A 115343-nucleotide genomic window follows, 5' to 3' on the forward strand; every position below is an offset into this window, starting at 1 on the left:
AATTAATGAAACAGATTCATCCGTTTTGTAAAAGTATTGCATTGGGAGAATTTATGCCGAGTGTATACGGTATACAGGAATCCTATCAAACAGCACTTACCTTGATTAAACATCAATTTTATTTTGAAAAAGGACAAATATTAACAAAGAGCCATAGAAAAGAGTTGGATAGCGCCCATGGGATTTTAAAAGAAGAACTACTGCTAGATGAATATTTAAACCGCCTTTATTATGCGATAGATGTTGTTAATATTGATACTTGCAGAACTGTTATAGATGAACTTGGAAGAGAAATGATGCATCGAGATTTTTCGGAACAGCAAATAAAGAAACAGTTTATTTACATCTATACCCATACAATGAATAAGCTGTTGCAATTAAATTCTTCCATTGGTTTAGATTCAATGAAGGTTAATGATTGTGCCACTGATATTTATAAAATCGAAACTATGTCTGACTTAATCGAATATATTTTTCAACAGTTTGAGTCTATTATAAAAAGAATTGATAATGGGTTGACCGGTACACAAATGAAGAAAATGATTGATTTAATTCATAAGAATTATAATCAAAATCTCCGGTTGGAAAGTCTTGCTGGGGTATTCAATTATAATAGTGCCTATCTTGGAAAATTATTTAAAAATTATACCGGTGAATATTTTAATACGTATTTAGATAAGGTCCGTATTGAAAATGGAAAAATATTATTACAAAAAGGTTTAAAGGTTTATGAGGTTGCCGAAAAAATTGGGTATGCCGATGTTGATTATTTTCATAGAAAGTTCAAAAAATATGAAGGGATCTCACCTTCTGCCTACCGAAATCATACTGGGTAATAGTACCTTGCCAAAGCTATGTTGATGAATGCTTTGGCTTTTTTATTTTACCTTGCATATATATGAACTGCATATCTAAAATTTTCACCTGATTTTCTCCTAAATCTGTATGGTATTACCACCTTTTTGATTCGGTTATCATTAATGTAAGAAAAGGGGGAGGTATCAATGCAGACGGCAGAAAAGAAAGCGCATACAATTATGAAGGCAGCTCCTACAAGAACGCAAAGAATGTGGACGTCAATAAAAAATCAAAAGTATTTGTACCTTATGTCATTGCCATTTGTTGCGTGGGTGTTTGTTTTTAACTATATCCCTTTATGGGGTTGGACAATGGCTTTTCAAAATTTCAAGCCAGCCAGATCATTTATGGAACAGGAATGGGTGGGATTTGACCACTTTATTGCACTCTTTCAGGACGAGAGGTTTTTTCTTGCTTTACGTAATACGCTTGCAATGAGCTTAATGGGTCTGATACTTGGATTTGTTATCCCTATTATATTTGCCATTTGTATTAATGAAATACGTAAGAAGGCATTTAAACAAACGATCCAAACTGTATCATACCTTCCTCACTTTGTTTCTTGGGTTGTAGTAGCAGGGATTGTAACAAAAATGCTTTCGGTCGATGGGGGAGCCATCAATCAGTTGTTGACTACAACAGGTATTTTGGATGAACCCTATCAATTTATGACACAGGGAAATTTATTCTGGATCATTGTTACATTATCCGACCTTTGGAAAGAGATGGGCTGGAACTCAATCATCTTTTTAGCGGCCATGGCTGGAATTGACACTCAATTATATGAAGCAGCAAAGGTGGATGGAGCAAGCCGTTTGAGGCAAATATGGCATATTACCTTACCGGGTATTCGGCCGACCATCTTGGTTGTTTTGATTTTATCGATTGGTCATTTGATTTCCATTGGCTTCGAAAAACAATTCTTGCTGGGTAATGCTACTGTTGTTGATTATGCAGAGGTTTTAGATTTATATGCCTTAAACTACGGTATTGGTCTTGGAAGATTCTCGTATGGTACGGCAATTGGGATATTCAATTCTTTAGTCAGCATCATTTTATTATTCTTAGCAAATGGCATTTTCAAGAGATTTACAAACCAAAGTGTAATGTAATGGGGTGAGATAGTGAGTAGCAAAGGAGTTAACGTGAGACCCAGCCGGGACGACCGAATATTCGATATTTGTAATTATATCTTTCTAACACTTGTATTCGTCGTTACCCTATATCCATTTTTGAATGTATTGGCTATATCCTTTAATGAGTCGAATGACACGATTCGAGGGGGAATTACGATATTCCCAAGAGAGTTTACGCTGGAAAACTATAAAACTATTTTTCAGTACGATAATTTGGTAACAGGATTTGTTAATTCAACACTTCGTACCATAATCGGAACTGTACTTGGAGTATTATCATCAGCAATGGTGGCTTTTACTTTAAGTCGTGCTGATTTTAGTGGACGTAAATTTGTTTCAACGATCTTGGTTTTAACCTTGTATTTCTCTGGGGGATTAATTCCTGGATATATGCTTATGAGAGATTTAGGCTTAATCGATACATTCTGGGTGTATGTATTGCCTGGTATGGTGAATGCCTTCAATATCATCATTGTTCGGTCCTTTATGGATGGATTGCCATATGCCTTACAGGAATCAGCAAAAATTGATGGCGCTAATGATTTTACTATTTTTTGGAGAATTGTATTGCCGCTGTGTACGCCCGTTTTAGCGACAATTGCTTTATTTGTAGCAGTTGGTCAATGGAATTCCTGGTTTGATACGTATTTATATAATAGTTCAAATGAGAGTTTAACAACCTTGCAATATGAATTAATGAAAATCTTACAAAATACGACTGTTAGTGCCAGTGATCCTAATGCTTATCGGACTTCGAGCGGTGAAGCAGCTGCTTCATCTGTATCACCGGAATCCATCAAAATGGCGATTTCAGTTGTCACTATTGTTCCTATTCTGCTAGTATACCCGTTCCTACAACGCTTTTTTGTACAGGGTATGACATTAGGTGCCGTAAAAAGCTGATTTAAGTTAAAACAGATCATGATCTGTTTGACAATAAATGATAAGGAGAAAAGAGAATGAAAACAAAAACGAAATCAGTACTAATTCTTTTGATGGCCGTTATGTTGGTGATAACTGGTTGTAAGGATGATAGTGCTTCGAGTCCGAAGGAAGAGACAACTGGGCCTGTTACTTTTTCTTTATTTAGCGCTGATCCGCATTCTCAATGGGATAAAATGGAAAGTCCAGTGAGCAAAGCAATCAAGGATAAAACAGATGTGACAATTGATCCTGAATTTGATGTAAATGGCGGAGATCAGAAAATCTCGCTTATGATTGCAAGCGGGGAGTATCCGGATTTAATTTTACCAAAAGGGAATGCTGGTAATTTGGTTGATGCAGGAGCTTTTATAGACCTGACAGATTTAATTGAAGAACATGCACCTAATTTAAAGAAAATTTATGGTGATTATTTAAATCGATTGAAATGGAGTAATGAAGATGAAGGGATTTATATCCTTCCAACTGCAGCTGTTGATCAAACGTATTTCGAGCCAGGCACTGGGTTTATGCTCCAGCATGATGTTGTTCAAAAATTAGGTTATCCTGAAATCCGCACAGTGGAGGATGTAGAGAAGGCTATTAAGGAATATAAGGCTAAATATCCAACGATTGATGGAAAGCCAACGATAGGTTTATCCCTACTGGCTGATGACTGGCGCATCCAGATATCTACCACAAATCCTGCATTTTATGCAACAGGTGCACCTGATGATGGAGAATTTTATATCGATCCAAAATCACATGAAGCAAAATTACATTATCGCCGGGCTGAAGAAAAAGAATATTTCCGCTGGTTAAACCATATGAATGATATTGATTTATTGGATAAGGAAAGCTTTGTACAAAAATACGACCAATATTTAGCTAAGATTTCTTCTGGCCGTGTTCTTTCCGTAACCGATACGGATTGGCAGATTGGCGATGCAGACCGTGCGCTGCGTGAATCTGGAAAAACAGAGCGTATGTATGGAATGTATCCTGTAACACTTAATGAACAATTCAAACATCATAATTTCCAGGATACTGGCTATCTGGGCGGATGGGGCATCGGGATTACAGTAGATAATGAGGATCCTGTACGTGCCATTAAATTTATTGATTATCTTGCCTCTGAAGAAGGACAGATTCTTCAAAACTGGGGAATTGAAGGGGAGCATTATGAGGTTGTAGATGGTAAACGTGTCATCTCGAAAGAAGAAATGGATCAGCGTAATAGCAATGCCAATTATGTAAAGGAAACTGGTATTGGTGCATTAAAAGGCTTTGCTCCTTATTACGGGGATGGAATAACAGATTCAACTGGACAAACCTTTTCAATTGCCAGTAGAGAGCAAATCAAAGACGGCTATACTGATGTTGAAAAAGAAGTACTTTCTAATTATGGCGTAGAGATGTGGGCCGATTTGTATCCACAAAAAGAAGATTTCCCTGTAAAAGAATGGGGAGCAGCTTTTAATATGGCGGTCCCTTCAGGTTCTGATACGGAGCTTATCATGCAAAAGTGTCTTGATATCGTGAAAAAACGGATTCCAGAAGCTATTCTGGCAGATCCAGATAACTTTGATAAAGTGTGGGATACCTTTATGAAGGATTTGGAAAAAGCGGATGTCGAACAAGCTGAAAAGGAATATACCAAACTAATAAAAGACCGTATTGAGCTATGGAATAAGTGATATTAAATCATAACTGTCCTCCTGAATCTTTATAGGAGGACAGTGTTTTTAACTATCAGGCTATATAAATGAAAGAATAATAAATTATTTACTGGATTGGAGAGTATTCATATGAATCAGATTCCCATAGCGGTTCAAATGTTCAGTCTGCGAGAAGAGGCGGAAAAAGATTTTGCAGGTACGTTGAAAAAAGTAGCTGAGCTTGGTTTTGACGGTGTTGAGTTAGCTGGCCACGGTAATCTTACTGCCCAGGAAGTGAGGAACCTCTTAGATGAGTATGGCTTAAAAGCAGCAGCCAGCCATATCCCAATCGATGAGCTAGAAAGTGAGCTTGAACGAGTAATTGAAGAGCAAATTATATTAGGTTCAAACTATATTGTATGTCCATATTTAGCAGAAGACCGACGCCAGGAAAGTGAGTATCTTGCTTTGCCTTCTCTATTAAATGAAATAGGGGAGACATGTAAGAGGAACGGTCTTACATTGTGCTATCACAATCATGATTTTGAGTTAGAGACCCTATCTGATGGACGGAAAGCGCTAGAGGTTATTTTTGATGGTACAGATCCAGATAAGGTTAAAGCGGAGTTTGATGTATATTGGCTAAAAAAGGCAGGGGAAGATCCTATTTCCTGGTTGGATAAATACCGGAATCGGTCTCCTCTCATCCATTTAAAGGACATGACCTTAGATGATGAACAGTTTTTCGCAGAACTGGGCACAGGTGGGGTTGAGATTGAGAAAATTTTAGAAAAGGGCGAGGAGTTAAACGTCGCCTGGTGGATTGTTGAACAGGATGCTACGAGATTAACTCCGTTTAGGAGTATGGAAATTAGTATGAATTATTTAAAAAGCAACCTGCCTGATTATACAACAAATAAAGGGAGATAGGGTTTCATGACTTTACGGGTAGGGATTGTCGGCTGCGGAAATATCAGCAGCATCTATATCGAGAATAGTAATAGATTTACAGACTATCAAGTAGTAGCCTGTGCGGATTTGGATTATACAAAAGCGATCGAAATGGCTCGAAAGTATAATGTTGGAAAACCGTTGGAGCTTGAAGAAATATTTACATCTCCAGATATCGATTTAATTTTAAATTTAACTGTTCCTCATGCTCATTCATCTGTATCTCTAAAAGCTATTCATAACGGTAAGCATGTTTATACTGAAAAACCTCTTTCAATTTCATATAACGAAGGCAAAAGAATACTGGACGCTGCCCGTGAAAAGGGAGTTATAGTAGGGTCGGCTCCTGATACCTTTCTCGGTGGCAGTCTTCAATTAGCTGGAAAATGGATTGAGGAAGGGTTGATTGGGCGAATTGTAGGGGCAACAGGCAATATGATGTCCAATGGACCTGAATCCTGGCATCCAAACCCCGACTTTTATTACAAGGCTGGCGGTGGCCCTATGTTTGATATGGGTCCATATTATTTAACGGCATTAATCAGTTTACTGGGCAGTGTGAACAGAGTTACTGGTATAGCTAGAACAACCTATACGGAACGATTGATCACAAATCCGAAGCGGTTTGGAGAGTTTATCCCGGTTGAGGTGCCGACACATGTGACTGGAATACTGGAAATGGCGAGTGGAGTGATTACGACGATTACGACAAGCTTTGATGTAGTGGGAGCTAGAACTCCGTTTCTTGAGATATATGGGGAAAAAGGAACACTTAGCTTGCCTGATCCGAACCAATTTAATCATCCTGTTCTTGTAAAAAGAGATGGAGAGATTGAGTGGACTGAATTGAAGACTATGGGAGATCCATATGACAATCTGCGCGGGATTGGTCTTGCCGACATGGCAAAGGCTCTTCAGAACGGCTATCAGCCCCGTGCTAGCTCTGAAATGGCCTTGCATGTACTTGAAATTATGGAAGGAATACATCGGTCCTCGGAATTAGGGACTCATTATGTAATGGAAAGTAAATGCGAGAAGCCATTTTTACTAGACGCTAATTAAGTTCAATAATTTTAAAATGGAGGAACGTAGATGAATAAAATAAGAGTGGGTGTTATTGGATGTGGAAGTATCGCTAAATTCCGCCACTTACCTGAGTATGCTGCAAATGAGACTTCAGAAATCACTGCCGTATGCGATCTAGTTGAAGAAAGGGCAAAGAAGATGGCTGAGCTTTATGGCAGTGAAGTGTATACCGATTATGATGAAATTATAGCAAGAAACGATATTGATGCTGTCAGTATATGCCTTCCGAATTATTTGCACGCTCCCGTTACAATTGCTGCATTAAAATCTGGTAAACATGTATTATGCGAAAAACCAATGGCAACTTCAAAGCAAGAAGCAGAAGAGATGATTCATGCCGCACGTGAGGCCAGTAAAAAATTGATGATTGCCCATAACCAACGATTTGTTGCATCACATCAGACTGCCAAGGGAATTTTGGATAGCGGTAAATTAGGGAAGATTTATAGTTTTCGTACCGCTTTTGGCCATCCCGGACCAGAAGGCTGGAGTGTGGATGGCAAGGAAAGCTGGTTCTTCAATAAGAAACAAGCATTTATAGGTGCTTTAGGTGATTTAGGCGTACATAAGTCAGATTTACTTCGCTATTTATTTGGAGAGTTTTCAGCAGTAAGTGCTTTTGTTGAAACCAATGCAAAGGATTCTACTGAAGTAGATGACAATGCGGTTGTCCTGCTGCGCACGGATAGCGGAATCATTGGCACTTTAGCGGCGAGCTGGGCTTATGTAGCCGGCGGCGGGGATAATTCAACGGTTATTTATGGAGAAAAGGGTATTCTGCGATTGGAGGATGATCCAGAGCATTCATTAATTGAAGAGTATGCTGATGGACGTGTCATTAAACATAAGTTGGATAAAATTCAGACGAATGAAGATGGTGGGCAAACGTCATCTCATGTGATCAATCATTTCATTCAGTCAATTATCGAGGATAAAGAACCGCTAATTACGGGAGAAGAAGGGAAAAAATCATTGGGTATCATTCTTGGTGCTCTTGAATCAGAGCGGACGAAGAAGACCGTTTCCTTAGCAGAGGGGGAAGGTTTTTAATGAAGCTGGGAGTTTTTACCGTATTGTTCTCGAAAATGTCATTTGTAGATATGCTCGATTATGTTAAAGAAGCAGGATTATCCACTGTTGAAATTGGAACCGGAGGGTATCCGGGGAACGCTCATTGTCCGTTGGATGAATTGCTTGAGGATGAACAAAAGAGGAATTCGTATCTTGGAGAAGTCAACTCTAGAGGATTATCGATTAGTGCGTTCAGCTGCCATGGCAATCCACTAACACCGGATAAAAAGTTCGCTGAAGAATCAGATTCCATTTTACGTAAGACAATTCAACTTGCATCCTTGTTGGGAGTACCCGTTGTAAATACATTTTCCGGTACACCGGGAGACAGTGAAGAAGCAAAATATCCAAATTGGCCAACTGTTGCTTGGCCGGCGGAATATGCCGATCTATTAGAATGGCAATGGGAAAATAAGTTGATTCCTTATTGGAAAGAGATCGGGACGTTTGCAGAGCAACATGATGTAAAAATAGGTATTGAATTACATGGGGGTTTCCTTGTTCATACACCTTATACATTATTAAAACTAAGGGAAAGAACCTGTACGGCAATCGGAGCTAATTTTGACCCGAGCCATATGTGGTGGCAGGGAATTGATCCGGTGGCAGCGATTAAGATTCTCGGTAAGGCCGGTGCTATTCATCATTTCCATGCGAAGGATACGTATATCGATCAGGATAATGTAAATATGTATGGATTAACAGATATGCAGCCCTATGGTAATGTGGAATCTAGAGCCTGGACATTCAGAAGTGTTGGATGCGGGCATTCTATTCAAGAATGGAGCGATATGATGAGTGCGCTCCGTATTTACAATTATGATTATGCTGTCAGTATTGAACATGAAGATCCATTAATGTCTATTGAAGAAGGTTTTACTCGAGCGGTTAAGAATTTAAATGGTGTGCTTATTCGCGAAAGACCAAGTGAAATATGGTGGTCGTAATGAATGTACACACTTAAGGTTTGAATTCTGTTGCGAAATCAACCGGATTTGGAATTGTTTTGTTGAATGGCCAAACATGTATCCAATTTTGAAATCTATACAGAATCAATAGTATCTGGATTTTAACTTTCCAATCTTTCTTCAAAAACCTCTTGCCACCAGGTACAATTTTTGATAAAATAACTTTTGTTGTCATTACGAATGAGCTTCTATTGACATTATACAGCGAAACATGTTAAAATGATTTTTAGTGAGCAAATCAAATACGACACATTATAAAGCAGAAGCACCCGCTTCTCACCTGTATAACACTCTTCAGAGAGTAGTTAACTGGTTCAATTGATATAATCAGACGGTATGTCTTTTTATGGGCGGGTGTGCATGCACCGGCCTTTTTTATATGTTTAAAAAGCATGTGAAGTAGTATTTGCTAGAAAATCTTGGAGGTGGCTTATTATTAGCAAACAAGACTTAATCTTAAACGAAGGCATTCGTGCCCGAGAAGTACGTCTAGTTGATCAAAATGGTGAGCAGCTTGGAATTAAATCCCGCAATGAGGCATTAGAAATTGCTACACGCGTGAATTTGGATCTTGTGCTGGTTGCACCGAACGCAAAGCCTCCTGTCGCCCGTATTATGGACTATGGTAAGTTCCGTTTCGAGCAACAGAAGAAGGAAAAAGAAGCTAGAAAAAACCAAAAAACAATTAGTTTAAAAGAGGTTCGTTTAAGCCCAACTATCGACGAGCATGACTTTAATACGAAGCTTCGCAACGCTATTAAGTTCCTTGAAAAAGGAGATAAGGTAAAAGCAAGTATTCGATTTAAAGGACGGGCTATTACCCATAAAGAAATCGGGCAGCGCGTGTTAGTTCGCTTTGCAGAGGAATGTAAAGAAGTGGCTACTGTGGAAACAGCGCCAAAAATGGACGGACGCAGCATGTTCTTGATTTTAGCACCGAAAAACGAAAAGTAATGTTTCGAGGAGGAAATTTCCCATGCCAAAAATGAAAACTCACAGAGGCGCTGCAAAGCGATTCAAAAAAACTGGTTCTGGTAAGCTTAAGCGCAGCCATGCTTACACAAGCCACTTATTCGCTAACAAATCCACTAAAGCAAAACGTAAATTACGTAAAAGTGGAATGGTTAGTTCCGGAGATTTCAAACGCATTCGTCATCTATTAGACAATATCAAGTAATTGAGAACGCTCAATTTTAGGAGGAATTAGATATGCCACGTGTTAAAGGCGGTACAGTGACGCGCAAACGTCGTAAAAAAGTATTAAAGCTAGCTAAAGGTTATTTCGGTTCAAAACATACATTATACAAAGTTGCTAATCAACAAGTAATGAAATCCTTGCAATATGCATTCCGCGATCGTCGTCAAAAGAAACGCGACTTCCGTAAATTATGGATTACTCGTATCAATGCAGCAGCTCGGATCAACGGTCTTTCTTACAGCCGTTTAATGCACGGTTTAAAACTTGCTGGTATTGAAGTTAACCGTAAAATGCTTGCTGAACTTGCAGTTAGCGATGCAGCAGCATTTGCTCAATTAGCTGAAACAGCTAAAAAAGAACTTAATAAATAATAATAGAGGCGCTTCTCAAGTGATTGGGGGCGCCTTTTGTTATGGGAGGAGAATATGAAAGAGCTTATCATCGGTTATTTTATACTGATCAATTTAACCTTACTTCTTGTTATGAAACTGGATAAAAACAGAGCTCAACATAATCGATACCGCATAAGCGAGAAAACATTGTGGATTCTGGCTCTTGCTGGAGGAGCTATTGGCGGGACAGCAGGTATGAAGCTATTCAGGCATAAAACAAAGCATAAAGCTTTTGTGGCAGGCTTTCCATTATTAGCAATCGTGGATGTAATCATAGCAGCTATTCTTTTATCAACCATACAGTCATAATTAAGCAAGAGAACATATATTAATAAATAAGCCAAGTTTTAACAACGTAGAAAGGCAAAATGGGGTGTGAGTATGGATTATGATTTTACCATGTTGCTCGCTTTTATTGAGGCAGGTGGTTTTTGGTCACCTCTTGTCTTTGTAGTTTTCCATATAGTAAGGCAATATATTTTTATTCCGGTAGCTGTTGTTTGTATGGCGGGCGGGATTATGTTTGGTGCTGTATTCGGTACGTTATTATCTTTATTAGGTCTCTGGCTATCATCGATTATTTTTTACTTTATGATTATTAAAATGCCGAAATTACAGCATAAGCTTGAAAAGTTGGATGAGCGTACATTGAAGTTCGGAGGAAGAATAAATGTAAAGCAGGCGAGTATCCTAAGGCTTATTCCGTTTATACATTTCCATCTCCTAAATTTTTATTTAATCGGCAACAGCAAAACCTTTACGGATTACGCAAAAGCCGTTTTTTGGTCCAATATTCCCTTGGCATTTTTTTATACGGTATTTGGACATTCGATTGCAAAGTTTTCTCCAACGATGATGCTGATTATCATTTCAGCGCTGATTATCTTGCTCTTTTTCCTTAGAGAAAAGAAGGTCATTATTAAGTGGAGTCAGTTTTTTGGTCATACTTAACATTAGTCTGTTAAACTTATTTGTATAGATAAGTTTTGCAGGCTTTTTTAGATGGTTAATAGAATGAAGTTCTATTCAGTTTACTGAAGACTGGTTAGGATACAGGAGGAATGACCATGTTTAATGGAATGAACCAGTTCCATGGTCAGGCTATATTTAGAAGTGAATATTAACGGAAGTCTTTCGGCTGATTCATAATGGTCTTTCGATTATTTGATAGTAAAGGGAAATAATACATATACTATAAAGAATGATATACATAGTTAAGGAGGCTCTTTTTTATGAAACATCTAGATGATACGCTTTCTATGCTGAAGGAGCTAACAGATGTTAACGGCATTGCAGGTAATGAAGGAGAACCGAGAAAAGTTATGAGAAGGCTGATTGAGCCATATGCTGATAGCCTTTCATTTGATGGAATCGGCAGTTTGATTGCTGAGAAAACAGGAGAAGAAAAAGGACCGCGCATTATGATTGCCGGACACCTTGATGAAGTAGGTTTTATGGTTACCCGGATTGATGACAAAGGATTCCTCTTTTTTCAAACGATTGGGGGCTGGTGGTCACAGGTTATGCTTTCTCAGCGTGTTACAGTAACCACTTCGGGGGGCGAGCAAATTACGGGTTTAATCGGATCTTCACCGCCTCATATCCTTACTCCGGAAGCGAGAAAGAAACCGGCAGATGTCAAAAATATGTTCATTGATATCGGAGCCACAAGCCGGGATGAAGTACTTGAATGGGGAATTCGTCCAGGAGATATGGTAACGCCGTACTCCGAATTTACGGTACTTAAAAACGAAAAAATGTTAATGGCTAAAGCATGGGACAACCGAATTGGTTGTGCGGTGGCAATAGAGGTATTAAAACGCCTAAAAGATGAAAACCATCCGAATACCGTATTTGGCGTAGGAACTGTTCAGGAAGAGGTAGGGCTGCGCGGCGCTAAAACAGCGGCTAATTATGTACAGCCTGATATTGCGATTGCTGTAGATGTTGGAGTGGCAATCGATACACCAGGATTATCTGAAAAAGACGGTTTAACAAAAGCGGGAGACGGTCCGGGACTGGTGTTATATGACGCAAGCCTGGTGACTCATAAAGGCTTGAGGGACTTTATTGTCGGTGTGGCAGAAGAAATGAATATACCTTATCAATTTGATCATATACCTGGCGGCGGAACAGATGCTGGATCATTCCATGTCAGCGGTACGGGTGTACCTTCTATCGCGATTACGATTCCAACTCGTTATATCCATTCTAATGCGGGGATATTAAATCGTGATGATTATGAAAATACGGTTAACCTTATTGTAGAATTGGTTAAACGTCTGAACAGGGAAACGGTGGATAAGATTACGTTTGATTGAATACGAAAAAACGATGATGGAGAATAACTCCGTCATCGTTCTTTTGTTATTTGCTGAGTGCACTTTCTAATAGATGGAGCATCTCGTCCTTCTCGCTTTCAGAGGCTTTTTGCCAAATAAGCTCAAATAATACACCAAGGCCCGGCAGCATTTTTTCTTCACCGCTTTGAATGGCATCTACAATAGTGGCTTCAAGTTCATCCTGGGTATTGCCTGTTACATTATGGATAATGGCATTTCTAAGATTTAAATTCATGGATATTCCCTCCAATTTTGGTCTCATACTTAGTTTTGCTTTTCTTTCCTTTTTCTATGTATTAAATTTGGGATATAATGAAAGAACGTTTGATAAGAAGGTGACTTATATTGAAATATATTGAATCAATGCAAAATGCACGTGTAAAGCAATGGAAGAAACTTTTGACAAAGAAGGACAGGGATAAAAGCGGTCTTTTCCTAGTGGAAGGTTTTCATTTAGTAGAGGAAGCTCTTATGCATGGATTAGTGGAAGAACTGATTGTAAAGGAAGGTACTGATTTACCTTTAAAGTGGGAGCTAGAAGGCATTGATCTGTTTACTGTACATAAAGACATTTTTAAAGCAATCGCGGATACTGACACACCACAGGGAGTTGCAGCGGCTTGCAGAAAGCCAACTTTCCCTGAGTTAGGAGCGGACATTTCAACTGTATTATTAATTGATCGTGTGCAGGATCCAGGGAATATCGGAACAATGATACGTACAGCAGATGCAGCGGGCTTTGATGCCGTTATACTCGGAGACGGGTGCGCAGATGCATACAGTCCAAAGGTAGTTCGCTCTACACAGGGCAGCCTGTTTCATATCCCAACTTTTAAAGGAAGCCTAGAAACTTGGGTGGATAAATTACAACAATCAGGTATGAAGGTTTATGGGACTGCCTTGCAGGGAGCAAAGCCTTATAAGGAGATAAGTAAAGCAGAACGGTTCGCTATACTTGTCGGCAATGAAGGCAGCGGCGTCAGCAAAGAACTGCTAGAACAAACAGATCAAAATGTGTATATTCCTATATACGGAAAAAGTGAATCATTAAATGTGGCAGTAGCTGCCGGCATTTTGATGTATGGCCTTAAATAAAGAGGAAATGAACGTTTGAAACTCGGGGCAATTTAGATTATAATGAGTAAATAAAATTGGATGATGAAAAGCATAGATGGGGACTAAGTAGCTGTTTGACCGCCTTACAGGAAAAAAACGCCTGAGACTGAGAGCGTTTTTATGGAAAAAGGCAAACAAGTGAATTCACCCCCGGAGCTGCAACCGGGACCACAGACAAAACGTTTGTGTAAAGGTTAGCCGGCAGAAATGTCGTTATTGAATGAAGCGAGCGAGCCTATAATGAATAGGACGCTAACAAGGGTGGTACCGCGATGATAACCTCGTCCCTTTTTGGGGACGGGGTTTTTTGTTGTTTTCATTTATTGGTTTTCATCAAAAATCACATAGGAGGATTTAATTATGCAAGAGAAATTACAAGCATTGCAGCAGGAAGCCTTGGAAAAAGTACAGATTGCTGTTGACCTCAAAGGCTTGAATGATGTCCGTGTTGCGTACCTTGGCAAAAAAGGACCGATCACCGAGGTATTGAGAGGAATGGGCAGTCTTTCAGCAGAAGAACGTCCAAAGGTAGGGGCACTTGCCAATGAAGTAAGAGGTGCGATTGCATCTGCAATTGAAGAAAAGCAGCACGCATTAGAGGAAGAAGCTGTTAATCAAAAATTGGCAAAGGAAAAAATTGACGTCACTCTTCCTGGAGCTCCTGTTAATAAAGGGAACCACCATCCTTTAACAAAAATCACGGAACAATTAGAAGACCTATTCCTTGGAATGGGCTACACAGTGGCTGAAGGTCCGGAAGTGGAACAGGATTACTATAATTTCGAAGCATTGAATCTTCCTAAGAGCCATCCTGCCCGTGATATGCAGGATTCCTTCTACATTACTGAGGAAATCTTAATGCGTACCCATACATCCCCTGTACAAGCTCGTACAATGGAAAAGCATGAAGGGAAGGGACCGGTTAAAATTATCTGTCCTGGTAAGGTGTATCGCCGTGATAATGACGATGCCACACACTCTCACCAATTTATGCAAATTGAAGGTCTTGTAGTGGATGAGAACATTACAATGGCTGACTTAAATGGAACTCTTGAAGTATTTGCGAAAAAATTCTTTGGTGAAGATCGTGAAATTCGCCTTCGTCCAAGCTTTTTCCCATTCACAGAGCCTTCAGTTGAAATGGATATTTCCTGTAAAATTTGCGGTGGAAAAGGCTGTTCAGTTTGTAAACAAACAGGTTGGATCGAAATTCTGGGCGGAGGTATGGTTCACCCGAATGTACTTGAAATGGCAGGATTTGATTCCAAGAAGTACACTGGATTTGCATTTGGTATGGGTGTTGAAAGGATTGCCATGCTGAAATACGGTGTTGACGATATCCGTCATTTCTATACAAATGATGTACGTTTCGGAAGCCAGTTTCATCGTCACGAGTAAGAATTAGAGGGAGGAAATAAGATGTTTGTATCATATAGATGGTTACAGGATTATGTTGATTTAGATGGAATCAATGCTAATGAGTTGGCAGAAAAAATTACAAGAAGCGGAATCGAAGTAGAAGGTGTAGAATCTCCTGCTGAGGTAATTCAAAACGTGGTAATCGGACATGTACTTGAAAAAGTACAGCATCCGAATGCTGATAAATTAAGTGTTTGTAAAGTGGATATCGGTGAAGAAGAACCGGTTCAAATCGTGTGCGGTGCACCGAATGTGGCAGCAGGACAAAAAGTTCCTGTCGCAAAAGTGGGAGCTGTTTTACCGGGGAATTTCAAAATTAAAAAGAGTAAGCTGCGCGGAGAAGCATCCCACGGCATGATCTGTTCCCTGCAGGAATTGGGAATCGAAGCGAAAGTAGTGGCAAAAGAGTTCAGTACAGGTATTTTTGTATTCCCTGAAGATGTTGTTCCTGGCACAAATGCGCTTGAACAACTGGGGCTGGATGACCATATTCTTGAGCTTGGATTGACACCAAACCGTTCTGATTGCCTAAGCATGCTTGGTGTAGCATATGAAGTAGCAGCTATTTTGGGTAAAGAAGTTAAATTACCGGAAGTAACTGTAAAAGCAGGCTCTGAGAAAGCAGAAGACTATGTAAGCGTAAAAGTGGACGCACCTGAGCAAAATCCTCTTTATATCGCGAAAATCATTAAAGATGTAAAAGTCGGTCCATCTCCATTATGGCTGCAAAGCCGATTAATGAAGAGCGGGATCCGTCCGCATAATAATGTGGTCGACATTACGAATTTTATTTTGCTTGAATATGGTCAGCCATTGCATGCGTTCGATTATGATCGTTTACAATCTAAAGAAATTGTAGTTCGTATGGCAGATGAAGGTGAAAAGCTGACTACATTGGATGAAGCTGAACGTACGCTTAGCGATGATCATTTAGTCATTACAAATGGCAAAGAAGCTATTGCACTTGCTGGTGTGATGGGAGGAGCCAACTCAGAGGTTGTTGATGGAACAACAACTGTATTACTGGAAGCAGCCTATTTTGCAGGCGGTCCTGTCCGCAAAGCTTCCAAAGATTTTGGTCTTCGTTCAGAAGCAAGCGCACGCTTTGAAAAAGGTGTGGATCCAAACCGCGTTCGTGCTGCCGGAGAACGTGCAGCAGAATTAATCGCAGAGCTTGCAGGCGGTACAGTGCTTGAAGGTCAAGCAGAATTTAATGAGATGAAGATTGAAGAAGCCGTGATTAGTATTGGTCTTGGAAAAATCAATAAGGTACTGGGTACGTCTTTATCTGTGAACGAAGTGAAGGATATTTTAACGCGCCTTCAATTTGAAGTGAATGTGGATGGAGAAGACTTTGTAATTACGGTACCGACACGCCGTGGAGATATTACTATTCCAGAAGATATTATTGAAGAAGTAGCAAGACTTTACGGATACGATAATATTCCAAAAACATTACCGGTTGGTGCTTCTAAGCCAGGTGTACTAACTCCTTACCAAATGAAGCGTCGAGTTGTACGTCGTTATCTAGAAGAAGCCGGTTTAATGCAAAACATCACATACTCTCTAACATCTGCTGAAAAAGCAGCCATGTATACATTAGAGCAACGTGAAAGCATTCGTTTGGCAATGCCGATGAGTGAAGAAAGAAGCACTCTTCGTATGAGCCTGATTCCTGGCTTGCTGGATGTGTTAAAGCATAATGTAGCTCGCCAAAATGAAAATATGGCTGTTTATGAAACAGGTGCTATTTTCCTTAAAACTTCTGATACAGAGCTTCCAGAAGAAAAAGAGCATCTTGCAGGTGCTGTAACGGGTCTATGGAACACGAACCTATGGCAGGGAGAGAAGAAAAAAGTAGATTTCTTCGTTGTAAAAGGAATCCTTGAAGGCTTATTCCGCAAGCTTGGCCTTGAAAACCGTATGGAGTGGAAACAAGCGATTGTTGAAGGAATGCATCCAGGACGCACAGCTGAATTGTTCTTAGATGGAGAATTAATTGGTTTCGTAGGTCAAGTTCATCCGAAAGTTGAAAAGAAAGAAGACTTAAAAGAAACCTATGTATTTGAATTGTCTCTAGTAGACCTTTTACATGTAGATCAAGAACCAATTCAATATACAGCTATTCCAAGATTCCCTTCTATTACACGTGATATTGCATTGGTTGTGGACTCTGAAGCAGTAGCGGGAGAAATCAGCACGATTATCAAAGAAGCTGGCGGCAAACTATTAAAAGAAGTTCACTTATTCGACTTATACGAAGGAGAAAAAATGGAAGAAGGCAAAAAATCATTAGCATTCTCCCTAAAATACTTCGACCCTGAAAAAACACTAACAGACGAAGAAGTAACAAAAGCCCACAGCAAAGTCCTAATGGCAGTAGAAGAAAAAGCTGGGGCACAGCTGAGAGGCTAGAAAAGCTGAAGGGCCTTGCTCAGGAGCGAGGAGCATAAGACAAAGGCACGAAGGGGATGGTTTCCCCCGAAGTGGCTATCCTTATGACTCGAGGGCCTAGGAGTTGAAGCTGGATCTAACGAAAGGCTGAGACGACTCAAAAAGGAACAAAGACTAAGACCACCACATCGTGTGGCAATGTCTTCATCCAACATCCTGTTGGCCTTTGCAGCCACTTATAATTGAATGAGGGAGTGGTGGAAGCCATCTCCCTTAATTAAAGATTATATCTGTATAATTTTAATGCAAAAAAGATTGCTATAATATAAGCAATCTTTTTTTTATGTATGAATTAACTTGTTAATGTATGATGACTGTGTTGGTTTATGATAATTTCTCTTTAATCTGTTTGAATTCTTCTCTTAATTTCGTACTATATTCGTCGATTTTTTCTCGTCTTTCTTTTGAGCGCTGTTCTTTCATTCTGGCTTTTGCTTCGTGTTCTAATTCCTTTTGTATCTTACGCGCATGGTCTAGTTCTTCCTGAATAACGCTGGCACGGTATCTAACGATTACTGTATTAAATTGATTAATGATCTCATTATAGGATGTTTCTGTTTCTTCTTGTATAACAGCTATAAGGGCTATATCTCCGTCTTTCATTCTTGTAGAAACCGTATAAAGCATACCGTCCTCTTCCTTGGCATCATTCATATCTAATAAGGAACCGAAGCCGGCACCTATCCCCATTCCTAAAAGGATACCTATCGGACCGCCAAGTAACCCGAGAGCTCCTCCAATAAGTCCGCCTAATAAAGTGTCATCACTTGTTTGACTGCCAGTGTTGAAGCTATCCTTTGTGATAATCTCCCCATCAACTTTTTTTAGTAAAACTACTTGTGAGAGGACGAAATCTTTCTGGGATGTATGAGTTCTTTTTAGCTCAGATAAAGCCTGATATGCTTCGCTTTCAACCTTGAAAAAACTTAACACAACATTTTCCATTCTCGTTTTACCTCATCTCTTTGAAAAAATTCCGATTATTTTATTCCCCTCAGAAAATGCGGTAAACTGGTAAGTTTTTCATTGCATTTAAACATCATTTTAATTGGCTGAGGATAGCGGCTGGATTTAGGGGTAGTTTGGCTGGATTCCAATCAAACTCGGCTGGATTATTACCAAGATTGGCTGAATTCCTTCTAAGTTCGGCCGGATTTTGAATAAAGTCGGCTTGATTCCCGTAAATACAACCTACGAGGCCCTGTTAAATGGAGAATCTTGTTGAAAACAACTTTACTCCATAATAAAAACACTCAGACCAGATGTGATCTCCCCAATTGTTAGACCGTGTGTCTAACAATTGGGGTGCAGATCAGCTCCCAAGCTGAGTGCTTGATTATAATCCAATTCGTTTTACGAGCTTGCGTGCCTTTTCTGTATTGGCGAAGTGAAGCTTGGCAAAGGCGTTTAATTCACTTTCACCTTTTTTAGCGATAAAGACAGCGGCAGCTTCATCCACTTTTGAACTGGCGCCTTTAGGAATCGTCATCCCTGCCTGTTCGCTGAGTAGATCCATATGTTTTAAGAAAGCGTAGCGGGCAATGACAGAAGCGGCTGCCACCGCTGTGGATATACTTTCAGCTTTTGTGCTGAAATACAAGGGAACTTCACGATTTCCGTTCGTGGCGGTATGGCGAAAATATATATCAGGTTCACAAAATTGGTCTATGAGAATACCATCTGGCTTGGTTCCTTCCAATTTGGCCAGCAAATGATGAATAGCTTGTTCATGCAGCATGGCTTTCATTTTACCCTGGCTCATTCCTTTTTGCTGAAGGCTATTGTATTTTTCGTTTTTCAGGACAAGCAGACTATACGGAATCATTGCTGTAATCTTTTTGCCAAGAATTAATATTTGCGGATCGCGAATCGTTTTTGAGTCCCGTATGCCCATATTTTCAAGTTCCCGAATATGTTTCTTGCTGACATAGGCTGCCGCAACTGTTATGGGTCCGAAGTAATCGCCCGTTCCCGCTTCATCTGTACCAATGATACTCAACTCATTGATTGTATGAGGAGGACGGTAGATATGGTCTGATACACTTCTTTTTTTAATTGGTGATTTTTTTTGAGGGGCAGCAGCATTGGCTGATCCGCTACTCCATTTTTGAACTTCTGCATCTGAGACGGCTCCCTGGAACAATACTTTTCCAGAATTATAGGCCGTAATCGTCATCCCATTCATTTTCGCTGAGAAAACAGCTCCGGGTGGTGTTTTAGGCAATAAAGAATTCAAGTAATAGGATTTCATTTTAAGAATCGTTTCTTTTGTTACTGTAATAACAGTATTCGCCATTTTTCTACTCTACTCCTCTTTACGCCAAATTTCCGTCCTCTTGTTGATAGGACGGAAATTTGTGTATATGATATTTTACGATTGATAGTAGTTTTTATCTAGGAATACCAAGAAATTGGTTTTCATGTTATGATAGTAGACAGGATTTTTATGATTGGAGGCAACCGCCTTGTCTGATAAAAACAGGATAAACGTTGAGATATATGGACAACAATACACCATTGTAGGCGATGAATCAACTTCTCATTTACGACAAGTTGCCCACTCGGTGGATGATAAAATGCGCGAAATTGGTCAAAAAAACCCGAGTCTGGATACGACTAAATTAGCTGTATTAACTGCAGTTAATACGATGCATGAATACTATAAATTGTTAGAAAAGATAGAAGCCTTGGAAATAGAAATAAATCAACAGAAGAAATGAGGATATTATGGTTACACTATTCATATTAGTAGCTTTACTCATAGGATTTTTAATAGGTTTAAGAAGAGGCTTAATCTTGCAGCTTGTACACTTATTAAGTTTTATTATTGCCTTGATTGTAGCTAAATTATTTTATAAAGACCTCGGTCCTAAGCTTGAAATGTGGGTTCCTTTTCCGTCATCAGCGGATACTGACTCAAGTCTTAATATGCTGTTTAATATTACAGATTTGGATTCTGCTTTTTACAATGCAATTGCATTCTTTATTATTTTTGTTGGCGTAAAAATTGTCCTGCAAATTATTGGGTCCATGCTGGACTTTCTTGCTCAGCTGCCCCTTTTGAAGCAGTTTAATCAATTGGCTGGCGGGGCTTTAGGATTTGTAGAAATGTATTTGGGTATGTTTATTATCCTATTTATTGGTGCTATGCTACCCATTGAGTCACTGCAGGAAATGATACATAACTCATCCTTAGCGAAAACAATCATTATGAACACCCCATTTTTATCTGATTGGGTGACAAATTTGTGGTTCCATCCATTTTCATGACTTCCTCTTCCAATAGGGAAGTCATTCTTTTTTAGTATCCGATTGAGCTTGTATATAATGAAGGATAAAGGTATCTAATAAATGAAATAGGACGGGTAGGTGGCCGGAATGAGCGTAAACAAAAAAGATGTCATTAAACTATTGGAAACAATAGCAATATATATGGAATTAAAGGGAGAAAATCAATTTAAGGTTTCTGCCTTTCGCAAAGCTGCACAGGCACTTGAAGTAGATGAACGCAGCCTGTCGGAGATTGATGATTTCACCAAGCTGAGCGGGATCGGCAAAGGAACGGCAGCTGTCATAAATGAATATATCGAAATGGAATCATCAGAGGTCCTTAAAGAATTGCAGGAGGAAGTGCCGAAGGGGTTAATTCCTCTTCTTCGCTTACAAGGACTCGGTGGGAAAAAGATTGCCAAGCTATATAAAGAGTTAGCTATTACGAATGCGGAAGAGCTGCAGAAAGCGTGTGAAGAAGGGAAAGTCAGTAAACTTGCCGGCTTTGGCAAAAAGTCTGAAGAAAACATACTTGATGCCATCAAAGCAATGGGAACAAAACCGGATCGTCTGCCTCTTGCTGTTATGCTGCCGATTGTGGAAGACATTGAGGCAAAACTGCAGGCAATGGAAGATGTTATTCGCTTTTCAAGAGCTGGCAGTGTAAGGCGCGGACGTGAAACGATAAAAGACCTTGATTTCATCATAGCTACTGACAATCCCTTGAGTGTCAAAGAACAAATCTTAGGGTTAACCAATATTGATCATATCGTTGCAGCCGGTGATACAAAAGTATCTCTTGCTTTAGCCTATGATTATGAAATAGCAGTAGATTTCAGGATGGTAAAGCCAGCTGAGTTTGCAACGGCTTTACACTATTTTACTGGATCTAAGGACCATAATGTCCGTTTACGCCAATTGGCTAAGGATCGCGGTGAAAAGGTTAGTGAATATGGCGTTGAAAATTTAGAAACTGGTGAAGTCAAAACATTTGAGAGCGAAGAAGACCTATATAGCCATTTTGGTCTGCCGTATATTCCACCGGAAATTAGGCAGGATGGTACTGAAATCGATAAATATCAAGCTGATTACGGTTTAATTTCCTTGGAGGATATTAAAGGTGATCTTCATATGCATACAACCTGGAGTGACGGCTCCCATACGTTAAAAGAGATGGTAGAAGCTTGCCGTGCCAAGGGGTATCGCTATATGGCCATAACCGATCATTCTCAATATTTAAAAGTGGCAAACGGACTGACACCTGAAAGAGTTTTAAAACAGAAAGAAGAAATCAGGAAGTTAAATAAGGAATATGATGACATCATGATCCTGTCCGGTATCGAAATGGACATCCTTCCGGATGGTACACTTGATTTTGATGATGAAATTCTAGAACAATTAGATCTTGTTATTGCTTCTATTCACTCCTCTTTCTCACAACCGCAGGAAGTGATTATGGAGCGTTTGAAAACAGCATTGACCAATAAACATGTCGATATTATCGCACATCCAACTGGGCGGGTTATTGGGCGAAGAGACGGTTACGCAGTGGATATGGATTTATTGATTCAGCTTGCAAAAGAAACTGATACGGTATTAGAGTTGAATGCCAATCCAAATCGTCTCGATTTAGCAGCGGAAAATGTTAAAAAAGCTCAGGATGCAGGAGTTAAAATCGTTATTAATACAGATGCTCACAGCATTGATATGCTGGAGAATATGGACGTAGGTGTGTCAAACGCCAAGCGTGGCTGGATCAAGAAAGAGACTGTATTAAACGCCCAAAATGAGGACGATTTTTTGGCTTTCCTCAATAGAGACTAACAGAAAAAGTAAGGAGGATTTTTCTCCATGCAAGACAAAGTATTAAAAACACTCGAGTTTACAAAAATCATTGCACAATTGCAAAAACATGCTTCTTCCAGTCTGGGAAAAAGCCTAAGTGAACAGTTAATGCCCAATACCGATTTGGAAGAGGTTAAACGTACTCAATATGAAACAGACGAGGCTGCAACCGTATATCGCTTAAAGGGCAATGTGCCTCTTGGAGGGATATTTGATATTCGCTCCCATATAAAACGAGCTCGGATTGGTGGTGTTCTCAGTCCTGTTGAATTGATGGAAACATCAAGTACACTGAGAGCAGGACGGACTCTACGCAGATTTTTGGAGGATATGCAGGAAAATGAAATCGAACTTCCTATTCTCTATGAATATAAAGACCAATTAGTGAATCTGAGTGATCTGGAAAAAGACATCAATATGGCAATTGGGGACCATGGTGAGGTTCTGGACTCTGCCAGTGATACGCTCCGGACGTTGCGTCAGCAATTGCGCACGAATGAAGCAAGAGTTAGAGAAAAGCTTGAAAGTATGATTCGTTCAAGCAATGCCGCCAAAATGTTATCAGATACGATTGTGACGATTCGGAATGATCGTTTTGTCATACCTGTAAAGCAGGAATATAGAAATCATTATGGCGGTATTATCCATGATCAATCTGCATCAGGGCAAACCTTGTTTATTGAGCCGCAGTCTATTGTTCAATTGAATAATACATTACAGGATATTCGCGTAAAAGAAAGTAGGGAAGTAGAACGTATACTAACAGCACTTTCCAATGCTGTAGGCGAGTATGCAGATGATATTCTACTGAATGTCTCTATTTTGGCTAAGCTCGATTTTGCCTTTGCAAAAGCAAAATATGCAAAAGCTATTCATGCATCCATGCCGATTATGAATAATCAGGGAATCATTAAGCTTAAGAAGGCAAGACATCCGCTCATTCCAAAAGAAGAGGTTGTTGCCAACGACATCATTCTTGGAGAGACCTATGGGACGATGGTCATTACAGGACCGAATACAGGCGGTAAAACCGTCACATTAAAAACGGTCGGTCTTTGTACATTAATGGCTATGGCAGGTTTGCAGGTACCGGCAATGGATGGATCAGAATTAGCAGTTTTTAAATCTGTATATGCAGATATCGGTGACGAACAATCGATTGAGCAAAGCTTGAGTACATTTTCATCTCATATGGTGAATATAGTGGAAATCCTAGAAACCTTGGACTTTGAATCACTCGTATTATTTGATGAGCTTGGAGCTGGAACAGATCCTCAGGAAGGAGCGGCACTAGCGATTTCAATTCTGGATGAAGCACATTCACGTGGAGCTAAGGTTATTGCTACAACCCATTATCCTGAGCTGAAAGCCTATGGATATAATAAAGAAGGCGTCATGAATGCAAGTGTGGAATTTGATGTAGAAACGCTCAGTCCAACCTATCGACTGCTTATCGGTGTGCCTGGTCGAAGTAATGCGTTCGAAATCTCTACGAAGCTGGGTTTAACTGAACGGATTATTCGCAACGCTCGTGGAATGATTGGAGCCGATTCCAATAAGGTTGAAAACATGATTGCATCTTTGGAAACTTCACGAAAGGAAGCTGAAAAAGACTGGCAGGAAGCGGAAGAATATTTGAGGGATGCTGAAATCCTTCATCAAGATTTACAAAAACAATTAATGGAGTACGAGGATAAAAAAGATACGCTAATCGAAAAAGCCAAGCAGGAAGCAAGGCAACTCGTAGAAAAGGCTCAAAAAGAAGCGGAGGAAATTATCCGTGAGCTGAGACAGATGCGAATCGAAAAGAGTGCTGAAGTCAAAGAGCATGAATTGATAGAGGCGAAGAGAAGGCTTAATGAAGCAAAACCTGAGGAATCCAAAAAAATAAGAAAAGCCGCTGTATCGTCAGCCAAAAGGACGCTTAAGCCTGGCGATGAAGTTAAGGTTCTCACTTGGGGACAAATTGGTCAATTAATAGAAAAGATATCCGATCATGAGTGGAATGTTCAAATGGGAATCATGAAAATGAAAGTGGATGAGAAAGATCTCGAATTTAAGAAAAGTCCAAAGCCAGTCGAGACGAAAACGATCACCAAGATTAAAGGTAAAAATTTTCATGTTAATCTAGAGCTTGATCTCCGTGGTGAGCGTTACGAAAATGCATTGTCTAGAGTGGAGAAATATATTGATGATGCCTTGCTTGCCGGTTATCCGCGTGTTTCCATCATTCATGGGAAAGGAACAGGGGCACTGAGACAAGGAGTCAGAGAGTATTTGAAAAATCATCGTTCAGTCAAATCAATGAGGTTTGGGGAAGCTTCTGAAGGTGGAATTGGCGTGACGATTGTTGAATTGAAATAAGGGAGAACACAGGAGGAGACCATGGAAACACTGGGGAAGATTTTGTTGGTGGTATCTGCTTTATTTATCATTGTCGGGATCATATATATGGCCTTCTACGCGTGAGTGCGTGAGTGAAAGAGTTTAAATGGTGGGGGGTCCCGCTGTTTAGGCTCTTTTTTATATCCTGCCGGCAAGTTAAGTACACATTGAAAGCAAAAAAGTGATTATTGGATATTCAGGACTTCCAAAATCATTCTTTAGGAGTTAAGAACTAGATAATTCAAATAAAGTTAACAGAATATTAGTAAAATATTGTCACATAAAATTCATTATACTATAATTAACTAGGAGAAATAGCTTTTTAAGGGAGGTTTTTACATTGTTAGAAGAAAAACCATGGTTTAAGCATTATCCAGAAGAAATCCCGAAAAGCATCGAGTATGGACATAATTTAATACAGGATTATTTAAAACAGTCTGCTTACAAATACCCAACTAAAAACGCCCTTCATTTTATGGGAACATCAATTACGTACAAGAAACTGTATGAGTATGCATTGCAATTTGCCCATTATTTGAAAAAGCTAGGCGTTGAAAAAGGTGACCGAGTAGCTATCATGCTACCAAATTCGCCGCAGGGAGTCATTGGTTATTATGGATCATTGATAGCAGGTGCTATAGTGGTTCAAACGAACCCTCTGTATATGGAAAGAGAAATCGAATACCAAATGCAGGATTCAGGTGCCAAAGTTATCCTGACTTTAGATATTTTGTTCCCCCGTGTCATGAGTGTCATGAAAAAAACAGATTTACAGCATATCATCGTTGCTCCCATCAAAGATTTTTTACCTTTTCCAAAGAACTTAATTTATCCATTTATCCAGAAAAAGCAATATGGCATTGTCGTCAATGTTGAGCATAAAGGCAATCATCATCTCATGTCTGAAATCCTAAAAACATCACCGAAAACCGAGGTCGAGTATGAAGGCAACCCGGAAGAAGATCTTGCCTTACTGCAATATACCGGTGGAACAACTGGTTTTCCTAAGGGAGTTATGCTGACACATAATAACCTGGTAGCCAATACCAAAATGTGTGATGCCTGGCTCTATAAATATAAAGAAGCAGAAGAAAAAGTCCTCGCAATATTGCCTTTTTTCCATGTCTATGGGATGACTACCGTTCTTATCCTTTCTATCATGAAGGGCCATGAGATGATTATATTGCCAAAGTTTGATGCCGTTACGACCTTGAAGACTATACAGAAACAGAAGCCAACTCTATTTCCAGGAGCTCCTACCATGTATATTGGCTTATTAAATCATCCGGATATTTCGAAGTATGATTTATCATCCATTGATGCCTGTATAAGTGGTTCAGCAGCACTCCCAGTGGAAGTTCAGGAGAAATTTGAAAAACTCACTGGAGGTAAATTGGTTGAGGGCTACGGTTTGACAGAAACATCACCCGTAACTCATGCTAATCTTTTATGGAGTGACAAGCGTGTGAAGGGAAGTATTGGTTTACCATGGCCAAGTACGGAAGCAGCAATTCTATCCTCTGAAACCTTAGAGCCGTTACCTCCAGGTGAGGTCGGTGAACTGGCAATAAAGGGCCCCCAAGTTATGAGAGGATATTGGAATCGTCCAGAGGAAACAGAAAACGCTTTCTCTGGTGAATGGTTATTAACGGGAGATATGGGCTATATGGATGAAGAAGGATACTTCTACATCGTGGATCGTAAAAAAGATATCATTATTGCAGGCGGGTTCAATATTTATCCGAGGGAAATTGAAGAGGTATTATATGAGCATGAGGCTGTTCAGGAAGCCGTGGTGGCGGGTGTGCCTGATCCATATCGCGGAGAAACCGTTAAAGCGTATGTAGTATTGAAAGATCAAGCAAAAGTGACCGAGCAGGAATTAAATGAATTTTGCCGTAAGCATTTGGCTGCCTTTAAAGTACCTCGTCTATATGAATTCCGCGATGAGCTTCCGAAAACCGCGATTGGTAAAATTCTACGACGTGTATTGGTTGATGAAGAGAAACAAAAACAACAAACAATTGATAAAAGAGAGGCTTAATCGATTCTGAAGAAAGCTCTTCGCAAAACCATTTGATTGAAAAGGGATTTAGCTTGACTTTATTATTTTTCCCCTCTAATATGAAATTATGAATGACTATTCATTCATTTTTAGAGGAGGAAGAATGATAATGAAAAAAGACCGCCCAAAATACAAACAGATTATTGATGCAGCCGTGATTGTTATTGCAGAAAACGGCTACCATCAAGCACAAGTCTCCAAGATAGCAAAGCAGGCGGGTGTAGCGGATGGTACGATTTACTTGTATTTCAAAAATAAAGAAGATATTTTGATTTCCATGTTCCAGGATAAACTGGGAAGTTTCATATCCAGTATTGAAGAAGAGATGGAACGGGTATCCAGTGCAACTGAAAAAATGCTGGTGCTGGTGCGCAAGCATTTTGAGATTCTTTCTGAGGATAAGCATTTGGCTATCGTTACACAGTTGGAATTACGGCAATCCAATAAAGAGATACGTTATAAAATTAATGATGTTCTTAAAGGATATTTAAAGCTTGTTGATTCCATTTTAGTTACAGGAATTGAACAAGGGGAATTCCAAGATAAACTTGATGTTCGTCTGGCTCGTCATATGGTATTTGGTACGCTGGATGAAATCGTTACGACTTGGGTGATGAACGAGCAAAAATATGATCTTAATAAGCAAGCTGAACCAGTTCACCATTTAATAATCAAAGGATTGGGTGCTTGAATGAGATAACCATGATACAAAAAAGGGGTAATACAAATGAAGACATTACGTGTATATGAGGAGAATCAGGTGGCCTATGTCTCTATAGATAGGCCACCAGCTAACGCACTGGCTTCTGATCTTCTTGAAGATTTATCCGCCATGTTTGATTCGATTGAAGAAAACGAGGATGTGCGGGTTGTTGTCCTATATGGAGAGGGGAAATTTTTCTCAGCTGGTGCAGATATTAAAGAATTCACGACAGTTACATCCGAAGGAGATTTTTCTGCTCTTTCTAAAAGAGGACAGGATTTATTTGAAAGGATTGAACGGTTCAAAAAACCGGTCATAGCGGCCATTCACGGCGCTGCATTGGGAGGCGGACTTGAGCTCGCTATGTCTTGCCATCTGCGATACGTAACTGAAAGGGCTAAGCTTGGATTGCCAGAGCTGCAGCTGGGTCTTATTCCCGGTTTTGCTGGTACTCAAAGGCTCACTCGTTTTGTGGGAGCATCCAAAGCTGCAGAGATGATGTTCACATCTGAACCTATTTCTGGTTTGGAGGCTGTTGAAGCAGGACTTGCAAATAAATCCTTCAAGGATGAAGAGTTAATGGATGCCGTAAAAGAGATTGCCGGTAAAATTGCAGGAAAAAGTCCAATTGCACTAGAGAAAGCCATCCACCTTATTAACTACTCTAAGCATGAACAATATTACAAAGGAGTAGATGAGGAAGCTATCCAATTTGGCAAAATCTTTGTCACTGAAGATGCTAAAGAGGGGATTCATGCATTTTTAGAAAAACGTTTGCCGATTTTTAAAGGAAAATAGGCGGTCAATAGCGAATCATTTTGTGAGTAACCTCTTCTCTTTGAGTGGGAGCTTCAGAGAGTAGGAGTTATATATATTTAGTTTTCTCAATCTTCAAAATTAATACGAACTATAGGAGGGCAATACATGAATATCTATGTTTTGCTAAAAAGGACATTTGATACAGAGGAGAAAATTTCATTATCAAACGGCCGTATTCAAGAAGATGGCGCTGAGTTTATCATTAACCCGTACGATGAGTATGCAGTGGAGGAAGCTATCCAGGTGCGTGATGCACAGGGCGGCGAAGTGACTGTTGTGACAGTCGGCGGAGAAGATGCAGAGAAAGAGCTAAGAACTGCACTTGCAATGGGAGCTGATAAGGCAGTTCTTATAAATATTGAAGATGATGTGGAAGATGGAGACCAATATACAACTTCTAAAATATTAGCTGAGTATTTAAAAGAACAAGAGGTTGATTTGATTATTGGAGGGAATGTGGCAATTGATGGAGGTTCCGGTCAGGTAGGACCGCGTGTAGCCGGTTTACTCGATATCCCTTATGTAACTACTGTTACTAAACTTGAAATTAACGGCGAAAATGTAACCGTTACCAGAGATGTTGAAGGGGATTCTGAGATTATTGAAACTTCTCTGCCTTTATTAATTACAGCTCAACAAGGTTTGAACGAGCCGCGTTATCCATCCTTACCAGGGATTATGAAAGCGAAGAAAAAACCGCTTGAGGAATTGGAACTGGATGACCTTGATCTTGAAGAAGATGATATAGAAGCTAAAACAAAGAGTATTGAAATTTATCTGCCTCCTAAGAAAGATGCCGGTAAAGTTTTACAAGGGGAAATTCCTGACCAAGTAAAGGAACTGGTTAATCTGCTTCGTACTGAAGCAAAGGTAATTTAATTTAAATAAACGGTGATAGTGATAGATAGCAACGAACACAAAGGGAAAAATAACGGGAGGTAAAATTATGTCTAGAAAGATTTTAGTTTTAGGTGAAACAAGAGAGTCTTCTCTTCGTAATGTATCCTTTGAAGCAATCGCTGCAGCTAAGACAGTTGCTGAGGGCGGAGAAGTTGTAGGCGTTATACTTGGAGAGTCTGTTACAGAGATTGGGATGGAATTAATTCATTATGGAGCCGACCGTGTTATCGCTGTTGAGAATGAACAGCTAAAACAGTATTCATCAGACGGTTATACTCAGGCCTTGTTAGCTGTGATTGATCAAGAATCTCCTGACGGACTTATTTTCGGCCATACTTCATTGGGAAAAGACCTGGCGCCGCGTGTTGCTGGTAAATTAAGTTCCGGACTAATTTCAGATGCGATTGGTGTAGAAGAGGCAGGCGGAAATATCGTCTTCACACGTCCAATCTACTCCGGTAAAGCATTTGAAAAGAGAATTGTAACAGATGGACTAGTATTTGCTACTATTCGACCAAATAATATTGATCCGCTTGAGCATGATTCTTCCCGTACGGGGGATGTTTCAACTATATCTGTAGATATCAAGGATTTACGTACCGTTATTAAGGAAGTATTACGTAAAGCAACTGAGGGAGTTGACCTGTCAGAAGCTAAAGTAATTGTTGCCGGTGGACGGGGAGTGAAAAGCGAAGAAGGCTTTGAACCACTAAAAGAATTGGCCAATGTTCTTGGTGGTGCTGTTGGAGCATCTCGCGGAGCATGTGACGCCGAATACTGTGATTATTCTCTGCAAATTGGCCAAACAGGTAAGGTTGTGACACCGGATCTGTATATTGCTTGTGGAATTTCCGGAGCAATCCAGCATTTAGCCGGTATGTCTAACTCCAAAGTAATTGTAGCAATCAACAAAGACCCAGAGGCTAATATTTTTAAAGTAGCTGATTACGGTATTGTTGGCGATTTATTTGATGTAGTTCCTTTATTAACAGAAGAGTTCAAAAATCTTCTTGTGAAATCTTAAGTTCATATTTTGGGTAAACAGGGTGGCAAAAGCCATCCTGTTTTTCAACATAAAGGTAAAATTAGTACAAACCCATTTCTTTGAAATTCAGGATAATTAAGCAGGACAGTAGCCATCCTATATAGAACAGTGGTATACTCCACTTATAGTTTACTTAATGTATGCTTTAGGAGGTAAAATTCATGGCAATTTCTAATGTAACGGATCAAACATTCGTAACTGAAACAGGCGAAGGCTTGGTTTTAGCTGATTTTTGGGCACCTTGGTGTGGACCTTGTAAAATGATCGCACCTGTATTGGAAGAAATCGATGCAGAGTTAGATGGTAAAGTTAAAATCGTTAAACTTGATGTAGATGAGAATCAAGAAACAGCTGTTAAATTCGGTGTCATGAGCATTCCTACACTTGTTCTTTTTAAAGATGGAGAAGTAGTAGATAAAGTGATCGGATTCCAACCAAAAGAAGCACTTGTTAATTTGATTTCCAAGCATTCTTAAGGTTTAACGTAAAAAAGACTTCGGACGACCGGAGTCTTTTTTCTTTTGGAAAGTATTAAAACCTCCTTTAATTGTAAAATCCGTTTATAATATATAGAAACTTAAACTTTAAGTAGAGGGGGGACCCTTTTGAATCAACATATAAAAGATAAGCTTAGCTTGTTACCCGATCAGCCGGGATGTTATCTAATGAAGGACCGACAAAATGTTGTTATATATGTGGGAAAAGCCAAAGTTTTAAAAAATAGGGTACGTTCTTATTTTACTGGTTCTCATGATGGGAAAACCCAGCGCCTTGTATCGGAGATTGAGGATTTTGAGTATATCGTAACCTCTTCTAATATGGAGGCACTCATATTAGAAATGAATCTAATAAAAAAATATGATCCAAAATACAATATCATGCTGAAGGATGATAAAAGCTTTCCGTTTATCAAGATCACTTCGGAAAGGCATCCTCGATTAATCATTACAAGAAACGTAAAAAAAGATAAAGGTAAGTACTTTGGGCCCTATCCAAATGTATATGCAGCCAATGAAACTAAAAAGCTGTTAGACCGGCTGTATCCGCTCAGGAAGTGCACAACCTTACCGGCTAAAGCATGTTTGTATTATCATATTGGACAATGCCTTGCACCATGTGAAAAGACGGTCAGGGAAGATGAATATAAACAAATTACAGATGAAATAACAAAGTTTTTAAATGGCGGTTTTAAGGATATCAAGAAAGATTTACAGGATAACATGTATAAAGCATCAGAAGAATTGGACTTTGAACGGGCCAAGGAATTAAGGGACCAAATCGCTCATATTGAAGCAACAATGGAAAAACAAAAAATTGTATTCAGCGATTTAACGGACCGGGATATATTTGGATATGCAGTTGATAAAGGTTGGATGTGTGTCCAAGTCTTTTTTGTTCGGCAAGGAAAGCTGATTGAGAGAGATGTCTCGTTATTCCCTTTATATGATGATCCTGCTGATGAGCTATTGACCTTCTTGGGGCAATTTTATTCTAAGCCAAATCATTTTAAACCACATGAAGTACTCCTCACTGATGATATAGATATAGAATTAGCTGAAGGACTTCTTGACGTGAAAGTGGCACAGCCTAAACGTGGACCAAAGAAAGACCTGGTGAAACTTGCTGTTAAAAATGCAAAAATCGCCTTGCAGGAGAAGTTTTCTTTAATCGAAAGAGACGAAGAACGGACGATAAAAGCAATTGAAAACTTAGGAGAAATCATGGGGATTCATACACCGCATCGAATCGAGGCTTTCGATAACTCGAATATTCAGGGTGTTGATCCTGTCTCTGCTATGGTTGTATTTATTGATGGGAAACCTGAACGGAAGGAATACCGGAAATATAAAATTAAAACCGTAATCGGCCCGAATGACTACGATTCCATGAGAGAAGTCGTCAGAAGGAGATATGCCCGCGTACTTCGAGAGAATCTCCCTTGGCCGGATTTAATCATAGTTGATGGAGGCAAAGGACATATTGAGGCAGTTCGCGAAGTAATCGAGGATGAATACGGAATGGAGATTCCTGTAGCGGGATTGGCTAAGGATGATAAACATAAGACCTCCGTATTGCTATACGGAAACCCTTTAGAAATAATTCCATTGGGCAGAACCAGCCAAGAGTTTTACCTCTTGCAGCGTATACAGGATGAGGTTCACCGATTTGCAATTACCTTCCATCGACAAATTAGAGGAAAATCAAGCTTCCAATCTGTCCTGGATGGAGTTCCTGGTATAGGAGAGAAAAGAAAGAAAGTACTGCTTAAGCATTTTGGCTCGATTAAAAAGATGAAAGAAGCCACATCAGAGGAATTTATAAAATTGGGAATCCCTGAAGCAAGCACCAAGGCTTTATTGGATAAACTAAATGAAGAACAAAAAAATGACTAACCAGTAAACCTGCACCTTTAATTTTATGGTGCAGGTTTTTTATTGAAGGTAAACAGATATCATAGAGAAAAAGGGCAATTCATATATGGAATTACCCTTTTTAATCAATTTACATTAAATGGTATCTTTATTGTCGGTTTTCACCGTGAAGTATACTTTATTTGCCCGTTTTTTTTGTTCCTCATAGCTTTCAGAAACTACTTTTCTCTGATGTTCTGTTTGGTAGGCAAGAAAACCTGCTTCTAATTGGAAATGGGTATTTTCGTTGATTGAAAATCTGCGGTTAATTAATTCACCTGTAAGCTCCCACTTTAATTCATCTTTTGTTTCCTTTACCAGCGTAAGGTCGCCCCAACCGGCGTCATGAAAAAACGTGATGGTTTCTTCTGTACTAGATAATGGAAATCTTCTTCCGAGTTGCTTTCCAGCCCAATAAAGGATTTGAGGGCCTTCCTTTCCTAATAAATCTTCCAAAAGGAATTCTCTTATTATTTCATACCCAAATGCAGGTATTAACGGCTCATTTTCAGTGACAGGTGCCATTTCTACTGACTCTAACTTATCTTCTTTTGTCATAGTTTCCCCTCTTTCCTTACATTATTATAGCTATATATATGGGAGTGGATGCAAGGGTAAAGTTGTATTTTCTATTAAGTATTTTCCAGGTAATATATAGAAATAGAAAAATATCAGTTATTTACAAATTATCGGTAGAAATAGGAAATCTCTGTATCCGTTTTCTTGACGCATTTTGGTTGAAAGGAGTACAATAAAACCGTCACATAATTGTAAGAATATGTGGAATTATTTTTGTTTTTATACTATTCATCTATTAATTTTGCAGAAAAATGTTTTTGGCATCTTAGATGGGTGGTGGGTTAGATGATTGCAGCTATGTTGAAGACCTGCTTGCAATTATTTAAGGCATAGTCCTTATCCAAGGCTATACTTTTATTTTTTCATTTTCAGAGGGAGGGTAACTATGGAGAGTCGTCGCGAGTTTAATTTACGTAGGTTACATTCGTTGTTAGGGGTATTACCAATCGGGCTTTTTTTGATTGAGCATTTAATGGTCAATTATTTTGCGACAAGAGGGCCTGAAGCATTCAACAAAGCAGCTGAATTTATGCATGATTTACCTTTTAGGCTTTTAATGGAGATTGTTGTCATCTATTTGCCAATCCTTTTCCATGCTGTATTAGGTCTTCATATTGCATTTACGGCGAAATATTCAGTGGGAAGTTACAGCTATTTCCGTAACTGGATGTTTGCTTTACAAAGAATTACAGGTATCGTGACTGTAGTTTTTATCGTTTGGCATGTATGGCAAACGAGGGTGCAGGTCGCATTGGGTGATACAGCAAATGCGGATATGATGGTTGAAATTTTTTCTAATCCATTTATGATTGCTTTCTATATGGTAGGTGTACTTTCAGCAATATTTCACTTTGCAAACGGGTTATGGTCATTTGCTTTAAGATGGGGACTTATCGTAACACCAAAATCCCAAAGAATATTTACATATATAACTCTTGGAGTTTTTGTATTTTTAGCTTTTATATCCATTCGCACGCTGCTGGCGTTTATCAACATGGCTTAAACAATTGCAATAGCTTAGCAGGTGAGTCTGCTAGTTTAATAAGGAGAGGGTCGGTTTATGAGTAAAGGTAATATAATCGTAGTCGGCGGGGGTCTTGCTGGTTTAATGGCTACCATCAAAATCGCTGAAGTAGGACATAAAGTAGAACTTTTTTCAGTCGTACCCGTTAAAAGATCCCATTCTGTTTGCGCCCAAGGGGGAATTAATGGAGCGGTAAATACAAAGGGTGAAGGTGATTCTCCTTGGGAGCACTTTGATGATACCGTGTATGGCGGTGACTTTCTGGCTAACCAGCCGCAGGTAAAAGCAATGTGTGATGCGGCTCCTTCGATCATTCATATGTTTGACCGTATGGGCGTTATGTTTAACCGTACGCCTGAGGGATTGCTCGACTTCAGACGTTTCGGCGGTACACAGTATCATAGAACAGCATTTGCAGGCGCAACTACTGGCCAGCAATTGCTCTATGCATTGGATGAACAGGTTCGTCGTTATGAAGTGGCGGGTCTTGTTCAGAAATATGAGGGTTGGGAATTCCTTGGAGCGGTGCTGGATGATGAACAGATATGCCGCGGAATTGTAGCACAAAATTTAACCTCTATGGAAATTAAATCTTTCCGTGCGGATGCAGTTATTATGGCAACCGGAGGACCTGGAATTATTTTTGGTAAATCTACGAATTCCATCATTAACACTGGTTCAGCAGCTGCGATTGTATATCAGCAGGGTGCTACCTATGCAAATGGTGAATTTATTCAAATACATCCAACGGCAATCCCTGGGGATGATAAACTTCGATTAATGAGTGAGTCTGCGCGTGGAGAAGGCGGACGTATTTGGACTTATAAAGATGGAAAGCCTTGGTACTTCCTTGAAGAGAAATACCCTGCTTATGGAAATCTAGTTCCTCGTGATATCGCAACACGTGAAATTTTTGATGTGTGCGTGAATCAAAAGCTGGGAATCAACGGTGAGAACATGGTCTACTTGGATCTTTCTCATAAAGATCCTAAAGAGCTTGATATTAAATTGGGCGGTATTATTGAAATCTATGAAAAATTCACTGGTGAAGATCCGCGCAAATTGCCTATGAAAATCTTCCCGGCTGTTCACTATTCCATGGGTGGACTATGGATTGATAACGACCAAATGACTAAAATACCTGGATTATTTGCTGCCGGTGAATGTGATTTTTCACAGCATGGAGCTAACCGTTTAGGAGCGAACTCCCTGCTATCCGCCATTTATGGAGGAAGTGTTGCAGGACCAAATGCGGTACGCTATGTAAATGGACTTGCTAGAAACGCTGATTCCCTACCGGATTCTTTATACGAACAGCATGAGAAGGCTGAAATGGAAAAATGGAATCGTATTATGTCCATGAATGGAACAGAAAATGCTTATTCCATCCATAAAGAATTGGGTGAATGGATGACCGATAATGTAACAGTAGTTCGTTATAATGATAAGCTTCAAAAAACAGATGAAAAGATTCAGGAGCTGCTTGAAAGATGGGAAAACATTAATATTAACGATACGGCAAAATGGAGCAACCAGGGAGCATCATTCACACGTCAGCTATACAATATGCTTCAACTGGCACGCGTTATCACATTGGGTGCCCTGCAGCGTGACGAAAGCCGTGGTGCTCACTACAAACCGGATTTCCCAGAACGAAATGATGAAGAGTTCATGAAAACGACAATGGCTGACTTTGTTGATGGAAAATCTGCACCAAATATTTATTATGAAGAGATTGATGTCTCACTTATTAAGCCGCGTAAACGTGACTACTCTAAGAGCAAGGGGGCAAATTAATTATGGCTACAGAAAGTAAAGTACTGTTTAAGATCCAACGCCAGGATAACCCGAACTCTGAGCCTTATTTTGAAGAATTTGAGTTGTCCTATCGACCAAATATGAATGTCATCTCTGCACTAATGGAAATACGTCGTAACCCGGTTACAAAGGAAGGCAAGAAAACAAGCCCGGTTACGTGGGATATGAACTGTCTGGAAGAAGTTTGTGGTGCCTGTTCCATGGTCATTAATGGAAAGCCACGTCAATCCTGTACGGCATTAGTGGATCAATATGAACAGCCAATTGTGCTGGAACCAATGCGTACTTTCCCGGTTATCCGTGACCTTCAGGTAGACCGTAGCAGAATGTTCGATTCACTTAAAAAAGTTAAAGCCTGGATTCCTATCGATGGTACGTACGATTTAGGTCCGGGACCTCGTATGGCTGAGAAAAAACGCCAGTGGGCATATGAATTATCTAAATGTATGACTTGCGGTGTTTGCCTGGAGGCCTGCCCGAATGTAAATGATAAGTCCAATTTTATCGGACCTGCTCCTGTGTCACAGGTTCGTCTATTTAACGCTCATCCAACAGGTGAAATGCAAAAAGCAGAACGTCTGAATGCGTTAATGGGTGACGGAGGAATTCAGGATTGCGGTAACTCCCAAAACTGTGTTCAAGTTTGTCCGAAAGGTATTCCTTTGACAACCTCGATTGCTGCATTAAATCGGGACACGAATGTCCAAGCTTTCAAAAATTTCTTTGGAAGTGACAAAATCTAAGTCTTTTCATTTTGATAGCCTTAGATGGATGTAAATAAATGTAATATAGCAAGTGAAAAGGCCGTCTGTAATAGTCAGACGGCCTTTTCCGTTTAGCGATTGTGTTATGTTTGTAGAAATATAAATAAATAGGTTAGTACTACATTTGTGATCATACAATAAAGTTTTATTTTTATTCACTTGTAATCTAAGCAAAGGACATGGTCCAAAAAAGATGTATCCACCAGTAAAATAATTACAATTTCGTCGATTTTTCTGTATAATGAGTGAATAGTCATTCATATTTATGGAGAGGTGTGTTCCCAATGGGTAAAATTGCATATATTAAAGACATGGAAGAGTGGAAAGAAGAATTTACTTTTTCTTATTCTATTAAAGTTAGATTTTCAGAGACAGATATGTTTGGGCATTTAAACAATACAGTGCCTTTTACGTATTTTGAACAGGCACGGATTGAATATTTTAAAAGTCTTGGCATGATGCAGGATTGGGTGGATACCAAACATGAAACGATTCCTGTAGTAGCTGATCTTCAATGTGATTTTCTCCACCAGGTTTTTTTCGATGAGAAACTCAATATTAAAGTTAAGGCAAATAAAATAGGCAATTCATCGGTTGATATCCATTATCTTGGTCTACGAGAGGATGGGGTTCCCTGCTTCACCGGTCGAGGAACAGTTGTCCAAATTTCCAGATTAAGCGGTAAGCCGGTAGCTTGGACAGAAGAGATGAAGGAATTGTTTAATGACGGATTGAAGAAGCAACCTCAATCATAAAAACACGTTCATTCTTATCTAAATATAGTCACTCCTTATAGACCAGTCACATACACTATCGTGACTAAATATATACCCAATCCTAAGGTTATGGCTGGTAGCAAGGAGGGTTACAATAGTTGAAGGAGAACGATTTCACTCATAAACCTTTACTCACAAAAAGAGAAAGAGAAGTATTTGAGTTATTGGTACAGGACAAAACAACAAAAGATATCGCTAAGGACCTCTTTATTAGTGAGAAAACTGTGAGAAATCACATATCTAATGCGATGCAAAAATTGGGCGTAAAGGGCCGTTCCCAAGCGGTCGTAGAACTACTTCGAATGGGTGAATTAGAATTATAAGATCATTCAATGATCTTTTTAGAAGCTCGCCTAGCAATTGATCTATTTATCATTGTTCTTGACAATTCCTTTATGAGTCCATAAATTAGGAAGAGTAGCGAATATCAAATCACTATACACGTCATTGTAAAATGTAAAGTATGTGGTTTGAATCACTACTCTATTTTTATGCCCAAGTGGTGGATTGGAAAAGAAATAAACTAATGATAAAGTGATATACAGTCCGGTTTAAATAATAGAGCAAAATGCTGCAAGCAAAAGATAGATAGAGGCGATCTGATTTGGATAGAGAAAACCCAATAGGACTTATCGATTCGGGAGTTGGCGGATTAACGGTTTTTAAAGAATTTATCAGGCAGCTTCCAAATGAAAATTTAATATATCTTGGTGATACAGCCAGATGTCCATATGGGCCCAGACCAATGGAAGAAGTTCGAAAGTTTACATGGGAAATGGCTCATTTCCTTTTGAAGAAGAATATTAAAATGTTAATTATAGCTTGTAATACCGCGACGGCTGCCGTACTTGAGGAAATGAGGGCAAGCCTGCCAATTCCGGTTTTGGGTGTTATTCAGCCGGGAGCTAGGGCAGCGATTGATGTATCAAAATCAAGAAACATCGGTATTATTGGTACGGAAGGAACAGTGCGCAGTAAAGCATATAATAAGGCGTTATTAAGCATTCATCCAAAGGTACACATTGAAAGTTTGGCATGCCCAAAATTTGTCCCTCTGGTAGAAAGCGGGGAATGGAACAGTGCAATTGCTAAAAAAATTGTTGCTGAAACATTAAAGCCCTTGAAAAATAGGAGCATGGATACATTGATTTTGGGATGTACACATTACCCATTGCTAACAGAACCTATATCAAATTATATGGGATCCTATGTGACGGTTATATCATCAGGGGAAGAAACGGCCAGAGAGGCAAGTGTACTATTGGAGCATGCTGGCATGCTAAATAAGGAAACCCCTCAGCCAACCTACAATTTCTATACTACCGGCTCCAGAAGAATGTTTAAATCTATTGCTTACGCCTGGCTTGGTGAAGCAGTTGAAACGGTTGAACATGCTACGCTTAATCAGTTGGTAGATGGAGACTAGTAAAGCAACTTATAAAAACCCTTGCACAATTTTAAGTATGAAAATACTTCGCTAAAATTGTGCAAGGGTTTTTTTAATCCATAATTTTTTTCTGCCTATAAAGGTATAAAATGAGCCAAGCCCCGTATATATGTAGTACAAACAGTCTTAGGAGGAATGGTGTATGCCTTTACGAACGAAATCAACATTGGTTGCTTCGGTACTTATATCATCTGTTTTAGTGTCAGGCTGCGGCTTGTTCGATTTACCAAAAAAAGAAGAAATTGATCCGCCACAGGATGTTACTTATTTGAAGGAGCAGGCAGAGGGTGAAGAAGAAGTTGTCAATCAGGAGGGTGTTAACACCAACGAAGAGGCAGGAAAGAATGAAGAGGCATTAAAGGTTCAAACGGAATTATACTTAATGGATGCAAATGGATATATTGTGCCACAAACCATTCCATTGCCAAATACAGAAAGTGTAGCTAAGCAGGCGGTGGAATATTTAGTGACGAACGGCCCGGTATCACAAATGCTTCCGAATGGATTCAAAGCTGTTTTGCCGTCAGATACTGCTGTTAAAAGTGTAGACATTAAGGATGGAGTAGCCACCGTAGATTTTTCTAAAGAGTTTAAGGAATATAAAAAAGAGGATGAAACGAAAATTCTGGAGTCAGTGACTTGGACTTTAACGCAATTTGATAAAGTGGAGAAAGTAAAATTGCAAATCGAAGGGCAAGCATTAAAGGAGATGCCCGTTAATAAAACAGCAATACAAAACGGAACATCAAGATTAATGGGAATTAATAACGATCATACAGACACGACCGATATTATGAATACACGTCCTGTTACGGTTTATTATATGTCCGGTGAAACAGATAACTATTATTATGTACCAGTGACAAAAAGAATCAGTAATCAGGAAAATGATCATGTAGAAGCCGTAGTCAGCAGCCTGATTAAAGGTCCGGGTTATTCCTCTCCGCTTGTTACGGAGTTCAGACCTGATGTTGCATTAGTCGAGGAACCTAAAATAGAGGATGGCGTGGTTACACTTAATTTTAATGAATCTATTTATTCAAGCTTTGATGGGGAGGAGAAAATAGTATCCGGCCATTTATTAAATGAACTGGTGCTTTCTCTTACTGAGCAAAAAGATATAAAGAAAGTGGCGATTCAGGTAAATGGAGAGGGTGAGCTTCTGAAGGAAGATGGCAAGAAGCTATCGGAACCGGTAACACGACCTGAAACCGTCAATACAGGTAAATACTAATAGTGAAAAAGATGGGCAAGTTCCGTTTAGGAGCTTGCCTGTTTTTAATTTGGACATAAATGGCAATATTGTTTGGACAGGGTGCTTTTTTATTGATTTAGGGTATGCTAAACTAAGCATGATGTATACATTTAGGAGGTACCTATGAGATTTGATGGTCGAAAGAAGAATGAATTAAGACCCGTACATATAGAAACAAATTATATTAAACACCCGGAAGGCTCGGTGTTAATCAGTGTCGGTGATACAAAGGTGATTTGTACAGCCAGTGTAGATGACCGTGTTCCGCCATTTATGCGCGGAGAAGGAAAAGGATGGATTACGGCAGAGTATTCAATGCTGCCTCGTGCAACAGAGCAAAGGACGATGCGCGAATCAACTAAAGGGAAAGTTACTGGACGTACGATGGAGATCCAGCGTTTGATTGGGCGCGCTTTACGTGCGGTAGTCGATTTGGAAGCGCTTGGAGAAAAAACAATCTGGATTGATTGTGATGTGATTCAGGCAGATGGAGGAACAAGAACAGCTTCGATTACAGGTGCATTCGTTGCAATGGCGATTGCGCTCGATAAGCTTCAGGAGGCAGGGAAAATTAGCTCTTATCCGATTAAAAACTATTTAGCTGCCACATCAGTCGGGATGATTGAGGAGCTTGGAGCGGTTCTTGATTTGAATTATCATGAAGACTCTAAGGCTTTAGTGGATATGAATGTCATTATGACAGGCGCAGAGGAATTTGTGGAGCTTCAGGGAACCGGAGAAGAAGCGACTTTCTCCAGACATCAATTGAATGAATTACTTGACCTTGCAAGTGAAGGTTTACAGCAATTATTTACTGTACAGCAAGAGTCATTGGGAGATATAGCAGCTAAAATTCAGTAAAGCGTACCAATTTATACGATTTTTCTCTTGGGAGGAGAAGTTGAATATGAATACCGTTTTAATTGCAACCAAAAATAAAGGTAAAGCAAAAGAATTTGAAGCATTATTTTCCCCAAAAGGGATTAAGGTTATTACCCTATTGGATATTGAGAATGCGATTGATGTTGAAGAGACAGGAAGCACATTTGAAGAAAATGCTCTTTTGAAGGCTAACACTATTTCTGAGCTTATGAATATGCCTGTTTTGTCTGATGATTCTGGCTTGGTCATTGATGCATTGGAAGGACGTCCGGGTATTTTTTCGGCAAGGTATGCAGGTCCAGGAAAAGATGATAGAGCTAATTATGAAAAGGTTCTTAATGAGCTAGAGGGTGTACCTAAAGAAAAACGAACTGCCCGTTTTTATTGTGCAATAGCACTTGTCGGTCCGAAGATGGACCCTATTACAGTTTCCGGAACATGTGAGGGAATCATTGCTGACGCGCCGGATGGCGAGAATGGCTTCGGATATGATCCTATTTTCTTTGTGCCGGAAAAACAAACAACGATGGCGAACCTTGAAGCAGAGGAGAAAAACAGAATCAGCCATCGAGCGAATGCTTTAAAAGAATTAGAGAAAGTACTAAATGAAAAAGTAGTGGAATTCCTATGAAATGTTTAATTGTCAGTGATAGCCATGGCTTACTGGAAGAATTGGACGTTTTGCATGAAAGACATAAAGAAGAGGTCGATCTGTTTATACATTGCGGGGATTCAGAATTATCTCGTGATGATCAAGTAATTCAGTATTATCAAACTGTACGAGGTAATTGTGATTTCGGAGAGGACTTTCCGGAGGATTTAATTGCACATCTTGAAGACTGGTCAATACTTGTTACACATGGGCATTTATACAATATCAAATCTACGTTGATGAATATTAGCTTGAAAGGGAGAGAGGTTGGTGCGAATGTTATCTGTTTTGGCCACTCTCATATAGCAGGTGCAGAAAAAATTGATAACTGCCTGTATATTAATCCCGGCAGTATACGTCTACCGAGAGGAAGTCAGTATAAAACCTATGTGATTCTCGAAAAACAAGGTCAGAATGCAATCGTTGATTTTTACACAATGTCTGGGGAAAAATTACCAGGCTGGCAATTGAAAACAACACTTTCCTAAATCAAAAAAAAGTTGTATAGTAAGTGAAGGGAATATACAGATCAGGATTTGTGAGTTCCCTTCCCTTCACTTTTAAAAAGATAAAAACTTTTTCAAAAAAGTTATTGACTTATAAATAAAGTGATTATATAATAATAAATGTCGTTAAGGACAACGTAAAAAATTAAAAACATGTCCCAGTAGCTCAGCTGGATAGAGCAACGGCCTTCTAAGCCGTCGGTCGGGAGTTCGAATCTCTCCTGGGACGCTAGTAAAAAAAACCTCTTATTTTCATAAGAGGTTTTTTGTTTCTAAATCTAATAAGTATGAAGCTAGAATGATTAAATCTATGGTATAGACAAATTCTCTTCCAAGTCCGTTAATTAAAGAAAGAGGCAAAACCTTTTAAAGTTGGTTTTGCCTTTTTTTACATTTAATATTGAAATTATACAAATAACCTATTTGGATTACCTTTCCCTCCGTTTCTGACTATATAAGTTAAAGGCTGGATGAGAACCTTTTGTGATGATATCCGTGATGATTTTAGACAAGACAGTGCTATAGACAAGTCCGTTATCTCCATAGGCAAATTGAAAATGGCAGTGTGGAAATTCGTCATATTGACCGATAAGAGGAAGTCCATCGTGTGTCCCGCCATAGAAGGCTCCAAGATAAAATTCGGGTTCAGCTTTTATACCGGGAAAGAGCTTATTAAATTCTTCAATAAGCTTCGTCTTTTTATGATTAATTTTTGAATCACGATCCTCAGGATAGATTGTGTTTTCGTCAAGTCCTCCAATGATAATCCGATTATCTGCAGTTGTGCGCATATAGATATATGGGCGTGCTGTTTCCCAAATTAATGTTTGCTTATACCATTCAGATTGCTGAAGATTTTCAACCGGTTTGGTGATAACAGCATATGAACTTGTCAGAAGACAATCCTTATCTTTTTTAAATTCGAGCCCTTCATATCCAGCAGCAATGATGACTTTTCTTGCTGTGATGGAATGATTGCGGTCTGTAAAAAATGTAGCATACTCCTTATTGAATTTTTTACCGGTTATTTTTGTATCCTCAAATATTTGTACACCCTTTTGATGGGCTGCTTGAATCAGGCCATGATTATATTTAAATGGATTGATTTCCCCATCATTATGGATATACAAGGCTGATTGCTTAGAAAATGGGTAACGCTCTTTAATTTGGCTTTCGTTAAGCAGATCGACAGGGAAGTCGTGCTTGATCAAATAATCGTATTCTCTTTGTAACTTCGTCTCTCCTTGGGGATCACTGGCATAATAGAGGCTATCCCTTCGTGTAAACTCGGAATCTAAATTTAGTTTTTTCGATGTTTCTTCAATTTCAGAAATGGCTTGCTCGCATAATTTTGTATGGTAAATGGCTGATTCTTCCCCAAAGGAATTGATCAACTCAAACAACATCTTATCTCCTAAATATTGAAGGAGGGCGGTGTTGGTCATAGTGCTGCCGGTACCAATCCTTCGTTTATCAACTACAGCCACCTTAAGTCCTTTGTCGCTTAAAAGGTATGCGCACTGTGCCCCTGAACTTCCTCCCCCAACAATAAGAACATCACAAAGTATATCTTCCTCCAACGATGGATATACAGGAGGATTAGGATAAGTTGTTTGCCAATAATATTTGCCGCTCTGCAGGTTCATAATCCGTGCTCCTTTTATAGAAGTGATTTGAAATAGAATTCCCTGCTGAAATGAAAGTATACCTGTATCAAAGTGTAAGATTATTGGATGGAGCGAGAGCTTAAAAAATATAATATGACCACTTTATAATCTGAATAAGCAAAAAAGAAACACCTCTCTTATTATAGAAACATAAGAGGGGTGTATATACACATTAATCAATATAAACAGATCTCACCAACGTGCGAACAGATTCTTTTCCGTTAGGATGCTTGGTCTTGATATCGACTGTCATATTATAGACACCTGGCTTCGGCACTTTTGGCAGTTTGGCAGAGAAATCTATTCCGTTGGTTGTCTTAGGGAGGACGGTTTGCGTCAATTCGATACCGTCTTTGTCGATTAATTTAATTGAGAAGCTAGCTGTTCCGGAATGCTTAGGGGCACGGATGGTGAAGTCCGTCAGCTCTGCTTTGCCTGTTCCGGCCATCTCCAGTTTATATATTTCCTTTTCGTTAAAGGTAGAGGCTAATAGATAGGCATCATCAGCTTCCGTTGCCTTTATTTGTACCGTCCATGTACCAGGAGTGAATTCTTTGTTATAAAAGGTATATAAGCTGGCACCGGAAAAAAGTATCTGATCGACAGTCGGCTTAGAGGCGGGGATGATGGTACCATCTGGTGAAATCAATTCGACACCTGTTGATGAGTGGGCCGTATAGATCGAGATTGTACCGGTGGTTTTTTGCGGAATATAGATCTCTTTTTTTACAAGTTGATTTTGGGCTAAGGCATCCCCATGAATATAATGAGAAGATGTATTTTGAATGGCCGATTCATTTTGCTCGGGATCGGCTGTTGATTTAATTTGTGTAACTGTGGCAGTGCGCATATAAGGCTCAATCCGCGAAAACACCTTGGAGCCCATCCGAATATTATCATGGTCAATTGAGCTGTCTGTAAACAGATGTGTACCATAGGATAGTTTGGAGCTTGTTTCAGTGACCAATCCATCATTAGCCCCGTATGAAGATAAATAGGCGCCTCCCAAGGATAGAGCGGAGAAAGCAGGTCCATGATCCGTTCCTGCCACGGTATAGTACTTATTCTTGTTTCTATTCGTATGCCCATCCGTTACAGAGCGGAATCTCGCCATTTCCCCAAGCTGCAAAGAATAGGTACCAGCATCGTTTTGGCCAAGCAAATCTCCGAGCCACCCAGCATACCAGCTATATGCCAGGTCTGCCAGCTCTGAACCACGATGTGGTGAACCTAGTGTAATAACCTTGCCGACATAGGGGTGGGCTCCATAGTGTACTAGGGCTGCTTGAGTATCTGGTCCTCCTTTGCTGTGAGCGATGATGTTGACTTTCTGGCCATTGAAGTGTCGGGAGATATCGGCTAGCATCGATGCAAGTAATTCTCCGTTCGTATACTGATTTTCCGACCCGTTTCCGGCTGCATCATAAAGCTGGACAAAGGCGGTTTGATATCCGGCTTCATACGCCTTTGTATACATATCATTCACGCCATGATATTCTGTTTCACCGTACCAACTGGTTGAACTGCCATTTTTCCCTTGGACAAAAACAATCGGAGGTTTAGCTGGATTTAAATTCGGCGGCCGTTCACCCAGGAACCATTGGCCTGGCGTAAAGGTTTCATCAGGTGGTTTCAGCTTGCCGGCTGAGGTTTTTGTAGGCAGGCTGAATGGTAAGAAAAGAAGCGCAGCTGATAGAATAACACCAATCCGTTTCTTCATCGTATCCTTCATATGATCCTCCATTCAAATCAGTCTTTTAATACAAAAATAATTTTATGATGATTAGAGGTTTCGTATTCTGAAGCAAATGGCTCAAAATGTATTAGGAATAATTATGTGTGCAAGATTCTTTGAATGTGGAAGAGGAGTTTTCTTTGGTTGATAAAACGTAGTCAGAGTAGGTTTCTTTAGATAAAAACATTTATTAAATGTCATAATGAGAGCGGTAGATACAATCTTTATCTATTTAACTATACAATCATTTTGACTTTTTTTACAATTTAAATGTGGCATACAAGCATAGAGGAGAAATACTGTTATTAAAGAAAAAATAACTAAGAGATTTTCTGTACGTGGGAAATTGAAGGATGAAAACGGAATGGGCCTTGAATGGCTGTGGATTTATGGATATTCACAGTCAACACCTAGGTCTATAGTAGATCTTGACTGAATTCACAAAAAAGGTTGTCCCTTATGCTATTAATGCATTTGGGACAACCTATTACCTGTAAATTAATGAGAGTGTTTCATATTCTCTTCAAGTACACTTGCGACCTTTTGGAATTCTTCGTCGCTTTCAATTTCGTGAAGTTCACCGTCTTCGTCAACACGGAAAAAGAATATTTCCATATCTTCTTCTGTTTCGAGTTTGATTTCTTCCACGAGTGCGGTAACAGCGTATTCTGCTCCGTCTACATCCAATGTACCTAGTACTTCAATTTCTTCTTCCTGTCCATTTTCGCCTTCTAATACAAGGATTTCTCCCACTTCAATTTTCGCCATTTGATTACTCCTTTAACGATTTACTTGTCCGCTTAGTATATCCATTATTGATAGGAAAAACAACTATTAATACCCAGGTGCGAAGCTTAGAAAAAGGATTGATCAAGCAAGAATGTTTGTTTATTGTCACTTACTTGTTACTATTAAATGGAAACTTTATGATGGAAGGATCCAAACTATATGACAAATAAAAGTATTAATATAAATGTTCCTGTTTCTGTACTAAATTTAGCCCCTATTCGCAAAGGCCAAGATGCAAAGGGAGCAATTGATTCAATGGTTGAGCTTGCACAGGCTACAGAGAAGATGGGATATAAGCGATATTGGGTTGCCGAGCATCACAATACACCTACAATGGTTAGCTCAGCCACTTCTATTTTAATTAAACATATTTTGGAGCATACAGATAAAATAGAGGTCGGATCCGGTGGCATTATGCTGCCTAATCATTCCCCATTAGTTGTGGCGGAGCAGTTTGGAACGATGGCAACTATCTATCCAAATCGCCTTAATTTGGGCTTGGGAAGAGCGCCTGGAACAGATATGATGACGGCGAGTGCATTAAGACGTTCACAGAAGGATTCCGTTTATACATTTCCTTCAGATGTGCAATCCTTGTTAACCTATTTGGGACCGGAAGAGAATCAGGGTTATGTAAGGTCGTACCCGGGTGTCGACACCAATATACCAATTTATATTTTGGGATCCTCTACGGAATCAGCTGTTCTTGCTGCTAAATTGGGTCTTCCTTATGTATTTGCAGCCCATTTTGCTCCAACTTATTTGGAAGAAGCCATCTCAATTTACCGTAATCAATTCAAGCCGTCTGAATATCTAAGTGCTCCTTATATGATGGTCTGCTTGAATGTTATTGCAGCGGAAAGTGATGAAGAGGCTGAGATAGAATCTACAACCATGCAACAATTTTTCCTAAACGTTGTTCGTGGGACAAAAAAATTGTTAAGCCCTCCAATCAAAAACATGGATGAATTATGGAATGGACCTGAAAAACAAATGGCAAAATCCATGTCCAGTGTCACGTTGCTTGGCTCAAAACAATCCATACGCGAGCAGCTAATCAGCTTCCAGGAAAAATATAATGCTGATGAAATTATGGCTGTTTCCTATATCTATGATCAAGATAAACAAAAGCGGTCCTACGAAATACTAAAAGAAGTGGTTGAAGGTCAATAATGAAAAAACAGCGCATCCGACGGTACATATTTAACCGTGAGGATGCGATTTTTTTATTAATGAATTGTGTCGTTGCAATCCTATTTGTTTCGTCGAGCTCAGTTGAAAAGTGATAACATGAAGAAGGAAATGTGGCAGTAAGGATTTTATTAAGCAACCGTATATATACATAGAATACCACTGAATAAATGGGTAATTATGTTAAAATATTCAAAAGCATAGTTTTACGAGTTCTTTGTCGGTGGATGGGCTAAATTGTATATTAAAGCATTCAATATTTTTTTGTATGGGAGTGAGGGAGAATGATTAAGCGTTTAAGCGAAAAAGATCATGATGTTTGTGTGTCTTTTATTCATACGAAGCCTTCTGAAAACTTATTTTTAATTGGGGATATTGAAGCGTATGGATATGAGGAAGATTTCCAAAAGGTTTGGGGAGAGTTTGATACAAATGGGAATCTGATTGCCGTTCTTTTAAAATACAAAGAAAACTATATCCCATATGCTGTGAATGATCTATTTGATGCCAAAGGATTTGCTGATATTATGCTGAATGATCCTGAATTTTCCATGATGTCCGGTCTAAAGGAAGTCACTGAGAATATTGAACCCTATTTACAGCAGAGACTTTTAAATAAAAGGCAAACATTTTATGCGAAATGCCAAGTTTTAAACGCTGAGGCTGGCTATGTAGATACGACAGAAGTACAGTATGCTGCACCTGATGATGCAGAACGAATTGTTGAATTGCTGCAAAATATCCCGGAATTTAAAAATTCATGTACGTCGGTAGAAGAAAAACGTAAAAGTTTAAAGGATGGTTTTTCGCGTTGTGCTTATATTACCGATAATGGGAAAGTAGTTTCATCCGCTTCGACTACAGCGGAAAATTCCTGCTCAGCTATGGTAGTCGCTGTCGCTACTTTAGGAGATTATAAGAAAAAAGGCTATGCTACGAAATGTATGGTCAAGTTATGCAAGCAGCTTCTTAGTGAGGGAAAGGAAATATGCTTGTTTTATGATAATCCAAATGCTGGCGCTATATATAAACGAATTGGCTTCGCAGATATTGGATATTGGATGATGTATAGGTTTAAGAAGGATAAATTGTCAGATTAATAGAGCGGCGATATGGAGAAGACGTAGTGGAAGGCATTCATACAAAGCACCCTGAAAGTTAAGCTTGAAACCTAATGTTCAGAGTGCAATAGAGTATTTACTATTACTGTAGGATTGTTTATTTATGTTTTGCTAGATTTGCTACAGTACCGCCATCTACACGTAAGTCGATACCTGTGATATAAGAAGCCGCATCGCTTAATAAAAATTCTACAGCTGTTGCAATCTCTTTTGATTCCCCTTCACGACGTAAAGGTGTAATTTCAAGCATCTTCTTCATTTCTGCTTGCTTTGAGGCTTCCTGACGTCCCATTGGTGTGTTGATTGTTCCAGGAGAGAGAGAATTTATGCGTGCGCCTTTTTCTCCCCATGTCCATGCCTGGTCCTCAACAATTAATTGTACGCCTAATTTAGATAAACTGTAGGCAGCCCCAGGATTCCCTTGGGCAAATTGCTCCATTGTTTCCACGGCATTTTCAGCTAACGGCTGTTTTAGTACTTCCATATAAGGGCCTTGACGGGGAGCCATATAACCGCTCATGGAAGAGATGCAAACGACCGCTGTTCCTTCTGTAGCAAGTGGAAGGAAAGCTTCTAGAATAATGCCTGTCCCAACCAGGTTAACTTCTGTAATCCGTTTTGAATCCGCCATAGTAGGAGAAAGGCCTGCTGTATGAACTAATCCTTTTAATGTACCCAGCTCAGCAGTCTTATCAGCTAGGTCTGCAACGTTTTCCTTAGATGTAATATCAACGACTTGAATGAGGACATCTGTAATCCCTTTTCCAGCCAATTCCTCTTTTGTTTGAAGTAAGCGTTCATGCGAAACGTCTGCTAAAAGGACAGTCCCCTTCTTGCCGACTAATTCAGCAGTTGCTTTCCCCATTCCGCCAGATCCGCCTGTAATGACATATACTTGTTTCGTCATAGTTCCAACCTCCTTATATGATTCAATTTTTATTATAAATGTTTTTTGATTAGTGGTAAAATTTAACTATATGAAGATTCAGAACAAATTCTAAACTTTTATATAAGAGGTTAAAATATAAAACTCAAATGTTTATGTATATCCATAAAAAATAACGGTTTCAAGACTAGGTTTTGGAAAGGAAGCTAGTTCGTCATCAAGAGATATTAGAAACTAGAACATACCATACTCCTATAAAATATTGTGAGCAAATAATTAGTGAAGTAATTATTAAATAAAATAGGATAATTTAGGAGTGTATCAATTAATAAATTCAATTTTCGCTATACTAATATGATTAATAAATCAATAATTGTCTTGAATAACTTCTCTCTTTCGGATAACATTTTTAATATGTGAAATAAGGAACTTATTTTGAGAGGATTAATTAAGCCATGTCAAAACATCAAAAGAAGAACATCTATGCAGCGGGAGCTGTTTTAAAGAAAGAGATTGGTTTGAAAGAAGCCTTAACCATTGTAGTTGGGGTTGTAATTGGATCAGGTATATTTTTTAAAGCTACTCCAGTATTGGAAAGCGCCGGTTCTCCAGTTGCGGCTATTATAGCTTGGTTACTTGGGGGATTAATTACTCTTGCAGCTGCTCTGACGTTGGCTGAGATTGGCTCAGCTATACCGGAGACAGGTGGGGTATTCGCTTATTTGAAGGAGCTTTATGGAGAAAAATTTGCTTTCCTATTTGGATGGGTACAAGCGTTAATCTATATACCAGGCATTCTGGCGGCGCTATCCATCGTTTTTGCCACACAAGCAACATATTTTATGCCTATGACAGACCTCCAGCAAAAATTATTAGCGATTGGTATTTTAGTATTTGTGGCCGCACTAAATATCATCTCAACTAAACTTGGAGGCAGGATTCAGTTCATTTCTACGATAGCTAAAATGATTCCAATTATTGCCATTATCGTGTTTGGAATTATTCATGGAATGGGGAAAGAAACAGCATCGCTATTCTCGGGAGAATCTGTTCATAGCTTTACCCTAACTAGCTTTGGTGCTGCAATCCTAGGAACTTTGTTTGCCTATGAAGGCTGGGTGAGTGTTGGAAATATGGCTGGAGAAATGAAAAATCCTCAGCGCGACTTACCACGCTCTATTTTATTTGGAATGACAATTATTATTGCAGCTTATGTCCTAATAAACGTAGCCTTTTTCTCTGTTATGTCTGTTCAGGAGATTGTTTCGACAGAAAAAGTAGCAACGGATGCTGCTCTCATTCTTTTTGGAAGCGGCGGCTCAGCGATTATCTCGATAGGGATTCTAATCTCTATATTTGGTACATTGAACGGATATTTGATGACAGGTGTCCGAGTGCCATTTGCGATGGCACAAAGCAAGATCTTCCCGTTCCATCATGTTATGGGACGTGTTGAAAGTCGTACAAGTACACCGATTAATGTCTTTATTTTTGAAGTGGTCTTATCGATTATTTATATTTTATCTGGATCATTTAATACACTGTCTACTCTGGCCTTATTTGCCACATGGATTTTCTTTGTAATGGCCATTTACGGGGTTTTCATCCTTCGTAAAAAGCGTAAGGACTTAGTTCCGACTTATCGAGTTCCTTTCTATCCGTTTGTTCCGCTTGTCGGAATCATTGGTGGAGTATATATATTGGTATGTACGGTTTTTACCGATACCTTATATTCTTTAATTGGATTAGCGATTACCGCATTGGGTTATCCTGTATATCTCTATCTGAAAAAATCAAATATGTAAATATGAATACACACGGGTTTCCGATTAGGAAATTCCGTGTGTTTTTTTATCTATCTATATATAAAGCTCCTAAACTGTTTTTAAAAGGAAAGGTAAATTGGGCTTTTTACTTGTATGATTGAAAAGGTTTTAGCAAAATAAGGATGTAGTCATATGTCGGTAACGAAAAAAGGTGAAGGTATGGGGTATTTACGAAAATATATAAAGAAATATGGAGTTTTATTTACGGTTGCGATTCTATTTTTAATGGTTGAAGCCATTTGTGATTTGCTTCTGCCTACGATATTAGCAACGATGATTGATAAAGGTGTAGCAAATAAAGACCTTTCTTTTGTATTGGAAATGGGCGGAGTGATGTTAGTTGTTACGGCAGTAGGTGCGTTGGGTGCGATAAGCAGGAATATAATCTCCAGTAATATTTCGCAAAAAATGGGAGCCGAACTTCGCTCTGATTTATATAAAAAGATACAGTCTTTAAAACTCGTGCAAATGAACCGTTTTGAAGCAGCGACTCTAGTTACAAGGCTTACAAATGACGTAACGCAGGTGCAAGTATTTGTGAACGGCTTGATGAGAATTATGGTGAAGGCTCCATTGATTTGTATAGGGAGCATTATCATGGCAGTCCGTTTAAATGCTTCTATATCATGGATTCTATTAATTATTATTCCGATTGTAGCGGGTATCATTATGCTGAATCTGAAACTTAGCTTTCCTTTCTTTATCCGCGTTCAAAAAGTGACAGATCGCTTGAACGGGGTAATGAGAGAATATTTATCCGGCATACGGGTGATCAGGGCATTCAATCGTTCTAAGTTTGAGAAGGAGCGTTTTGAAGAACGGAATGATGATTTGGCAGAAACCTCTATTAAAGCTATGCGAGTAATGTCTGTATTTAGTCCTGGAATCATGCTAACCGTGAATTTTGGAATTGTGCTCGTCCTTTTAGTGGGCGGTTGGAATATAAATAATGGACAGATGCAGGTTGGACAAATTGTTGCCTATGTGAACTATATGACTCAAATCTTAGTATCTTTATCGATGATTTCAATGATATTTAATTTCTTTGTTCGGGCAAGGGTATCTGCCGGAAGGATTGGAGAAGTATTTAATACTGAGGAGCCTCCTTCAACACTTGATACATCTGGAAAAGCTATTGATAAAGAAGGTATCTTTTTTAATCAAGTTGGTTTTTCATACTTTGGAACGAAGGACTTTGTAGTAAAAGATGCTACCTTTCATGTAAATATGGGAGAGACAGTTGGGATAATAGGTTCAACCGGATCAGGAAAGAGCAGTCTGGTTAACTTGATTCCTAGATTGTATGAACCTTCTAAAGGTGCTATTTATATGAATGGGGTAAACATTCAAATGATGGACCCAGCTTTATTGAGAGAGTCTGTGGCATATGTGCCTCAGAAATCTATATTATTTACGGGAACGATTAAAGAAAATATACTTTGGGGAAATGGGAATGCCAGTATGGAAGAGGTGGTACAGGCAGCCAAGGCAGCCTGTGCCCATACATTCATAGAGGCTTTGCCCAATGGGTATGATACTCATCTTGGACAGGGCGGAATTAATCTTTCCGGTGGCCAAAAGCAAAGATTATCGATTGCCAGAGCCCTGTTGAAAAAATCATCTGTTTTAATTCTTGATGATTCAACCAGCGCACTTGATGCGGTCACGGAGAAGCAATTAAAGGAATCATTAGGGGAAAGAACGAAAGGGTCGATGATTTTTTTGATTGCCCAAAGAATAACCTCTGTTATGGATGCCGACAAAATTATCATTATGGATAATGGGAAAATAGTAGGTATTGGAAATCATGAAGAGTTAAAAACACATAATCCGGTTTATCAGGAAATTATACGTTCGCAAATAGGTGAGGAGATGGTTAGCCATGGCAAATAAATCGGAGAATGGAAGCAAGCCCTCACAGCCGCAAATGCCGAAACCAGGGGGAAGAGGCCATGGCCATGGTGCGGGCCGATTTGCTCCTGTAGAAAAACCTAAGGATTTTACGGGAACTCTTAAAAGGATTTGGGGATTTTTTGGGTCTGAAAAGAGAAGTCTGTGGATTATTTTTGGCTTTGTTGTTATTAGTTCAGCTATCAGCTTATTTGTTCCCTATTGGATTGGAAGAACGGTCGATACGATTGCGAAGGAATCAGTTGACCTGAACTTATTACATATGATGATTCTAATTTTGGCTGTGGTCTATGTAACAGATGGAATATCCAGTTTGCTCCAGGGCTGGATGATGGTCCGAGTTTCTCAGCGGGTTGTTCAATCTTTAAGAAGCAAGCTATTTCATAAGCTGCTTAAATTACCAATCGGTTATTTTGATTCGCATGCCCATGGCGATATGATGAGCAGAGTTACAAATGATATCGATAATGTCAGCAGTAGTATTTCTCAATCGACTACGCAGCTGATGGGTGGAGTCATCACAATAACGGGATCATTTATTATGATGCTAATATTGAGCCCCATTTTGACGGTTGCTGCATGTATTACGATACCATTTATGTATTTGCTGACGAAAATGATTGCTAAACGGACACGGGTTTTATTTCGGGAACAGCAAAAACATTTAGGCAAATTGAACGGACATATAGAAGAAACGATATCCGGAACGCTTATTATTAAAGCCTTTAATAGAGAAAATCAAGTGGTCGAGACGTTTGAAGAAATCAATGGTAAATTATTTGAATCAGGAAGGAAGGCACAAATCTGGTCAGGTTATTTAATGCCATTAATGAATGCAATTAATAATCTTGGACTGGCCGCGATTGCAATTGTAGGCGGTATCTTGGCTGTAAATGAAGCTGTAACGATTGGGGTGATCGCCAGTTTTGTCAGCTATTCAAGGCAGTTTACGAGACCGTTAAATGATTTGGCCAATATATTCAATCTATTTCAGTCTGCAGTTGCAGGTGCTGAACGGGTATTCCAGGTGATTGATGAGAATGAAGAGACAAAAGATGGCGAGCATGCGGTTCCACTCCGGCATTCAGAAGGAAATGTAACGTTTAAGAATGTTTCATTTGGATATGACGCAAATCACCCCATCTTAAAAAATATCAGTTTTGAAGCAAAAACGGGCAGCCACAATGCGCTAGTGGGACCAACTGGTGCAGGGAAGACAACCATTACGAATCTCTTAACCAGATTTTATGAGGTATCTGAAGGGAGCATCTTAATCGATGGGGTAGATATTCGTGATTATACAAGAGAGAGCTTAAGAGATACGTTTGGGATTGTGCTGCAGGACACGTATTTGTTTACGGGAACCATTAAAGAGAATATAAAATATGGCCGGTTGGATGCTACAGATGAAGAAATGATTGAAGCTGCCAGAACGGCAAATGCTCATTATTTTATTACAAGACTTCCAAATGGCTACGATACGATGCTTCTAGAAAATGGCTCGAATCTCAGCCAAGGGAACAAGCAGCTGCTAGCTATTGCCCGGGCAATATTAAAGGATCCAGCAATCCTGATCCTGGATGAGGCAACGAGCAGTGTAGATACGAGAACAGAGCTTGCCATACAGAATGCTATGCGTAAAGTGATGAGAGGACGTACCAGCTTTGTGATTGCACACAGGCTCAGTACGATTCGCGAGGCAGATAAGATTATGGTCATTGATGACGGCCAAGTCAAAGAGAGTGGAACGCATGAAGAATTATTACGGCATAAAGGTCGATACAGTGAAATGTATGATAGCCAGTATAAAAATATCCAGACTTCATAATGTGAAATCCTGTGGTAATTGATCCGCAGGATTTTTTATTGAATTATATGTAAATAATATGGAAATTATATGCTACTATTAAAATAGTATTTAAGAAGGAGTTCGATTGCTTTGAAAAAAAGACGACCCTGATACTATTTGTCCTTTCATTCATCTATCTATCATTGGCCCAAGTATTAAGTTGGAATAAATACTTTGTTGTTTGGGAGGGTAAGGTATATGAAATGAAGGAAGATGAGGCAATAGATCCTCGGAAAATTGGTAAATACATAGGCAAGGTGGAGTCAATAGCAGATGACGATACCGGACAATATAAAGGGAATGGCTCTAACATATACCCTGTAGGCACTAAGTATTATAAATTGAATAATCAATCTTCTGATTCTGCCATTGCTGTTGAAATCGGTAACTAAAAATGGAAGAAAGCCGAGTTTATCCATGAAGCACCGTTCCGTTTTACCGACCTGTTTGGGAAATACTTGCCTTATACACTTTTAGCAGCTATTGTATTTATTATTTTAGTGAAATTTATACCCAGAATCAGAGTGTCACAATAAATTCCAGAGCTTATAGGCTCTTTTTTGTGTAAAAAATAGAGATGAAATTTCATTTATTTCTTTTAATTACAAATGATATTGCGATGATAAAAATTTAAAAATAGGAAAACCGCTTAGCAAAAACAATGAAAGCGCATACAATTATTCAGAATTAATTAAATAGTCTAATAATTTAGAAAAATCAGTTGACTATGTGTCTGGAAGGTCGTATTATAAATTTCAACGAGATAACAAATTAGTAATTATTTGGATTTATAATAGTGGAACTAATAACAAGAATTTAATAAGTAGAAGCGATGATAAGGATAAGTAGTAAGTGGGCTGAACAGTTACAGAGAGCCGATGGTGCTGAGAATCGGTACTGTTTCCAAGTATGAACTCCCCTTTGAGCGTCTGTATGAACTCTCCAGTAATACAGACCGGGTTTGACCGATCAACCCGTTATCAAAAGTAAAGAGTGCATGATTGATGAAATCAATTATGAATTAGGGTGGTACCATGGAAAGGACAACAAGCCTTTTCATCCCTGCGTTTCAATTGGGAAACGTATGTGATGAAAAGGCTTTTTTATTTTTAAAAAAGACCTGGCAAATAAGCCTATCACTAAACAGGAGGTAGATTCCATGTTGGAGAAAACAGCTCTTGCTGAGAAGAAAAGCCTACAAACTGAAATAAAAATCAGCGGAGCCGAGATGTTGGTCAATGCCCTGAAAAAGCAAGGAGTGGAGGTTTTATTTGGATACCCCGGAGGTGCCGTTCTACCCATTTATGATGCACTTTATAAATCGGGATTGAAGCATGTGTTGCCAAGACATGAGCAAGGCGCAATCTATGCGGCTGAAGGATATGCAAGGATAAGTGGAAAGCCTGGAGTGGTAATTGCTACCTCTGGTCCCGGAGCAACCAATATTGTCACAGGTCTTGCTGATGCCATGATGGATTCCTTGCCTTTAGTCGTTTTTACCGGTCAGGTTGGTACAGGAGTAATCGGAACAGATGCTTTTCAGGAGGCAGATATTTTAGGAGTTACAACACCGATCACAAAGCATAATTATCAAATTCGAAATACGGCAGATATTCCAAGAATCGTGAAGGAGGCCTTTCATATTGCTTCAACAGGACGGCCAGGGCCAGTCCTCATTGATATTCCGAAAGATATGGCTCAGCTCGTAGCAATAGAAGAGGAACCTGAGACAATCCATTTGCCGGGATATCAGCCAAAGTATGAACCTAATTATTTGCAGATTAGAAGACTCGTAGAAGCAGTCAGTTCTTCTAAGAAACCCGTTTTCTTGGCTGGTGCAGGTATCCTTCATGCGAAAGCCTCAAAGTACTTACTTGAATATGCTGAGCAACAGCAAATCCCAGTCGTTAATACATTATTGGGACTTGGCAGTTTTCCTCCGAGTCATCCGCTTTACATCGGAATGGGAGGGATGCACGGAATATACGCAGCCAATATGGCACTGTCTGAATGTGACCTATTAATCAATATTGGTGCCAGGTTTGACGATCGTTTAACAGGTAATCTATCAAAGTTCGCTCCACATGCAATGGTTGCCCATATAGATATTGATCCTGCTGAAATCGGTAAAAATGTTCCGACGGCTATCCCGGTTGTAGGAGATGCCAGGCATGCTCTGAAGCATTTAATCAAGCAGAATGGCAAACAGCCAGATAACGAGGGCTGGAGGAAGCAAATTCAGAATTGGCTGGAGGATGCACCATTCTATTATGACAAGGGGAACGGTCAGCACCTGAAACCACAGAGAATTATGGAAATGATTTATGAAATGAGTAATGGGGATGCCATCGTGACAACCGATGTTGGTCAGCATCAAATGTGGGCTGCCCAGTATTATCCTTTTAAGCGTCCGAATGCATGGGTAACCTCCGGAGGACTTGGCACGATGGGGTTTGGATTACCGGCTGCGATTGGAGCACAAATTGCTGAACCAGATGATTTGGTTATCTCCGTAAATGGTGATGGGGGTATCCAAATGTCCATTCAGGAACTTGCTGTTATCGCAGAACTGAACTTGCCGGTAAAAATTATCATTATCAATAATGGTTCTCTTGGAATGGTACGCCAATGGCAGGAAATCTTTTATGAATCCCGATACTCAGAAAGTGTATTTCGTTCCCAGCCCTCCTTCAGCAAGCTGGCTGAAGCTTATGGAATAAAGGGATTCGATATCCGGACGGAGGAAGAAGCTGAAAGGGTATTTAACGAAGAATTTAGTAAAGATAGTCCAGTACTAATTAATATTTTTGTAGAACCTAAAGAAAATGTATACCCAATGGTTGCACCTGGAAAGGGAATTAATGAAATGGTAGGGGTGAAGAAAAATTGAAAAGGATCATCACTTTAACCGTTCTAAACAGACCGGGTGTCCTTAACCGGATTACCAATTTATTTACGAAACGAAATTATAACATTGAAAGTATTACGGTAGGGCAATCCGAAATGGAGGAGAGAGCGCGAATAACTTGTGTTGTAAACGTCGAATCCGTGCAAATTGCAGAACAAATTACCAAACAATTAAATAAACAGATTGATGTCATAAAGGTACAGGACATAACAGATCAATCCGTTGTAGCCAGGGAGCTTGCGTTAGTAAAAGTAACAGCCACTCCCCAATCGAGAAGTGAGATTTACTCACTCATTGAGCCTTTTAGAGCTTCGGTTATTGATATTGGCAAAGAAAGTCTTGTGATTCAAATAACCGGTGAATCAAATAAAATAGAAGCTTTTATCGAATTAGTCAAGCCGTACGGAATTAAGGAATTAGCTAGAACAGGCACTACCGCTTTTGCCCGCTCCACTCAAATGGGCAACCAGGGAACAAAGAATTATTCAATTGTCTAAATAAAAATGAAAAAGGGAGAGAACAATTATGGCAAAAATGTACTATCAAAATGAAGCAAATGAAGCAGCTTTATCAAATAAAAAGGTAGCAGTTATTGGATATGGATCACAGGGGCATGCCCATGCACAGAACTTACGGGAAAGCGGATTTGAAGTAGTTATTGGATTGCGAGAGGGTAAATCTTGGAACCAGGCGGTTGAAGATGGATTTGATGTTAAATCTGTTAGGGAAGCAAGCGAGGAAGCAGATGTAATCATGATTCTCTTACCGGATGAACATCAAACAAAAGTATATAAAGCAGAGATTGAACCAGTCTTGCGGAAAGGTCATACACTGATGTTCGCTCATGGTTTCAATGTCCATTATCATCAAATTGTTCCTCCGGCATTTGTAGATGTATCCCTAGTGGCGCCAAAAGGACCGGGCCATTTAGTCAGAAGGACATTTGAACAAGGGGCAGGTGTTCCAGCATTATTTTCCATCTATCAGGATGTGTCAGGTGAAGCAAGAGAAGTTGCATTGGCTTACGCAAAAGGGATTGGAGCACTTAGGGCAGGAGCTCTTGAAACTACATTCAAGGAAGAGACCGAAACAGATTTATTTGGAGAACAGGCAGTACTTTGCGGGGGACTTACCTCCTTGGTAAAGGCAGGTTTTGAAACGCTGACGGAAGCTGGCTATCAGCCTGAGCTTGCTTACTTTGAATGTTTACATGAATTGAAATTAATTGTTGATCTCATGTATGAAGGCGGCATGGAAGGGATGCGCTATTCCATTTCTGATACCGCTCAATGGGGTGATTTTGTTTCAGGTCCCCGCGTAGTTGGCCCGGCTGTTAAAGAAGAAATGAAGCAAGTGTTAAAAGAAATTCAGAATGGCACATTTGCAAAAGGATGGCTGCTTGAAAATCAAGTGAACAGACCTGTATTTAACGCGACACAGGCACAGGAAAATGCACATCCAATTGAACAGGTAGGCAGAGAACTTCGTCAAATGATGCCATTTATTCAACAGCAAAAAAAGAAACAGAAAGAAGTGGTCGGCAGTGCGAAAAATTAATATTTTTGACACGACCTTACGTGATGGAGAACAATCTGCCGGAGTCACTCTTAATTTGACCGAAAAACTGGAGATAGCCAAACAATTAGAAAAAATGGGTGTAGATATCATTGAGGCTGGTTTTCCCGCAGCCTCTCCAGGAGATTTCGAATCAGTGAAGAAAATTGCTGATTTAGTCAAAAATTCAACGGTAACAGGACTGGCAAGATCTGTGGAAAGTGATATTGATGCAGTGTGGGGAGCTTTAAAGCAAACGGCCGACCCGAGGATACATGTCTTTCTTGCTACATCACCCATACACAGGCAGTATAAGCTGAAAATGACGGAGGATCAGGTAGTTGAAGCTGCCGTGGCTTCGATCCGTTATGCTTCGAAGTATTTCCCGGTTATTCAATGGTCAGCTGAAGATGCTTGCCGAACAGAGCTTCCATTCCTGGCTCGGATTGTGGAAGAAGCTATCAAAGCCGGAGCAAAGATCATCAATATCCCGGATACGGTTGGTTATATCACACCGAAAGAATACAGTGAAGTCTTCCGATATCTAATGAGCCACGTTCCATCTATAGATCAGGTTACGTTGTCTGCCCATTGCCATGACGATTTAGGATTGGCGACCGCCAATTCTATGGCAGCGATTCTGGCCGGAGCGACTCAGATAGAAGGTACCATTAATGGAATTGGTGAACGGGCCGGGAATACTGCACTGGAAGAAGTAGCGCTTGGCCTATATACAAGAAAAGATTTTTATCAGGCAGAAACCGGCTTGGTTCTTAGTGAAATTAAACGTACAAGTGAATTGGTCAGTAAACTGACAGGTATGGTAATCCCGCCAAATAAAGCTGTAGTAGGTAAAAATGCCTTTGCACATGAATCCGGCATTCATCAAGACGGTGTGCTTAAAGAGAAAACAACCTACGAGATAATTGAACCTGAATTAGTTGGATTAAGTTCTAACTCCATGGTGCTTGGTAAGCATTCAGGCCGGCATGCATTCCGTACAAAATTAGAAGAGTTAGGCTTCCCTGTGTCGGATGAAGAAGTTAATCACCTTTTCAAAGTATTCAAGGATCTCGCAGATCGTAAGAAAGAAATGACAGATGATGATATTGTCGCGTTAGTACTGGAAGAGAAAGTAACAAAAGAGGATAACTATTATGAATTAATTTCCATTCAGGTTCAATACGGAACCAATCAGATTCCTACAGCAACCGTTACATTGTCAGGGGTAAATAACGACAGAATACAGGAGGCCTCCACTGGAGCAGGGAGTATTGAAGCGTTATACAATACGCTCGAGCGTTGCATCCAGAAACCAGTTAAGCTGCAGGATTACCGTATTCAATCAGTTGGCGGCGGCAGAGATGCGTTGGCACAGGTGTTTGTAAGAATTATTTATCAGGGAGTGGAAACAAGCGGACGGGGATTAGCCCAGGATGTGTTGGAAGCGTCGGCCAAAGCGTATTTAAATGCTATTAACCGAGTGATTTTAACAGTAGAGCACCAATCAATGGTGATCACGAATTAATCAATAAGGGGGATTTCTTCGATATGAAAAAAAACATTGCTGTATTGCCGGGTGACGGAATTGGACCAGAAATTATGATAGGAGCCCTCGAAATCCTCAATGCTATTGGTGAACGATTCGGGCATGAATTCGTCTTTGAATATGGGCAAATTGGCGGGGCAGCGATTGACACGGAGGGTACCCCTTTATCTGAAAAAACGATTGACCTTTGTAAACGAAATGATGCCGTGTTACTTGGAGCAGTTGGCGGTCCGAAATGGGATCATAATCCCCCGGAGATGCGACCTGAGCAAGGGCTGTTAAAAATCCGCAAAGAGTTAAATTTATACGCAAATATGCGTCCAATCAGTTATTATGCCAGCATCGAGGATTCATCACCTTTGAAAAAAGAAATCATTGATGGTACGGATTTTTTAATCGTGAGGGAACTAACGGGCGGGTTATATTTTGGCAAACCGAGTAAGCGTAATTATCATGATGGCATGGAATCTGCTGTCGATACTCTGTATTACGAACGCGAAGAAGTAAAGCGGATTATCATACTCGCTTTTGAATTGGCAAAGGAACGAAAAGGAAAGGTAACATCCGTTGATAAGGCAAATGTATTAGAATCAAGCCGAATGTGGAGAGAGGTGGCAGAAGAAGTAGCCAGTGAGTATCCAAAAGTGAAGCTTGAGCATATGCTCGTAGACAACGCAGCGATGCAGCTTATCCGTAATCCAAGGCAATTTGACATATTGGTGACTGAAAATATGTTTGGTGATATTTTGAGCGATGAGGCAAGTGTCTTAACTGGTTCACTTGGAATGCTCCCTTCAGCAAGTCTTTCTGAAAATGGTTTGCATTTATATGAACCAATTCACGGCTCTGCCCCGGATATCGCAGGCCAGGATAAAGCTAATCCAATTGCAATGATTCTGTCTGTTGCATCGATGCTTCGCCATTCCTTCCAAATGGAAGAAGAGGCAAGTATAGTGGAACAAGCGGTGAAAAATGTACTGGACTCCGGCAAACATACAATAGATATATCAGGAGATGGAAAAGTGCTGTCAACTACGGAAATGGCCAGGGCTATTAAGGAAGAAATTTTGCAGAAGGACGCTATTTTTCACATTATGGAAGCGTACGCGTAAAAAAAATTAAAGGTATCAATAAAATGAGGAGGGATCTATGTGGGTAAATCGATCGTGGATAAAATCTGGGAAAATCATATAGTGCACAAGGAGGCGGGAAAACCAGATTTATTATACATCGATCTGCATCTCGTTCATGAAGTGACTTCTCCTCAGGCATTTGAGGGTCTTCGCCTAAAGAAAAGAAAGGTACGCAGACCAGATTTGACCTTTGCAACAATGGATCATAATGTCCCCACCATTAATCGTTTTGTAATAACAGATGAGGTGGCGAAAAGGCAATTGACAGCACTTGAACGGAATTGCCAGGAATTTGGAGTACCTTTAGCAGGCCTTGATAGTGAAGACCAGGGAATTGTCCATGTGATTGGACCTGATTTAGGCTTAACCTGGCCGGGAAAAACCATTGTTTGCGGCGACAGTCATACATCTACACATGGTGCATTTGGTGCATTGGCCTTTGGAATTGGCACGAGCGAAGTGGAGCATGTATTAGCGACGCAAACCATTTGGCAAAACAAACCGAAAACGATGAAAATTGAAATAAACGGTTCACTCCAAAATGGGGTTACTGCAAAGGATGTCATTTTATTTATCATCACTCAAAATGGAACGAACTTTGGTAACGGCTATATTTTGGAATATGCAGGCGATGTAGTACGTAATATGTCGATGGAAGAGCGCATGACTATGTGTAATATGTCTATTGAAGGCGGCGCTCGTGCCGGTCTGGTTAGCCCGGATGAAACTACTTTTTCTTATATGAAGGGCCGGAAATATGCTCCCGTGCCGGACGAATTCGAGGAATATTGTAAGCGGTGGTCAGAATTGGCCAGTGATGCTGATGCAGATTATGACAAAGTAATCTACATGAATGGAGATGATATTTCTCCTATGGTCAGTTGGGGTACCAATCCTGGGATGTGCAGCCCGGTAACCGGGAATATCCCTCATTCAAATTCAATGAAGCCAGCAGCAGCCAAAACATTACAGCGAGCGCTAGAATACATGGGTCTTAAAGAAGGTCAGGCAATTACAGATATACCGGTTCAGCATGTATTTATTGGTTCCTGCACAAATTCCAGGATAGAAGATTTAAGGGAAGCGGCTGAAATTATCGATGGTAATAGGGTTGCTGCAGGAGTGAGAGCAATGGTCGTTCCAGGCTCACAGGCTGTTAAGAAGATGGCAGAGGAAGAAGGTCTGGATACGATTTTCAAAGCAGCTGGATTCGAATGGAGAGAAGCAGGCTGCAGCATGTGCTTAAGTATGAATCCAGATGTGGTGCCGGCAGGTGAACATTGTGCTTCCACGTCGAACCGTAATTTTGAAGGAAGACAGGGCACTGGAGCAAGAACGCATTTAGTATCTCCGCGCATGGCAGCAGCGGCAGCGATTTACGGAAAGTTTGTAGATATCAGAGAAGCGGTGAATCCTATGATTTCTGGAAAAGGAGGTCACTAAAATGGAAAAAATGACAGTCTATACAGGTAAACCTGTTATTCTTGAACGCGATCATGTCGATACAGATCAGATTATACCGAAGCAGTTCCTAAAGCGCATTGAGCGTACCGGGTTTGGCAGGTATGTATTTTTTGACTGGCGTTTTCATGCAGATGGAACCGAGCGAGACGATTTTGAACTGAATCAGCCTGAAGCTAAAGGTGCGACCATTTTGTTGGCAGGTGAAAATTTTGGATGTGGATCCTCTCGTGAGCATGCCCCATGGGCACTGGGGGATTATGGGTTTAAAGTAATTTTAGCTTCCTCCTTTGCAGATATTTTTCATCAAAACTGTTTGCAAAATGGAATACTGCCGATAACCTTAGAAAAAGAGACTCTTGCTTCACTAAAGGAATTTATACGTAAAACACCGTTGGATCTAACGGTTGATCTACCTAATCAAGAATTGAGAGCACAAGAAAACGTACTTGCTCGATTTGATATTCATCCATATTGGAAGAACATGCTGATTAATGGTTGGGATGAAATTGAACTAACGCTTCAGTATAATGAAGAAATCAATCAATACGAACAGAGAATACTGGCATAGACTACAAGATATATAGTCTATGTTTTTTTGCGTTTCATTGCTTATTGAGTGAATAACAGAAAGATTTTTTGTTTTTCATGGAAAGGCATGCTAAACTAACGACAATTAATTCAAAAAAATCAAGGCGGTTTGTTATGAAGAACACAAAAAGTGAACGAAAGGATGAAAAGGTAATTCCTTTTCCTAATCTGGCACAATTGCTCCTCAAAAAAGGTATGCAAGCCATGGAGGAGAAAAAATTCAAAAATGCCCGTGAATTATTTGGCCAGGCGTATGAATTGGAACCGGAAGATGAAGATATCAATATCGGATTGGCTCTGTCACTTGTAGAGCTCGGGAATTACCAAGATGCAAAAGCTATAGTGAATAAGATGATGGGAAATGGAATTGGAGAGTATTTTCATGTCATCAATATTTATTTAATGATCCTTCTGCAATTAAATGAACATCGCGAGATTATATCGGTAGTCGAAGCGTTATTGGAAGAAAATCAAGTACCTGAAGGCAGAGTTGAATCATTAGAACATCTATTGGCTATGAGTAAACGAATTGTGGAACAGGGCAGCGAACAGGAATATTCAGATGATTTTCCTGAATTTAAAGTCGAATCACCTCAAATTCAGGAGGAAGAAATAAAAGTTATTTTGGAAACCGGAACGATGCAAGAGCAATTTTTTATGCTATCTTCACTTGCAGGGCAAAATATTAGACCGTGGGTAGGGCTGCTTTGCCAATATTTAATAGAAGAAAAACATCCTTTTTTAAAAACCTTTACTTTATCCATATTAAAAGAGCAGGAAGTGGATAAGATTGTAGAGGTGGATAAGTTCGGTCAAACTATTACAGTGAATATAGTAGACTTACCAATTGTTGAAGAAACGCATTTTTTATCTGACATACATAAAACCTTACGTGACAGGTTGGAAAATAATAATCCTATCATGTTCGAACAGGCAATGGAAATGGTTAAAAGGCATAATATCCTGCTTTATCCATTGAATATACCGAATCTCGAAGGATGGGCAGAAGGCTATTATCGAATTGTGTCGGAAGCCTATGGAATCGATTTGAAGGAGCCTGATGAAAGGATAAATATAATTATAGAGGAAATCAGGAATCTAGAGGGGATGACTTTCCCTGTTATTTGAGGGTCCAAGTCTTGAAACGTAGGAAACCTATGTTATAATATAGTGGTTGCAATATGCATTGGTACAGTAAGGCTGTACTGCCTAAGATCAATAAATCTAGTTGCACATAATATCGTGTTAAGAGAAAACGATTATTAGGAAATATATATAGTGGAGGGAAAACCATGTCTGCAAAATGGGAAAAGCTTGAAGGGAACAGCGGTGTATTAACTGTTGAAGTACCGGTTGAAAAAGTAAACGAAGGCTTAGATTCAGCATTCAAAAAAGTGGTTAAACAAGTACAAGTGCCAGGATTCCGTAAAGGAAAAATGCCTCGTGCATTATTTGAAAAGAAATTTGGCGTTGAGTCTCTTTACCAAGACGCATTAGATTTTATTCTTCCAGAAGCATACGCTAATGCAATTGAAGAAACTAAAATCGAGCCAGTTGATCGTCCAGAAATTGATATCGAAAAAATGGAAAAAGGCGAAGCTCTTATTTTCAAAGCAACTGTTACTGTGAAGCCAGAAGTTAAACTTGGCGAATACAAAGGTATTGAAGTTACACAACTTGATACTGAAGTAACTGATGAAGATATCGAAAAAGAAATCAAAACTTTACAAGAGCGTAACGCAGAGCTTGTAATCAAAGAAGAAGGACAAGCTGAGAATGGTGATACTGTAGTTTTAGACTTTGAAGGATTCGTTGATGGCGAAGCATTCGAAGGCGGACAAGCAGATAATTACTCCTTAGAACTTGGTTCTAACTCTTTCATTCCAGGATTTGAAGAGCAATTGGTTGGTCTTGAAGTTGGTGGAGAAAAAGATGTTGAAGTTACTTTCCCAGAAGAATATCATGCTGCAGAATTAGCAGGAAAACCAGCTGTATTCAAAGTGAAAATTCATGAAATCAAAACAAAACAATTACCTGAGTTAGATGATGAATTTGCTAAAGATGTTGATGAAGAAGTAGAAACATTGGAAGCACTTAAAGAAAAAATCAAAACTCGTTTAGTTGAGTCTAAAAACCATCAAGCAGAGCACCATGTAAAAGACACAGTTATCGAAAAAGCGGCAGAAACTGCAGAAATCGATATTCCAGAAGCAATGATCGACACTGAAACAGATCGTATGATTCAAGAATTTGAACAACGTCTTCAAGCTCAAGGTATGACTCTTGACATGTACTTCCAATTCTCTGGCCAAGACAAAGATGCTCTTAAAGGTCAAATGAAAGAGGAAGCTGAAAAGCGTGTACGCATCAACTTAACTCTTGAAGCAATCGCTAAAGCAGAGAACCTTGAAGTTACTGAAGAAGAAATCAACACTGAAGTACAAGCAATGTCTGAGCAATATGGCTTGACTGCTGAACAAATCATCCAAGCGCTTGGCGGAACTGAAAGTGTTAAAGGTGACTTATTAGTAAGAAAAGCAATCGACGTATTAGTTGATAACAGCAAAACAGTAGAAGCTTAATACACATATTAAATAACAAAACAAGGTGCGATTTTATCGTACCTTGTTTTATACATACTATACATACTAATTGCAGGGCCAAAGTTTCGAGAAGATTCGACTTTTAGAATCGAAATATTTTAACACATACATAATTGCTTTTTTCATGAATTAAGTGTAGATTAATTCTAAATAAATAGGATTTAAAACTCTTCCATTTTTGATTTCCAGGATTGAAAGGAGTCAAGAATGGATATTATGTACATATACATAAGGAACAATTAGTTTGGCAAATGAGTACGGCCTTTTTCTTACCTTATATGGGGCAATGTATGTTACAATCCTTACATACCCTTCATTAGTTAATCTGGATCGTAAAGAATTGCAGATTTCATGATAGAGTTCATAATACCAAGGGGTGAAACTATGTTTAAATTTAATGATGAGAAAGGGCAATTGAAGTGTTCTTTCTGTGGGAAAACTCAAGAACAAGTCCGAAAACTCGTAGCGGGTCCAGGTGTTTATATATGTGATGAGTGCATAGAGTTATGCACTGAAATTGTAGAAGAAGAACTGGGTACTGAAGAAGAAGTTGAGTTAAAAGATATACCAAAACCAATGGAAATCTTAGAAATCCTTGATGAATATGTTATTGGACAAAAAGGTGCTAAAAAATCCTTGGCAGTAGCCGTTTATAATCACTATAAACGTGTAAATTCTAATAGCAAAATTGAAGATGTAGAATTATCTAAATCCAATATTTGCTTAATCGGGCCTACTGGAAGCGGGAAAACACTTCTTGCTCAAACTTTAGCCAGATTATTAAATGTACCATTTGCCATTGCAGATGCTACGTCATTAACTGAAGCTGGTTACGTGGGTGAAGATGTTGAAAATATCTTACTTAAGCTAATTCAGGCTGCTGATTACGATGTAGAGAAAGCTGAAAAAGGCATTATATACATTGATGAAATCGATAAAATTGCACGTAAATCTGAAAACCCATCCATTACACGAGATGTTTCAGGTGAAGGTGTACAGCAGGCGTTGCTGAAAATTCTTGAAGGCACAGTGGCAAGCGTTCCGCCACAAGGAGGAAGAAAGCATCCTCATCAAGAATTCATCCAAATTGATACAACGAATATTCTATTCATTTGCGGTGGTGCATTTGATGGAATCGAACCGATTATTAAACGCCGTCTTGGCCAAAAAGTTATCGGTTTTGGATCAGTTAAAGAAGAAGTTGAAGATAAAAACTTGTTAACTAAAGTTCTTCCTGAAGACATGCTTCGTTTTGGATTAATTCCAGAATTTATCGGACGTTTGCCGGTAATTGCTACACTTGAGCAATTAGATGAGGATACATTAATCCAAATCCTTACTAAGCCAAAAAATGCGCTTGTTAAGCAATTCCAAAAAATGCTTCAACTTGATGACGTAGAACTCGAATTTGAGGACGGAGCGTTGTTAGAAATTGCGAAAAAAGCAATTGAGCGTAAAACAGGTGCACGTGGACTTCGTTCCATTATTGAGGGAATTATGCTGGATGTCATGTTTGAACTTCCTTCCCGTAATGATATTAAAAAATGTATCATTACAGCTGAAGTGATCTCTAAAGGCGAATCTCCAAAAATAATTCTTGTTGATGGAACAACTGAAACAGTTGAAAAGAAAACATCTGCTTGATAAAGATATAAGTTGTAGAAGAGGCCAATCAAAATCTTGATTGGCCTTTTTTGTATTGCAAATGACGTAATTTACAGGTTATCTATTCTTAAATGGATACATGTTTGGAGAGTTAGAAGAAAACAATTGCTTTTATAGGAAGAATAATAAGAGATTGACCCGATTGGAGTAGGAATCCAGCTGATTCCTTCATTAATCCAGCCAATTTTAGATTTTATCCAGCCAAATTCAGCACTAATCCAGCCAATTCAGCACTAATCCAGCCAATTCAGCTCAAATTCCAGCCAAACGCTAAAGTAGATGGCAGGTTTTGGTGTAGATATATAGAGCTTGAGTCATAAGGATAGCCACCCACTGCGGGAGGAAAGAACACATCTGTGCGCCTCCTCTTATGCTTGTCGAAGCTGATCAGTCGGCTCAGCTTTTTGATGTTTATTCCATCCTTTCTAGGGAGATACTAGCTTGTATCTCAACGATGTGATTTCAGGAGGGTGCTTATATGAGTTGGACTGGTGTGGTTATTGTTATCCAGCTGTTCTTTGGAATAGTGATTGGCATGTATTTTTTAAATTTGTTAAAGGGTCAAAGGGTACAAAAGGTTTCGATTGATCGAGAGGCTAAGAAGGAGATGGATCAGCTTCATCGAATGAAGTCTATCTCATTAACTGAGCCGCTTTCCGAAAAGGTAAGACCAGCACGGTTTGATGATATTATTGGTCAGAAGGATGGAATCAAGGCACTAAAGGCAGCACTTTGTGGGCCAAATCCACAGCATGTACTAATTTATGGTCCGCCTGGAATTGGGAAAACGGCCGCTGCGCGACTGGTGCTGGAAGAGGCTAAAGCAAATATGAAATCTCCATTCAGGCAAACCGCAACATTTGTAGAATTGGATGCCACAACAGCCAGATTTGATGAGAGAGGAATTGCTGACCCACTTATAGGCTCTGTTCATGACCCAATCTATCAGGGCGCCGGAGCAATGGGCCAGGCAGGTATTCCACAGCCAAAACAGGGGGCAGTTTCAAATGCTCATGGCGGTGTCTTATTTATTGATGAAATTGGAGAATTGCATAATATACAAATGAACAAATTATTGAAGGTATTGGAAGATCGGAAAGTACATTTTGAAAGTGCATACTATAATGAAGAGAATCCGAATATACCAAAACATATACATGAAATTTTTCAAAATGGATTGCCTGCTGATTTTAGGCTTGTTGGGGCTACAACGAGAACACCTTCTGAAATTCCGCCTGCGATTCGTTCCAGATGCATGGAGATTTTTTTTCGTGAATTAAATCAGGAGGAACTGAAAAAGGTGGCCAAAAATGCAGTTGAACGGGTGTCCTTAGAGATTAGTGATGAGGCGCTTAATGTCATTGGTAATTTTGCCAGCAATGGACGGGAAGCTGTAAATATGGTTCAGAGTGCCGCAGGTTTAGCCATTACAGAAAATAGAGATTATATTAAAGATGAAGATATTGAATGGATTGTTCAATCCAGCCAAATGTCTCCTAGATATCAAAGCTTTATTGCGAAAGAATCTGCCGTTGGTGTTGTAAATGGTCTGGCTGTAACCGGACCAAGCTCAGGGGCGTTACTTGAGATTGAAGTTACGGTTATTGATGCGGTTGATAAGGGATCAGTTAATATAACTGGAATCGTAGAAGAAGAAAGTATTAATAGTGCAGGAAAATCCATCAGAAGAAAAAGCATGGCTAAGGGATCGATTGAAAATGTGGTGACTGTCCTGAGAACGATTGGCGTACCAGCTGACAAATTTGATATCCATGTTAATTTTCCGGGCGGTATACCGATTGATGGTCCTTCGGCAGGCATTGCTATGGCCGTTGGGATTTACTCAGCTATCTATCAAATACCGGTAAAAAATAATGTTGCAATGACAGGAGAAATCAGCATTCACGGGAAGGTTAAGCCGGTTGGCGGTGTGTTTACGAAAGTGACAGCAGCTAAGTTAGCGGGAGCCGATGTAGTTCTGATTCCGGAAGAAAATATACAAGCCCTGTTAAACCAAGTCGAAAATATTGAAATTAAACCTGTCAGGAACTTAAAGGAAGTATTTCAACTAGTATTCGATCGTACAGCGGCCATTGATACTATTATTGAAAATATGCCACTTTCTGAACGGGAAAGCGGCTGAGGGAACAAAATTAAAAGGCTTGCATCAGAGCGAGCCTTTTTTTTGTCTTACTAATAATGAGAGTGGGAAATTTTGTTACCTTAAAAATTGATTGAAAGGTGTTACATCCACTTAAATTTAGGGAAAACAAGTAACATGGTTTCGTTTATCGTCCCAAATAGACACAAACCAGTAAATACGATAAAATTGGTAAAAGGTCAATGAATAATACATATATTAGCATGTTTTGGAGGTGCAACAAATGGCAAACACTATGGACAAAAACGTTCCCCTCCTGCCGCTTCGCGGATTGCTTGTTTTCCCAACGATGGTTCTCCATCTGGATGTTGGAAGGGAAAAATCTGTTCAGGCGCTAGAGAAAGCGATGGTAGATGACCATTTGATATTTTTAACTACTCAGAAGGAAGCTTCTACAGATGAGCCCAGTGAAGATGATTTGTATGAAATGGGTACACTCACTAAAGTAAAACAGATGCTTAAACTCCCAAATGGGACAATTCGAGTGTTGGTAGAAGGTTTATCGAGAGCACAAATGGTTTCCTATGAGGATGATAGTGATTTTCTTACAGCGAAGCTCGAAATTATTGAAGATCCAGTAGAGAAGGATCCTGAAACAGAAGCTTTGATGAGAACTTTATTAAATTACTTTGAACAGTACATAAAAATCTCAAAAAAGGTCACAACAGAAACATATAATTCAACTGTTGATATAGAAGAACCCGGCAGACTGGCCGATATTGTTACATCACATTTGCCGCTTAAGCTGAAGGACAAGCAGGAAATACTTGAGACCATTGATGTCAAGGAAAGATTAAACAAAGTAATCAGTTTAATCAATAACGAGAAAGAAGTATTGAATCTCGAAAAGAAAATCGGTCTGCGTGTCAAAAAATCAATGGAGCGAACACAAAAGGAATATTATCTACGCGAACAAATGAAAGCAATCCAAAAAGAGCTCGGTGACAAAGAAGGTAAGGCTGCTGAGATTGCTGAATTTGCTGAGAAGATAAAGGAAGCGGGCATGCCGGCTCATGTCATGGAAACTGCACTTAAGGAGCTGGACCGCTATGAAAAGATTCCGGCAACATCTGCAGAGAGTGCGGTCATTCGTAATTATATTGAGTGGCTGATTGCAATTCCTTGGTCGAAAGCAACGAAGGATGATCTGAATATTAGAAAAGCTGAGAACATCTTAAACAAAGACCATTATGGTCTTGAAAAGGTGAAAGAGCGCGTGCTTGAATATTTGGCTGTTCAGAAGCTTACGAATTCCTTAAAAGGACCAATTCTTTGCCTTGCGGGACCTCCAGGGGTAGGTAAGACTAGTTTGGCAAAATCCATAGCTAAGTCTTTGAACCGTAATTTCGTCCGGGTTTCTCTTGGTGGAGTAAGAGATGAATCAGAAATACGCGGACATCGCCGTACGTATGTGGGGGCTATGCCTGGCCGTATTATACAAGGGATGAAAAAAGCGGGAACCATTAATCCGGTTTTCTTATTGGATGAGATTGATAAAATGTCCAACGATTTTCGGGGGGATCCATCTTCAGCTATGCTTGAAGTTCTTGACCCGGAGCAAAACAATACTTTCAGCGATCATTATATTGAGGAAACCTACGATCTTTCCAATGTAATGTTTATTGCTACAGCCAATGATTTAGCAACGATTCCGGCACCTCTACGTGATCGGATGGAAATTATTAATCTCTCCGGCTATACGGAAATTGAAAAGCTCCATATTGCTAAAGATCATCTGATGCTAAAACAAATCAAAGCTCACGGATTGACAAGAAGCCAGCTTCAAATGAAGGATGATGCGATTATCAAAATCATCAGGCAATATACAAGAGAAGCTGGGGTTCGTACTTTGGAAAGGCAATTGGCGGCAATCTGCCGGAAAGTAGCCAAGATTATTGTTTCAGGTGAGAAGAAAAAAGTTATTGTCACAGAAAAAGTAGTGGCTGAATTTTTGGGTAAACCGTATTTCCGTCATGGCGAAGCAGAGCGTGAAGACCAGGTTGGAGTAGCAACTGGACTTGCTTATACTACATTTGGCGGTGATACCCTTCAAATTGAAGTTTCTTTATCACCAGGTAAGGGCAAACTTGTGTTGACGGGTAAACTTGGAGATGTCATGAAAGAATCCGCGCAGGCTGCTTTCAGCTATGTTCGTTCCAAGGTTGAAGATTTTGGGATTGACAAGGATTTCTATGAGAAATATGATATTCATATTCATGTTCCTGAAGGAGCTGTTCCAAAAGATGGTCCTTCCGCAGGTATTACTATAGCGACTGCCTTAATTTCAGCGCTTACGGGTAAAGCGATCCGTAAGGAAGTAGGGATGACTGGTGAAATAACTTTGCGTGGTCGTGTATTGCCGATTGGGGGATTAAAGGAAAAGTCATTGAGTGCTCATCGTGCAGGACTAAAGAAAGTTATATGTCCGATTGATAATGAGAGAGATATTGATGATATTCCTGAAAGTGTTCGTGAAGAATTAGAATTCGTATTTGTATCACAACTTGATGAAGTGCTGCAACATGCATTGGTAGGTGGAGAAAGTTGAAAATTACTCAAGCAGAGATTGTGATGAGTGCTGTTAAACCGGAACAATATCCAACAGATGGTTTTCCGGAGTTCGCTCTTGCTGGACGTTCAAATGTAGGAAAATCTTCTTTTATTAATAAAATGATCAATCGGAAAGGTTTGGCCCGTACTTCATCTAAACCGGGTAAAACACAAACATTGAACTTTTATAAGCTTAATGAGCAATTATTTTTCGTCGATGTACCGGGATATGGATATGCGAAAGTATCCAAGTCCGAACGTGAAGCATGGGGTAAGATGATTGAGACATACATTACGACACGTGAGCCTTTACGTGCTATGCTCTTAATCATTGATTTGCGCCATAAACCGTCTGTGGACGATGTAATGATGTATGATTTTCTTAAGCATTATGAGATACCTTGTATCATTATTGCAACCAAAGCGGATAAAATTCCAAAAGGTAAATGGCAAAAGCATCTAAAAGTCGTGAAAGACACACTGAATATTATCGAAAGTGACGAAGTGATTTTGTTCTCTTCGGAGACTGGGCTTGGAAAAGATACGGCTTGGAATGCCATACAGGCGCGAATATAAAAATTGATGTGAAAAGAGCTGCATATTAGTTATGCAGCTCTTTTCATATGTATATTCTAATATCAGAAGCTCTGATGAGTATTTTTTGGTAAAGCCCCTAATTCATAAAGGATGGCAGCATCACTATTTTTTCCTTCCCTAAATTTAAATATCATGTACCTGTTTCTTTGATTCGTTGGTTATCCGAAGGAATGTTAAACCAACCACCTTTATAGGTCATCCAGCCGGTATAACGGACAACTAGCTTTTCTCCCTGTTCTATTAAATCATCTATTATCCATTCATCATCCTGAAAAACATTCCTATACTAGTTCATAAATTCTCTCATATCATTTTTTGGGTTATCTGTATTTCTTGAGTGGAATATAAAATGTGAATCTGTAAGCTGATCTAAGAGTTCAAGATTACCTTTCGTAAAGTATTCATCGAACCATATCCTGTCGACTTCTCTTTTTTGATCAGTAATCACTTTATCTCCCTATACTTGTATAAGATGGTCTGACCTTTGTATTATTCCTCATCCTCAAAAGTAATCATTACGCCAACAACCTGTTTGAAAATATTATATTTCACTTTGACTTTATACATTCCATCACCATAGCCAGACATAGAAACCGCACCTCCAGGAACCACTCCGGCTTGTTCATCTGTATCAGTCATATCACAGCATACTACATAGTATTTTGAGCTAGCCTCATCTATCTCTATATCATGGGTATTTATCAGTTCATATGGGATTGTTTCATCTTTTTGAAAAACGTCAAAATCAAAGATTCCTGCTTGTGCTGAATCAACCGCTATTGCTTGAGCGCAATCATGCCATCTCCCGCTTGGTTTCTTTTCACCATAATATACGAACAAATTTTGTACTGCTTCCTCATCAGTGTGTGTAACATATGCTGTCCACTTTCCATTTTTCACATTTAGAAGTAAGACTTGCAGGTCTTCTTCATCTTTATCGTAACATGGGTCCGTAACAATTAACTTCCCACTTTCGATTGTAAATGTGCCTAAGATTTTAGGCTTATTTGTCTTTTTCGGTACATACCAGTCAATAAATTCACTTAAAGTTGAAGCCTTACATTCGCATTTTCCCTTTTTATCATCCCATAGAAAAATCAGCTCTTGCATAAATCTTTTTCGAATTCGATAGCAGAGATTATTTCCATTGATATGGTCACCAATACAAATAAATTCATCAGGCATATTTTTAGGCCGGTTCTCTTGATTTTGCCTAACAATATCCATTGTAAAGGCTAATTGTTCATTAGTTTGAATCGAGTACAAAGTCCATTCTCCGAATGTTGCACCATTTGTTTCTAGAAAGAGTTCCTTGTATTCTTCTGGAAAGGTAGCGCCAAGTGTTCGTTCTGTTTTCTTTAATTCAATTAATGACACTCCGGCTACTTCAATCTTGGGATTAATCTTATTTATTACTTTCTTCATTGTTTCCTCCAAGGATTTTTCCAAATTATTATGACATGTAAGAGAAATAACGTAATTTTATTAATATGCTAAGAATTGATTTATAAAAAGCGAAAGAAATGAGTGGTCTGAAGATGAGAATTGAAGTAAACAAATGAAGTAGAATCATCAAATTCGAGAATCTTTTTAAGGATGGATTGTATGCGTAAATCTGTCAAACGTCTATTATGTGGATTGCTTGGATTTATTTCTCCATACGAGGGATGCAATTAAAATAAGTAAACCGGCGGCTATTCCCATTATTTGATCGATTAAAAGCTCACCTGTTCTAAAATAACGGATTGTAAATGTTCCTCCGAAAATAAGAAGTATGCTGATGGAAAATCGAATGAAAAATGTGTTTGTGCTCAATCTCTAACACCTCCTCTGTAAATAAAGCATAATTCATATGTAATTAATTGTAAATATCCTTTGTTAATAGGCTGAGATCTCTATAAAAGGCTTTTTCGTAAATATTGTTGCTTTGAATAAAAAGGGAGCTGCTATCCATTTGCGGTAAAATTGGGTGGGAATTACCTTCTTGAATGAATGGGATAGGTTAGTGAAGAAGGAATTTATTAATATTTTATTGAATTATATTAAAGATGAATACATATAGAAACCCAAAAAACGGTAAATTGTAGCGTTCAGGTGAGATTAATATGATATGGGTACATAAAAATATAAAGGGAAACCACAAGACTTTCTGAAGATACAGCCTACGTTTTTTATTTTAGTATGAATAATGCTACAAGAGACTTTTTGAAAGAGTGTTGTCATTCCCTTTTTGATTGGATTAGTCCTGAACTACCAGAAGACTTAATGTTTTACCATAATGATAAATGCATATTAGCTGTATGCTCCCACGAAGAATATTTTGTAGTGGAGGAAGCTATTTGGGACAGTTTCATATTGAACTAAACCAGCTAATAGTTTGTCAAACATTTCACTCAACCATATAATTAAGGCATGTTATACTAAAAATAAGGCATGACAAATAAACTTCCTTCAACGATATGGAAGTTCCTTGAAGATATGTGAAAATCTATTTTAAGCTACATCTTGGAATGTTGTTTTGGTTTTCAAAAGAGCGTAAATCCAATGTAAAAGCTTATTAGCACAGGCAATAACGGCTACTCGATAAGGCTTTCCTTCCTCACGTTTTTTGTCGTAAAACTCACGTAATCTCTTATTTCGAGGGATGAGTTCCTTGGTCTTTCGGGTGTTACGTGCATCTCGAATAGCACAACGGACAGCTGTGAATAAGGCATGTCTTAGCCTGCTGGAACCCCTTTTTGTGATGTGATTCTTGGTACCTTTGAAGGTGCCAGACTCGAATACACTAGGATCGATTCCCGCAAAGGCAACCAACTTCTTAGGGTGATTAAACCGATCTATTTCTCCAATTTCTGAAATAATCGTTGCCGCGATTTTTTCACCGATACCAGGAATGGATTGGATAATCTGATATTCTTCTATATTTTTTGCTAGGGCATCTATCTCTTCTTCAAGTTTGGATAGATGCTTTTTATATTCTAGAAGAATGTTAATAAGCATCTCTAAACTGATAAGATGACTGTGGTACAAGGTCTGTTGAAAAGGGTTCTGGCTAGCTGCTTTCACGAGCTTATTTGCTTGATTACAGGCCCATTGTCGAGATCGACTCTTGCACAAATCATAAATCTTCTTAGATAAAATCTCTTCACCAGCTTCTAATACCTGTTTAGAGGTAGGGAAAGCCGATAATGTACGTAAAGAAACATCCGAATACAATTCTCCAAATACTCCTACATACGCTGGAAACACTTGATCGAGAACAGTTTGAAATTGTAACTTCACTTGTACAAACATACCTGTCAAACTCTCGTGTTGCCTCGTCAGATTACGTAGGTTTAAAAGCTGTATACCACGCTTTTTATAGGGCTCTAAATCCTCCTTATAATACAGCTCGCAGAGATGGTGGGCATCAATGACATCTGTTTTGACTTTACGTAAACTTGAACTTTTTGCTTTGTAAGAAATAAGTGGATTCACTACGATTAACAGATATCCTCGTTTCTCGAAAAACTGTACAACTGGCATATGATAATGCCCAGTGGATTCCAAAACAAGGGGAGGCTTTGAGCCAGATACTTCTTCGACTTCCTTGATAAATGCATAAAGATCCTGTAATCCATCTAGTGTATGGGCAACTTTAAAGCTCTTTTTGTACGGTTTCTTTTTCTCGAAGAAGGCTTGAACCTGACTTTCTCCTTTAGCGATATCCAGACCAATGACTGGATTCATGAGTATCTCCTCCTCATCAATGAATTAGCTGGTAACCCCTAAATGGCTCCTTATAGTGTCATAGCTTCGCTTGTTATACGAGATCAATGTCCCAACCAGCTTCAATCATGTTTCTATAAGTAGGGGGCGAACGGTTTAGTTGACGGGGTTAAACCCCAGGGGCAGCTACGTTCTACCCCAGCTACCTCTAGTATTCTAGACCTCAAACAAAAAGGTCAACCAATTACTTGGTCAACCTTATAATACGAACGGGGCAGTTTAGCTCAATAAGAGAAAACCACTAGTGAATGTTACCATTACCAAACGACTTTATTATGAATTAAGCAACTATATGTACAAAGATAATAAAGTCGTTTAATTTTAATACAGAAAAATAAAAGCCTTACTACACATAAAATGTAATAAGGCTTTTAAAATTTGTTCAAAAACGCACAATTTTGTCTTTATCATTTCATTGCTTGTAACGTTTCCTTTGCCCAATGAAAAATTAACGTTGTATCTTGTTGTAAATGAACAGGCATACCTTGTTGAATCTCTAAAAAACGGCTTAATACTTGTCGATCAAGCTCTTCTGCATTTAGAATAAGCTCCCCTATATCTGATTGAAATATTTCTGATTTTAAAAATTGCTTTCCTTGTATTACGAAACGTGCATTTTTAAATATAGCTTTAATTGCCTCTACTGATTTTGTGTGCAAATAATTGTGCAAAGTCATATGATAACTATTTCCTGCACCTGTTCGAACAAATCGCTTGATATCTTCCGGTTGAATATGTTTCTTTAAAAATTCCAAGCTACCGTAAACTGCTTTTGTATCATAGACAAAGGTAAATAAATCCGATTTATCCCAAGCTTGGAGTTCGTCTACACCCGATATAAAACCACAAAGTAAATGACGGTTTGGCATCGTATGGGTAACGACTTCATACGATAATAATCGATCAATCGTCAGTTCTTTAAAAATGACCACTACATCAATATCACTGTCTAGCTTTGCCTCTTCCCTCGCTCTACTTCCTTGCAATCCTATAAAGACAATCTCCTCGCCAAATTGTTGAATAAGTTTTTGACTAAATTGCTCAAGCCAATCGTTCATTTCAATCATATGCATTACCATCCTTATTTAATTTTGCCGCGGTAAATGCAGTAGCGTAAATAATTCTATTTTAAAACTGTAACTGTAGTCAATCGACTTATTTCTTGTAGTTTTTTATTATAACTGTACACGATAAATGGTAGGCGGGAAAGTTTCATTTTTAAATAACTCTATTATCATTAAACATTTCAATCATCTCTTATTAAATTAACGAGTGCATTAATTGAAGAAGGAATAACACTATTCTTGTTTAAGTAATTGTTATCTGGGACCAATAAGTTATTTAGAAAGTAAGATTATGTTTGTTTTGGCGAATGTCTCATTGTGATTAAGGATTATACCGCTAAAGGAGCAGCATTCCAGAAATAATAAAAAGCTTGTGAACAAGTACACTTAAACTATAGGGGGCGTTGATCCAGGAAGGATTAATCTCTTTTTATGTTGAATTTCTTATTGAAGTAAAAGGGGAAGGTTTATTTAAGAAAAAATATAATATAAGTTTTAATCCCAATGATAAACTGATGAGGAGAAACTGAATTGAAAATTGTAAAAATTTACGAATATGAAATTAATGGTCAATTGGAAACTAAATTACGGCAGTTATTAGTAGAATGTTTTACAGATGTATATCCAAAAGATAGAATTTACTTTAAGCAGTTACCTCATTTTAGGTTCATTGTAATTGATGATACTAATCAACTTGTCGGTCATGTGGGCTTGGATTATAGAGTAATGAATTTAAACGGGAAACCAATAAGAGTTCTTGGTATCATCGATTTATGTGTATCAAAAAACAAGCGTTCACAGGGAATAGGTTCATTACTGCTCTCTGAAATAAATGATTTCTGTGAAGGGAAGTTAGTTGATTTTTTACTCTTGTTTGCAGATAACAAAAAATTGTACTTAAACGCAGGATTCAAGTCTGTAAATAATGAATGTAAATGGTTAAAAATTGACGATGAAAATCAATCAACTTACGGAATAGGACATGAAAAGATTAATGAGCTTATGATCAAAGAAGTAGGTAATATAAAATGGGAAAATGGCAAGTTAGATTTATTAGGATACCTTTATTAAGCTAACGGGGGCGATTGCAAAACAAGGCAGTCGCTTTTTGTGTTATTTGCGCAGGAAGGTTTTATAAAGAATAATAATATTAAGGTTAGTAGAGGTTTCAGAATATACGTGGGAAAATCAACCTTCCCTTTATTGGTAATCCGACACGATTCCTATTGTTAGTGCTTTTTCTGATCTTTAAGAAAAAAGTAGTTGACAACGGAAAATAAATTATGATATTATTAAATATTTGCTAAAAAATGATATATATGTTAAGGTTAAGAAGGTTACCATATATGGAGGTGGATTATTTGTTTCAAATTGGCGATAACATTGTTTATCCAATGCATGGAGTAGGTTTAATTAAAGCCATAGAAGAAAAGGAAATCTCAGAGGAAAAACAACAGTATTATGTCATAAAAATGTTAATCGGTAATATGCAAGTCATGATTCCTACGGGTAAGAGTTCAAGTATACGCCCTGTTACTGACATAATTGCATTAAAACACATCATAAACATCTTTCATCATGGAGAATCAGATAGATTACTGCCGTGGAAACAAAGGTATAAAGTGAACACGGACAAAATAAAAACGGGTAAAATACAAGAATGTACTGAAGTTGTACGTGATTTAATGCGTATGAAGAAAGAAAAAGCACTTAATACAAGCGAAAAAAAAATGTTAGATAACGCACATGAATTTTTGATTAGTGAACTGGGATTAATTAAAGGTATTACTGAAAATCAAATAAAAAGTTTCTGTTAAGGTTAATTTAAGAAAATTGATTACTTTCCCGAAAATTTCCTGATTTTTTTGAAATATGTTTATTATTAAAATAAATCTTTTCAAAGACATTCAACTTCTCCAACTCACCTTTAGAGCATTAACCTCTTTTGTAATTTCTACAATCTAATCCATTTTTATTATTTAAATTTATTTTACGAACGTTTGAAGTTTCATCAAATAACTCGATAAAATAGTCACTTGATTTTTGCAATCCTGATTCACACTGGCACGGACAAGGAGCCGTAAGGATGAAAGAGAGGTAGGGCTTTCATTGTTTTAGGTATACAATATATTATTTAAGTCATTATTTCTAGAAGAAAAAACAATCAATCTCACCTCTATCTTTAAGAATTTTTTATATCATCTGAGACAGTGAATAGTAATTGTTTATCTTCTTTACGTTAAAGAGAGAAACGAATTGGTAACACCATATGGTCAACTACAAAAATGGATTCCAGACCAGGAAACCATTTTTTATTTTATTTACATAACAATAGTAAAGATTACTGGTGAGGGTTTAAATCCTTTGAAGGGCAACGCGTACAAGAAGGATTTTAATGCTATTTTGGAACATATTAAAGGTTAACTAATAATATTAAATCATGTATGAAAAAACCAAGTTTGTGAATACGGAAGTATTTGAAATTCTAGGTTCTAATAACAGTCATTCAATTGTAGAAGATTTCTCTGAAAATTCCCTGATTGCTTTTTGGATCAGAATTGACTGGGAGAATCCTATTGTTAACCGAGTTGAAGTAAATGACCAAGAAATTAAGAGCATTCCATCCTTTCTAATTTCTAAAGATTTGATACTTCAATTCCTATATATATCTTTTGGGGATACGATAGTTATCCATGTGTAAAAACTAAATTGACTGGAGAAATATTAAGTAATATTGAGGATATTGTTTGGTTAGGAAATGATTTATATATTTATTGTCTTACACAGAAATATGTTATTGAATTCTTTCATGATGATACGGTTAATGTGGGGTGGATTTAGGTCAACAAAGACTTTATCCTTATTTAACAAACAGGGGCGGTGATCCAAGAAGGATTAATGCTCTTTTTTGTTGAAATCCTTATTGTTGAAACGGGGCAGTTTAGCGGAAGAAGGTTTAATACCTTTCTTGTTGAACTTATTATGGTAGACCAGGTCAGTTTAATAAGAAAGGAAGATATTATTGGGGAATTGGGAAAGGAATTTACTTAAAACATCACGTGGTGTATTCGAAATATTTATAAAGGGTGAAGGCGAACAACTTTGTGTTACCCATCATTATGCAGAATTTAATCAGACAGGTGATTATTTTGCAGAGACTTTTACAAAAACAAACAAAGTATTTTTGATAAATTTAAGAGAAGCAGGTAATTCAGAGAAAGCACAAAAACCGTATCAACTAATTTTTTTGGAAACAATATTTGATATAGAAGCTATTCTAGAAGAATTGGGTTTTAATAAATGGGGATTTTCTGGGCACTCAACTGGGGGGTATGTTAGGCATTATCTACGGAATATACTTTTCAAAATCTCTTACATTTAATGTGATTGTCGGAGCTGCAGCAAGAGAATATATGACATTCTCAAAAGATTGTATTTATAATCCGAAACACTCCCAATTCACCAGAATGCAAGAACTTAATGAAACATTGAAACGTTCAGGTATATCATCAGAAAAAAGAAAAGAACTAAAAATTGAAAGAACGAAACTATCTTTATTCGACCCTGAAAAATATGACGAGCTTTTTTGTCTAAACATTAGTAAAGGAATGTCTGCGATTCGTATGGATTTTTTCAGCCGAGAATTACAAGTCTATTATGTAACGAAAAAGCTGGAGTTTATATCAACCCCAACTTTAATAATTTGCGGTAGAAATGATGTACAGTGTCCAGTGTTATACTCTATTGAAATGGAGGAAGGAATACCGAATTCAAAATTAGTGATTATTGAAAAAAGTAATCATTACCCTTTCTTAGAAGAAGCTCAACAATTTATTGAAGAATATAATTTATTTATAAAGGAACACCAATCCTTATTAAGCTAATGGGGGCGTTGATCCAAGGAGGATTAATGCTCTTTTTTGTTGAATTCCTTATTGTAGAAACGGGGCAGGTTAGCGGAAGAAGAACATTTAGATTTTTTAATGCTAGAGATAGTTATTTACTGAATATGGTAATATTGAATTGGTCTATAATACAGAATTACTTTTATTAAGGAGACTTAGTAAATTTTATGTGCTAACTCTATTATCAGGAGGCGTTTTTAATGTTTAACTTCACAAGTATATCAATGATTAGATTCCCTAAATTGTTTATTCATTCCGTTCTTCTCATCGTCACCCTTACGTTTTTAGCTTTATTAAGTGCAGATATAATTGGATGGATTATTGGAAGACCTATTGAAAATAGCACTGGTTACGTAACTTTTATTACTATAATGTGGGTTTTCTTTGCTTTACAAAGCGAAAAATATAAGAAACAGTCTAATACCTCTGAGATTATCTTAGGGTAGCAACTTTCAAATATATGCTTGTAAGGATTGTTGTTTTACCTTGCCTTATTCAGCCAAAGGGGCAGTTTAGCGGAAGAAGGATAAAGCCTTTTGAAAGTAGAATAAATATAGGAAATAGGGTAAACGGGGCACGATGACACCGAAATGGGGAATTCAAATATGAAATTAAATGCAAAATTAAATACACCACAAATCATCTTTACATCTGCATTTGTTGCCACAATACTTACCGTTGTAGATTCTTTTGTAGATTGGGATAAGTCGATATATAGGGGTCTTTTTGCAGGCATAATGACTATTGTTGGTGCAGTATTTGCTAAAATTATTTTCAAGGATGAGAATTAGAAATAAAATCTTGCTAAACAAACAGATGCGATTGCGGAAGAGGAGCAGTCGCTTTTTTACTAACGGGGCAGGTTAGCGGAAGAAGGAAAGTAATGCTTTAAGGGGGATTATTATGCAAGATTTAGAAGTTAGGAAAAAGTTCTTTTTGTCGCTTCTTATTTTCCCGCCAATTGGTCTCTTGATTAGAACATACGATGAACTATCATTGGTAACGAAAGGCATACTGACTACAGATATGTATGTTTTGATTTTAATCACAATAGTTGGAATAGTTGGGTATGTGGATGCCAAAAAGAAAATAAACAGTAAATAGATATCAGTATGTTCTAGTCGTTATTAGACAAACGGGGCAGGTTAGGTCAATAAGAATAGGTGAAATTGACAGCGGATTAATCTTCGGTTGGCTTGCTCGGAAAAAAGAGAACGAGGAACGAACCGAAAAATACGATTTTAATGACAAGAAACAGGATGTCCGCGGCCCAGTAGTCAGGTAGAAATTCCACTGCAAATTCCAGACCAAGCACGGCTCCTGTAATAAGGAACACAAGAAGATTTAGTATTTTCATTTTCATATCAATCACTCTCCTTGAAAGTAGGATAAAATCGAAATAAGCAATGAGGACGAATTAAAAGATAACTTTTTTGGGGTGTGCTAAAAAATATAAAGATAAAATTGAAGTTGCTAATACAAAACCTGTTATTTTCCAAATGAATTATAACATATGTGTTGGTCGTGATTATAAAAAGATAATCAGTTTTTGATCATTCATCCTGAAATAAAAATTGATTAAGAAACGCTGTGATTGATTGTCCTTATTTGGGTTATCGGGTAGCAATCTTGTATTGAAGGATACGTTATGTAACACTAACTATAATTGGAAAGAATGCACTTCAACTAACTGGGCATTACTCCAATATCAAGGGCTGTGATCAGCTCCTTTTTGTTATGCAGCTAAAGGGGCAGGTTGAGCTCAAGATAGCATTGAATATGACTAGACAAAAACTTGGGGAAATGACTTGTTGTAAGGAGAGAGAAATATGCTAAAAACATTAAGAATTATTTTATCGATAGGTGTTCTTGCATTATCATTTTTTGGTATAGTAACTAAAAACTTTGAGTATATGCCTTATTTAATGATGGCACTAAGTTTTTTAATGTTGACTACGGGATTAATTGAGCTTCAAAAAGATAAAAAAGCATTTTGGGGTTATATGTCTATCGGTGTTTCTGGTTTTGCTTTTTATGTTTCAATTCAGGGATTCTTATTGAGTTAACAGAGATATTAGCATAGAAAAGACTGTCTATTGACGGCCTTTCTTATGCAGCTAAGGGCAGGTTAGTGCAAGAAGGATTTATTATCATACATACCGAATTATAGGATTATTGTCTTAAATGGGGAGGGTTAATTATGAAGCTGTTGACGACTGTTATTATTATATTTTTAGTGGTTTTTTTTGTGGAAAAATTAATAGAAAAATACTTAGGTATAAAGAGAAAATTTATTTCGGAAACCCCTGGAAAAAGAACTGATCGATGGGGACGAACGATAATAGTAGTTATCTTTTTGTCTTCTTATTTTTTTGCTCTTACAAACGAGGTTAATGCAATCCTAAAATGGAATTGGGTTCTATTTTTCACAGCACTAATGGGGCTACAAACTATATTGGAGTGGAAGTACATAAAAGAATCAAAACAATATATTTCAACACTTATCAGTTCGATGATCATTATTAGTATCTTGTCGCTCCTTGTTATCCGCTTTTAAGCTATCGGGGCAGTTTAGTTTAACAAGAGCAACTGAGAAAATAATATTAAGTTAATTCAAGTATTTTAAGAGTTAAAATAAAAAACGTGGGGAAGAGATGAGTTGGGGAAACGTACAAAAACAATCTCATTTTATGTTATATCAATGATTGTTATATATGCGATATTTGCAAGTATAGAGACTGTAAAACTAAGTTCTAAAACTGTCAATGAAGCATTTGAAAAGTTTAAGAATGAATTTGTTCAAACTGAAATCGGTGATAAAGAATTTTACCGAATTGGGAATTCTACATTTGTGCCATTTGAAGTTGGAAATACTGTTTCATTAGTCCAGTTTGAAAAAGGGATATTCGGTTGGAAACCAACCTATTATTCTCACGATGAGGATAGAGGTTCTTCCTATACAAGTTTTACTGATGGAGATATTCTTTTGCACGGGGTCATACCAAAAGATATAGTGGCTGAAACGAAGACCATAAAAGTGAATGGAATAGAAGCAGATATTGTTAGGCTCAATGATAAAACGAGAGTTTGGATTTTGATGAACAATAAACCAAAAAACTTTTCTAACATAAACATAGACTTCTTAGATAATGAGGGACATATAATCAGTGAAATATAAATACAAATAGCATTTCTAAAGGTATTTGCTATTATTGTGAATAAGTATACTTAAACTAACGGGGCATTGATCAAGGAAGAAGGATTAATGCCTTTTTGTGTTGAATTTCTTATGGAACAAACGGGGCAGGTTAGTGGAACAGTATCATATGGAAAACTTATGAGTGCTAATAATTGTTTTGAAATTTTATCACGGAAATATATGGCATAAAATAAGGGGGGAAGTACGCACGTCGCTGCTGTTAGTTAATTATCAATCTTACTCAAATAATTCTGATGAAACTAACTAAATGTGAAATGGGGGATGTTAGGTGGGAATTGATTTTCATAATGAGGAAAATCGAAATACTTATACAACTCGAAATGCCGATAATTCGTGGATTGACGCTATTAAAGACCTTGTACCAATCGAAAATATAACCAAGGCATTGGATATAGGATGTGGCGGTGGTATTTATTCTAAGGCACTGTCTGATATGGGGATATATTCTGTTACTGGCATCGATTTTTCCGAAGCAATACTTGAAGGTGCAAGAGAAAACTGCAAAGAACACCAAAATATATCTTTTAAGCAAGGTAACGCTTTTCATACTGGATTAGAAAGTAATAATTTTAATTTACTGCTTGAAAGAGCATTGATACATCATATAGATGATTTGCAAAAATGCTTTAAAGAGGCATATAGATTATTAAAACTTAAAGGATATTACATTATTCAAGACCGAACACCTGAAGATTGTTTATTAAAAGGTAATGATAGTCATATTAGAGGGTACTTCTTTGAATTATTTCCAAAATTAATTGAAAAAGAGACTAATCGCAGACACAATAGTCAATTAGTAATAGAAACACTTAAAGAAGTGGGGTTTCTAGAAATTGAGGAAGTTAAGTTGTGGGAAACAAGAAAAGTGCACATTGATAAAAAGCAATTACTAAAAGACTTAAGCGAGAGAACAGGAAGAAGTATTTTACACGAATTAAACAATAAAGAATTAAAATTACTGGTGAATTATATAGATGAATCATTTTCTACTGAATGTAACATAGTTGAAAAAGATAGATGGACTATTTGGAAAGCAGTTAAATAATTGGATGGCTTGATTTAGCTTGTGAAAGTATGTACTTAAACAAACGGGGGCTTTAGTTCAATAACAAGTACAGCCACTTCCTATCTGGAGGTGACTGTTTTTACATATTAGATAAAATATAGCAATAGCAACACTCCTTACAAAAACAGCATATTATTAAAACCTTTTGACCTAATTTATATATTCAACAATTGTTTCTTCTTAGCCGTAAATTCTTCTTCTGTAATAACTCCCATATCTAGGAGCTCTTTATATTTTTTTAACTCATCAGCAGTTGAAATAGATGATGCTTGTTCCTGATTAGTATGAGAAACGCTTTTTGCACTATCTATTACTTCGTGGATACGGCTGTTAATAGAACTTGCTGATCCCGCGTTTAATGCCACATTGAATTTTTCCTGAGGTGTATCAATTGTTAATATCCCAAAAACCAAGCCTTTTTCAAACGTAATATCATTGATTTTTTCAAGGGATATAGATTTAAATTTTTCGCCTGTGATAGATTTTTGCCCATATATAATGCGTTTATTTGTCACAGCATATGCGTAATTATTATCGTGCTTAGTTGTTGATTTGTAATTATGAAGACCAATAAATGTCATTAACACCTTTTCATCTTTCATTATGTTATCTTGCAAAATTTTAAAGTGTTTAAGTGCCCATTTATCGGTAAACCCTTCACCAAAGTTATTTTCTTTGCAATATTGATACATACCTTCAGCAGTAGACATTGGATCATCTCCAAGCCGTTCTTTCTTTTTATCTAAAATCGTCTTGATGTCCTCAATAGTCACCTTACTAACATTAATTACTGATATACCTCCAGCTTCTGATATGCAGTCTGGACAGACCCAGGCATTAGATTTTTTTACTTTATAACGATTTAATCCAACTTCCCTTCCACAAACACCACATATCACTTTACGGTCAAAAAAGCCCATCATCCTCACCTCTCAAGAATATTTATCTATATTAATTTTAACACCTAATAGTTTGTTAGTATAATTTCACCTATAAAAAGAAAACCCGCCTCAAAAAAAATCTTATTGTAGAAACAGGGGCTTTAGCGGAATAACAAGAAAGTCACTTCTTTTTGGAAGTGGCTTTTTCATCTAGATAAATGTAAGAGAATGGAAACAGAATCTTTAAGAATGCAGCCTATTGCTTACCAAATATCATGAACAATTGTACGTAAACTATGAGGGCTTTAGTGAAACAAGGAGACAGTAAAAGTTGTCTCTCTTTTTTTTCTAATAGTAACAAGTTACGAAAAGAGATTATAAAAAAGAAAGGCAGATAGCCTAATGCAGCAACCCTGACCACAATAGGTAGGGTTGCCATGCTATCTGCTTTTATTTTTTCTTAAATAGAATGAATCCGCCAATGAGCATTAAAAGAACAGGCCAGTAGTGATTAAAGAAATCAACAAAATGAACCAAGCCCAGTATAGTTAAGATTCTCTCATGGAAGATAAAGATGATAGAAACAACGAGGAATAAAATCCCCGGGCCTTTACCAACTCCCTTTTTTAGATGAAGCAATAACAGACCCAAACTAATAAATAAAAATAGGGCTGTATGCTCAGCTGGCCAGTTTTCCAAATGGACGGCTATGTATTGGTGTAAACCGAATCCAGTGAGCAAGATTCCAGGCAGTATAAAATCAGAATGACTGCCAAACCTGCTTTCAGCAAGAAAGGCTAATCCGATAATAATACAAAGAGATCCCCATGAATAATAAGGTGACAATAGGGAAAAGTTAATTGATTTTAAAAAATAAAAAAGACCAAAGCCAATCAAAATAGTGCTTGAAAAATAACGATATTCTTTCATATGTAGTCTCCCGGTTTATTATTATTGATAATTATTCTAATCTTTGATAATGTACAATTAGTGATTTAATTTACACATAATACTGTCAGAGAAACATTTTGGCAATTAAGATTTAACCTATTATACATTAATTATATCAGGTTTTTATTTCATGAGAATTTCTCATTTACATGTTTAATTGATATAGAGTTACGATAATGTTCACAATTTGTGGAAAATTTTTCATATACACCAATGATATACTTGCAAAAGAATATGCTCAGATGGGGGTGTGACAGGGGAAATGCATATAATTGTTGTCGGTCTTAATTACAAAACTGCTCCTGTTGAAATCCGTGAAAAAGTCAGTTTTGAATTGGGACAGCTGCCGGAAGCGATGAAATCATTAAGTAAGAAAAAAAGTATCCTTGAAAATATCATTGTTTCCACCTGTAATCGGACAGAGGTTTATGCAGTAGTGGATCAGCTGCACACGGGCAGATATTATATTAAAGAATTTTTAGCAGAGTGGTTCGCGGTTGACCAAAATGAACTTTCCTCCTATTTATATGTTTATGAGCAGGACGGAGCAGTTAATCATTTATTCCAGGTTGCCTGTGGATTGAACTCCATGGTATTGGGAGAAACTCAAATACTTGGACAGGTGAAGAAAAGCTTCCAGCAGGCACAGGAAGAAAATACCGTCGGAGTATTGTTTAATAATCTGTTTAAACGGGTGATTACGCTTGCCAAAAAAGCTCACTCTGAAACGGAAATCAATAAAAATGCGGTATCAATCAGCTATGCAGCGGTTGAGCTTGGTAAAAAAATCTTTGGTTCGCTTCAGGATAAGAAAATCCTCGTAGTCGGTGCCGGGAAAATGGGCCAGCTTGCCATTGAAAATTTATATAGCAATGGTGCCAATCAAGTAACGGTAATTAACAGAACCTTGGAAAAAGCCGAAATATTGGCATCTAAATTCTCTGGACAGGCAAAAATGCTTCAGGAATTGCAATGTGCCCTGCTTGATGCAGATATATTAATCAGTTCGACTGGATCAAAGGAATATGTAATTACAAAAGAAATGATGGAAAATATCAACATTTTAAGAAAAGGCCGTCCGATTTTTATGGTTGATATTGCCGTACCGCGTGATTTAGATCCTAAACTAATGGAACTGGACAGCGTCTTTCTTTATGATATAGACGATTTAGAAGGTATCGTTCAGGCGAACCTGGCAGAAAGAAAAGAAGCAGCAGAACAAATTATGATCATGATTGAAAGTGAGCTGGTTGAATTCAATCAATGGATCAAAATGCTTGGTGTTGTTCCTGTGATTTCTGCATTGCGCGAGAAAGCATTAGATATTCAGGTAGAAACAATGGAGAGTATGCAGCGTAAATTACCAGGCCTAAGTGAAAGAGAATGGAAGGTTATTAATAAGCATACGAAGAGCATCATTAATCAGATGCTTAAAGATCCGATTCTTTATGCAAAAGATATGGCAGAAATGAAGAATCCAGAGGCTGCTTTACAGGCATTTGTCTCGATCTTCAATATTGAGGAGCTTGTAGAAGAACAGGAATTTAAGGCGGCAATGCCATTCCAATCTAAAACATCGGTCCAGCAAAATAGACCTGTCTTGAAAGTGGTGTCACAACCATATTAAGCAAGGATGGGATATATGATTGATATTAATTTAAATAGATTGCAAGAAATTACAATTATATTATATGGACTTAGTGTCTTATTCTATTTCATAGATTTTTTACAAAATAATCGGAAGGCTCATAAGGCAGCCTTCTGGTTTCTTTCGATTGTTTGGTTGATGCAAACAATTTTTTTATGTCTATATATGTTTGAAGTGGGAAGATTCCCGGTTCTTACCTTATTTGAAGGATTATATTTTTACGTGTGGATATTGATTACCTTTTCACTCATCCTAAACCGGATAATACGGACAGATTTTTTTATGTTTTTTACAAATGTAATAGGGTTTGGTTTGATGGTCATTCATATATTCTCAACATTAGAATCCTATTCTACGGCAGAAGCGCAAACTAAGGTGTTATCTGAGCTATCCATGATTCATATTACAGTTGCCATTCTATCTTATGCAGCGTTTGCTCTTTCCTTTGTCTTTTCAATTTTGTATCTAATACAGTACGATTTATTAAAGCGAAAGAAATGGGGGAAAAGGCTGAACAGGCTGGGAGATCTGGCGAAACTGGAACAGCTGTCTTATATACTGGTAGCAATCGGTGTACCTCTGTTATTATTATCATTAATACTAGGTCTTGAATGGGCCTATATAATCGTTTCGGATATTAATTGGTATGATAGTAAAATTCTTGGCTCATTTGCCTGCCTAATTATATATGGAATCTATTTATATCTTAAAGTTAACAACCGGATTTATGGGAAATCACTCGCTTATTGGAATATTGGTTCATTCTTGTTAGTGCTAGTGAATTTCTTCTTTTTCGGCAGCATATCAGCATTTCATGTCTATTGATGGAGGGTAAATCATGAGAAAAATCATTATCGGTTCACGTAGAAGTAAATTAGCATTGACACAATCTAATTGGGTTATTGACCAGCTGAAAAATCTGGGATTACCGTTTGAATTTGAATTGAAAGAAATTGTGACAAAGGGTGACAGGATTTTAGACGTAACTCTCTCTAAGGTCGGAGGAAAAGGTCTTTTTGTAAAAGAAATCGAACAAGCCATGCTAGATGGGGAAATTGATATGGCCATTCATAGCATGAAAGACATGCCGGCAGAGCTTCCAGAAGGGTTAACAATTGGCTGTATTCCAGAGCGTGAGGATCATCGTGATGTGTTGATTTCAAAAAATAATCTAACGCTTGCAGAACTTCCGGAAGGTGCGATTGTCGGTACAAGCAGCTTAAGAAGAAGTGCTCAATTGTTGGCAAAACGTCCGGATTTAACAATCAAGTGGATTAGAGGGAATGTGGATACACGTATTCAAAAATTAAAAGATGAAGAATATGATGCAATCGTATTGGCGGCAGCAGGTCTTTCGAGATTAGGCTGGAAAAAGGATGTTGTCAGTGATTTCCTTGATGAAGATACTTGCATACCTGCAGTTGGCCAAGGGGCGCTGGCGATTGAATGCAGAGCAGACGATCATGAGCTATTGCAGGAATTAGCTAAATTAACTTGTCAGGATACAAAAGAAGCTGTTACAGCGGAGCGTGTCTTCCTCAATAAAATGGAGGGTGGCTGTCAGGTTCCAATTGCAGGTTTTGCATATAAAGACGAAAAAGGGACCTTACAATTCCAGGCACTCGTCGGAACGCCTGATGGGCGTACCATTTATCGTGAACAAATTTCAGGAGATGATCCTGAAAGCTTAGGTATAACAGCTGCCAATCGCCTAATCGAACGGGGAGCAAAGACTTTAATTGAAAAGGTTAAAGAGGAGATGGAAAGCTAAATGAAGCATTCCTTGTTTCTTTCGGGTAAAGGCGTATTGGTTACAAGAGAAGAAGCGCAGGCCGAACAATTGTGTGCCATGATTGCTGAGCATGGAGGGGTACCAATTAAGGTGCCTCTTCTTTCGTTTCAAAAGGTTGATGCAGATAGGCTTGAATCAGTAAAAGAAAAGCTGAGCAGGCTGGAATCTTTTGATTGGATCGTTTTCACAAGCAAGCCGGGTGTTGATCTATTTTGTGAGATGCTGAACGAAATGGAATTTGAAGGAATCTATCCTAAAATAGCAGCCATTGGTAAAAAAACGAAAGCAGCCTTGCAGGAACATGGTCTGCAGCCTACTTTTATCCCACCGAAATATGTAGCTGAATCTTTTTTGCCTGCGTTTCTGGAAGTAGTGGATACGAGCGAATCTGTGCTCATTATAAAGGGTGATTTGGCGAGAGATTATCTATTTAATGGGCTGATAGCTGCAGGTATACATACAGAGGAGTCCGTTATTTACAGCAACCGTATGCCAGAAGACAGTGAACAAGCCTTGGTGGATGTACTTACAAATAAAAAGATAGATATTCTATTATTTACGAGCCCTTCGACAGTAAATCATTTTATGAAGACCGTGAAAAAACATCATTTATTTGACTGTTTGATAGATAAAGTGACAGTTGCAATCGGACCGGTCACGAGGAAAAGAGCCGAAGAACTGGGCGTGGCTGTCACATTATGTCCGGAGCAATATACCGTAGATGAAATGATGAAAGAATTAAGGCAGTATTATTCGTAATATAGGAGGACCTTAAAATGGCCAATATTGAATTTAATCGACACAGAAGATTAAGAAGAAATGAATCTATGAGAGCGCTTGTGCGTGAAACACATTTACATGTAGAAGACTTTATTTATCCGATTTTTATTACGGAAGGTACAAATGAAAAGAACCCCGTTACTTCTATGCCAGGAATCTATCAATTTTCCATGGATCGTTTGAAAGAGGAAATGGATGAAGTGGCTTCACTTGGTATCAAATCTGTCATTCTCTTTGGAGTACCGGATGAGGAAAATAAGGATGAATGCGGGACAGGCGCTTTTCATACCCATGGGATTGTTCAAAAAGGGATTCGTTTTGTAAAAGAAAACTATCCTGAAATTCTTGTTGTAGCTGATACATGTTTATGTGAATATACAAGCCACGGTCACTGCGGTATGGTTGAAAATAGTGAAATCTTAAACGACGAAAGTCTGGAGCTTTTGGTTAAAACAGCTGTCAGCCAGGCGGAAGCAGGAGCGGATATTATTGCTCCTTCCAATATGATGGATGGATTTGTGGCTGCGATTCGCCAGGGTCTTGATGAATCAGGGTATCAGCACATTCCAATCATGTCCTATGCCGTTAAATATGCATCCGCATTTTATGGTCCATTCCGTGAAGCAGCAAACGGAGCACCTCAATTTGGTGATAGAAAATCCTATCAAATGGATTATGCCAACCGTATTGAAGCCTTGCGTGAAGCTGAATCAGACGTTCAGGAGGGAGCGGATTTTATCATTGTGAAGCCAGCTCTTGCTTTCCTCGATATCATTCGCGATGTGAAGAATACAGTAAATCTGCCTCTTGTAGCTTATAATGTAAGTGGAGAGTATTCCATGGTTAAAGCAGCTGGTGCAAATGGCTGGATTGACGAAAAAGCTATTGTGATGGAAATGCTAACTGGTATGAAACGTGCCGGTGTAGATTTAATCATTACTTACTTTGCAAAAGATGCAGCAAAATGGTTAAAAGAATCAAATTAATTCCATATATAAAGGAGATTGCAGCATATGCGTTCATATGAAAATTCTAAGAAAGCATTCCAGGAATCCATCAATTTATTGCCGGGCGGCGTAAACAGCCCTGTCCGTGCTTTTAAATCTGTAAATATGGATCCGATTTTTATGGAAAGAGGAAAGGGTTCAAAAATCTATGATATTGATGGCAATGAATATATTGATTATGTTCTTTCCTGGGGACCGCTGATTCTTGGCCATGCAAATGACCGGGTAGTAGAGGCGATTAAAAAGGTTGCTGAAACTGGTACAAGCTTTGGTGCTCCAACTTTAATGGAAAATAAATTGGCACAGCTTGTAATTGATCGTGTCCCATCAATTGAAATGATACGGATGGTTTCCTCCGGTACAGAAGCAACCATGAGCGCACTTCGTCTGGCACGAGGATATACAGGACGAGATAAGATCCTTAAATTTGAAGGATGTTATCACGGACATGGAGATTCATTGCTTATCAAAGCAGGTTCAGGAGTTGCTACACTTGGTTTGCCAGATAGCCCTGGTGTTCCAGAGGGCGTTGCGCGAAATACCATTACAGTTCCATACAATGATCTTGAGAGTGTAAAACTTGCTTTTGACCAATATGGCGAAGATATAGCAGCTGTAATTGTAGAGCCAGTTGCGGGAAATATGGGAGTAGTCCCTCCACTGCCAGGCTTCTTGCAGGGATTAAGAGAAATTACTGAAAATCACGGTTCTTTATTAGTCTTTGACGAAGTTATGACCGGTTTCCGTGTTGATTATCAATGTGCGCAAGGTCATTTCGATGTTACTCCAGATTTAACTTGTCTAGGAAAAGTAATTGGCGGAGGACTTCCAGTAGGAGCATTCGGCGGTAAAAAAGAGATCATGAGCCAAATTGCGCCAAGCGGTTCCATCTATCAAGCCGGTACATTATCAGGAAATCCGATTGCGATGACAGCCGGTTATGAAACGTTAATCCAGCTTAATGAGGATACGTATAAAGAGTTTACTAAAAAAGCAGATCTCTTAGAGGCAGGGTTTAAGGAAGCAGCTGAAACCTACCAAGTACCTTTAACGTGTAATCGAGCAGGGTCTATGATTGGCTTCTTCTTTACTAATGAACAGGTTAAAGATTACGAGTCTGCAAAACAATCAGATCTTCAATTTTTTGCGAATTATTATAAAGAAATGGCGGAAAATGGTGTATTCTTGCCGCCTTCTCAATTTGAAGGAATCTTTCTTTCAGTTGAACATAGTAATGAAGATATTCAAAAGACTATACAGGCTGCCCAAAAAGCGTTTAAAGCAATTAAACGATAAAGTGAAACAATGTCCGTTGAGGAATTACTTTCATTCCACACGGAGCATTAGTTGAACTAATCGACTTCTTACTGCTGCTTACCTTTGTTTTAGGCGAGAGTCCATGCTCCAGTTTGAATGAGATAAAGTGATTAGTAGATTCCCCCGAGTATGCTCTCGGGGGAATTTTTTTATTCTCCAGACATACGTTTAACAAAGCACATATTTTCTGTATCTGCAGCATAGGCTGATAATGGCATTTAGATGAAAAGGGCTGAAGGGAGGAAATTGGGTGTCTGAGGATCATGCATCGTCATTACGATTTTCATTAGAAGAGAGTGTGTGGTTTCAAAGGGGACAGGAAGTTGAGGAACTGTATTCCATTTCGCTTGAACCAAATGTTTCAGCTCATCAAGTAGAACAGTATGTGATTCTTAAAGGAACTCTGGATTTAATGGGGGAATATAAGGCCACTGAGGCAACAGGACAGGAAGAAGGAGCAGAAGATCCGTTTCGGCGCTATGTTTCTGTAATCGAACAAAGGGAGCATCATTTATTTGAATTCCATCAGCAATTTCCTGTAGATATAACGATTCCTGCAGAAAGAGTTCGGGAAATGGATGAGCTTAATATAGGTGTGCATACCTTTGATTATAAGCTGCCAGAAAAGGGATATCTGCAAATTAGAGCAGATTTATGGATTGGTGGAGTTTACGATAATTTGCCTGAAGAGCAGACGCAAGTGACAGAGACAGAGGAACGGGAAGAGACTTCAAACTATCAAAATGGAACATCCGGGCGATTTCAGGAAGAGCATCATACTCATACATGGAATAAAATCAACGAAGATTTTGAGGAGTCAGCAGAGGAGATTACTATTCAGGCAGAAGTCCATAATGAGCAAGAGGAAGAACAGATAGAGGTGCATTTATATCGGGAAAATTCTGAGGATGAGGATCAGGAGCAGGAGGATTTGGCAGATTCGCCTGAGATTTATCTCAAGAACCCAACTTCTTATATAGAGAGTAATCATAACCAGGATGACCATTTTTATGTTGAAACTAAATTGTCACCCCGACTGCATCAACCAGCCGATTATGAAGAAACACAGCCGAATGATGAGTCAGATCATACAGACAAGGACTATAGCCCTTTTGCTTTTGAACCGGACCAATTAGTTGACAGACAAAAGCAAAAAGATGAAAACCAATCTTTTTCCATTCCATATGATAATAGATTTGATGAGGGTCCTCCGGAATTAATGGAAGTCGTTCCTTTTACTGCCGAGTATGGAAAAGAGGAAAGTTCAGAATATGAAAAAGAGGAAAGTTCAGAATATGAAAAAGAGGAAAGTCCTGAATATGACAGAGTACAGCCGCACCAATCTCAAGCGAATGTAGCACCAGATTTGAATAAAGCTGCAGTAGAACCGGAAACAAATGTTTCTCGCATACGTCAACAGAAAAAAGAACAAACATCCAATCAGTATGTAGAGAAAAAGTATCAATCGTCTGATTCTAAAAGAAAGAATGGGAAGGAGAACGAAGATCAAACTGAAGGTAAGTCTAAATCTTTGTTATACGATTTATTTACAGAGGAGGAAGAATCACAACAATCAAAAGTAAGAGTCTGTATTGTCCAAAATGGAGAAAATATTGATGTTCTGGCAGATCGATATAAAACGAGCGTTCAGCATATCGCGAGAATAAACGGGTTGGAATTAACATCCGATCTAAAAGCTGGTCAGGTAATTTATATTCCTGAAGCTGCTGCTTCTTATAAATAATAGGTCTAGTTAACAGCAGAGCACAGCATTATATGCTCTGCTTTTTTAATAGGAATAGTACAATGCAATTTAACTGTGAGAAACATGGCTGCATAGCTCATTAAAAAATAATGACTTATGATAGGGCAGCTGAAATAGATTTCATTGGTTTCCAAAAAGGGCACATGCAGAAAGGGTGCCAGAGGAATGTTAAGAAAAGATCAGGAGTGGATATCTGAGTTTCTAAGAAACTATCAATTGGAACTTGAATTTTACGAGGATTTTGGAAAAGTAAAAAAAGTATATACGAACAATGGTATATTTGCGATTAAAACCATCCCGGCAACCAAAGGCATTGATTTTATCAAAAATGTGCAGAACCTATATCAAAATGGATATAACCGAATTGTTCCGATTTTTCCAACAGTTGATGGCAGATATGGAGTATTAACTCATGATAAAATCAGTTACCTTATGCCTTGGCTGCCGGATGAACATATAGAGGAACGGGCAGAACGACACCAGCAGATGTTCAGGGAATTGGCAAGAATGCATACGCTATCTGGCAAAGAAATTAACATTACGAAAGAGGAACGGGAAGAGCATTATGAAAAAACAGTCAAGGAGTGGGAGGAGCAAAAGGAATTTATTCGTGAAATGGTAACAACCATCGAAAAGAAGTGGTATATGTCTCCGTTTGAGCAGTTGTTTAGTATGTGCTTTTATGACTTGTCTCAGGCTCTGACGTATTCCTTAAATAAACTGAAGGAGTGGTTTGACCTAACAAAGGAAGAAGAAAAAGTACGCAGTGTGGTGACCCATGGAAATATCTCAATTCATCATTTCTTATATAGTGAAAATGGTTATGGCCATTTTATCAATTTTGAACAGAGTAAAACCGCACCTGCCTATTTCGACTTATTGCCTTTTGTCGTTAAGCAGTTAAAAACTTATCCAATCCAGGGTGAAGAAATAGTTGAGTGGATCTATCTTTATCTGAAGTATTTTCCCTACAAGGAGGGTGAGCTGCGTTTATTCTTATCCTATTTAGCCTATCCGGCTAATTGTATCAAGGTAGTAGAACAATACTCCAGAAAAAAAGGTAAACAGGATGAAATACAATTTTGCCGAAGATTCCAAAGGCAGTATTGGTTATTAAAAAACATTGAATATATTATTATGAGGATGGAACAAATAGAAGAAAGCAAAAAGGCGAAGGAAGAGAAATAAAAGATATGGCATCAACATAATAAAATGATAGGCTGTATCAAACAAAAACCAGGCAAACCTACCTGGTCTAAATGAATAGTTATAAAAGATTACAGAATATCAAAGTGGAAGGCTAAAGCAAGACCAATCAGTAATAATAGCAGAAATAAATCAAAAGTGGTCGGAAAAAAGAATGTCCGGATTCCTTGAAAAACGGCAAAGGGAATGGAGAATTGCTGTAAGACATTTCTTGTATTTCGAATCCACGGAGGCATATTGTATTGAGTTACCTTTTTTCGCATGTAAATTCCCCCTTTATGATAGAATATAAAATTACCCCTGAATGGGTGTCTGTACAGTAATATTTAAAGCGTCTAAGACTGAGAATTGACGATGACACCTTGGACATAGGCTTGAATAAAATATAGAAAAATGGGAAACAATGATTGACGAGTAGATGCATACTTATGTATGATAACAGTATTAAAAAATGATTTCCGATTATGAGAAACCAAAATAACAATGAAAAGCTTTGAATGGGAAGAGTATGTGATTAAGACTGTAAGAGAGAGGAATCCATCGGCTGTAAGATTCCTTCAGTAACCGTAATCGCAGAAGGTCGCCCGGGAGCTGTTTCCGTGAACGTCAATAGTAGCGGATAACCGGTGAAGAGCCGTTAACGAAATGAAGTGCCGATACAACAGTTATTTGTATTGGAACAAAGGTGGTACCGCGAGACATACCGTTTCGTCCTTTTTATATAGAGGATGAAGCGGTTTTTTTATTGCGTTTTTCACCAATTATGAAAGTAAAGGAGAATGAAAAATGGAGCAACAAACGGATATTGGTATGCCAACCAAATACGATCCTCAATCAATCGAAAAAGGACGCTATGATTGGTGGTTAAAGGGTAAATTCTTTGAAGCGGGACAGGATAAACAAAAAGAACCTTATACGATTGTAATTCCTCCTCCAAACGTAACGGGTAAACTGCATTTAGGTCATGCATGGGATACTGCGCTTCAGGATATTTTGACAAGAATGAAGAGAATGCAGGGTTATGACGTATTATGGCTGCCAGGTATGGACCATGCGGGAATCGCAACTCAAGCGAAGGTAGAAGAAAAACTGCGCAATCAAGGTGTTTCACGTTATGATTTGGGACGTGAGAAATTTGTTGAAGAAACATGGAAATGGAAAGAGGAATACGCATCCCATATCCGTGAGCAATGGGCAAAAATTGGATTGGGCCTAGATTATTCTCGTGAACGCTTTACTCTAGATGAGGGACTTTCAAAAGCTGTTCGTGAAGTGTTTGTAAAACTTTATGAAAAAGGCCTTATTTACCGCGGTGAATATATTATTAACTGGGATCCAAGTACAAAAACAGCGATCTCTGATATTGAAGTAATTCATAAAGAGGTTAAGGGTGCTTTTTATCATATGCGCTACCCACTTGCAGATGGCAGCGGGCATATTGAAGTTGCGACAACTCGTCCGGAAACAATGCTTGGCGATACAGCAGTTGCAGTTCACCCGGAAGATGACCGTTATAAGCACCTGATTGGAAAAACGGTTATCCTGCCAATCGTAGGAAGAGAAATTCCGATTGTTGGCGATGATTATGTAGAGATGGATTTTGGTTCCGGCGTTGTAAAAATTACACCAGCACATGATCCTAATGACTTCGAGGTAGGTAATCGTCATAATCTTGAACGCATTCTAGTTATGAATGAAGACGGAACGATGAACGCGAAGGCTGGCAAATATGAAGGTATGGACCGTTTCGATTGCCGTAAGCAAATTGTGAAAGATCTTCAGGATCAGGGAGTGTTGTTCAAAATTGAAGAGCATATCCATCAGGTTGGACACTCTGAAAGAAGCGGATCTGTTGTAGAGCCTTATTTATCTACACAATGGTTTGTTAAAATGGGACCATTGGCAGAGCGTGCAATTGAAATGCAATCCACTGAAGGTAAAGTAGAATTCGTACCGGAACGCTTTGAGAAAACATATTTGAATTGGATGGATAATATCCATGACTGGTGTATCTCCAGACAGCTTTGGTGGGGTCACCGCATTCCGGCTTGGTACCATAAGGAAACAGGCGAGGTACATGTAGGAATGGAAGATCCTGCAGATATCGAAAACTGGACGCAGGATACAGATGTATTGGATACATGGTTCAGTTCTGCGTTATGGCCGTTTTCCACAATGGGCTGGCCTGATACAGATTCAGAAGACTTTAAACGTTATTATCCAACAGCAGCTCTTGTGACTGGATACGATATTATTTTCTTCTGGGTATCAAGAATGATTTTCCAGGGACTTGAATTCACTGGAGAGCGTCCATTCAAAGATGTATTGATTCATGGACTTGTACGTGATGAGCATGGCAAGAAAATGAGTAAATCTCTTGGTAATGGTGTAGATCCAATGGAGGTTATTGAGAAATATGGTGCGGATTCATTAAGATATTTCTTAACAACTGGAAGCTCACCAGGTCAGGATTTACGTTTCAGCTATGAAAAAGTAGAATCTGTTTGGAACTTTGCCAATAAAATTTGGAATGCATCCCGTTTCTGCTTGATGAATATGAATGGGCTGAAATATGAAGAGATTGATTTAACAGGCGAAAAATCAGTTGCGGATAAATGGATTTTAACTCGTCTAAACGAAACGATTGAAACTGTAACAAGACTGGCAGATAAATATGAATTCGGTGAAGTTGGCCGTGCATTATACAACTTCATTTGGGATGATTTCTGTGATTGGTATATTGAAATGGCGAAGCTCCCTCTATATGGAGAAGACGAGGAAGCTAAACTTACAACACGTTCTATCCTTGCGTACGTATTGGATCAAACGATGCGATTGTTACATCCATTTATGCCATTCATCACTGAAGAAATTTGGCAGAACCTTCCTCACCAAGGGGAGTCCATCACAACAGCATCTTGGCCTGTTGTAAATCCGGACTTAACGGATGAAAAAGCTTCTGATGAAATGAAATTGCTTGTCGAAATCATTCGTACAGTACGTAATATTCGCGCAGAAGTGAACACGCCGCTCAGCAAAAAAATCAAGCTTTCTTTGAAGGCGAAAGATGCAGAAACACAAGCTGTTCTTGAGAAAAACAGCAGCTATATCGAGCGCTTCTGTAATCCAGAGGAATTAACAATTGGTACAGACATCCCTGCTGATGATAAAGCGATGACAGCTATCGTAACGGGTGTTGAATTAATTCTTCCATTGCATGGTCTATTAAATATTGAAGAGGAACAAAAACGTCTTCAAAAAGAACTTGAAAAATGGAAAAAAGAAGTAGAAAGAATTGAGAAAAAGCTATCCAATGAAGGCTTCATGAAAAAAGCGCCTGAAAAGGTGATTGAAGAAGAAAAAGCGAAGCTGGCAGACTATGTTGAAAAACGTGAGGCTGTACAAAGCCGCCTGAAGGATTTAGAAGAATTGGCTTAAGACATTTTATTGCGCCCTGTTCGAAGCATTTGAACAGGGTGTTTTTGTTCAATCATGTCATACTAATACATAGCGCAATGGTTGAGGAGTGAAAAAAATGATACAGGATTATCAACAGGCAGAGAAGTTTCTTGCAGACCGTACAGCAAAACTTGGGATGGATTTTGGCCTGGAAAGAATGGAAAGAGTCTTACGTAAATTGGGAAATCCGGAGCGCAGCATTCCTTGTATACATATAGCAGGCTCAAATGGCAAAGGTTCTACGCTTACATTTTTAAAACATATTTTGGTGGCAGAGGGCTACCGGGTAGGTACCTTTACATCTCCCTATCTTGAAAAGCTGAACGAACAAATTATGATTGATGAGGAAATGATTTCGGACAATAAGCTAGTTGAATTATTAAATTACCTCCTCCCTGTAATAAATGAATCAGAGCAAAAAGGGGATTATCTAACTGCTTTTGAAGTAACGACTATATTAGCTTTTCTGCATTTTAAAAATGAGCAACCGGATATTCTTATTATTGAAACCGGACTTGGGGGGAGACTTGATTCCACTAATGTAATTGAACCGCTTTTGGAGATCATTACCAGCATCTCTTTAGAGCATACCAACATTCTCGGAAATTCTTTGGGTGAAATTGCAACAGAGAAAGCAGGTATTATCAAGAATGGAACATCAGTTGTTACAGGTGTAAAAGATGAGGAAGCATTAGAGCCCCTAACAAAACAGGCAGAGAAAATGAATGCTGCTTTATATACGCTAGGAAAAGAATTTAAGATTTTGAACCGCTCTCACCCTAAAAATCAGGAAGTTTTCACGGTTAAATGGCGAGAATACTTACTGGAGAATTTACATATTAGCATGCTTGGAAGCCATCAAGTTGAGAATGCAGCGCTTGCTGTCATCAGTTCAATATTACTTAGTGGAACGTATCGCTTTTCGATTCGGGAAGAAAGTATCAGAAAAGGACTGGCATCTGCCAGATGGAAAGGGCGTTTTGAGATTGTGTCGAACCAGCCGCTAATCATCCTGGACGGCGCACATAATGTGTCAGGTATAAACTCTCTGCTTTCAACGATTGATGATCGTTACCCAAATTGTGATATACATATTTTGTTTGCGGCCTTAAAGGACAAGGATTATACAAAGATGATTCAGATGATTGAACAAAAGGCAGCAAGTATAACTTTTACGGAGATTCCATTAGAACGAATGAATGAGGCAGAGGAGCTTTTTAAACATAGCCGACACCCTCATAAGGATGTAAAAAAAGATTGGGTAGAAGGAATAAATGAGATATTAGCCAAAATGAAAGACAGAGATATGCTATTGGTCACAGGCTCTTTATATTTTTTGGCGTCTATTCGTCCATATATCGTCAATGAAATTATTCGAAAGTCATAACTAAATTCATGTAAAAGTAATGATGTTCATGACAATCCTCCATAAGACCTGTTTTTGTAAATACTTGTGTGACAGATGTCAGAATTTTTGATAAAATTTGACATAAGATGGATGAAATTCCTGAACGGAGGGGCGGTAATGGTTACAAAACAAAAACGCTTCATTATTTGGATACTTTGGTTATTGATCGTCCCTGCAAGTTTATATATTTCATATACGGAGTATCCTATTTTAGGAAGCTTTTTTTCGATTGATATTCTTCTGTTCCTATTACTGCTTTGTATTATTACGTATTACCCTATTATGATAAATGGATTGCCAATTTTTCTCCTTCAGGGTGTATCCTTGGCTCTATTCCTTGAGTACGGATTATTTGTTGAAATAATCCTTTCGCAAATCGGAGTAATAACATTGCTCTATAGAATAAAAATAAGCAAGGATGAGCTTTTCCGCATTCCGATGAATTCTTTAATGTTTTTTATTAATTCATTAACAAGCGGATTAATCTATTATTTGCTTGGCGGTCAGCATTCTAATTTGGACTTATCGGATATAAGTGTATTTTCATTAATTGTAATCCACCAAATTGTCTGGTTCTTATCTAATTTTATTTGTGCTTTACTCATAGATGTGTTTGTATATAAGGCAAAAGTAGAGTTTGTTGCAAAAGATCAGGTTGCGGATATCGTATCCAGTATTATCATCTTTCCAATCGGTTTATTATTGTATTCAACCTATCAGGAGCTGGGGGTGGTAGCCATTATTATTGTTGGCGTACCGCTTGTGAGTTTGGCTCTTGTGATGAGACTGTATTATCGGGCTGACCATATGAATGAAGATTTGCAAAAAGCGAGCCAAATTGGTCACAGATTGACAGAAAGATTAGAAGTCAAGCAAGTACTGGATTTATTTTTGGGTGAAATTTCAAGGATTTTCCCAGTGGACGAAACCTATATTCTTAGTGTGGATAGCAAAGCCAATAATCGCCTTCGTATGGTTCGTTATGAAAGTAAAAATGAGACTGGTATGCCCCATTTGAATTTAATCTCGGCAACAGACAGCTTGTTAGGAGAAGTATGGAAATCAAAAAAAACATTGCTGATTCAGAGCTCTGCCTCCCTGAAGAAATACGAAAACCATGGTATTCCTGATTGGGCAGAAAGCGTCTTGATTGTTCCGGTTTTAAATGCAGAGCAAATGGAAGGGATTGTCCTTCATATATCTTCGAAAAGAAACTTTTTTGAAAACAGTCAGATAACGATTGCAGATATTCTTTCTACATATCTGGCTTCAGCTATTGAAAATGCGAAGCATTATGAAGAAACAAAAGCCAAAAGTGAACGCTGCTCTTTAACAAATCTATATAACAACTATTTTCTGGAAGATTACTTAAAAGAACAATTTATCCTGATAAGGGGAAGAAAGCTGGATACATTAACTCTTATCTTAATAGACTTGGATCACTTTAAGTCAATAAATGACTCTTACGGACATTTGGGTGGGAACGAAGTTTTATGCCAGGTAGCAGAACGTTTGTCTTCACTCGTACAATTTAAAGGGATTGCAGCCAGATATGGCGGTGAAGAATTTGTGCTTGTCCTCCCTGGTGCAGGAGTGGAGGAAGGCTATAAATTTGCCGAACTGGTACGTCAAAAAATTGGAACAAAGCCGTATGAATTAGTATCTGATTTAGGTAGTGAAAGCAGGAGGGTTCATGTAAGAGTAACTGCATCAATTGGAGTTTCAACCGCTCCAATTGATGCGGATGATCCTCACTCATTAATCCGTCATGCAGACCGGGCTATGTATACAGGAGCAAAACGCGCCGGACGTAACAAAGTGGCGCAATATATTAAATAAAAGAGACGTATTCCGACTACTAGAGAGGAGGAATACGTCTTTTTTGTTCAAGAGAAATAGACTAAAGCTACTTGTTTGGAAGTGAGTTTCATATATGGAACAGCTGATAAAAGTTTTGAAAGAGAAATCGAAGTAATTCAAGGATTTATTACTATTTTGATAAAAAGATGAGGTTAAATCTACCTATCTCTGTAAATCAACAATATCCTATAAGATTAATATTTATAAATAGAGCAGATAATTTATTGAAAAATATACAATATAATGGTAAAGAATGTATAATAAGTGATAATATAGGTAATTTGTATGAGTGAAGAATAGATTCTATTTAAAATACAGGGTAGAGGGGTGGGTATATGAAAAGACGGCTAAAACTAGCAATTGCTATTATTATTTTATTTCCAACGGTATTGCAGGCTCCTAACGTAACACATGGAGCGGAAAGCACTCCAAAAATAAGAGTTTTGGAGATTTACGATAATAAAAATTATTACCCGACAAAGCTTGAGGATCTTTTAGGGGATACCCAATATGAATATACGTCAATGCCAATGAAAAAATTTGTAGCACTTCGAGAAGAATTAGATGGAAAATATTACATGATTGTAATGTTTACTCTCTATCTCTTAATCTTCCTCACCGGTCTCATCTTTGGTTCATTTTATAATGTGGTAGGTTTGAGGATTCCAGCGAAGGAATCGATTGTGGCTCCGAGGTCGGCTTGTCCGGCCTGCGGCCATACATTGACACCGATAGAGCTTATCCCTGTATTGTCTTACTTGTTTCAAGGGGGGAAGTGCCGTAAGTGTAAGGCGGGCATTTCACCTATTTATCCGATGATGGAACTGACAACGGCTATTCTATTTATGGCAGCTCCGATGCTGCTGGGCTGGACTGCTGAATTGTTTGTGGCATGGGCACTTATTTCCCTGCTGATCATTATTTTTATATCGGATATTACGTACATGCTTATACCGAACAAAATTCTGCTGTTTTTTACAGTTGTTTTTTTGTTTATTCGGGTATTTATTCCTTTGGACCCATGGTGGGACGGTATAGCTGGTGCTATTGTCGGGTTTGGAATCCCATTTTTTATCGCTGTAATCAGCAAAGGCGGCATGGGTGGCGGAGATATTAAATTATTCGGTTTAATTGGATTTGTGATGGGAGTAAAGGGAGTTATTCTCGCCTTTATATTCTCCACCTTTTTTGGAGCTGTCTTTGGAGTCATTGGGATGTTAATCGGTCTTGTGAAGCGGCGGAAGCCGATTCCATTTGGACCGTTCATCGTCGTTGGTACACTGGTGGCCTACTTTTTTGGGGAGTTCTTGCTAGACTGGTATTTACAATTTTTGTGATTGATTTGGAAGGGAGAAGTTATAATGGCTTTTACTTTATTTTCAGGCAGCAATCGGGTTGTGAACCTGGTATTAAAAGACCATGTGATTCGTTATGTAGAACTTAAACAGCTGGACCCACCGATTGTTCATAAATGCGGTGAGCATTTTTTACCTGCCGGTGTTATAAAGGACGGCATTATTACTGATTTTGACCTTCTAAAGGATATTTTAGGTGATTGTGTTGTTAAATGAAAAATACAGAAACGTCAGGTGCGGTTTTTAGTACCAGACTCCCGTTTGGTCATTCGTAAGGTTGCCATTCCAAAGGATATTAAAGATGATGAAATCAAGGGCTACTTATATTTGGAAATGGGAACGAGTATACATCTTCCATTTGAGGAACCCATTTTTGATGTGGTTCTGTTGGAAGAGACGGAGGAAAAAAGGAAATTCTGTTATTCGCTGCTGAAGAAGAGGTGGTATCGGAGTACGCCACTTTGCTTGAAAAATCTCAGCTTTATCCTATAGAAGCAGATATTTCGCCTTTGTCGCTGTACAGGCTGTTTTTTCATGCAGGAAAAAGAGATTCGAAAGACCATCTCTTACTGATTGAATTTAATTTGCATACCGTCAACACAAGTGTTTTTGTAAATGATAAGCCGATCTTTATGAAAAATATCCCTATTACAGGGCAAAGTAGTGAATGGGAACTATTGCGTATAAATGAAGATCAGCAAATCATGGAATATTCCAGTGACAAAGAAGATTATATGCAATTGTTGGAGGATACTTATACAGAAATTGATCGGGTGCTAAGCTTTTATCAATATTCCTTAAGCCATGAGCAGCATCAGGTCACTAAAATAATCATAACCGGTGATCATCCTTATCTAACTGAAGTAATCACTGACATAAAAAATAGATATGATCAAACTGTGGTGAGTATTCCAAAGGGATATATACAAACCAATAAGGAACCTGAATTGCCGGAGTCCTTTTTTTAGCCGGGGGATTGGCTCTTAAAGGAGTGAGATGATGCTTGTAGAAATTAACTTGCTGCCAAAAAAAGAGCGCAAAAACCGTGGTGTACTCCTGATTATCTTATCTGCAGTGTTTCTCGGTATTCTCTGCGGGATCCTTTACTTTTGGCAATATCAGAGCAATCAAAGCCAGTTGAATGCATTAGAACAAGAATATGAAATGACTGCTCAAATGATTGAAGGGGAACAGCAGAAGGTTGTATCTCAGGAGAATAGCAATTCTGTTGCTCAATTAACAGAAAAGGTTAAATGGGCAAACCAATACCCTGTTAAAACAGTACTTCTTTTAAAACATTTGATTGGATTTTTGTCGGAACGAGGATTTATTGAAACCTTTTCTTATGCGGAAAATGGTGCTATTAAACTCGAAGTACGGTTTGATAAAGCAGAAGAAGCGGCCTATTATCTAAAGGATTTATCATCAACTGAAATCATAACGAATGCGATTAGATTTGCAAAACCAATTGCCGGATATAGAGGTGCCTCCTCCAGCTAATAAAGATAATCCATTAAGCATTGCACCGGATGTATATGAGGATTCAAAAAAAGATGATGAGTAGTTTAATAGAAGCATTCAGGTTGTGAGTTAAATGATAAGGAATATAAATAGGAAGTCTAATGAAAATGGAGCTACCTTAATTGAGTTATTGGCGGTTATTGTCATATTGGGTATTATAGCTTCAATGGCTGTCCTGGTGATTGGTGATGTCATCCAAAAGGCGAGAAAGCAGGCCTTCGTCTCTAAGGCCTATATCATGCGTAATGCCAGTACGGTTTATTATAAGAATAAAGAATTCAATAAAGAACCGTTAGTAAATCCAGTAACATATAACGAACTTGTTACCTCAGGTTTTTTAGATGTCATCATTGGTCCGGATACAGGAGATAAATGGGGATTAAATCATACAGATTCCTATGTACTATTTAAGGATGGGAAAGCGGTATCCATCTGTTTAATTGGAATGAAACGTAAATTATGCGGTGAAAAGCAAGGTGAAGATTATTTGCCGTTGCCTCTTGATCAAATACGTGAAGAGCATGTTGAGGATAGAGAATCCTAGAAATTTGGCGAAACCTTTTTGGACAAGACGACAAGAGTCTTGTTCTTTTTTTTTTACAGAATGATAAGATGAACAAAAAACGCGGAGGCAAAGGAATGGATAAGCCAACCCGGGAACGAACAATCATCGTAAACATAAATGGCGAAAAAAAGGAATACAAATGGATTCCAAGTGAAGATCCAGATACTTTGGATACGATCCAAGAAATTGCCAGCACGGTTGAGGATGAACAAGAACCGTCTCTTTGGGCAGCACCCGAAGAAAAACCTGTTAAAAAAAACGAGGCAAAAACAAAGCCGACACAAAAAACGGCTTTTCTTGACCATGTAAAAATGAATAAATTACCGGTTCTTGCAGCAGGAATTCCTGTATTGGTAGCACTTATAATCGGGACATTATTTGGAGTTGTAATTTTAAAAATTGTCCTATTCGGCGGCGGAGAGGAAACTGTTAAAGTACCGGACTCTGTTCCTTTGCTTGGTTCCAATAAACAAGCGCCTCAGGAAGAGAAGCAAATGGTCAAGGATATGAATGCTTTTGTCGTTCAGGGCGGCGTCTACTCGAGTAAACAGGCAGCAGAACAACGTGCCTCTCTTATTGAAGGGGATGGAATTCCTGCTATCATTCTTAAACAGGAGGATAAATATTTTATTTATATAGGAGCAGCGGCTACATTGCAGGATACAAAGAAATTGGCACTTTTATATAGAGGAGAAGGTGTCGATACGTATTGGAAGGAAATTCGTTTTCAGGGCCAAACAAAAAAAGCTTATACACCAAAAGAAACAGAGGTCATCCATAATATGATACACAACACCGGTCAATACACACAATTGGCTTCAGAGGGCCTATTACAAAGTGAAACGAAAGAAAAGCCAGATATAAAGTCTATTAATTTAGAGAATATTCCGAAAGAATTACAAAATCTCCATAATTTAAGTGAAAGTATGAATAAAACTTGGTCTACCTATCAATCTAAACCAGAAGAAGCATCCTTAATGCAGCTTCAAAAATGTATACTGCAATTTTTTGATGAATGGTATAGATTATAATGTATTTTCCGGGAAATAAAAAATACAATTTGTGTTTAAAAGGGTACTTCACATTTCGGGGTACTCTTTTTTATTTTGCTTTAAGAATTGAGAATGGTGTCGTATTCTGTTAGGATGAATATGTATCTCCCTATCTATATAAATTCTTATGGCAGGTGGCGAAAAGGATTGGATTTAATCTTGGCTTCTTCTTCCCCAAGGAGAAAAGAATTGCTTGAAATGCTGAACACACCATTTCAGGTGAAAGTAAGTTATGCAGACGAAACCTATCAGGATGGAATGGATCCTCACGAAATAGTGATGGAATTAGCACGCATAAAATCAACTGTTATCGCTGAAACTAACCGTGATTCCGTTGTGATAGGCGCAGATACGATTGTAGTAATGGATGGTGACATCCTTGGTAAGCCGAAAAATAAAGATGAAGCAATTTCCATGCTGAATCGTTTATCCGGTAATGTACACCAGGTTTATACAGGAGTTGCCTTATTAAGAGGGCAAGATTCTATCTTGTTTTATGAAAAAACAGATGTAGAATTTTGGCCATTAAAAAAAGAAGAAATTGAACAATATGTATTGACCGGAGAACCGTTTGACAAAGCGGGATCCTACGGGATACAGGGATTTGGTTCCTTGCTGGTGAAGAGAATCGAAGGTGACTACTTCTCAGTTGTAGGGCTCCCGGTTTCCAGACTTAAGAGGGAACTTGAAAAGTTAGTACATCCTTAAGAACAGCCTCACTCCGTCAATGGAATGGAGAATATGGATGGATACAACGCAAATCATGATAAGAGACTATCCAAAGGATGATCGCCCAAGAGAACGGTTTATCCAATTTGGACCGGAAAGTCTGTCAAACCAAGAGTTACTGGCACTTCTTTTAAGGACTGGAACAAAGGAAGATTCAGTGATGAATCTGGCTAACCAACTTTTGGCTAAGTTTGGCGGGCTGCGTCTTTTGAAAGAGGCAAGTATTGAAGAAATGACTAGCATTAAAGGTATTGGGGAAGCAAAAGCTGTGCAGCTTGCTGCAGCTATGGAATTAGGAAGAAGAATCAGCAATTTGACGAATGAAGAGAGGTACGTGATTCGTTCGCCAGAGGACTGTGCCAATTATTGTATGAATGATATGCGTTTTTTATCACAGGAACATTTTGTATGTATATATTTAAATACGAAAAACCAAATACTCCATAAACAATCAATCTTTATCGGCAGTTTAAACGCCTCAATTGTCCATCCCCGTGAAGTCTTCAAAGAAGCTCTCCGCAGATCAGCAGCATCTATAATATGCTTGCATAACCATCCTTCAGGAGACCCCACTCCAAGTCGAGAAGATATAGAAGTAACCAAACGTCTAGCTGAATGTGGGAAAATTATGGGAATAGAACTTTTAGACCATTTGGTTATCGGAGAGAAAAAATATGTAAGTCTTAAAGAAAAAGGATATTTATAATACTAGGAATTCACATGAGGATGAGCTATAATATTACGTATGCTTTTTAAAGAATTTATTTTTCATTACATTACTGAAGAACTTAACTTTATGATATGAAAAAGAAAATAAAAAAACTCGTACCTAATATGGAATATGTTTCAGAAAGGGAGATATTAAAAGATGCTTGGAAATAGAGATTTAGGAATTGATTTAGGAACCGCCAATACACTTGTTTATGTTAAAGGAAAAGGCATTGTAGTACGTGAGCCTTCCGTTGTTGCATTTCAAACAGATACAAAATCCATTGTTGCTGTCGGTAATGATGCGAAAAATATGATTGGCCGTACACCTGGTAATGTTGTGGCTTTGCGCCCTATGAAAGATGGCGTTATTGCTGATTATGATACGACTGCAACCATGATGAAATATTATATGAAACAAGCGTTAAAAAACCAAGGTTTATTTGCACGTAAGCCATATGTAATGGTATGTGTTCCATCCGGAATTACAGCCGTTGAAGAGAGAGCTGTTGTTGACGCAACTAGACAAGCCGGGGCACGTGATGCTTATACAATTGAAGAACCGTTTGCAGCTGCTATTGGAGCAAACTTACCTGTTTGGGAACCAACAGGCAGCATGGTTGTAGATATCGGTGGCGGTACAACTGAAGTCGCGATTATTTCTTTGGGCGGTATTGTGACTAGCCAATCTATTCGTATCGCAGGAGACGAAATGGATGAAGCGATTATTAACTATATCCGTAAAAACTACAATTTGATGATTGGTGATCGAACTTCTGAAGCTATTAAGCTTGAAATCGGTTCAGCTGGTGATCCTGAAGATATTGAAAACATGGAGATTCGCGGCCGTGACTTATTAACAGGCTTACCAAAAACAATTGAAATCACTGCTGATGAAATTGCAAAAGCTCTTCATGACACAGTGTATGCGATTGTAGATGCGGTTAAAAATACGCTTGAAAAAACTCCGCCTGAGCTTGCTGCTGATATCATGGATCGCGGAATCGTTCTAACAGGTGGTGGCGCATTATTACGCAACCTGGATAAAGTGATCAGTGAAGAAACAAAAATGCCTGTTCTAATTGCTGAAAATCCATTGGATTGTGTAGCAATTGGTACTGGTAAGGCACTTGATCATATTCATTTGTTCAAATCAAAAGTAAAAGATTCAAGATAATATAATAGAACGCAAAAATCCTGAAAGAGGATAATAATGATAGAGGAGCAAGGATATGCCACAATTTTTCTTAAACAAAAAATTGATTATCTTGCTGATTAGCATCATCTTTCTGGTGGCTTTGATTGGGTTCTCACTTCGGGAAAGGGATGAATTGAGCTGGCCTGAACAGTTTATGAAGGACTCGGCCGGCTTTGTTCAAACAATTTTCCATAAGCCCGCTTCTGCTGTAGCGGGCTTTTTTGAGAATCTTTCAGATTTAAGGAATACATATGAAGAAAATAAGAATCTTAAATCACGCCTGGAAGAATATGTGAAGTTGGAAACAGAGATATATGATTTGAAAAAAGAAAATGAGGAATTAAGCAATATACTTAAGAAAAAAGAAGATTTAAGTGATCATACAGTTTCTCATGCAACTGTCATTGGCAGAGGTCCGGAGAGATGGCATGAAACATTGACGGTCTCGAAGGGCAGTGTAAATGGGATTGAGAAAAATATGGCTGTAATTACTGCTGAGGGATTGATTGGAAAGGTCAAAAGTGTTTCTCAATTTACCTCTACAGTACAATTAATGACGGCTCTTGATCCGCAAAACCGTATTTCAGCAATGGTGCAAAGTAAAGAAAAATCATATGGATTTATCCAAGGATATGATGAAGATAAGCAAGCCTTGCTATTAACAGGTCTCCATTATGATGCTAAAATTAAAAAAGGTGAGAATGTGACAACATCCGGGCTTGGAGGGGTGTTCCCAGAAGGTTTAGTCATAGGTACGGTTAAGGAGGTCGTTATCGATCAATACGGATTAACCCAAACAGCTTTGGTTAAGCCGGCAGCTAATTTCTATGATTTGAATAACGTAATGATTGTAAAACGTACAATGACTACTGTAGATACAGATAGCACTGAGGGGGATGACCTGTGATAAGGTTTAAAATCTTCCTTTTAGCTGTCCTTGTTTTTATATCTGAAGGGATTTTTGTTGAAATATTTTCGGCGAAATTATATACAACACCCTACATCTTGGTGCCAAGGTTTATTATTATCTTTCTAGTGTTTTTAGGGGTGTACGGAAAAAGGAACATGGCAATCATATATGCTTTTGTTATGGGAATCTTTTATGATGTCGTCTATACAGAAGTATTGGGTGTTTATTTATTCACTTTGCCGTTAATGGTGTACTTCTCAACTCAACTGATGAAAGTACTGCAAATTAATCTTGGGATAGTCTCAACTGTATGTTTCCTTGCTATATCTATTTTAGAAATTATCGTCTATGAGGTGAATACCTTAATTGGTTATACTTCATTGACGTTCATTGAATTTGCACGTATGAGATTGCTGCCTACCTTAATTCTGAATCTAATCTTCCTACTCCTGTTCGCTTATGTATTTGCTAAGTGGATTAAAAAATGGACTGTTGAAGAAGATAATTAAACGGTATTGATTCTATAAAAAAAGGAATTGTCAGCGCTCATGTCGAATTAAATTGCATTGAGGTGAGCACGACGTCATGGGAAAGAAGAATATTCAGCATGTTATGATCAAAGGAAGTAAACAAGGTTTAACGATTGTGATTGATGATCATTCATCTATTTCTGAAGCTTTAAGAGATTTGGATGAAAAATTGTCTATTCATAATTCAACGATTGAAACAACATCAAGTATTCATGTCACCATACATACCGGTAATCGTTATTTAACGGACGAACAAGCGAAAGCTTTGGTCGATTTAGTAGAAAAAAAGGGATACATGGTTGTAAATAATGTTGAATCTAATGTTATTTTGCATGAAGAAGCCAAAAGATTGGCTGAAGAAGTGGCTGTGACAAAAATCGTGAGGATTGTCCGTTCGGGTCAAGTTTTGGAAGTGAAGGGTGACATGCTCTTAATAGGAGATGTAAATCCCGGTGCGACCGTTAAAGCCGGCGGTAATATCTTTATTATGGGTACACTGCGGGGGAAGGCGCTGGCAGGTATACACGGCAATAAAGAATGTGTCGTGTCTGCATCTGTGTTTAAGCCATCCCAAATCGTTATTGGAGATGTTTTATATAACTCTTTTGATTATGATGAGCAGGATGACCACAAAATGGAATGTGCTTATTTAGATCAATCTGGTGAGATGATTTTTGATAGATTACAAGTTTTATGTAAAGTGAGACCTAATTTATCCTTATTTGAGGAGGGCGTATAGCCATGGGAGAGGCCATAGTAATAACATCCGGTAAAGGTGGAGTAGGGAAAACGACTACTACTGCCAATGTCGGAACTGCCTTAGCGTTAATGGGGAAAAGAGTCTGTTTGGTCGATACTGATATAGGTTTGAGAAATCTGGATGTAGTAATGGGCCTTGAAAATCGTATTATCTACGATTTGGTAGATGTGATTGAAGGAAGATGCAAAATCCATCAGGCGCTTGTGAAAGATAAGCGTTTTGATGATCGTCTTTATTTAATGCCTGCAGCACAGACAGCGGATAAAACCTCCGTAAATCCAAAACAGGTCAAGCAGTTAATTGATACTTTGAAACAAGATTTTGATTATATCATTATTGATTGTCCAGCCGGTATCGAACAAGGGTACAAAAATGCAGTGGCTGGCGCTGATAAAGCAATTGTTGTAACGACACCTGAAACATCTGCAGTCAGAGATGCGGACCGGATTATCGGG

Annotated in this window: 107 protein-coding genes, 1 tRNA gene, 1 pseudogene and 3 other annotated features (2 of these 112 cut by a window edge); of the genes and pseudogenes, 93 read left to right on the plus strand and 16 right to left on the minus strand. The window is 38.5% G+C overall.

Annotated features, from left to right (window positions below; all coding sequences use genetic code 11):
- The 14 genes from AC4BHP_RS00230 to AC4BHP_RS00295 all read left to right on the plus strand — a co-directional run.
- Positions 1-836, plus strand: partial view of a response regulator transcription factor gene (locus tag AC4BHP_RS00230; RefSeq protein ID WP_490551061.1) — the 3' portion only. It extends 691 nt beyond the left edge of the window; only the last 836 of its 1527 coding nucleotides appear in the window; its start codon lies beyond the left edge, outside the window; it ends in the stop codon at positions 834-836.
- A 201-nt stretch (positions 837-1037) separates the two neighbouring features.
- The gene (locus AC4BHP_RS00235; protein WP_225983735.1) at positions 1038-1970 is read left to right on the plus strand and encodes an ABC transporter permease; all 933 of its coding nucleotides are present in this window, start codon (positions 1038-1040) and stop codon (positions 1968-1970) included.
- A gap of 12 nt (positions 1971-1982) precedes the next feature.
- Positions 1983-2897, plus strand: coding sequence for a carbohydrate ABC transporter permease (locus AC4BHP_RS00240; RefSeq protein WP_066108832.1), 915 nt, complete (start codon positions 1983-1985; stop codon positions 2895-2897).
- Between the two features lie 56 nt (positions 2898-2953).
- Positions 2954-4612, plus strand: a complete 1659-nt coding sequence (locus AC4BHP_RS00245) for an ABC transporter substrate-binding protein (RefSeq protein ID WP_066108831.1) — start codon at positions 2954-2956, stop codon at positions 4610-4612.
- 111 nt (positions 4613-4723) lie between these two features.
- Positions 4724-5503 carry a sugar phosphate isomerase/epimerase family protein gene (locus AC4BHP_RS00250; RefSeq protein ID WP_066108826.1) on the plus strand — a complete coding sequence of 260 codons (780 nt, stop codon included), beginning with the start codon at positions 4724-4726 and terminating at the stop codon, positions 5501-5503.
- A 6-nt stretch (positions 5504-5509) separates the two neighbouring features.
- Positions 5510-6586 (plus strand): Gfo/Idh/MocA family protein, encoded by a 1077-nt coding sequence (locus AC4BHP_RS00255; RefSeq protein WP_066108824.1) that lies wholly within the window; start codon positions 5510-5512, stop codon positions 6584-6586.
- Between the two features lie 30 nt (positions 6587-6616).
- Entirely contained in the window at positions 6617-7660 is a 1044-nt protein-coding gene (locus AC4BHP_RS00260; protein ID WP_140462237.1) for a Gfo/Idh/MocA family protein, read from the plus strand.
- A complete protein-coding gene (locus tag AC4BHP_RS00265; RefSeq protein ID WP_140462238.1) occupies positions 7660-8628 on the plus strand; it encodes a sugar phosphate isomerase/epimerase family protein in 969 nt (322 codons plus the stop codon). Before AC4BHP_RS00260 ends, AC4BHP_RS00265 begins: the two co-directional genes overlap by 1 nt.
- Positions 8629-8900: 272 nt before the next feature.
- Positions 8901-9033: a sequence feature (ribosomal protein L20 leader region), on the plus strand.
- A 48-nt stretch (positions 9034-9081) separates the two neighbouring features.
- The gene (gene infC, locus AC4BHP_RS00270) at positions 9082-9603 is read left to right on the plus strand and encodes a translation initiation factor IF-3 (RefSeq protein WP_077248178.1); all 522 of its coding nucleotides are present in this window, start codon (positions 9082-9084) and stop codon (positions 9601-9603) included.
- Between the two features lie 22 nt (positions 9604-9625).
- A complete protein-coding gene (gene rpmI, locus AC4BHP_RS00275; protein ID WP_049669916.1) occupies positions 9626-9826 on the plus strand; it encodes a 50S ribosomal protein L35 in 201 nt (66 codons plus the stop codon).
- Between the two features lie 32 nt (positions 9827-9858).
- Positions 9859-10218 carry a 50S ribosomal protein L20 gene (gene rplT, locus AC4BHP_RS00280; RefSeq protein ID WP_066108802.1) on the plus strand — a complete coding sequence of 120 codons (360 nt, stop codon included), beginning with the start codon at positions 9859-9861 and terminating at the stop codon, positions 10216-10218.
- 54 nt (positions 10219-10272) lie between these two features.
- A complete protein-coding gene (locus AC4BHP_RS00285; protein WP_066109248.1) occupies positions 10273-10548 on the plus strand; it encodes a DUF1294 domain-containing protein in 276 nt (91 codons plus the stop codon).
- Positions 10549-10620: 72 nt separating this feature from the next.
- Positions 10621-11190 carry a VTT domain-containing protein gene (locus tag AC4BHP_RS00290; protein WP_066108799.1) on the plus strand — a complete coding sequence of 190 codons (570 nt, stop codon included), beginning with the start codon at positions 10621-10623 and terminating at the stop codon, positions 11188-11190.
- Positions 11191-11471: 281 nt separating this feature from the next.
- The gene (locus AC4BHP_RS00295; RefSeq protein WP_066108797.1) at positions 11472-12560 is read left to right on the plus strand and encodes a M42 family metallopeptidase; all 1089 of its coding nucleotides are present in this window, start codon (positions 11472-11474) and stop codon (positions 12558-12560) included.
- 46 nt (positions 12561-12606) lie between these two features.
- Here AC4BHP_RS00295 and sspI read toward each other — a convergent pair whose 3' ends face one another.
- A complete protein-coding gene (gene sspI / locus AC4BHP_RS00300) occupies positions 12607-12816 on the minus strand; it encodes a small acid-soluble spore protein SspI (protein ID WP_066108794.1) in 210 nt (69 codons plus the stop codon).
- A gap of 128 nt (positions 12817-12944) precedes the next feature.
- Here sspI and AC4BHP_RS00305 point away from each other — a divergent pair, with 128 nt between their 5' ends.
- From AC4BHP_RS00305 to pheT, 3 genes are all read left to right on the plus strand, one after another.
- Entirely contained in the window at positions 12945-13676 is a 732-nt protein-coding gene (locus AC4BHP_RS00305; protein WP_490551629.1) for a TrmH family RNA methyltransferase, read from the plus strand.
- Positions 13677-14057: 381 nt separating this feature from the next.
- Positions 14058-15095: a phenylalanine--tRNA ligase subunit alpha gene (gene pheS / locus AC4BHP_RS00310; RefSeq protein ID WP_066108785.1), complete on the plus strand. Its 1038-nt coding sequence runs from the start codon at positions 14058-14060 to the stop codon at positions 15093-15095.
- A gap of 21 nt (positions 15096-15116) precedes the next feature.
- Positions 15117-17531, plus strand: a complete 2415-nt coding sequence (gene pheT / locus AC4BHP_RS00315) for a phenylalanine--tRNA ligase subunit beta (RefSeq protein WP_148630967.1) — start codon at positions 15117-15119, stop codon at positions 17529-17531.
- A 363-nt stretch (positions 17532-17894) separates the two neighbouring features.
- Here the strand turns inward: pheT and AC4BHP_RS00320 are convergent, their stop codons facing one another.
- Positions 17895-18515, minus strand: coding sequence for a DUF1269 domain-containing protein (locus AC4BHP_RS00320; protein ID WP_066108777.1), 621 nt, complete (start codon positions 18513-18515; stop codon positions 17895-17897).
- 391 nt (positions 18516-18906) lie between these two features.
- Positions 18907-19866, minus strand: coding sequence for a ribonuclease HIII (gene rnhC / locus AC4BHP_RS00325; protein WP_148630965.1), 960 nt, complete (start codon positions 19864-19866; stop codon positions 18907-18909).
- A gap of 154 nt (positions 19867-20020) precedes the next feature.
- Between rnhC and zapA the strand changes: the two genes are divergently transcribed.
- The 11 genes from zapA (at position 20021) to uvrC (ending at position 32995) form a co-directional block, all read left to right on the plus strand.
- Positions 20021-20290, plus strand: coding sequence for a cell division protein ZapA (gene zapA / locus AC4BHP_RS00330; protein ID WP_373925507.1), 270 nt, complete (start codon positions 20021-20023; stop codon positions 20288-20290).
- 7 nt (positions 20291-20297) lie between these two features.
- Positions 20298-20840 (plus strand): CvpA family protein, encoded by a 543-nt coding sequence (locus AC4BHP_RS00335; protein WP_066108772.1) that lies wholly within the window; start codon positions 20298-20300, stop codon positions 20838-20840.
- Between the two features lie 108 nt (positions 20841-20948).
- Positions 20949-22664 carry a DNA polymerase/3'-5' exonuclease PolX gene (gene polX / locus AC4BHP_RS00340; protein ID WP_140462242.1) on the plus strand — a complete coding sequence of 572 codons (1716 nt, stop codon included), beginning with the start codon at positions 20949-20951 and terminating at the stop codon, positions 22662-22664.
- 27 nt (positions 22665-22691) lie between these two features.
- Complete coding sequence (locus AC4BHP_RS00345) at positions 22692-25049, plus strand: endonuclease MutS2 (protein ID WP_140462243.1); 2358 nt, start codon at positions 22692-22694, stop codon at positions 25047-25049.
- Positions 25050-25410: 361 nt separating this feature from the next.
- Positions 25411-27114 carry a long-chain-fatty-acid--CoA ligase gene (locus AC4BHP_RS00350; RefSeq protein WP_490551062.1) on the plus strand — a complete coding sequence of 568 codons (1704 nt, stop codon included), beginning with the start codon at positions 25411-25413 and terminating at the stop codon, positions 27112-27114.
- A 130-nt stretch (positions 27115-27244) separates the two neighbouring features.
- Entirely contained in the window at positions 27245-27826 is a 582-nt protein-coding gene (fadR, locus tag AC4BHP_RS00355; protein ID WP_066108759.1) for a fatty acid metabolism transcriptional regulator FadR, read from the plus strand.
- A 36-nt stretch (positions 27827-27862) separates the two neighbouring features.
- The gene (locus AC4BHP_RS00360) at positions 27863-28636 is read left to right on the plus strand and encodes an enoyl-CoA hydratase (RefSeq protein WP_139892815.1); all 774 of its coding nucleotides are present in this window, start codon (positions 27863-27865) and stop codon (positions 28634-28636) included.
- Between the two features lie 126 nt (positions 28637-28762).
- The gene (locus AC4BHP_RS00365) at positions 28763-29536 is read left to right on the plus strand and encodes an electron transfer flavoprotein subunit beta/FixA family protein (RefSeq protein WP_490551063.1); all 774 of its coding nucleotides are present in this window, start codon (positions 28763-28765) and stop codon (positions 29534-29536) included.
- A 67-nt stretch (positions 29537-29603) separates the two neighbouring features.
- The gene (locus AC4BHP_RS00370) at positions 29604-30581 is read left to right on the plus strand and encodes an electron transfer flavoprotein subunit alpha/FixB family protein (protein WP_066108748.1); all 978 of its coding nucleotides are present in this window, start codon (positions 29604-29606) and stop codon (positions 30579-30581) included.
- 182 nt (positions 30582-30763) lie between these two features.
- Positions 30764-31078 carry a thioredoxin gene (gene trxA / locus AC4BHP_RS00375; RefSeq protein WP_066108745.1) on the plus strand — a complete coding sequence of 105 codons (315 nt, stop codon included), beginning with the start codon at positions 30764-30766 and terminating at the stop codon, positions 31076-31078.
- Positions 31079-31207: 129 nt separating this feature from the next.
- A complete protein-coding gene (gene uvrC / locus AC4BHP_RS00380) occupies positions 31208-32995 on the plus strand; it encodes an excinuclease ABC subunit UvrC (RefSeq protein WP_066108740.1) in 1788 nt (595 codons plus the stop codon).
- 114 nt (positions 32996-33109) lie between these two features.
- Here uvrC and AC4BHP_RS00385 read toward each other — a convergent pair whose 3' ends face one another.
- On the minus strand, positions 33110-33571 hold the full coding sequence (locus AC4BHP_RS00385; protein WP_066108735.1) for a YslB family protein: 462 nt from the start codon (positions 33569-33571) through the stop codon (positions 33110-33112).
- A gap of 406 nt (positions 33572-33977) precedes the next feature.
- On the opposite strand from AC4BHP_RS00385, the gene AC4BHP_RS00390 reads away from it, so the two are divergent.
- The 11 genes from AC4BHP_RS00390 (at position 33978) to AC4BHP_RS00440 (ending at position 42945) form a co-directional block, all read left to right on the plus strand.
- On the plus strand, positions 33978-34595 hold the full coding sequence (locus AC4BHP_RS00390) for a succinate dehydrogenase cytochrome b558 subunit (RefSeq protein WP_066108731.1): 618 nt from the start codon (positions 33978-33980) through the stop codon (positions 34593-34595).
- A 57-nt stretch (positions 34596-34652) separates the two neighbouring features.
- On the plus strand, positions 34653-36413 hold the full coding sequence (gene sdhA / locus AC4BHP_RS00395; RefSeq protein WP_066108728.1) for a succinate dehydrogenase flavoprotein subunit: 1761 nt from the start codon (positions 34653-34655) through the stop codon (positions 36411-36413).
- A gap of 2 nt (positions 36414-36415) precedes the next feature.
- Positions 36416-37177 carry a succinate dehydrogenase iron-sulfur subunit gene (gene sdhB, locus AC4BHP_RS00400; RefSeq protein ID WP_066108725.1) on the plus strand — a complete coding sequence of 254 codons (762 nt, stop codon included), beginning with the start codon at positions 36416-36418 and terminating at the stop codon, positions 37175-37177.
- Between the two features lie 305 nt (positions 37178-37482).
- Complete coding sequence (locus tag AC4BHP_RS00405; RefSeq protein WP_066108722.1) at positions 37483-37953, plus strand: acyl-CoA thioesterase; 471 nt, start codon at positions 37483-37485, stop codon at positions 37951-37953.
- Positions 37954-38072: 119 nt separating this feature from the next.
- The gene (locus AC4BHP_RS00410; RefSeq protein ID WP_066108719.1) at positions 38073-38297 is read left to right on the plus strand and encodes a helix-turn-helix domain-containing protein; all 225 of its coding nucleotides are present in this window, start codon (positions 38073-38075) and stop codon (positions 38295-38297) included.
- 281 nt (positions 38298-38578) lie between these two features.
- On the plus strand, positions 38579-39400 hold the full coding sequence (gene racE, locus AC4BHP_RS00415) for a glutamate racemase (RefSeq protein ID WP_066108716.1): 822 nt from the start codon (positions 38579-38581) through the stop codon (positions 39398-39400).
- Between the two features lie 163 nt (positions 39401-39563).
- Positions 39564-40655: a GerMN domain-containing protein gene (locus tag AC4BHP_RS00420; RefSeq protein WP_066108713.1), complete on the plus strand. Its 1092-nt coding sequence runs from the start codon at positions 39564-39566 to the stop codon at positions 40653-40655.
- 144 nt (positions 40656-40799) lie between these two features.
- Positions 40800-41537: a ribonuclease PH gene (rph, locus tag AC4BHP_RS00425; RefSeq protein ID WP_139892820.1), complete on the plus strand. Its 738-nt coding sequence runs from the start codon at positions 40800-40802 to the stop codon at positions 41535-41537.
- Between the two features lie 46 nt (positions 41538-41583).
- Positions 41584-42189: an XTP/dITP diphosphatase gene (locus AC4BHP_RS00430; protein WP_490551064.1), complete on the plus strand. Its 606-nt coding sequence runs from the start codon at positions 41584-41586 to the stop codon at positions 42187-42189.
- Positions 42186-42698, plus strand: coding sequence for a metallophosphoesterase family protein (locus tag AC4BHP_RS00435; protein ID WP_066108704.1), 513 nt, complete (start codon positions 42186-42188; stop codon positions 42696-42698). The genes AC4BHP_RS00430 and AC4BHP_RS00435 overlap by 4 nt, the downstream gene beginning before the upstream one ends.
- A gap of 173 nt (positions 42699-42871) precedes the next feature.
- Positions 42872-42945: transfer RNA gene (locus tag AC4BHP_RS00440), tRNA-Arg, on the plus strand.
- A gap of 199 nt (positions 42946-43144) precedes the next feature.
- Here the strand turns inward: AC4BHP_RS00440 and AC4BHP_RS00445 are convergent.
- The 3 genes from AC4BHP_RS00445 to AC4BHP_RS00455 form a co-directional block, all read right to left on the minus strand.
- Positions 43145-44362 carry an NAD(P)/FAD-dependent oxidoreductase gene (locus AC4BHP_RS00445; RefSeq protein ID WP_140462244.1) on the minus strand — a complete coding sequence of 406 codons (1218 nt, stop codon included), beginning with the start codon at positions 44360-44362 and terminating at the stop codon, positions 43145-43147.
- 193 nt (positions 44363-44555) lie between these two features.
- Positions 44556-46115 carry an esterase/lipase family protein gene (locus tag AC4BHP_RS00450; protein ID WP_490551065.1) on the minus strand — a complete coding sequence of 520 codons (1560 nt, stop codon included), beginning with the start codon at positions 46113-46115 and terminating at the stop codon, positions 44556-44558.
- 501 nt (positions 46116-46616) lie between these two features.
- Positions 46617-46886 carry a DUF1292 domain-containing protein gene (locus AC4BHP_RS00455; RefSeq protein WP_066108697.1) on the minus strand — a complete coding sequence of 90 codons (270 nt, stop codon included), beginning with the start codon at positions 46884-46886 and terminating at the stop codon, positions 46617-46619.
- Between the two features lie 180 nt (positions 46887-47066).
- On the opposite strand from AC4BHP_RS00455, the gene AC4BHP_RS00460 reads away from it, so the two are divergent.
- Together AC4BHP_RS00460 and AC4BHP_RS00465 are read left to right on the plus strand one after the other, a co-directional pair.
- Entirely contained in the window at positions 47067-48080 is a 1014-nt protein-coding gene (locus tag AC4BHP_RS00460; protein ID WP_490551066.1) for an LLM class flavin-dependent oxidoreductase, read from the plus strand.
- A gap of 302 nt (positions 48081-48382) precedes the next feature.
- Complete coding sequence (locus AC4BHP_RS00465) at positions 48383-49198, plus strand: GNAT family N-acetyltransferase (RefSeq protein ID WP_140462245.1); 816 nt, start codon at positions 48383-48385, stop codon at positions 49196-49198.
- Positions 49199-49316: 118 nt separating this feature from the next.
- Here the strand turns inward: AC4BHP_RS00465 and AC4BHP_RS00470 are convergent, their stop codons facing one another.
- Positions 49317-50126, minus strand: a complete 810-nt coding sequence (locus AC4BHP_RS00470; protein ID WP_490551067.1) for an SDR family oxidoreductase — start codon at positions 50124-50126, stop codon at positions 49317-49319.
- A gap of 434 nt (positions 50127-50560) precedes the next feature.
- Between AC4BHP_RS00470 and AC4BHP_RS00475 the strand changes: the two genes are divergently transcribed.
- The 17 genes from AC4BHP_RS00475 to yihA all read left to right on the plus strand — a co-directional run bounded on the left by AC4BHP_RS00475 (position 50561) and on the right by yihA (position 74442).
- Positions 50561-51910 (plus strand): APC family permease, encoded by a 1350-nt coding sequence (locus AC4BHP_RS00475; RefSeq protein WP_490551068.1) that lies wholly within the window; start codon positions 50561-50563, stop codon positions 51908-51910.
- A 180-nt stretch (positions 51911-52090) separates the two neighbouring features.
- Positions 52091-53824, plus strand: coding sequence for an ABC transporter ATP-binding protein (locus AC4BHP_RS00480; RefSeq protein WP_066109241.1), 1734 nt, complete (start codon positions 52091-52093; stop codon positions 53822-53824).
- Positions 53814-55670, plus strand: coding sequence for an ABC transporter ATP-binding protein (locus AC4BHP_RS00485; RefSeq protein ID WP_490551069.1), 1857 nt, complete (start codon positions 53814-53816; stop codon positions 55668-55670). The genes AC4BHP_RS00480 and AC4BHP_RS00485 overlap by 11 nt, the downstream gene beginning before the upstream one ends.
- Positions 55671-55894: 224 nt before the next feature.
- A complete protein-coding gene (locus AC4BHP_RS00490) occupies positions 55895-56083 on the plus strand; it encodes a hypothetical protein (protein ID WP_066108679.1) in 189 nt (62 codons plus the stop codon).
- A gap of 431 nt (positions 56084-56514) precedes the next feature.
- Positions 56515-56758 (plus strand) — a binding site (T-box leader).
- A gap of 92 nt (positions 56759-56850) precedes the next feature.
- A complete protein-coding gene (gene ilvB, locus AC4BHP_RS00495; protein WP_148630947.1) occupies positions 56851-58581 on the plus strand; it encodes an acetolactate synthase large subunit in 1731 nt (576 codons plus the stop codon).
- Complete coding sequence (gene ilvN, locus AC4BHP_RS00500; RefSeq protein ID WP_066108669.1) at positions 58578-59096, plus strand: acetolactate synthase small subunit; 519 nt, start codon at positions 58578-58580, stop codon at positions 59094-59096. Before ilvB ends, ilvN begins: the two co-directional genes overlap by 4 nt.
- A 28-nt stretch (positions 59097-59124) precedes the next feature.
- Entirely contained in the window at positions 59125-60156 is a 1032-nt protein-coding gene (ilvC, locus tag AC4BHP_RS00505) for a ketol-acid reductoisomerase (RefSeq protein WP_490551070.1), read from the plus strand.
- Complete coding sequence (locus AC4BHP_RS00510) at positions 60143-61681, plus strand: 2-isopropylmalate synthase (protein ID WP_490551071.1); 1539 nt, start codon at positions 60143-60145, stop codon at positions 61679-61681. Before ilvC ends, AC4BHP_RS00510 begins: the two co-directional genes overlap by 14 nt.
- Before the next feature lie 23 nt (positions 61682-61704).
- Complete coding sequence (gene leuB / locus AC4BHP_RS00515; RefSeq protein WP_490551072.1) at positions 61705-62814, plus strand: 3-isopropylmalate dehydrogenase; 1110 nt, start codon at positions 61705-61707, stop codon at positions 62812-62814.
- A 39-nt stretch (positions 62815-62853) separates the two neighbouring features.
- Positions 62854-64278, plus strand: a complete 1425-nt coding sequence (gene leuC, locus AC4BHP_RS00520) for a 3-isopropylmalate dehydratase large subunit (protein ID WP_066108660.1) — start codon at positions 62854-62856, stop codon at positions 64276-64278.
- A gap of 1 nt (position 64279) precedes the next feature.
- On the plus strand, positions 64280-64867 hold the full coding sequence (gene leuD, locus AC4BHP_RS00525; protein WP_066108658.1) for a 3-isopropylmalate dehydratase small subunit: 588 nt from the start codon (positions 64280-64282) through the stop codon (positions 64865-64867).
- 134 nt (positions 64868-65001) lie between these two features.
- Entirely contained in the window at positions 65002-66015 is a 1014-nt protein-coding gene (locus tag AC4BHP_RS00530) for a tetratricopeptide repeat protein (RefSeq protein WP_066108655.1), read from the plus strand.
- Positions 66016-66179: 164 nt separating this feature from the next.
- Positions 66180-67469 (plus strand): trigger factor, encoded by a 1290-nt coding sequence (gene tig, locus AC4BHP_RS00535; RefSeq protein ID WP_066108652.1) that lies wholly within the window; start codon positions 66180-66182, stop codon positions 67467-67469.
- Between the two features lie 405 nt (positions 67470-67874).
- Positions 67875-69134, plus strand: a complete 1260-nt coding sequence (clpX, locus tag AC4BHP_RS00540; RefSeq protein WP_066108651.1) for an ATP-dependent protease ATP-binding subunit ClpX — start codon at positions 67875-67877, stop codon at positions 69132-69134.
- A gap of 499 nt (positions 69135-69633) precedes the next feature.
- A complete protein-coding gene (lonB, locus tag AC4BHP_RS00545) occupies positions 69634-71298 on the plus strand; it encodes an ATP-dependent protease LonB (protein ID WP_066108648.1) in 1665 nt (554 codons plus the stop codon).
- Positions 71299-71539: 241 nt separating this feature from the next.
- Complete coding sequence (gene lon, locus AC4BHP_RS00550; protein WP_139892829.1) at positions 71540-73864, plus strand: endopeptidase La; 2325 nt, start codon at positions 71540-71542, stop codon at positions 73862-73864.
- Positions 73861-74442: a ribosome biogenesis GTP-binding protein YihA/YsxC gene (gene yihA, locus AC4BHP_RS00555; protein ID WP_066108642.1), complete on the plus strand. Its 582-nt coding sequence runs from the start codon at positions 73861-73863 to the stop codon at positions 74440-74442. The genes lon and yihA overlap by 4 nt, the downstream gene beginning before the upstream one ends.
- Positions 74443-74952: 510 nt before the next feature.
- On the opposite strand, the gene AC4BHP_RS00560 is transcribed toward yihA, so the two are convergent.
- The 4 genes from AC4BHP_RS00560 to AC4BHP_RS00575 form a co-directional block, all read right to left on the minus strand.
- Positions 74953-75888, minus strand: coding sequence for an SMI1/KNR4 family protein (locus AC4BHP_RS00560; RefSeq protein ID WP_490551073.1), 936 nt, complete (start codon positions 75886-75888; stop codon positions 74953-74955).
- Positions 75889-76092: 204 nt separating this feature from the next.
- A complete protein-coding gene (locus AC4BHP_RS00565) occupies positions 76093-76278 on the minus strand; it encodes a hypothetical protein (RefSeq protein ID WP_139892831.1) in 186 nt (61 codons plus the stop codon).
- A 678-nt stretch (positions 76279-76956) separates the two neighbouring features.
- Positions 76957-78192 carry an IS110 family RNA-guided transposase gene (locus tag AC4BHP_RS00570; protein ID WP_490551074.1) on the minus strand — a complete coding sequence of 412 codons (1236 nt, stop codon included), beginning with the start codon at positions 78190-78192 and terminating at the stop codon, positions 76957-76959.
- A 446-nt stretch (positions 78193-78638) separates the two neighbouring features.
- Entirely contained in the window at positions 78639-79298 is a 660-nt protein-coding gene (locus AC4BHP_RS00575; protein WP_192796829.1) for a nucleotidyltransferase domain-containing protein, read from the minus strand.
- A gap of 528 nt (positions 79299-79826) precedes the next feature.
- Here AC4BHP_RS00575 and AC4BHP_RS00580 point away from each other — a divergent pair.
- The 7 genes and pseudogenes from AC4BHP_RS00580 (at position 79827) to AC4BHP_RS00610 (ending at position 84304) form a co-directional block, all read left to right on the plus strand.
- Positions 79827-80366 (plus strand): GNAT family N-acetyltransferase, encoded by a 540-nt coding sequence (locus AC4BHP_RS00580; protein ID WP_066108626.1) that lies wholly within the window; start codon positions 79827-79829, stop codon positions 80364-80366.
- A 275-nt stretch (positions 80367-80641) separates the two neighbouring features.
- Positions 80642-81112, plus strand: a complete 471-nt coding sequence (locus AC4BHP_RS00585) for a CarD family transcriptional regulator (protein ID WP_066108620.1) — start codon at positions 80642-80644, stop codon at positions 81110-81112.
- 844 nt (positions 81113-81956) lie between these two features.
- Positions 81957-82136 carry a CDI toxin immunity protein gene (locus AC4BHP_RS00590; RefSeq protein ID WP_490551631.1) on the plus strand — a complete coding sequence of 60 codons (180 nt, stop codon included), beginning with the start codon at positions 81957-81959 and terminating at the stop codon, positions 82134-82136.
- 181 nt (positions 82137-82317) lie between these two features.
- Positions 82318-83179: pseudogene (locus tag AC4BHP_RS00595) on the plus strand (alpha/beta fold hydrolase).
- Between the two features lie 221 nt (positions 83180-83400).
- A complete protein-coding gene (locus AC4BHP_RS00600) occupies positions 83401-83646 on the plus strand; it encodes a hypothetical protein (protein ID WP_490551075.1) in 246 nt (81 codons plus the stop codon).
- A gap of 159 nt (positions 83647-83805) precedes the next feature.
- On the plus strand, positions 83806-83991 hold the full coding sequence (locus AC4BHP_RS00605; RefSeq protein ID WP_151675538.1) for a hypothetical protein: 186 nt from the start codon (positions 83806-83808) through the stop codon (positions 83989-83991).
- Positions 83992-84103: 112 nt separating this feature from the next.
- Positions 84104-84304, plus strand: coding sequence for a hypothetical protein (locus tag AC4BHP_RS00610; RefSeq protein ID WP_066102689.1), 201 nt, complete (start codon positions 84104-84106; stop codon positions 84302-84304).
- 76 nt (positions 84305-84380) lie between these two features.
- On the opposite strand, the gene AC4BHP_RS00615 is transcribed toward AC4BHP_RS00610, so the two are convergent.
- On the minus strand, positions 84381-84563 hold the full coding sequence (locus AC4BHP_RS00615; RefSeq protein ID WP_490551076.1) for a hypothetical protein: 183 nt from the start codon (positions 84561-84563) through the stop codon (positions 84381-84383).
- Positions 84564-85029: 466 nt separating this feature from the next.
- On the opposite strand from AC4BHP_RS00615, the gene AC4BHP_RS00620 reads away from it, so the two are divergent.
- From AC4BHP_RS00620 to AC4BHP_RS00635, 4 genes are all read left to right on the plus strand, one after another.
- Entirely contained in the window at positions 85030-85266 is a 237-nt protein-coding gene (locus AC4BHP_RS00620) for a DUF3953 domain-containing protein (protein WP_490551077.1), read from the plus strand.
- Positions 85267-85400: 134 nt separating this feature from the next.
- Positions 85401-85757: a DUF4181 domain-containing protein gene (locus AC4BHP_RS00625; protein ID WP_490551078.1), complete on the plus strand. Its 357-nt coding sequence runs from the start codon at positions 85401-85403 to the stop codon at positions 85755-85757.
- A gap of 102 nt (positions 85758-85859) precedes the next feature.
- Positions 85860-86378: a hypothetical protein gene (locus AC4BHP_RS00630; protein WP_066102187.1), complete on the plus strand. Its 519-nt coding sequence runs from the start codon at positions 85860-85862 to the stop codon at positions 86376-86378.
- Positions 86379-86688: 310 nt separating this feature from the next.
- Entirely contained in the window at positions 86689-87465 is a 777-nt protein-coding gene (locus AC4BHP_RS00635) for a class I SAM-dependent methyltransferase (RefSeq protein ID WP_490551079.1), read from the plus strand.
- Between the two features lie 176 nt (positions 87466-87641).
- On the opposite strand, the gene AC4BHP_RS00640 is transcribed toward AC4BHP_RS00635, so the two are convergent.
- Positions 87642-88406 carry a PH domain-containing protein gene (locus AC4BHP_RS00640; RefSeq protein ID WP_139892652.1) on the minus strand — a complete coding sequence of 255 codons (765 nt, stop codon included), beginning with the start codon at positions 88404-88406 and terminating at the stop codon, positions 87642-87644.
- A 411-nt stretch (positions 88407-88817) separates the two neighbouring features.
- Entirely contained in the window at positions 88818-89297 is a 480-nt protein-coding gene (locus tag AC4BHP_RS00645; RefSeq protein ID WP_066105598.1) for a hypothetical protein, read from the minus strand.
- Positions 89298-89580: 283 nt separating this feature from the next.
- On the opposite strand from AC4BHP_RS00645, the gene hemA reads away from it, so the two are divergent.
- The 8 genes from hemA (at position 89581) to ysxE (ending at position 98815) form a co-directional block, all read left to right on the plus strand.
- Positions 89581-90945, plus strand: coding sequence for a glutamyl-tRNA reductase (gene hemA / locus AC4BHP_RS00650; protein ID WP_490551080.1), 1365 nt, complete (start codon positions 89581-89583; stop codon positions 90943-90945).
- Positions 90946-90960: 15 nt separating this feature from the next.
- On the plus strand, positions 90961-91791 hold the full coding sequence (locus tag AC4BHP_RS00655) for a cytochrome C assembly family protein (protein WP_066105591.1): 831 nt from the start codon (positions 90961-90963) through the stop codon (positions 91789-91791).
- 13 nt (positions 91792-91804) lie between these two features.
- Positions 91805-92737: a hydroxymethylbilane synthase gene (gene hemC, locus AC4BHP_RS00660; protein ID WP_066105588.1), complete on the plus strand. Its 933-nt coding sequence runs from the start codon at positions 91805-91807 to the stop codon at positions 92735-92737.
- Complete coding sequence (locus AC4BHP_RS00665; RefSeq protein WP_139892629.1) at positions 92738-93517, plus strand: uroporphyrinogen-III synthase; 780 nt, start codon at positions 92738-92740, stop codon at positions 93515-93517.
- Positions 93518-93534: 17 nt separating this feature from the next.
- A complete protein-coding gene (hemB, locus tag AC4BHP_RS00670; RefSeq protein ID WP_490551081.1) occupies positions 93535-94524 on the plus strand; it encodes a porphobilinogen synthase in 990 nt (329 codons plus the stop codon).
- Positions 94525-94551: 27 nt separating this feature from the next.
- Positions 94552-95841, plus strand: coding sequence for a glutamate-1-semialdehyde 2,1-aminomutase (hemL, locus tag AC4BHP_RS00675; protein WP_066105575.1), 1290 nt, complete (start codon positions 94552-94554; stop codon positions 95839-95841).
- 271 nt (positions 95842-96112) lie between these two features.
- Entirely contained in the window at positions 96113-97606 is a 1494-nt protein-coding gene (locus AC4BHP_RS00680; RefSeq protein ID WP_139892628.1) for a LysM peptidoglycan-binding domain-containing protein, read from the plus strand.
- 186 nt (positions 97607-97792) lie between these two features.
- Entirely contained in the window at positions 97793-98815 is a 1023-nt protein-coding gene (gene ysxE, locus AC4BHP_RS00685; RefSeq protein WP_140461961.1) for a spore coat protein YsxE, read from the plus strand.
- A gap of 89 nt (positions 98816-98904) precedes the next feature.
- Here ysxE and AC4BHP_RS00690 read toward each other — a convergent pair whose 3' ends face one another.
- Positions 98905-99096 carry a YszA family small membrane protein gene (locus AC4BHP_RS00690; RefSeq protein WP_066105566.1) on the minus strand — a complete coding sequence of 64 codons (192 nt, stop codon included), beginning with the start codon at positions 99094-99096 and terminating at the stop codon, positions 98905-98907.
- Positions 99097-99317: 221 nt separating this feature from the next.
- Positions 99318-99552: a binding site (T-box leader), on the plus strand.
- 67 nt (positions 99553-99619) lie between these two features.
- On the opposite strand from AC4BHP_RS00690, the gene AC4BHP_RS00695 reads away from it, so the two are divergent.
- The 16 genes from AC4BHP_RS00695 to minD all read left to right on the plus strand — a co-directional run.
- On the plus strand, positions 99620-102271 hold the full coding sequence (locus AC4BHP_RS00695; RefSeq protein WP_490551082.1) for a valine--tRNA ligase: 2652 nt from the start codon (positions 99620-99622) through the stop codon (positions 102269-102271).
- A gap of 97 nt (positions 102272-102368) precedes the next feature.
- On the plus strand, positions 102369-103679 hold the full coding sequence (locus AC4BHP_RS00700; protein WP_490551083.1) for a bifunctional folylpolyglutamate synthase/dihydrofolate synthase: 1311 nt from the start codon (positions 102369-102371) through the stop codon (positions 103677-103679).
- Positions 103680-103817: 138 nt separating this feature from the next.
- Positions 103818-105539, plus strand: coding sequence for a sensor domain-containing diguanylate cyclase (locus tag AC4BHP_RS00705; RefSeq protein ID WP_180350012.1), 1722 nt, complete (start codon positions 103818-103820; stop codon positions 105537-105539).
- Positions 105540-106147: 608 nt separating this feature from the next.
- Positions 106148-106897, plus strand: coding sequence for a prepilin peptidase (locus tag AC4BHP_RS00710; protein WP_066105695.1), 750 nt, complete (start codon positions 106148-106150; stop codon positions 106895-106897).
- A 24-nt stretch (positions 106898-106921) separates the two neighbouring features.
- A complete protein-coding gene (locus AC4BHP_RS00715; RefSeq protein ID WP_077248080.1) occupies positions 106922-107131 on the plus strand; it encodes a type IV pilus biogenesis protein PilM in 210 nt (69 codons plus the stop codon).
- A gap of 245 nt (positions 107132-107376) precedes the next feature.
- Positions 107377-107883: a type IV pilus biogenesis protein PilM gene (locus tag AC4BHP_RS00720; protein WP_077248078.1), complete on the plus strand. Its 507-nt coding sequence runs from the start codon at positions 107377-107379 to the stop codon at positions 107881-107883.
- 31 nt (positions 107884-107914) lie between these two features.
- Positions 107915-108415: a hypothetical protein gene (locus tag AC4BHP_RS00725; protein ID WP_490551084.1), complete on the plus strand. Its 501-nt coding sequence runs from the start codon at positions 107915-107917 to the stop codon at positions 108413-108415.
- A gap of 94 nt (positions 108416-108509) precedes the next feature.
- Positions 108510-108980 (plus strand): type II secretion system protein, encoded by a 471-nt coding sequence (locus AC4BHP_RS00730; RefSeq protein ID WP_490551085.1) that lies wholly within the window; start codon positions 108510-108512, stop codon positions 108978-108980.
- A 95-nt stretch (positions 108981-109075) separates the two neighbouring features.
- Positions 109076-110032: a hypothetical protein gene (locus tag AC4BHP_RS00735; RefSeq protein ID WP_066105555.1), complete on the plus strand. Its 957-nt coding sequence runs from the start codon at positions 109076-109078 to the stop codon at positions 110030-110032.
- Between the two features lie 120 nt (positions 110033-110152).
- The gene (locus AC4BHP_RS00740; RefSeq protein ID WP_490551632.1) at positions 110153-110761 is read left to right on the plus strand and encodes a Maf family protein; all 609 of its coding nucleotides are present in this window, start codon (positions 110153-110155) and stop codon (positions 110759-110761) included.
- 37 nt (positions 110762-110798) lie between these two features.
- Positions 110799-111488 (plus strand): RadC family protein, encoded by a 690-nt coding sequence (gene radC / locus AC4BHP_RS00745; protein WP_490551086.1) that lies wholly within the window; start codon positions 110799-110801, stop codon positions 111486-111488.
- 162 nt (positions 111489-111650) lie between these two features.
- Entirely contained in the window at positions 111651-112667 is a 1017-nt protein-coding gene (locus tag AC4BHP_RS00750) for a rod shape-determining protein (RefSeq protein ID WP_066105546.1), read from the plus strand.
- A 55-nt stretch (positions 112668-112722) separates the two neighbouring features.
- Positions 112723-113595, plus strand: coding sequence for a rod shape-determining protein MreC (mreC, locus tag AC4BHP_RS00755; protein WP_066105543.1), 873 nt, complete (start codon positions 112723-112725; stop codon positions 113593-113595).
- Positions 113592-114107, plus strand: coding sequence for a rod shape-determining protein MreD (mreD, locus tag AC4BHP_RS00760; protein WP_490551087.1), 516 nt, complete (start codon positions 113592-113594; stop codon positions 114105-114107). The genes mreC and mreD overlap by 4 nt, the downstream gene beginning before the upstream one ends.
- 76 nt (positions 114108-114183) lie before the next feature.
- The gene (minC, locus tag AC4BHP_RS00765; protein ID WP_066105536.1) at positions 114184-114867 is read left to right on the plus strand and encodes a septum site-determining protein MinC; all 684 of its coding nucleotides are present in this window, start codon (positions 114184-114186) and stop codon (positions 114865-114867) included.
- A 2-nt stretch (positions 114868-114869) separates the two neighbouring features.
- Positions 114870-115343: the 5' portion of a septum site-determining protein MinD gene (gene minD / locus AC4BHP_RS00770; RefSeq protein WP_066105532.1), read on the plus strand. Its footprint extends 330 nt past the window's final position; only the first 474 of its 804 coding nucleotides appear in the window; it begins with the start codon at positions 114870-114872; the stop codon falls past the right edge of the window.

The sequence above is a fragment of the Pradoshia sp. Z4_20 genome (assembly GCF_058216035.1).

Bases quoted from the DNA above. Each gene is read 5' to 3' on its own strand.
- AC4BHP_RS00695 (WP_490551082.1), top strand. From the start codon at position 99,620: ATGGAGCAACAAACGGATATTGGTATGCCAACCAAATACGATCCTCAA.
- AC4BHP_RS00690 (WP_066105566.1), bottom strand. From the start codon at position 99,096: ATGCGAAAAAAGGTAACTCAATACAATATGCCTCCGTGGATTCGAAAT.
- trxA (WP_066108745.1), top strand. From the start codon at position 30,764: ATGGCAATTTCTAATGTAACGGATCAAACATTCGTAACTGAAACAGGC.
- AC4BHP_RS00235 (WP_225983735.1), top strand. From the start codon at position 1,038: ATGAAGGCAGCTCCTACAAGAACGCAAAGAATGTGGACGTCAATAAAA.
- AC4BHP_RS00625 (WP_490551078.1), top strand. From the start codon at position 85,401: ATGAAGCTGTTGACGACTGTTATTATTATATTTTTAGTGGTTTTTTTT.
- hemC (WP_066105588.1), top strand. From the start codon at position 91,805: ATGAGAAAAATCATTATCGGTTCACGTAGAAGTAAATTAGCATTGACA.
- hemL (WP_066105575.1), top strand. From the start codon at position 94,552: ATGCGTTCATATGAAAATTCTAAGAAAGCATTCCAGGAATCCATCAAT.
- AC4BHP_RS00435 (WP_066108704.1), top strand. From the start codon at position 42,186: ATGAAATGTTTAATTGTCAGTGATAGCCATGGCTTACTGGAAGAATTG.
- AC4BHP_RS00360 (WP_139892815.1), top strand. From the start codon at position 27,863: ATGAAGACATTACGTGTATATGAGGAGAATCAGGTGGCCTATGTCTCT.
- AC4BHP_RS00335 (WP_066108772.1), top strand. From the start codon at position 20,298: ATGGTTACACTATTCATATTAGTAGCTTTACTCATAGGATTTTTAATA.
- AC4BHP_RS00585 (WP_066108620.1), top strand. From the start codon at position 80,642: ATGGAGGTGGATTATTTGTTTCAAATTGGCGATAACATTGTTTATCCA.
- rplT (WP_066108802.1), top strand. From the start codon at position 9,859: ATGCCACGTGTTAAAGGCGGTACAGTGACGCGCAAACGTCGTAAAAAA.
- polX (WP_140462242.1), top strand. From the start codon at position 20,949: ATGAGCGTAAACAAAAAAGATGTCATTAAACTATTGGAAACAATAGCA.
- AC4BHP_RS00600 (WP_490551075.1), top strand. From the start codon at position 83,401: ATGTTTAACTTCACAAGTATATCAATGATTAGATTCCCTAAATTGTTT.
- AC4BHP_RS00445 (WP_140462244.1), bottom strand. From the start codon at position 44,362: ATGAACCTGCAGAGCGGCAAATATTATTGGCAAACAACTTATCCTAAT.
- AC4BHP_RS00620 (WP_490551077.1), top strand. From the start codon at position 85,030: ATGCTAAAAACATTAAGAATTATTTTATCGATAGGTGTTCTTGCATTA.
- AC4BHP_RS00715 (WP_077248080.1), top strand. From the start codon at position 106,922: ATGGCTTTTACTTTATTTTCAGGCAGCAATCGGGTTGTGAACCTGGTA.
- ilvB (WP_148630947.1), top strand. From the start codon at position 56,851: ATGTTGGAGAAAACAGCTCTTGCTGAGAAGAAAAGCCTACAAACTGAA.
- hemB (WP_490551081.1), top strand. From the start codon at position 93,535: ATGGCCAATATTGAATTTAATCGACACAGAAGATTAAGAAGAAATGAA.
- AC4BHP_RS00640 (WP_139892652.1), bottom strand. From the start codon at position 88,406: ATGGGCTTTTTTGACCGTAAAGTGATATGTGGTGTTTGTGGAAGGGAA.
- AC4BHP_RS00480 (WP_066109241.1), top strand. From the start codon at position 52,091: ATGGGGTATTTACGAAAATATATAAAGAAATATGGAGTTTTATTTACG.
- sdhA (WP_066108728.1), top strand. From the start codon at position 34,653: ATGAGTAAAGGTAATATAATCGTAGTCGGCGGGGGTCTTGCTGGTTTA.
- AC4BHP_RS00255 (WP_066108824.1), top strand. From the start codon at position 5,510: ATGACTTTACGGGTAGGGATTGTCGGCTGCGGAAATATCAGCAGCATC.
- rpmI (WP_049669916.1), top strand. From the start codon at position 9,626: ATGCCAAAAATGAAAACTCACAGAGGCGCTGCAAAGCGATTCAAAAAA.
- AC4BHP_RS00560 (WP_490551073.1), bottom strand. From the start codon at position 75,888: ATGAAGAAAGTAATAAATAAGATTAATCCCAAGATTGAAGTAGCCGGA.
- AC4BHP_RS00365 (WP_490551063.1), top strand. From the start codon at position 28,763: ATGAATATCTATGTTTTGCTAAAAAGGACATTTGATACAGAGGAGAAA.
- AC4BHP_RS00750 (WP_066105546.1), top strand. From the start codon at position 111,651: ATGCTTGGAAATAGAGATTTAGGAATTGATTTAGGAACCGCCAATACA.
- sdhB (WP_066108725.1), top strand. From the start codon at position 36,416: ATGGCTACAGAAAGTAAAGTACTGTTTAAGATCCAACGCCAGGATAAC.
- AC4BHP_RS00420 (WP_066108713.1), top strand. From the start codon at position 39,564: ATGCCTTTACGAACGAAATCAACATTGGTTGCTTCGGTACTTATATCA.
- pheT (WP_148630967.1), top strand. From the start codon at position 15,117: ATGTTTGTATCATATAGATGGTTACAGGATTATGTTGATTTAGATGGA.
- AC4BHP_RS00485 (WP_490551069.1), top strand. From the start codon at position 53,814: ATGGCAAATAAATCGGAGAATGGAAGCAAGCCCTCACAGCCGCAAATG.
- radC (WP_490551086.1), top strand. From the start codon at position 110,799: ATGGATACAACGCAAATCATGATAAGAGACTATCCAAAGGATGATCGC.
- clpX (WP_066108651.1), top strand. From the start codon at position 67,875: ATGTTTAAATTTAATGATGAGAAAGGGCAATTGAAGTGTTCTTTCTGT.
- AC4BHP_RS00290 (WP_066108799.1), top strand. From the start codon at position 10,621: ATGGATTATGATTTTACCATGTTGCTCGCTTTTATTGAGGCAGGTGGT.
- AC4BHP_RS00455 (WP_066108697.1), bottom strand. From the start codon at position 46,886: ATGGCGAAAATTGAAGTGGGAGAAATCCTTGTATTAGAAGGCGAAAAT.
- AC4BHP_RS00735 (WP_066105555.1), top strand. From the start codon at position 109,076: ATGGATAAGCCAACCCGGGAACGAACAATCATCGTAAACATAAATGGC.
- ilvC (WP_490551070.1), top strand. From the start codon at position 59,125: ATGGCAAAAATGTACTATCAAAATGAAGCAAATGAAGCAGCTTTATCA.
- lon (WP_139892829.1), top strand. From the start codon at position 71,540: ATGGCAAACACTATGGACAAAAACGTTCCCCTCCTGCCGCTTCGCGGA.
- AC4BHP_RS00285 (WP_066109248.1), top strand. From the start codon at position 10,273: ATGAAAGAGCTTATCATCGGTTATTTTATACTGATCAATTTAACCTTA.
- AC4BHP_RS00665 (WP_139892629.1), top strand. From the start codon at position 92,738: ATGAAGCATTCCTTGTTTCTTTCGGGTAAAGGCGTATTGGTTACAAGA.
- AC4BHP_RS00260 (WP_140462237.1), top strand. From the start codon at position 6,617: ATGAATAAAATAAGAGTGGGTGTTATTGGATGTGGAAGTATCGCTAAA.
- AC4BHP_RS00390 (WP_066108731.1), top strand. From the start codon at position 33,978: ATGGAGAGTCGTCGCGAGTTTAATTTACGTAGGTTACATTCGTTGTTA.
- leuB (WP_490551072.1), top strand. From the start codon at position 61,705: ATGAAAAAAAACATTGCTGTATTGCCGGGTGACGGAATTGGACCAGAA.
- AC4BHP_RS00710 (WP_066105695.1), top strand. From the start codon at position 106,148: ATGTTTACTCTCTATCTCTTAATCTTCCTCACCGGTCTCATCTTTGGT.
- AC4BHP_RS00470 (WP_490551067.1), bottom strand. From the start codon at position 50,126: ATGACGAAACAAGTATATGTCATTACAGGCGGATCTGGCGGAATGGGG.
- AC4BHP_RS00645 (WP_066105598.1), bottom strand. From the start codon at position 89,297: ATGAAAGAATATCGTTATTTTTCAAGCACTATTTTGATTGGCTTTGGT.
- AC4BHP_RS00430 (WP_490551064.1), top strand. From the start codon at position 41,584: ATGAATACCGTTTTAATTGCAACCAAAAATAAAGGTAAAGCAAAAGAA.
- AC4BHP_RS00575 (WP_192796829.1), bottom strand. From the start codon at position 79,298: ATGATTGAAATGAACGATTGGCTTGAGCAATTTAGTCAAAAACTTATT.
- AC4BHP_RS00265 (WP_140462238.1), top strand. From the start codon at position 7,660: ATGAAGCTGGGAGTTTTTACCGTATTGTTCTCGAAAATGTCATTTGTA.
- minC (WP_066105536.1), top strand. From the start codon at position 114,184: ATGGGAAAGAAGAATATTCAGCATGTTATGATCAAAGGAAGTAAACAA.
- AC4BHP_RS00385 (WP_066108735.1), bottom strand. From the start codon at position 33,571: ATGACAAAAGAAGATAAGTTAGAGTCAGTAGAAATGGCACCTGTCACT.
- pheS (WP_066108785.1), top strand. From the start codon at position 14,058: ATGCAAGAGAAATTACAAGCATTGCAGCAGGAAGCCTTGGAAAAAGTA.
- AC4BHP_RS00465 (WP_140462245.1), top strand. From the start codon at position 48,383: ATGATTAAGCGTTTAAGCGAAAAAGATCATGATGTTTGTGTGTCTTTT.
- AC4BHP_RS00450 (WP_490551065.1), bottom strand. From the start codon at position 46,115: ATGAAGGATACGATGAAGAAACGGATTGGTGTTATTCTATCAGCTGCG.
- AC4BHP_RS00490 (WP_066108679.1), top strand. From the start codon at position 55,895: ATGAAGGAAGATGAGGCAATAGATCCTCGGAAAATTGGTAAATACATA.
- AC4BHP_RS00345 (WP_140462243.1), top strand. From the start codon at position 22,692: ATGCAAGACAAAGTATTAAAAACACTCGAGTTTACAAAAATCATTGCA.
- fadR (WP_066108759.1), top strand. From the start codon at position 27,245: ATGAAAAAAGACCGCCCAAAATACAAACAGATTATTGATGCAGCCGTG.
- AC4BHP_RS00250 (WP_066108826.1), top strand. From the start codon at position 4,724: ATGAATCAGATTCCCATAGCGGTTCAAATGTTCAGTCTGCGAGAAGAG.
- AC4BHP_RS00655 (WP_066105591.1), top strand. From the start codon at position 90,961: ATGATTGATATTAATTTAAATAGATTGCAAGAAATTACAATTATATTA.
- AC4BHP_RS00320 (WP_066108777.1), bottom strand. From the start codon at position 18,515: ATGGAAAATGTTGTGTTAAGTTTTTTCAAGGTTGAAAGCGAAGCATAT.
- AC4BHP_RS00700 (WP_490551083.1), top strand. From the start codon at position 102,369: ATGATACAGGATTATCAACAGGCAGAGAAGTTTCTTGCAGACCGTACA.
- AC4BHP_RS00295 (WP_066108797.1), top strand. From the start codon at position 11,472: ATGAAACATCTAGATGATACGCTTTCTATGCTGAAGGAGCTAACAGAT.
- tig (WP_066108652.1), top strand. From the start codon at position 66,180: ATGTCTGCAAAATGGGAAAAGCTTGAAGGGAACAGCGGTGTATTAACT.
- AC4BHP_RS00740 (WP_490551632.1), top strand. From the start codon at position 110,153: ATGTATCTCCCTATCTATATAAATTCTTATGGCAGGTGGCGAAAAGGA.
- rph (WP_139892820.1), top strand. From the start codon at position 40,800: ATGAGATTTGATGGTCGAAAGAAGAATGAATTAAGACCCGTACATATA.
- AC4BHP_RS00460 (WP_490551066.1), top strand. From the start codon at position 47,067: ATGACAAATAAAAGTATTAATATAAATGTTCCTGTTTCTGTACTAAAT.
- AC4BHP_RS00725 (WP_490551084.1), top strand. From the start codon at position 107,915: ATGCTTGTAGAAATTAACTTGCTGCCAAAAAAAGAGCGCAAAAACCGT.
- hemA (WP_490551080.1), top strand. From the start codon at position 89,581: ATGCATATAATTGTTGTCGGTCTTAATTACAAAACTGCTCCTGTTGAA.
- AC4BHP_RS00370 (WP_066108748.1), top strand. From the start codon at position 29,604: ATGTCTAGAAAGATTTTAGTTTTAGGTGAAACAAGAGAGTCTTCTCTT.
- AC4BHP_RS00705 (WP_180350012.1), top strand. From the start codon at position 103,818: ATGGTTACAAAACAAAAACGCTTCATTATTTGGATACTTTGGTTATTG.
- mreC (WP_066105543.1), top strand. From the start codon at position 112,723: ATGCCACAATTTTTCTTAAACAAAAAATTGATTATCTTGCTGATTAGC.
- AC4BHP_RS00605 (WP_151675538.1), top strand. From the start codon at position 83,806: ATGAAATTAAATGCAAAATTAAATACACCACAAATCATCTTTACATCT.
- lonB (WP_066108648.1), top strand. From the start codon at position 69,634: ATGAGTTGGACTGGTGTGGTTATTGTTATCCAGCTGTTCTTTGGAATA.
- rnhC (WP_148630965.1), bottom strand. From the start codon at position 19,866: ATGGCGAATACTGTTATTACAGTAACAAAAGAAACGATTCTTAAAATG.
- sspI (WP_066108794.1), bottom strand. From the start codon at position 12,816: ATGAATTTAAATCTTAGAAATGCCATTATCCATAATGTAACAGGCAAT.
- AC4BHP_RS00475 (WP_490551068.1), top strand. From the start codon at position 50,561: ATGTCAAAACATCAAAAGAAGAACATCTATGCAGCGGGAGCTGTTTTA.
- AC4BHP_RS00610 (WP_066102689.1), top strand. From the start codon at position 84,104: ATGCAAGATTTAGAAGTTAGGAAAAAGTTCTTTTTGTCGCTTCTTATT.
- AC4BHP_RS00305 (WP_490551629.1), top strand. From the start codon at position 12,945: ATGCAAAATGCACGTGTAAAGCAATGGAAGAAACTTTTGACAAAGAAG.
- AC4BHP_RS00405 (WP_066108722.1), top strand. From the start codon at position 37,483: ATGGGTAAAATTGCATATATTAAAGACATGGAAGAGTGGAAAGAAGAA.
- AC4BHP_RS00730 (WP_490551085.1), top strand. From the start codon at position 108,510: ATGATAAGGAATATAAATAGGAAGTCTAATGAAAATGGAGCTACCTTA.
- ysxE (WP_140461961.1), top strand. From the start codon at position 97,793: ATGTTAAGAAAAGATCAGGAGTGGATATCTGAGTTTCTAAGAAACTAT.
- AC4BHP_RS00570 (WP_490551074.1), bottom strand. From the start codon at position 78,192: ATGAATCCAGTCATTGGTCTGGATATCGCTAAAGGAGAAAGTCAGGTT.
- AC4BHP_RS00615 (WP_490551076.1), bottom strand. From the start codon at position 84,563: ATGAAAATGAAAATACTAAATCTTCTTGTGTTCCTTATTACAGGAGCC.
- leuD (WP_066108658.1), top strand. From the start codon at position 64,280: ATGGAAAAAATGACAGTCTATACAGGTAAACCTGTTATTCTTGAACGC.
- AC4BHP_RS00245 (WP_066108831.1), top strand. From the start codon at position 2,954: ATGAAAACAAAAACGAAATCAGTACTAATTCTTTTGATGGCCGTTATG.
- AC4BHP_RS00530 (WP_066108655.1), top strand. From the start codon at position 65,002: ATGAAGAACACAAAAAGTGAACGAAAGGATGAAAAGGTAATTCCTTTT.